Origin of the sequence: Streptomyces sp. NBC_01689 (assembly GCF_036250675.1) — a bacterium.
In the GTDB taxonomy this organism is placed as follows: domain Bacteria; phylum Actinomycetota; class Actinomycetes; order Streptomycetales; family Streptomycetaceae; genus Streptomyces.
Genome location: NZ_CP109592.1, coordinates 9,124,766 through 9,240,108, shown reverse-complemented (window position 1 = coordinate 9,240,108; position 115,343 = coordinate 9,124,766). Strand labels below are relative to the sequence as shown.

Genomic DNA, 115,343 nt, shown 5'->3' with positions numbered 1-115,343 from the left:
GTCGGCGAGACGGTGCACCACGAGGTCCTCCTTCGCCGGGAAGTAGGCGAAGACCGTGCGCTTGGACACCTCGGCCGCTTCCGCCACCTGGGCCACCGAGACCTGCTGGAAGCCGTGCTCCAGGAACAGTGCGATCGCCGCGTCGGAGATCGCCGCGTGCGTCCGTCGCTTCTTCCGCTCCCGCAGTCCTGGCTTCTCGTCCACGGCACCCACCGTAACAGATTGCTACCCCGAGACTATTTCTGCACCTGGTATACATTTACTCCGAGACGAGAAATGGCAGGGAGCGAGTGAGGGTGGTGACGGTGAACGAGACCGAGGTCGTCGTGGTGGGCGCGGGCCCGACCGGACTGACGCTGGCGTACGAACTGGCCCTGGCGGGCGTCGAGACGCTGGTGCTGGAGAAACTTCCCCGGCGTCTGGAGCAGGTGAAGGGCGGCGGGATCCAGCCCCGCACCGCCGAACTGCTGGAGACACGCGGGCTGTTGGAGCCGATGCTGAAGCGGGTCACGCCGCGCGATCCGATCGGCGGGCACTTCGCCGCCCTTCCCGTGGCCCTGGACTGCACCCCCTGGGACACCAGGCACCCCTTCCCGATCGCGATGGCCCAGTGGGAGATCGAGGAGCTGCTCGAGGAGCGGGTGAGCGCGGCCGGCGTGCGGGTGGTCCGCGGCACCGCCGTCTCCGGGGTGGAGTCCGACGACGACGGCGTGACCGTGTCGGCGGACGGTCTGCGGGTGCGGGCCCGCCATCTGGTGGCGTGCGACGGCGGGCACAGCACCGTGCGCAAGGTGCTCGGGCTGCCGTTCCCCGGCAGGCCGGGCACGCACCACGCGGTGCTGGCCGACATCCGGCTCGCCTCCGTCTCGTCCCTCGTGCCACGGCAACTGGGGCACATGAGCACCCTGATGCGCCGAGCGGGCGACCACTGGGCCATGCTGGCGCCCCTCGGCGACGACCGGTACCGGTTCACCTTCGGCCGCGCGGACCGGTCGGACATCGCCCGCGACACCTCCGCCGTCACCGACGACGAGATCCGCGCGGCGCTGCGGATCCTCTACGGGCCCGGGACCACCCTCGGCTCCGTGGACAACGCCTCCCGGTTCAGCGACGCCACACGGCAGTTGGAGCGGTACCGCACCGGCCGCGTACTGTTCGCCGGCGACGCCGCGCACATCCACCCGCCACTGGGGGGCCAGGGCCTCAACCTCGGCATGCAGGACGCGTTCAACCTGGGCTGGAAGCTGGCCGCGGTCGTCCAGGACCGGGCACCGGAGGGTCTTCTGGACAGCTACCACGCCGAACGGCACCCGGTAGGAGCGCAGGTCCTGCACCATACCTCGGCGCAGCGCGTCCTGGCGGACCCGGACCCGAGCGAGGACGTGGCCGCCCTGCGGGACATCTTCGTCGACCTGCTGAGGCTCCCGGACGCCAACCGTCACCTCGCGGGACTCATGTCCGGCCTCTCGCTGGGCTACGACCTCTCCGGCGACCACCCGCTCACCGGGCAGCGCATGCCGGACGCCGACCTGGTCACCGCCGCCGGCCCCACCCGCCTGTCGACGCTCTTCGGCGCGGGGCACGCCGTCCTGCTCGATCTGGCCCGAGCCGTCCCGGCCGGACTCGGCCTCCCGCCGCGCGTCGACCTCGTCCGCGCCACCTGCGCGGCCGGTCCGGGCGCCGCGGCCCTGCTCATCCGCCCCGACGGTTACGTGTGCTGGGCCACGGACGGCCCCGCGGTCCACGGCGAGACCCTGCTCGCCGCGATCGCCGACCATCTCACAACGGCGGAGGCGCACTGAGCCGAGGCCTCCGTACCCGCCCCCACTCGTGCCTCCGCACCTCCGACTCACGGTCGGGGCAGGCCGAGTTCCCCGTCGAGTACGCGCGGCCGGTCACCGCCGGCCAGGCCTGCCGCGACCAGGAGATCGCGCCAGTCCAGCCGCGCGAGGCGCACCGCCGAACGGAACCCGTCGACGTCTCCCGCGGCGATCATCAGAACCGCGGCCAGGAGCCGCTCGACGCTCTGCCGCGACGAATCGAGCTCGGCTCCCAGCACGCGCGGGGCACCCTCGATCCCCCGGGCGACGTCGCCATCCGGGAAGTCGCGCCGGACTCTCGCGTGCAGACGGGCGCTGATCAGGTCCTCCGACATGCGGCCCCCTCGGAAACGATCATGGTCACGGCGCCGACCGAGCTGACGTAGACTCGTCCCGACGACGCGGGGTGGAGCAGCTCGGTAGCTCGCTGGGCTCATAACCCAGAGGTCGCAGGTTCAAATCCTGTCCCCGCTACGAGAAGAGGGGCCGGCACGATGTGCCGGCCCCTCTGGTGCGTCCGCCCTTCTAGACGGAGAGCCGGTCCGCCATCAGCTTGGTGAAGCGGGCCGGGTCCTTCAGCGCTCCGCCTTCGGCGAGGAGCGCCATGCCGTAAAGGAGTTCCGCGATCTCGGCGAGGCCGGGGTCCGCGCCGTCCTCGCGTTCGCCGTGGGCCTTGTTGAGGCCCTCGACCAGGGAGTGGCCGGGATTGAGTTCGAGGATGCGCTTGGTGCGCGGGATGTCCTGTCCCATGGCGCGGTAGATGTTCTCCAGCGCCGGGGGGATGTCGTGGGTGTCCGACACGAGACAGGCCGGCGAGACCGTCAGACGGGTGGACAGCCGGACCTCCTTGACGTCCTCGGCGAGTTGTCCGGTCATCCAGGTCAGGAGTCCCGCGTACTCCTGCCGCCGGCTTTCGCGCTCGTCCTCGGTCTCGTCGCTGTCCGGCTCGCCGCCTCCGAGGTCGACCTCGCCCTGGGTGATGGAGCGGAGCCGCTTCCCCTCGAACTCGGGCACGGCGGTGACCCAGATCTCGTCGATCGGGTCGGTCAGGAGCAGGACCTCGACGCCCTTGGCGCGGAACGCCTCCATGTGAGGGGAGTTCTCGATGGCTTCCCTGGAGTCGCCCGTCAGGTGGAAGATCTCCTCCTGGCCCTCCTTCATGCGTTCCACGTACTGCGCCAGCGTGGTCGGCTCCGCCCCGTGGGTCGAGGAGAACGAGGAGAGGGCGAGGAGGGCGTCGCGGTTCTCGTGGTCGTCGAGCAGGCCCTCCTTCAGGGCCCTGCCGAACTCGCGCCAGACGGTCGCGTAGTTCTCCGGGGCGCTGGTACGCATGTCCTTGATCGTGGACAGGACCTTCTTCGTCAGACGCCGCTGCATCCTCTGGATGTGCCGGTCCTGCTGGAGGATCTCGCGGGAGACGTTGAGGGAGAGGTCCTGGGCGTCGACGATGCCCTTGACGAAGCGCAGGTAGGGCGGCAGGAGTTGCTCGCAGTCGTCCATGATGTGCACGCGCTTGACGAACAGTTGGAGTCCGCGGCTGTGGCCCTGGGTGAACAGATCCTGCGAGGCGCGTGCGGGGATGAACAGCAGGGCCTGGTACTCGAAAGTCCCTTCCGCCTGCAGGCGGATGATCTCCAGCGGGTCGACCCAGTCGTGACTGATGCGCTTGTACAGCTCGTGGTACTCCTCGTCGGACACGTCCTCCCGTGCCCTGGCCCACAGCGCCTTCATCGAGTTCACGGTCTCGACGTCGTCGGCGGCCGGCTCGGCCGGGGTGCTCCCGTCGCCCTGTGCGGCCGCCGCGTCGCGCTGCGCGGGCATGCGGATCGGCCAGGTGATGAAGTCGGAGTACCGCTTGATGATCTCCCGGATCTTCCACGCCCGGGTGTAGTCCTCGGGCTGGTCCTCCTCGTCGACAGGCTTGAGGTGGAGGGTGACCGTGGTTCCCTGCGGCGCCTCGTCGAGATCCTCGACCGTGTACGTGCCTTCCCCCCGCGAGACCCACCGGGTGCCGCGGCTCTCGCCCGCGTGCCGGGTCACCACGGTGACCTCGTCGGCCACCATGAAGGCCGAATAGAAGCCGACGCCGAACTGGCCGATGAGACCGGCCGCCGCGTCCGCGTCGTCCGTCTCCTTCAGCTCACGGAGCAGCCGCGCGGTTCCTGAGCTGGCGATCGTGCCGATGAGCTGGACGACCTCCTCGCGCGACATGCCGATTCCGTTGTCCCGCACCGTCAGTGTCCTCGCCTGCGCGTCGGCGTCGACACCGATGTGCAGATCGGACACGTCCGCCCCGAGCACGTCCTCACGCAGGGCGGCGAGGCGCAGTTTGTCCAGCGCGTCCGAGGCGTTGGAGATCAGCTCCCGCAGAAACACATCCTTGTTCGAGTAGATCGAATGGATCATCAACTGCAGCAGTTGACGGGCTTCCACCTGGAACTCGTGGGTCTCGGCCGACATAGCCTGCGAATCCTCCAACATCATCGACGGCACTACGACTCATGCACTGTAGCCGCGGTGTTTCCGCGCGGGCGACGAGATGGGCCGATCACCGGCCGCGCGGCGCGCGAACCGGGTCCGGCCCCGGTCCGACGCGCCCCGCACGCGTGGGGTGCGGGGCGGTGGGAGTCCGGCCGGGATCAGGGGACCTCGGCCTCGAACACGGCCGTACAGCCGAAGACGGCGATCCGATGGCTGGGGAATCGCGCGGCCAGTTCGGTGCGCAGGTCGGCGAGGCTGTCGTGGGCGTTGTGGAAGACCCCGCGGCGGTTGAGGAGCGCGAGCTGGACGCGCGCGCCGGCCGTCACCCGGACTCCCCGGGCGAGCACGGTCGCCCCGAAGAGCCGCCCTCCGGGACGCACGCAGGCGGCCGCGTGGTCGAGGACCGCGGCCTTGGACCTGATGGTGCCGGGCAGGCAGTGGAGCAGGAAGTTGACCGACGCGGATCCGAAGCAGCCCGGCGGCAGCGGAAGGGCCCGCAGGGCGTCGGCCCGGACCGTCGTGATCTGGTGACGCGCGAGGCGGCGGGCGGCGTGCCGCAGCGAATGTTCGTTGAGGTCGGCGAGGGTGACGGCCTGCCGCGGGGCGTGGGCGCGGCAGCGATCCAGGAGGTAGCCGGTGCCGACTCCGATGTCGAGGTGGACGTCGGCGAGGTTGCGGTCGAACAGCGCGAGGAGTTCGCGGACGGGGACGCGCCAGAAGAACCGGCAGTTGACCTGGAAGATCGCCAGGTCGTAGAAGCGCAGCGTCCAGGGCGTGTACGCCGCCTGTCCCTCGTAGACGTCGACCGGCATCCCGGGGCCGGTCACGCGGCACCGCTCCGGACCGTGGCCGCGGGCCAGCGCAGGAGGACGGCCTCGTAGACGAGACCCGGGCCGACGGCCAGCACGATGCCCCAACTGCCCGGCACCGGCTGGTCGGCCAGCGTGCCGCGCAGGGCGTGGAGCACGGTGACGGAGGCCATGTTCCCGCAGTGGGCCAGGACTTCGTACGCGTGCCGCAGGGCTCGCTCCTCCACCCCCAGCCCCTCGGCCATCGTGTCCAGCATCTTCCGGCTGCCCGCGTGGCAGGTCCAGGTGCCGACGTCCTCCGGTCTGAGGCCGTGGCGGTTCAGCAGGGTCTGCACCGGGGTCCGGACCGACTCCATGACCATGCCGGGCAGGCCGGGGTCGAGCAGCGTCCGCAGGCGGTCGCCGTCGAGATACCAGCCCGCCATCCGCTCCGAGCCGGGCACCAGCACACTGTGCGTGTCCACCACGCGCGGTCCCGGCGGGAGTTCGCGAGTGCGCTCGTCGCCGGCCATCACCACCGCCGCGCTGCCGTCGCCGAACAACGCCCACTCCGCGAGCCGGGTCAGGGTCGGACCGCCCTGCCCGGCCAGCACGAACGCGGGTTCCACGGCCAGGCCGACCGCGATCTGGTCCGGGTTGCCCTTCAGGTACTCGTGCATCCGCGCGATCAGGGCCACCCCGCCCACGCACCCGAGACCGTTCATCGGCACCCGTCGCACATCGGGACGCAGCCCGGCCCGGCGCAGGACCTCCAGATCCCACAGGGGTGTCCCGATCGCCGTGTACGACGTCGACACCAGGGCGTCGACGTCCTCCCGCCGCATCCTGGCCCGCGCCAGTGCCGCGGTCAGGGTCTCCGCTCCCATCCGGGTGGCGGCGCGGCGCTGTGTGCGACTGGCCTCGGCGAAGGGGATGTCCGACAGGCACTGTTCCAGTGGAACGGCGAACGCGCGCTGCCGTACTCCCGCGTTGGCGGACATGCGTCTGGCCACTCCAGGGTTCGTTCCCCGCGTCCCGTCCGAGGGGAAGCGGGAGATGAAGGCGACCACCTTCTCGGTTATCTCGTCCTGCGTGTAGCGATGGGGAGGCTGCAGTCCCTCCACGACGGAGATCTGAGGCATGCCGCCAAGTGTGGTCCGCCGCACGGTCGTTGAGGATCACCTACACGAGTGCCACAGGGGCACGCCCGCGCAGCCTCGCGGTCCCGCCGTCGTCGAACGCGCCGGGTACGGGAACCCATCACCGCCACTCCCCCTCGTCCGCGGGAACAGGCGGCGTACGCGACCCCGGACTCCACGAACCGCCGGCGGCGGCGACACGGACGACAGCGAGGCATCGTGCGCCGCCCGGGGGTCGAGAATATCCGGCGCATCGATACGAACCCGGCACCAGCTGCCAAGAAGCACCGAACCGGGGCGAGTCCGGGCCGGGGAAGGGGACGCACGGACGGCACCGCGCGCCGGCACCACCGGAGGACACCGCCCACGGTCGCCGGACCCACGAGCGTACGGGCCGGTAGCCCTCCTCCCGTCGCCACCCATCGGACCTCCCGCGCGGACCGGCATCGCGGCGTGGCACACGATCGCGACTGCAACTCCCGCCCCGCGCGCAGAGCGCCGTCAAGCACCCGGAGGAGAGCGGACCGGGTCCACGACCGCACCGCCGGAGGGTCCACGCGGGAGGCCGTTCGCGGCGGGACGGCCGGTTCATCGGGCGGCCGCGGCCGAGCACCGTGACGTCACCTCGATCACGCAACGTGAAGGAATTCCTCCCGACACCCGTAGGAAACACGCGATTTCACGGCCGGCACGCTCACGTCCGGTACGGACCGTCACGGAGGCCGGTCGTCGCGCACACGGCTCATACCGGTCGGGCCCGCGTCCGGGCGCCCTGTCGGACACCGGCCCGGGGCGGCCGCGGGCATGCGGAACGGAGTACGGAGGCGGGTGAGTTCGCTTGCGCCATCATCCGCCGGATCCGCCCCACGGACCACATGAGCCGTCACCCGCCGATCCGGAGTTCGGGGGTTGACATGAGGCGCTTCGCGACACAGCCTTTGGCAACGTTGTCATTCCTGCTCGGCACGGGACTCGCGGAGCAGGTTCGGCTCGCGCCGCAATTTGATGGGACGTCACACACATGACAGATCAGTCGGGCTCGTCGCGCCACCCGTCGCGCCGGACCATCGTCACCACGGGTACCACGCTGCTGGCCGGTTTCGGCCTCGGCACCGCGCTCCCCGTGTCGACCGCTGCCGCCGCCCCCACCGGCGCACCAGCCACCTCCTCACCCCATGGCGAGCTGGCTCTCCACCGCCCCGTCGCGGTCTCCTCGACGGCCTACGCCGCGACCCCCGGCTCGTTCGTGGTCGACCGTCTCTCCTCCCCCGGTGTCCGCGGCAGCGGCTGGCGGGCCGAGGACGGCGACCCGCAGTGGATATCCATCGACCTCCAGGCCGCCTGTGACGTCGACCAGGTCATCCTGACCTTCGAGGCGGACGCCTCCGACCCGGTGTACACGCCGCCGACCTCCGGCAACGTCCACAGCGGCACCACCGGCAAGGAGATCCAGTCGAGCTACTCGCTGATCTTCGTCGTCGAGACGTCCCTGGACAACAAGTCGTGGACCACCGTGCACCGCACCACGGCGGGCACCGGCGGTGCGGTGAACATCCAGCTCGCCCGTCCGGTGACGGCGCGCTGGGTCCGGATGACCTCCCAGAAGCGCTCCAGCCCGCTGCCCCTCGGCCTCAACGGCTTCGAGGTGTACGGCCGTTCCAAGGGCCACCGCCCGGACGCCACCGGCTGGACCGACTGGGAGACCCAGCACGGCCCCGCCCCGAAGCTGTCGGTCGCCGAGGACGGGACCGTGCCCGTGGAGTCGGGCTGGCGGCTCACCATGGACGACTGGGCCGGCGCGGACGGCGCGGGCCTGTCGAAGGCGTCCTTCGACACCAGCACGTGGCTGCCCGCGACCGTTCCCGGTACCGTGCTCGGTTCGCTCGTGGAACAGGGCAAGCTCCCCGATCCGGTGGCGGGTCTGAACAACCTGCACGTCCCGGAGGCGCTCTCGCGCCACTCCTGGTGGTACAAGCGGGACTTCGGACTGCCGCGGGGCCTGCGCACCGGTGCCGGGCGCCATGTGTGGCTGGAGTTCGACGGCGTCAACCACAAGGCCGACGTGTGGCTCAACGGGAAGCAGATCGGTGATCTGACCTACCCGTTCGCCCGCGCCGCCTTCGACGTCACCAAGCAGCTCACGACGAGCGGCGACAACGCCCTCGCCGTACGCATCACCCCGATGCCGGTCCCCGGCAGCCCCGGCGACAAGGGTCCGCAGGGCGAGTCCTGGGTGGACGCGGGCGCGCAGCAGATGAACCTCAACTCGCCGACCTACCTCGCGTCCTCGGGCTGGGACTGGATGCCGGCCGTCCGGGACCGCGCGGCGGGCATCTGGAACCACGTCCGGCTGCGATCGACCGGTCATGTGGTCCTCGGTGACCCGCGCGTGGACACCGCGCTGCCCTCGCTGCCGGACCTGTCGGTCGCCGAGCTGACCGTGGTCGTCCCCGTCCGCAACGCCGACTCGGCCGACCGTCAGGTGACGGTCACCGCCGCCTTCGACGGCGTACGGGTGTCGAAGAGCCTCACCGTGAAGGCCGGCGAGAGCGTCGACGTCGTCTTCACCTCCGACGCCTACGCCCAGCTGAAGGTCCGGAACCCGAAGCTGTGGTGGCCCAACGGTCTCGGCGAGGCGCACCTGCACGACCTCACCCTGACCGCGTCCGCCGACGGCCAGGAGAGCGACCGGCGCACCACCCGCTTCGGCATCCGGCAGTTCGGCTACGAGTACGAGATCCCGCTGGTGTTCACCGCGTCCGGCGACGCCTACACGCAGACGGTCACCTTCGACCGGCAGCAGGCGCGCCACGTGCGCATCAGATGTCTGACCCGGGCGACCTCCTGGGGCAGTTCGCTGTGGACCCTGTCCGTGGGTGACAGCACGCGGCCGGGCACCGACCTCGCGCTGCACGCCCCTGCCGAGGCCTCCAGCAGCGACCAGGACGGCAACGGCGCGGGCAACGCCACCGACGGGAACGCGGGCACCCGATGGTCCTCGGCCTACGAGGACGACCAGTGGATCCGGGTGGATCTCGGCTCCGTCCAGTCGTTCGACCGGGTGGACCTCACCTGGGAGCAGGCGTACGCCAAGAGCTTCGTGGTGCAGGTCTCCGCGAACGGCTCGGACTGGACCGACGTGAAGTCGGTGGACAACGGGGCGGTGCCGTTGCCGTTCAACAACGGCAACGCGAGCCTCCAGGTCGAGGACTTCGACCAGCGGACCGCGCGCTATGTGCGTCTGAACTGTGGTCTTCGGAACACCAGTTGGGGCAACTCCCTGTGGTCCTTCGGTGTCGTCGACCGTTCCGACCCCGGCACCGACCTCGCCCTGCACCAGAAGGCCACCGCCTCCACCGAGGAGAGCGACAACCCCGCGTCGAACGCCACCGACGGGAACCCGGGCTCCCGCTGGTCCTCGGCCTACGAGGACAACCAGTGGATCCAGGTGGACCTCGGCTCCTCGCGGGCGTTCGACCGGGTGGCCGTGGTCTGGGAGACCGCGTACCCGAAGACGTACGTGATCCAGGTGTCCGACGACGGTCAGAAGTGGACCGACGTCAAGACGGTCTCGAACACGCCCGACCCGCTGAAGATCAGCGTCAACGGTGTGCGCGTACTGGCCCGCGGAGGCAACTGGGGCTGGGACGAACTGCTGCGGCGGATGCCGTCGGAGCGGATGGACGCGGCGGTCCGCATGCACCGCGACATGAACTTCACCATGATCCGCAACTGGGTCGGCTCCAGTGACCGGGAGGAGTTCTTCGCCGCCTGCGACCGGCACGGCATCCTGGTGTGGAACGACTTCCCCAACGCGTGGGGCATGGACCCGCCGGACCACGAGGCGTTCAACTCGCTGGCCCGCGACACGGTGCTGCGATACCGCATCCACCCGAGTGTGGTCGTGTGGTGCGGTGCCAACGAAGGCAATCCGCCGGCCGCCATCGACCAGGGCATGCGTGAGGCGGTGGAGCGTCAGGTGCCCGGCCTGCTCTACCAGAACAACTCGGCGGGGGGCATCATCACCGGTGGCGGCCCCTACGGCTGGGTGGAGCCGGAGAAGTACTTCGACCCGATGACGTACGGCAGCCGGGATTTCGGCTTCCACACCGAGATCGGGATGCCGGTCGTCTCCACCGCGGCGAGCACCCGCAGCATGACGGGCGACGAGCCGGAGTGGCCGATCCGCGGGGCGTGGTACTACCACGACTGGAGCGAGCGCGGGAACCAGGCTCCGCAGAACTACCGGGCGGCCATCGAGGCGCGCCTCGGCGAGGCGGGAGGTCTGGACGACTTCGCGCGCAAGGCGCAGTTCGTCAACTACGAGAACACCCGCGCCATGTTCGAGGCGTGGAACGCCAACCTCTGGGACAATGCGTCCGGTCTGATGCTGTGGATGTCCCACCCGGCCTGGCACAGCACCGTCTGGCAGACCTACGACTACGACTTCGACGTCAACGGCGTCTACTACGGCGCCCGTTCGGCCTGTGAGCCGCTGCATGTGCAGGCCGATCCGCTGAAGTGGCAGGTGATCGCGGTGAACCACACCTCGGCGGACCTGCGCGGCGCCACGGTCACCGCCCGGACGTTCGACCTGTCGGGTCGGCAGCTGGGCAAGTCCGTGACGGCCAGGGTGGACGTCGGACGGGCGAACACCGCGAAGGCGTTCACCGCCGGGTGGACGGACGGGCTTCCGGACCTGCACCTGCTGCGGCTGACCCTGGAGGACGCCAAGGGCCGGGAGCTGTCGCGGAACACCTACTGGCGCTACCGCGAGGCGGCCGCGCTGCGGGGTCTGAACAAGGCGAAGCAGGTGAGGCTGACGGGCGACGTCACCCGGATCTCGCGGTCCGGTGACCGTCACGAGCTGACGGCTGCCGTCCGCAACCAGGGGTCGTCGGTGGCCGCCATGGTGCGGCTGTCCCTGCTGGAGGACGCGCACGGCCGTCGGGTGCTGCCGACGCTGTACAGCGACAACTACCTGTGGCTGCTGCCCGGCGAGTCCCGGACGGTCACGCTCTCCTGGCCGGCGGAGGCCTGCTCGTCCCGGCACCCGGTGCTGACGGCCGAGGCCTACAACAGCCCGGTCGCCACGCTGCGCGGCTGAGCCGTCACCCGTGCGCCCCGGCCGAGCGGCCGGGGCGCACGGGTGTCGTGGGTCGCGGCCCCCGCGTCGTACCGGGGCCGCGCGTGCCTCCGCCGCGGCTCCCCGGGTTCGGTCCGGCCCGGCGACGATCACCGGGCGACGGACGCCCTCACGTCCTCGGGGAATGACGCACGAAGGGTCACGCGTTCCCGTAGGCAGAACGTTGAGCACGGGAGCACGCTGTGAGCGCTACCAGCATCGGTACCTCGGTGGCCGGGACCTTGCGGACCTGGCGCCGGGCCACGCCGGAACGGGTGTGGCCGGTCGGCGCGCTCCTGCTGATCGTCGCCATTCCGGTGGCCGACTTCTTCCTCCCTCCGAACATCCACCTGGCCCACCTGCTGGTCGTGGCGGTGGCCGTCACGGCCGTCCACACCGGCCCGCGCGTCACGTCGTCGCTCGGGCTGCTGGCGGTCCTGGCGCTGGTCGTGGCGGGAGCCGAGCGCCACACCCTGACCACCGAGAGTGTCGTCATCGAACTCGTCGCCCTGGTCGTGGTGGTCGCCTTCCTCGTCTTCTTCACGCGTCTGCGGGACCGTCGGGAAGGAGAGCTCGCGCGGGTACGCCGGGTGTCCGACGCGGCCCAGCGCGTCGTCCTGCGGCCGCTGCCGGAGCGCGCCGGGCCGGTGTCGCTCGCCTCGGAGTACCGCAGCGCCGACGCGGACACCTGCATCGGCGGTGACCTCTACGCGGTGGCCCGGGTACCCGGCTCCACCCGTCTGCTGATAGGGGACGTCCGGGGCAAGGGGCTCGCCTCCATCAGTGACACGGCGACCGTGCTGGGCGCCTTCCGCGCCGCGGCGCACCGCCGGCTGTCCCTTCCGGAGCTGGTCGCCTACATCGAGGACACCGTCCGCTGGAGTCTCGCGGAGTTCGCCGAACCGGACGACGACGTCGCCGAACGGTTCGTGACGGCCGCGGTGCTCGACATCCCGGACGACGAGCCGGTCGTGCGCATGATCAGCTGCGGGCACCCGCCGCCCCTGCTGCTGCCGGGCGCGGCCGCCGGGGTGACACCGCTCGTGGTGCCCGACCCGTCGCCACCGCTGGGCCTCGGTCCGCTGTCCGCGGACACCACCTACGCCCCGGCCACCTTCCCGTTCGACCGCGGCGACCGGCTCCTGCTGTACACCGACGGGGTCACCGAGGCCCGCGACCGCCAAGGGGCCTTCTACCCCCTCGCCGAGCGCGCCGCCCTCCGCCAGGACCGACCGCCGGAAGCGCTCGTCGCCGCCCTCATCACCGACGTGCGGGAGCACACGGGTGGCCGGCTGGACGACGACATGGCCATGATCGTCGTCCAGCGGGACCGGGATCCTTCCTTCGTCGCCTGAGCGGTCCTTCCGCCGTCGCCCGAGCGCCGGGGCTCCTTCCTCAGAGCCCGAGCGCCGGGGCGCCCGCCCCTCCGTTCACGGGGCGGGTGCCCCGGTCCTCGGTGCCTGTTCGGCGGCGTCCTGAGGCGAGTCGTAGAAGTCGAAGATCTGCTGCAGGCCGCCGATCTCGAAGACCTTGCGCATCCGGGCACTGGGGCAGGCGATGCGCAGAGAGCCCTGGTGGGCCTTGATCTGCTTGCTGATGGCGACCATGGCTCCGAGTGCCGTGGAGTCCAGGAACGGGACGAAGCACAGGTCCAGTACGAAATGCCGGTGTCCATGGTCGAGAAGCCCGATCGCCGCCTCGCGCACCTGCGGCGCGGTGTGGGCGTCGAACTCGCCGTCGACCTCGAAGACGGTCCAGCCGTTCAGGCGGTGATGGCTGATGGACAGCGCTTGATTCCGGATGATGTTGGTTCGCATCGCCGGCTCTCTCTCCGGAGATCGGGACAGCTCACGCGACCCGCGACGCGTGGCACGACCACGACTGTCCCCGGGGCGACGGATGTCGTCCTGCTCTCACCATACGAGCACCTCCGAACCCCTGCCACACCCCGCTCTCCCCTGGTGGGCAGGGAGGAGCGAGACCCCCGCCGGACGGCACTCAGACGGGCCGGCCCGCGCTCCCGGCCGGGCTGTCGTCGAGGAATCCCCCGGACTGGTGCCGCCACAGCTTCGCGTACGGGCCGTCGGTCCCCAGCAGTTCCCGGTGGGTGCCCTGTTCGACGATCCGGCCCCGGTCGATGACGACGAGTCTGTCCATCTTGGCGACCGTACTGAGCCGGTGCGCCACCACGAGCGCCGTCCTGCCGTCCATCAGCCGCCACAGTGCCTCCTGCACGAGGCGTTCGCTCTCCGAGTCCAGGGCGCTGGTCGCCTCGTCGAGCAGCAGGATCGGCGCGTCCCGCAGGATCGCGCGGGCGAGCGCGACCCGCTGGCGCTGTCCGCCGGAGAGTTTGACACCGCGCTCGCCGACGATGGTGTCGAAGCCGTCCGGCAGGGCGTCGGTGAACTCGGTGACGTGTGCCGCCTCGGCGGCGCGCCGGATCTCGGCGTCGGTGGCGCCGGGCCGGGCGAAGGCGATGTTGTCCCGCAGGGTGCGGTGGAACATGGCCGGATCCTGCGGCACGTAGGCGATGGTTCCGCGCAGGTCGGCCTGCCGGAGTCTGCTGATGTCCTGGCCGCCGATGAGGATGCGGCCGGCGTCGACGTCCGTCATCCGCAGCAGCAGACGGGTGAGCGTGGTCTTGCCGCCGCCGGACCGGCCCACGAGCCCGATCTTCGATCCGTGGGCGACCGCCAGGTCCAGTCCCTCGAAGAGGGGGCGCGCGCCCGCGTGGGAGAAACGGACCTGCTCGAAGCGGACGTCGGCGGCACGGGTGCGGAGGGGTTCCGGCACGGGCGGGTCGAGCACGGTCGGGGAGGTGAGCAGCAGCTCGGTGAACTGGGCGGCCTCCGTCATCGAGCTCTCCAGGCGCCGGTAGATCTGGTTGAACTCGAACATGATCCGGGTGGCGTTCGTGTAGTAGGTGAAGGCCACCACGACCGTCTCCACGCCGAGTTTCCCGCCGCCCAGCGCCACGGCCAGCACCAGGCCGAGGACGTTGGTCAGCACGGACATCGGCGCGACGAAGGTGTCGATGCGCAGGTTTCCGTAGTCCCACGACTTGAGGGTGAGGCGCCGTGACTCCGCGACCCGGGACCGGTGCTCGGCGGCCTCCCGCTCCTCGGCCGCGAACGCCCTGACCGTGTCCATGTTCATCAGGCTGTCGGAGACATGTCCGGAGACCCGGGCGATCGCCTCCTCGCGCTGACGGACGAGCGCCTGACGGCGACGGATCAGGGGGACGACGCACACCGCGGTGAGGGCGATCATCGTGAGGAGTCCGACGACGAGCAGGGGTGCGTAGCGCCACAGCACCACCGCGCCGAAGGCGAGCGGGACGAAGCGGCCCACGATCGAGAAGGTCAGTGTGTCGACGAACTCCTCGAAGCGGGAGGCGAAGCTGAGGGCCCGCTTGGTCAGCGATCCGGCGAAGTTGTCGTGGAAGAACGCGGCGTCCTTCGCGAACAGTTCGTCCAGGCCGATCACGTACAGGTGCTCGACACCGCGCGCGGCGAGCCGGTTGAGGCAGTGCAGCCCGAGGCGCCAGAACGCTTCGGAGAGCAGCAGGACACCGGCGAAGGCGAGGACGTACGGCAGCGTGGCGGCGACGGTCGTCGCCGGGTGGTCGGCGATCCGGCCGACGAGTTTGGCGACGACGAGCGGAGCGACGTAGTTGATCCCGATGTTGCCCACCGCGGGGAGCAGCAGCGCGGGCGCCGCCAGCCCGCGCCGCCGGGTCAGTTCCCGGGTGTAGTAGCGCAGGGCGAGGACCACCGGGCCCTTGCCCGGTAAGGAGTTACGTGGTGTGCGCGATCCCATTCCACCCCCGTGGTGTCGTGCGTCGTCCCCTCTCACCGCGGCTGCGGCGGTGAGCCGGGGCTGTCGCGTCGTCGGACGGTCGTGCGGAGCGTCGGCGCGCGGGAGGCCGTCGCCCGAGGGCACTCGGCGCACCCGTGGCGGACGTCGGACCGCGCATGATGACGGTGGGCGATCGCGTTCACACGCTCCGCCACGGACCGCAGTGTCTCCCGCGGACGGCCGCCCGGTCCAAGCATTTCTCGGCCGATTCGACGACCGGTCCCCACCCGGCAGGGGCCCTCGCCCCGCCCGTATCCGGTGCGGCGTCCGGTACGGGCGGCGTTGGCCACCGGGCCGATGAGCCCGGTTCCCCTCGCTCCCCCGGATGCGCCGCGACACGCACGGGACCGCGCCGGCGTCGTCGGCGGACGGGGGTGGTGCGAGGGGCGCGGCCGGTCGGTGTTCAGTGCGCGCCGACGTGGTCCAGGTCGGCCAGCAGCCGTTCCACATCGGTCATGAGGGAGCCGTAGACGTACCAGGCGCCCGGCTTGACGAGCGTGCCGTGCCCGATCAGGTCGGTCATGTCGTCGTGCCAGGCCTGGGCCTCGTCGATCGCGTCGCGGAGCTCGCCGCGGGGAGCGGGGTCCGAAGGGACCGGGACCTTGCGCGGTTCGGCGAATCCCTGGACGGCGTCTCCCGCGAGCCGCAGGGTCTCCGCGTACCGGTCGAGGAACTGCTGCCCGAGATGGTGTTCGGCGTGCTCGTTGTGGGCGTTGTCCGCCAGGGTCCGCGCGATGCCCCGGACCTGGAGCGACACCCCGCGCAGGGCGCCGAACGCCTCGCCGTACGTGAGGTCCTCGCAGCGGGCGTGCGCGGCGCACCGGGTGTTCCAGCGCAGGCTCTCGTCGGCCCGCTGCACCTCCTCCTGCGCGGTGTTGAAGCGCTCTTCCAGGTGGCGTGCCTGGTGCAGCCAGGTGTGGGCCTTGACGGTGAGGTGCCGCTGGGCCAGGCCGGACCCCATGTCGCGCAGCAGGGTTCCCATCTCGTGGGCCAGACCGCGCACGGCGGCGTCCGACTCGTCGAGGTACAGCGGAGGCAGCAGGAAGGCGTTCACGGCCACGCCGACGGCCGCGCCGACCAGGGTCTGGAGGACGGGAAAGACCAGGCTTCCCACCGGGTCGGCCGCGCTCGCGGCCAGCGCGATGAGCGCGGTGGAGGCGATCTGCACCCGGTCGTCCGTGGAACGGCGGGGACCGGCCAGGACCGCGACGACCACGATGGCCACGACGCCGCCCGCGGTGGGTCCCAGCAGCCGGGCCGCCACCAGGGCGAGAACGAGTCCGGCCACCCGGGCGGCCATGTTCTGCGCGGCCTGTGTCACGGACCGGTACACCGTGGAGGCGTTCACCGCGAGCAGCGCGGTCGTGACGGCCAGGTAGGGGTGCCCCCCGGGGGACCACGGGGCTACCGCACCCCAGGTGAGCATGGTCGCGGCCAGGGTCTTGACGCCGTACACCGCCTGACTGCTCCGCTTGCCGCGCAACCGTTCGGTGAGGTGACGTACCGACCCCGCCGCCTTGGCCAGGGAGTACCCCGGCAAGACGATGGAATCTTGCATGGAGTCGAGGGTGACAGCTTTTGTCGTCGTTTACAGCATGATGTCCGCCACGGTGGCCCCGCGGTCACCGGAGCCGGTACGGGTCCCGGGGGCGCCGTCGGTGGGCCGCCCGCGGGTCCGGTCAGGCCGCGGCAGCGGCCCGCACGTCGTCCCGCGCGGCCTCGAGACGGGCGATCGCCTCCTGGCGGGTGCAGCCGGCGAGGAGCATGACGATCGCGGTCTTGGCGTGCCCGTCGGCCTCCTGGAGGGCGGCCGACGCGGCGTCGAGGTCGGATCCGGTGGCCTGCGCGACGATGCGCCGCGCCCGGTCGACGAGCTTCTCGTTCGTGGCGCGCAGGTCGACCATGAGGTTCCCGTACACCTTGCCCAACTGCACCATCGTGGCGGTCGACAGCATGTTGCAGACCAGCTTCTCGGCGGTGCCGCCCTTGAGGCGGGTGGAACCGGTGAGGATCTCGGGGCCCGTGGGGACCTCGATGGCGACGTCCGCGTGACGGCTGATGACCGCGTCGCTGTTGCAGGCGACGGAGACGGTCGACGCGCCGACCGCGCGGGCGTGCTCCAGGCCGCCGACGACGTAGGGGGTGCGGCCGCTCGCGGCGAGCCCGACCACCGTGTCCCTCGCCGTCAGGCCGATGCCTTCGAGGTCGGTGACGGCGAGCTGCGGGCTGTCCTCCGCCCCCTCGACCGCGAGGACGAACGCGCCGGGGCCGCCGGAGAGCAGACCGACGACCCGGTCGGGATCGGTGCCGAAGGTCGGCGGGCACTCGACGGCGTCGAGCAGGCCGATCCGTCCGCTAGTGCCCGCGCCGAGATAGACGAGCCTGCCGCCCGCGCGCAGCGACGCGGTGATCTTCTCCACCGCCTCGGCGATCCGGGGCAGCGCCGTGCGCACCGCCAGGGCGACGGTCTGGTCCTCGTCGTTCATGGTGGCGAGCAGTTCGGTGACCGGCATGCGGTCCAGTTCGGCGGTCCGCGGATTGCGGGATTCGGTGCCGAGGGTGCTGAGGTCCACGTGCGGTCGTTCCTTTCGGGCGGGCGCCGCCGCTCCTTCCGGGGCGGGCGCTGTCGTGCGGTTCGTTCGGTTCATGCGGTTCGTTCGGTTCGTGCTGTGCGTTCGGTGGTGAAGGGGGAGAGGGCGCGGCGCGGGACGGTGCGGGCGCGTCGGCCGGTGGTTCCGACAGCGGTGGCCCCGGCGGCGGTGGGCGGGTCACCCGGTGGCCGGGGAACGCGGGCCGGGGGGGCGGCGGGACGCTCGTCCGCGGGCCGGGGGCCAGGCATGCGGGGAGGGACCGGGCCGGTCCCGCGTCACCCCGGGGGCGCCGCCACGGGTGGCTGCGGGGCCGCGGGCAGAGCCGTCGGTTCCGTCGCGGGGGCGGCGGCCGGTCCCGCGAGGGCTCCGTCGCCGGTGGGGCGGCGGGCCGCGGGGGTGCTCCGGTGGCGCTGCACCGCGCCGTAGGTCCGGTGCAGGGCGGCCGTGGTGGCGTCGTAGGAGCGCTGTGCGACGCCGACGAACAGACAGTCGATGAGCGCGAGTTGGGCGATGCGACTGACGGTCGCGCCGGAGCGGAACGGCATCTCGCGTGCGCAGGTGGTGAGCACGAGATCGGCGCTCTCGGCCAGCGGCGAGCGGGAGAAGTTGGTCAGGGCGATCGTCGTCGCGCCGTTCTCGGCGGCGGCCTGCAGGGGTTCGATCGTGTCCGTCGTCTCGCCGGAGTGGGAGATCGCGATGGCCACGTCGGCGGGGCCGAGCAGGGCCGCGGCGGTCAGCGCGGCGTGCGCGTCGGTCCAGATGAAGGCCATCCGGCCGATGCGGTGCAGCTTCTGGTGCAGGTCCTGGCCGACGAATCCGCTGGCGCCCACACCGAAGATGTCTATCCGGCGGGCGTCGGCGAGGGCGTCGACGGCCTGTCCGAGCTGGACCACGTCGAAGCCGTCGCGGGACTCCTCCAGGGCGCGGACCTCGTTGTAGATGATCTTGCTGATGATCTGTTCCAGCGAGTCGGTGGCGCCGATGTCGGTGCCCAGCACCGGACGTTCGGCACCGAGGGCGTTCTCGTGCGCCGCGGCGGCGGCGAGGCCGACCCGCAGGTGGGGGTAGTTGGTCAGGCCGATCGCGCGGCAGAACCTCATCACGGTGGCCACCGAGGTGCTGGCCCTCGCGGCCAGGGCGCTGATGGACAGTCCGGCCGCCTCGGACGGCGCCGCCAGCACGGTGTCGGCCACACGTCGCTCCGACGGTGCCAGGGACGGCAGCGCGCCCCGGATCCTCGTCAGTACGTCGACCGAGCCGCCGCCTTGCGGCGACTCCGCAGCTTCACGGTGCGCGACCTCGCGAGCCATGGGTCCTCCTGGGTGGTGTGGACGCCAGCGTAGCCACGCCCACCAGGGATGGCAAAAAGTTACGTGACGAATTTTCCTGGCGGTATTTATTGACATGCGGAGGACGGGCTTCCAAACTCGCAGCACCGCGGTCCGATCACCGGACGCTCTCGGCGCGGCCGAGCCGCGGATCGACTCTTTCGACGGAGAAGGCGTTGCACATGACGGCCGTACTGGCGGTGGACCTGGGGAAGACCGGCTGCCGCGCCGTGCTCTGGACCGGCCCGGACAGCCCGGGCCACCCCGTTCGCGAGGTTCCCGGAGCCCCCGGTCTGGCGGAGGCGGACGGCGTGACCGCCGCGGTCGCCGCCGTCACCGCCGCCGCGTCGCTCGGCGACGGACTCGCCTCCGCACTGCCCGCCGGACGGCTCGACACGGTCTGTGTGGGTGCCGCGGGCGCCGCCGCGGACCCGTCCGCGGCCCGCTCCCTGGCCGAACTGCTGCTGGACGCGCTGCCCACCGACGAGGTCGCGGTCACGAGCGACGCGGTCACCGCGCACGCCGGAGCGCTCGGCGGGGGCGCGGGCGTCGTGCTGGCCGCGGGAACCGGCGCCGTCACCGTGGGGATCGGCGAGGACGGCACCTTCGCCCGCGTCGACGGCTGGGGTCCCTGGCTCGGCGACGAGGGCAGCGGTGCCTGGATCGGCCGCGCCGGCCTGCGGGCCGCGCTGCGCTCGCACGACGGCCGTGGTCCCGCGACCTCCCTCACACGGGCCGCGGCCGACCGCTTCGGCGACCTGGACCGGTTGCCCGCGACCGTGGGACATTCCGCCAACCAGGCTCGGCTGACCGCGTCCTTCGCCCCGCTGGTGGCCGGTGCGGCCGCCGACGGCGACGCGGTCGCGACCGGGATCATGCGGGACGCCGCCGCCGCGCTGGCCGAGGCGGTCGTCGCCGCGGCGCGCGGGATCGGCGGCACGGACCCGCTGCCCGTCGCTCTCACCGGCGGTCTGATCGGGATCGGCGCCCCGCTGCTCGACCCGTTCGCCGACCTGCTCCGCTCCTCGGGGCTGCCGCTGCGGGTGACGCCCGCGCTCGGCGATCCCCTGCACGGGGCGCGCCTGCTGGCGCTCGACTCCGCCGGACCGCACGAACCCCTCGTCATCCGCGTCCACCGGACCGCGGTCCCCCCGCCGTGACCAGGTGTCCAGGACCGTCGCGCGCCCACCGCGCCGCCGGGAACCGGCACCGCCCCTCCCCCACCGTCCCCTTTCCCCCGGTGACTTCACCGATCCGTTCTAAGGAGTGCTCGTGCGCCAACTCGACCTGGCGGTGATCGCCGTCTACCTGGTCGCCATCGCCGTGATCGGACTGCGCCTGTCCGGGCGGCAGAAGACGGCGAAGGAGTACTTCGTCGGCGAGAGCCACATGCCCTGGTGGACGGTGTCCTTCTCGATCGTGGCCACCGAGACCAGCGTGCTGACCGTCATCAGCGTGCCCGGCGGGACGTACAGCGGACAGGGCTTCGGCAACGTCGAACTGGCGCTGGGTTACGTGGTCGGACGGGTCGTCGTCGCGACGGTGCTCATCCCGCTGTACAAGCGCGGCGGCTTCGTCAGCGCGTACCAGTACCTCGGGGAACGCTTCGGCCTGAAACTCCAGGGCCTGGCGTCGGTGGCGTTCGTCTTCACCCGGCTGCTCGCCGAGGGCGTCCGGCTGTTCGCGTCGGCCATCCCGATCAAGCTGCTGCTCGACGAACTCGGGGTGCACACCGGATACAAGGCCATCATCATCGTGCTGACCCTGATCACCGTCGTGTACACCTACCTCGGTGGCATCAAGGCGGTCATCTGGACGGACGCCATCCAGATGGGCCTGTACCTCGGCGGCGTGATCCTGGCCATCGCCGTGCTCACCGGGCACGTCGGAGCCACCGGGTTCTCGGATGCCCTGCACGGCGGCGAGTTCCGCCTCTTCGACACCGACTTCGGCCTCGGCCACATCCTCACCAGCTCCTTCGCCCTGCCGACCGCCATCATCGGCGGCGCCATCTTCGCGATGGCCAGCCACGGTTCGGACCAGTTGATCGTCCAGCGCGTCCTGACCACCCGCACCCTGCGCGAGGGCCAGAAGGCGATGATCGCCTCCGGTGTCTTCGTCACCGTGCAGTTCGCCGCGTTCTCCCTGGCCGGGGCGCTGCTCTGGTCGTACAACAAGGGCCGCAGCTTCAAGGAGATGGGGCTGAGCAGCTCCGACAACCTGTACCCGAACTTCATCCTGCACGGTCTGCCGGTGGGCATCTCGGGTCTTCTGGTGGCCGGCATCCTGGGCGCCGCGATGGGCTCGCTGTCCTCCGCGCTGAACTCCATGTCCAACTCCACCGTCTCCGACATCATCCACAGCTTCCGGAAGAAGGCCCCCTCCGAGCAGGCGCTGCTGAAGCTGGCCCGGGTGATGACACTGGTATGGGCGGCGCTGATGGCGGTGTTCGCCTGTGCGTTCAGCACCAGCTCGGGCAACGTCTACCTGACCGGCCTGACCATCGCGGGCTACACCTACGGCGCACTGCTCGGGGCGTTCCTGCTCGGCCGGCTGATCAGGCGGGCCACCGAGGTCGACGCCGTGGTGGCCTTCGTGGTGACGATCGGTGTGATGACCTACATCGTCCGCGGCGTGAAGATCGACGTGACCACCGCGGGGACGACCGTGCCCACGGCGATCGCCGCGCAGTGGCTGGTCCCGATCGGTGTGCTGGTCACGCTGGTCGTGGGTGGCGTGATGAGCCTGTTCCACCAGGGTCCGGCCGCCGCCCCGGCCACCGCCGACGTCACGCCGGTGGAGTCCGACGGACACGGCACGGAGGTCACGGCGACCGCCGGCCAGTCCTGACCGAACCCCGGGCCGGGGGCGCCGCGATCCGGCGGCCCCGGCCCGGCCCCATGCGTACCGGCCGGCCGCCCCGACGCGCCCGGCCGGTCCGACCAGCAGACACGGAGCTTCCCCATGCGTGTGATCGGCCTGATGTCCGGCACCTCGTACGACGCCATCGAAGCCGCCGCGGCCGATCTCACCCTCGACGGCGAGACGTTGCGGATGCGGCCGCTCGGCCGGATCGGCGTCCCCTACCCCGACGACCTGCGTGCCGCGATCGGCGCCGCTCTGCCGCCGGCCGCCACCGGCACCGAGGCCGTCTGCGCCCTGGACACCGGCATCGGCCGGGCCTTCGCCGACGCCGCCGTCCGGGCCCTGGACGAACTGTGCGACGGAGACGCCGCACTCGTCGTCTCGCACGGGCAGACGATGCACCACTGGGTACGGGACGGCGCCGTGCTCGGCACCCTCCAACTCGGCCAGCCCGCCTGGATCGCCGAGGCGACCGGCCTTCCCGTCGTGTCGGACCTGCGAGCCCGCGACATCGCCGCGGGCGGCCAGGGGGCACCCCTCGTCGGCATGACCGACACCCTGCTCCTGCGCGGGCTGCCGGGCATCCCGGCCGCGCTGAACCTGGGCGGCATCGCCAACATCACCGTCGCGGCTCCGGACGCCGATCCGGTCGCCTTCGACACGGGCCCCGCCAACGCCCTCCTGGACGCGGCCGTACGTCACTTCACCGCCGGCGCCCGCGAGTACGACGAGTCGGGGCGGGGCGCCGCCGCGGGCCGGGAGGCGCCGGAGCTGCTGGGACTGCTGCTCGACGAGCCGTACTACCGGCTGCCCGCGCCGAAGAGCACCGGCAAGGAGCTGTTCCATCTGCCCTACCTGCTGCGGGCGTTGGAGGCCGCGCCGGTCACCGAACCGAACGACGTCCTGGCCACCCTCACCCGGCTCACCGCGGTGACCGTGGCGGACGCGGTCCGGGCCCACGGCGTCACGCGGTTGGTGGTCTCCGGCGGCGGGGCTCACAATCCCGTCCTGACCGGCATGATCGCCGAGGAACTGCCCGGCGTGCGGCTGCTGCCCAGCGACGACCTGGGCGTCCCCTCCGACGCGAAGGAGGCGCTGGCCTTCGCCGTCCTGGGCTTCCTGACCGTGCACGGCCTGCCGGGCACCCTGCCGTCCGGCACCGGGGCCCGCCACGCGTCCCTGCTGGGCAGCATCACTCCCGGGCGGCAGCCGCTGCGGCTGCCGGAACCGGCGACGACGGCTCCCCGTCGGCTGCTGGTCGAGCCCCGGCCGTAGCCCCCGACCGTGAGGCCCCCGGTCGCCGACGCTCCCGCGGGCCGGCCCGATCCGCCTCCCGACCCGCCTCCCCGCCCGACTCACCGAGCGACCGACCGACCCGGCTTCCCCCTCCTCCCCCACGGTCCGGTGACCGGCCGGTCCCGGACCCGCACACCCCCGGAGCATCCATGAGCCGCCCCCACTCCGTCCCGACCTCCGTGACCGCCGGTGAACACCCCTCGGACCTGGCGGCGTTGCTGCGGGCCTGCGTCGACGATCCCCGGCGGGTGACGACCGACCTCCCCCGCCGGGTCGCGGCGGCCCACGACGCCTCGCCGTATCTCTTCGCTCCCCGGGCCGTGGTCCGCGCGGCGTCCGCGTCCGAGGTCGGGGCGCTGATGGCGGGTGCCCGGGCGGCCGGTCTGCCGCTGACCCTGCGCTCCGGCGGGACGAGTCTCGCGGGCCAGGCCGGCGGCGACGGCGTCCTGGTGGACGTACGCACCCACTGGCGCGAGGCCGAGGTGCTCGACGACGGCCATCGTGTCCGGCTGCAGCCAGGGTTGACGGTCCGTCAGGCCAACGCGCGGCTGGCCCGGTACGGCAGGCGGCTCGGTCCCGACCCGGCCAGCGAGTCGGCCTGCACGATCGGCGGGCTGGTGGCCAACAACTCCAGCGGCATGAACTGCGGCACTCAGGACAACGCGTACCACACCATGGAGTCCCTCCAGTTCGTGCTTCCCTCGGGCACGGTGATCGACTCCGGGGCGGCGGACGCGGACGAGCGGCTGCGGGCCATGGAGCCCGAACTCCACGCGGGCCTGGTCCGGTTGCGCGACCGGGTACGGTCCTCGGCGCCGGCCCGCGCCGCCGTCGAGCGGCTCTTCGCGATGAAGAACACCATGGGCTACGGTCTCAACTCCTTCCTGGACCACACCACTCCGGCCGATCTGCTGGCCCATCTCATGATCGGCAGCGAGGGCACCCTGGGCTTCGTCGGTGAGGCCGTCTTCCGTACGGTCCCGGTCCTCCCGCACGCCGCCACCGGCCTGCTGATCCTGCCGGGGCTCGCCGAGGCCACCGACGCCCTGCCCGCGCTGCTCGCGGCGGGCGCCCGCACGGCCGAGCTCCTCGACGCCTCCTCGCTGCGGGTGGCCCAGCTCGACCCCGGCTCCGGCACCGCGCTGCGCGGCCTGCGGGTCGAGCACCACGCCGCGCTGCTGGTCGAGTTCGCCGAGGACACCGCGGAGCGGCTGGAGGAGGTGGCCGCCGCGGCCCGGCCGGTGCTGGAACGCCTGCCCGCCGTGACCGGCACCGCGCTGACCCGCGACCCGCGGGAACGGGCCCGGCTGTGGCATCTGCGCAAGGGGCTCTACACGGCGGTCGCCGGCGCCCGCCGGCCCGGAACCACCGCCCTGCTGGAGGACATCGCGGTCCCCATGGACCGGCTCACCCGTACCTGCGAGGGGCTCATCGGCCTGTTCGACCGGCACGGGTACGAGGACGCGGTGATCTTCGGTCACGCCCGGGACGGCAACGTGCACTTCATGCTGACCCAGGACTTCGACTCACCGGCGGAGACCGACCGGTACGCGCGGTTCACCGACGACATGGTCGACCTGGTGCTGGCCGCCGAGGGCACGCTGAAGGCGGAGCACGGCACCGGCCGCGCCATGGCCCCGTTCGTCCGCCGCCAGTACGGCGACGAACTCTACGACGTCATGCGGGAACTGAAGCGGCTGTGCGACCCGGCAGGCGTCCTCAACCCCGGAGTGCTGCTGGACGAGGACCCGTCCGCGCACCTGCGGCACCTCAAGAGCGTGCCCCCGGTCGACCCGGCGGTGGACGCCTGTGTCGAGTGCGGCTACTGCGAACCGGTCTGTCCGACCGCGGACGTGACCACCACACCCCGTCAACGCATCGCCCTCCAGCGGGAGATCGCGCTGGCCGCGGCGGCGGGCGACGACGACCGGCGCCGGGAGCTGGAGGACGACTTCGCCTACGCCGCCGTGGACAGCTGCGCCGCCGACAGCCTCTGCGTGACCGCCTGCCCGGTGACCATCGACACCGGAGCGGTGATGAAGCGGCTGCGCGGCGAACGCCACGGCCCGCTCGCGCAGCACGCCGGACGCGTCACGGCGGAGCACTGGGCGACGGCCGTCAAGGGGGTGCGGATCGGCCTGGGCGCCGCGCACGCGCTGCCCGCACCGCTGACCGGGGCGGCCACCCGCGTGATCCGCCGACTGGGGGCGACCGAGCTCGTACCTGCCTGGAGTCAGGACGTGCCCCGCGGCGGCGGTCCCCGTCCGGCGGCCCGGCAGGTCCAGGCGGCGCAGGCGGTCTTCTTCGCGGCGTGCATCGGCAGCGTCTTCGCCCCCGAGGACACCGGCGGTTCCGGCCGGGGCGGTTCCGGAGAGCGGCCGAGCGGGGCCGCGGGGGCGTTCCTGCGGCTGTGCGACCGCGCGGGCGTGGCCGTCGACGTCCCCGAGCTGGCGGGTCTGTGCTGTGGCACGCCCTGGCAGTCCAAGGGGTACACCGAGGGCCACCGGGCGATGGCCGCCCGGACCCTCGACGTGCTGTGGACGGCCAGTGACCACGGGCGGCTGCCGGTCGTCTGCGACGCCTCCTCCTGCACCCACGGCCTGGACCAGCTCGCCGCGGCGCTCCCCGAGGCCGACCGGGACCGGTACTCCGGGCTGCGCTTCGTGGACAGCGTCACCTTCGCCGCCCGGACCCTGCTGCCGCTGCTGCCCGATGCACCGCGTCTCGACTCCCTCGCGCTGCATCCCACGTGTTCGACCGTGCATCTGGACATCACCGATGACCTGCGCACCGTCGCCGAGGCGGTGGCCGGCGAGGTGACGGTCCCCGACTCCTGGGGCTGTTGCGCCTTCGCCGGTGACCGCGGGCTGCTGCATCCCGAGGTGACCGCCGGCGCGACCGCGGCCCAGGCCGCCGAGGTCAACGCACGCGAGCACGACGCGTACGCCTCGTGCAACCGCACCTGCGAGATGGGCATGACCCGCGCCACCGGCCGCCCGTACCGCCACGTCCTGGAACTCCTGGCCGACGCCCTCGACCGGTCCGGGACGAGCAGCGGCTGAGCTCGCCATGTCGCCCGGCCCGCGGCACCCGTCCCGCCCACGGACTCGTGCGCGGGGCGGGCGTTGCCGGGGCTCGCCCACCCCGCGCGCGAGCCGCGGCCACCGGACCCCACGGCGGACCCCGGCCCGCCGCGTGCGCCGTCACCGGCAGGTGGCCGTCACGCCCCGACTCCGCCGCGCCGCCTTGCGCGTCCGGCCGGGGACGACGGGGCGGGCCCCGCCGACGCGGCGGAGGAGCCCAGGCCACCGCACCCCCGGGGCATCGGCCCCACCGGGCCCCGCACCGGCAGTCCGCCGTCACGCCCCTGCTTCGGCCGCCCGGCCGAGGGCGGTCGCCGCCGTGTGGAAGTCGCGGCGCACGGTCACGATGGCGTCGCCGGTCCTGGACGGGTGCACCCGGTTCGTCAGCAAGACCGCGTAGCGCGCGGTCGCCGGGTCGATCCACAGACTCGTCCCGGTGAAACCGGTGTGGCCGAAGGAGTCGGGGCCGAAGGACGGTCCGACGGGTGATCCCGCCGCGTCCTGCCCCTGCCAGGCCAGCCCGCGTCGCAGCGCGTGGGCGTCCGTGTGGGCGGCCGTCATCAGGGCGAAGGTCTCCGGACGCAGGAGTTCGGGCGCCCCGGCCGCCAGGGAACGGCCGAGCCGTTCCATGTCGGCGAGCGGGGCGAACAGGCCCGCGTGACCGCCGACTCCGCCCAGGACGACCGCGTTCTCGTCGTGGACCTGGCCCACCACCACATGGCCGCGCCACGGGCAGTCCTCGGTGGCCACGGCCCGCGCCCGGAGCGCGGCATCCGGGGTGAATCCGGTCTCCTTCATGCCGAGCGGGGCGCACACCAGCCGGTCCACCAGTTCGTCGAGCGGTGCGCCGGACGCGCTCTCGGCGATCAGCCCGAGCAGGATGAAGCCCTGCGAGGAGTACTCGACCCGGGTACCGGGCGCCGTGCGCGGTGGCAGCAGCCGCAGCGCCTCCAACAGGGCGTCGCGGGTGGGGTGTCGACGGTAGAGCTGTACCTGGCCCGGAAGTCCGGAGGTGTGGGTGAGCAGCCGCGCGACCGTCAACTCCGCTTTGTCGCCGCCCCGGTAGTCGGGCAGATGGGTGCCGACGGTGTCTTCGAGACCCAGCGCGCCGCGCTCCACGAGGGCCATGACCGCGAGCCCGACGATCGGTTTCGTCACCGACGCCAGGTCCCACGTCTCCTCGCCTGTGAGTGCCGCGCCGTCCCAGGCGCGGGTTCCGGTCCAGCCCCGGTCCCGTACTCCCGTGGCGGTCCCCACGGACCAGGCCGCGCCGGAGTAGACCCGCCGGGCCCGCCCGGCCACGAGGACGTCCTCCAGCGCGCTCACGCGGGTTCCCCCTCCCCGGCAGCGGCCTCCTCGGCTTCCTCGGTGTCGCCGTCGACCAGGCGGAACGCGGGCGCGGTGCCGCCCAGGCCCGCCGACACCGTACGGGCGGCGGCGCGCACCATCGGACCGAACAGCCGCACGCTCTGCTCGTCCAGTGTGAAGGTGAGCCCGGAGATGCCGATGGCGCCCACGACCAGCCCCTCGGCGTCGGTCACGGGCGCCGCGACCGACCGTACGTCCAGGTCCTCGTACTCGTCGTCCACGGCGTAGCCGGCCCCGGCCGCCTCCCGCAGGAGGGCGCGGAGCGCCGCCGGGTCGGTGGGGGTGTGCGGTGTGCGCGCGGCGAGGGGGGCCGCTGCCGCCAGCAGGGTGTCCACCTCGTGGGCGGGCATCGCGGCGAGCATCGCGAGGCCCGTGCCGCTGCTGTGGAGCGGCACCCGGCCACCGGGCCGGGCGTACATCCGGTACTCCCTGGCCGGTTCGGAGAGGGCCAGCACGACCGCGTCCTCGGCGTGCCGCACGGCGTACTGCGCGAGCAGACCGGTCCGCCGGCGCAGATCGGCCAGCACGGGACGGGCGAGTGCCAGGTCCCGGCTGTCGTGCAGAGCCGCGGCGGCGAGGCCCAGCAGTCGGGGGCCCGCGCGATAGCTGCCGCCATCGGCGGGCTGCGCGAAGCCGTACTCGGCGAGGGTCCGCAGATGGCGGTGGACCGTCGGTTTGGCGAGTCCCGTGCGCCGCGCGATCTCCCCGAGCCGGTGCGGGCCGCCCGTCTCGACGAGTGCTTCGAGCACCTCCATCGCCTTGTCGACGGGGCCCTTCACGGGCTCTGGCTCGCTGGCACGGGTGTTGACCGCTTTCGACATGTCGCTTAGCTTAACGCAACCGCATTCCATCTGACGGAACGGATGTGTTGCTGAATGGAACGTATACGTCAGGGGCGGGCCCTGGACCGCGACCGGCCGCGCCGCGACGTCCTGCGCCTGGCCGGCCTGGTCCTCCCGGCTCTCGCCGCGCCCCCCTTGCTGGCGGGGTGCGGGGCCGATGCCGCGAGCGGCGCGGGCAACGTCCTGCGGGTGTCGCAGCCCGGGGACCCCGTCACCATGGACCCGCAGAAGCAGGGCGACATGGTGTCGATGAACGCCCTGATCAACATGTTCGACACCCTGACCACGCGCGGCCGCGACAACAAGCTGCACCCGCGGCTCGCGCTGACCTGGACCGCCCGCGACGAGCACACCTGGCGCTTCACCCTGCGCCCCGGCGTGCGGTTCCACAACGGCGAGGTCTGCGACGCCGCCGCCGTGAAGTTCTCCATCGAGCGGCTGCTCGATCCCGCGACCAAGTCACCGATCGTCGAGCTGCGTTACGTGCGGAGCGTCTCCGTCGTCGACCCGCTCACCGTGGACGTGCACACGTCCCTGCACGACCCGATCCTGCCGGACAAACTCTCCCTCTTCGGCGGAGTGGTCGTCCCGCCGCGCTATCTGGCCGACGCCGGGGACCGGGGTTTCGCCTCCCACCCGGTCGGCACCGGGCCGTTCACCTTCGTCAGCTGGCAGCGCGACCACGAACTGCGGATGCGGGCCTTCCCCCGGCACTGGTCCGGCCGCCCCCATGTCGACGAACTGGTCTTCAGCCCGGCGCCCAACGCGTCGTCCTCGCTCGCCGCCCTGCAGAGCGGCGAGGTCGACCTGGTGGCGGGACTCACCCCCGACGCGGCGCAGCAGTTGGAGGGCTACGGCGGCGTCACCCTGGACGGGTTCAGCGGGATCCGCACCTCGTACCTCTCCCTCGACACCCTGGACAAGGGACCGCTCGGTGACCGGCGGGTACGGCAGGCGCTCAACCACGCCGTGGACGTACCGCTGTTGATCAAAGCGGTCCTCGGCGGCAAGGCACGCGAGGTGCCCGCGATGATCCCGCACGGCGCCTTCGGCTTCGACCCGTCCGTCAAGCCGTACACCCGCTCGGTGCGGACGGCACGCGAACTGCTCGCCGAAGCCGGCTATCCCCACGGCTTCAGCACCACGCTCACCGCCTCCAACGTCGACTCCAACGTCGCCGAGGCCCTGTCCGGACTCCTCGCCAAGGCGGGCGTGCGCGCACGCGTCGATCTCCTGGATCCCGGTACGTACTCCAGCCGCCTCACCTCCTCCAACCACGCTGCGCTCGGCCCGATGTACCTCGCCGCGAGCACCATCTGGACGCTGGACGGCGAGAGCATGATCCAGTCGAACGTGCGCAGTGACCGCCGGCAGAGCCGCTGGCACTCGAAGGAGGCGGACCGTCTCGTCGACATCGAGGAACTGTCCGTCGACCCGGCCCAGCGCCGCCAGGCCTTCTCCGACCTGCAGCGCCTGATGCGACGGGAGGCGCCGTTCGTCTTCCTCTACCAACTGGACAACATCTACGCCCGCAACCGGAGCCCGCGCTGGAAACCGGGCCCCGCCGGTGTCCTCGCCATGGCCGACGCGGAGGTCTCCCGATGACCGGACCCACCCTCCAGCAGCACACCACCGACGACGGGCCCCCGGTCGCGACCCGCGGCCGGGACACGAGACGGCTGCTGCGCGGCGTGCTCGTCCGGCTCGGGACCGCCCTGCTCGTCCTGTTCTGCGCGGCGACGGTGTCGTTCTTCCTGGTCCGGCTCTCCGGCGACCCCGTCAAACTGCTGCTCCCGCCGGACGCGACCGCCCAGCAGGAAGCCGTGCTCCGGAGCTCGCTCGGCCTGGACCGGCCGCTGTTCACCCAGTACGCCGACTTCCTCCAGGGGCTGCCCCGCCTCGACTTCGGCAACTCCCTCTTCTACAACGAGCCCGTCCGCACCGTGCTCGCCGACCGGCTTCCGGCGACGCTCCAACTCGCCGCGGCCGCACTGGTGGTGACCCTGATCGTCGCCGTCCCCGCAGGCATCTTCGCCGCGATGCGGCGCGGCCGGGCCTCCGACCGGGGGGTGATGACCATGGTGCTGCTCGGCCAGTCCACACCGCCGTTCTGGGTCGGCATCCTGCTGATCCTGGTCTTCGCCGTCGGACTGCACGCCCTGCCCGCCTCCGGCTACGGCACGTTCGCCCATCTGATCCTGCCGTCGATCACCCTCGCGGTCTACTCGGTCGCCGTCGTCGCACGGCTGTTGCGCTCCTCGCTGATCGACGTCCTGTCCTCCGACCACATCCGTACCGCGCGTGCCAAGGGTTTCGGCCCGCTCAAGGTGGTCCTCACCCACGGCCTGCGCAACGCGTCCCTGCCGGTGGTGACCGTGGTGGGCCTGGAGATCGGCAGCCTGCTGGGCGGCGCGATCCTCACCGAACAGGTCTTCTCCTGGCCCGGTGTCGGACAGCTGACGATCGAGGCCATCTCGCACCGCGACTTCCCGCTCGTCCAGGCCACCGTGCTGCTCTTCGCCGCGACCTTCGTCGTGGTGAACCTGCTCGTCGACCTCTCCTACAGCTTCCTCGACCCGAGGGTGAGGACGTCCCGATGACCGTCACATCACCGCCCGCCGCCGCGCCGGCGGCCGCGGCGGGCCTCAGCCCGCGCGCCGCCGCCCTGCGGACCCTGCTCCGCAACCGGCTCGCCCTGGCCGCGCTCGCCGTCCTCGCGATCATGCTGCTGCTCGCGGTCCTCGCACCGCTGATCGCCCCCTACGACCCCAACTCCCAGGATCTGCTGTTGCGGTTGAGGCCACCTGCCTGGCAGTCCGGCGGCAGCGGCTCCCACCCGCTCGGCACCGACCAGCTCGGCCGCGACATGCTCTCCCGCGTCATCTACGGCACCCGGGTCTCCCTGCTGGTCGGTGCGGGCGCCGCACTGCTCGCCGGGTTCATCGGCACCGCGGTCGGACTCACCTCCGGCTACTTCGGCGGCCTGCCCGACCGGGTCCTCATGCGGCTCGCCGATGTCCAACTGGCCTTCCCCGCCATCCTGCTGGCCCTGGCCATCGTGGGATTCCTCGGCTCCGGGCTCTGGTACGTCATCCTCGTCCTCGGCATCACCGGCTGGGTGTCCTACGCCCGCGTCGTCCGATCCGAGGTGATGTCACTTCGTTCACGTGACTTCATCACCGAGGCCCGCGCCATCGGTGTCACCGACGGCGCCATCATGCGGCGCCACCTCCTGCCCAACGTCATGGCTCCGCTCGCCACCATCGCGACGCTGCACGTCGCCGCCGCGATCGTGGCCGAGGCGTCCCTGAGTTACCTCGGGCTCGGGGTGCCCAGGGAGACCGTCACCTGGGGCTCGATGCTCGCCGACGGCCAGCTCTACCTCGGCACCTCGTGGTGGGTGGCGGTGTTCCCGGGCCTCGCTCTGATGATCACCTCGCTCGCCGTCAACATCACCGGCGACGCCCTGCGCGACGTCGCGGACCCGAAGGCGTACCGCCGATGACCAACGACCGCACCACACCCACCCGTTCGGCTCCCGTTCTCGAGATCGACGACCTGAGCGTCGCCTTCCGGCTCGACGCCTCCACCGTGCACGCCGTCCAGAGCGTCAGCCTGCGGGTCCACGCCGGTGAGACGCTGGCCGTCGTGGGCGAGTCCGGCAGCGGCAAGACCGCGACCGCGCTGTCCGTGCTCCGGCTCAACCCCGCGCCACCGTGCGTCTACACCGGCGGTGAGATCCGCTTCGAGGGCCGCGACCTGCTCGCCCTGAGCGAGCGGGAACTGTGCGCGATCCGCGGCCAGGACATCGCCATGATCTTCCAGGACCCGATGACCAGCCTCGACCCTCTCCAACGGGTGGGCACCCAGGTCGCCGAGGTACTGCGGCACCATCGCGGTCTCTCCCGCGCCGAGGCCGGGGCGGCGGCGCTCGCCGCACTGGACGAGGTCGGCATCCCCGACCCCGGACGCCGCTACCGGCAGTACCCGCACGAACTCTCCGGCGGGCTGCGCCAGCGCGTGATGATCGCGACGGCCCTGGTGGCGCGGCCCCGCGTCCTCATCGCCGACGAACCGACCACCGCGCTCGACGTCACCGTGCAGCGCCAGATCCTGGATCTGCTGGTCGCGCTCCAGGAGCGGCACGGCATGGCCGTCGTACTGATCACCCACGACCTGGGCGTGGTCGCCGAGACGGCCGACCGGGTCGTGGTCATGAACGCGGGCCGGGTCGTGGAGAGCGGCGACGTCATGGACGTCTTCGACCACCCCGCCGAGGACTACACGCGTCGGCTGCTGGACGCGACGCCACGATTGGAGTCGGCATGACCTTGCTCGAACTGGACCACCTGCGCAAGGAGTTCGCCGGCAGGCCGCCCCACGTGGCGGTCGACGACGTGTCACTGACCGTGGCCGAGGGGCAGACCCTGGCGCTGGTCGGCGAATCGGGCTGCGGCAAGACCACGCTGACGCGGCTCCTCCTGAGGCTGCTGGAGCCGACCGCCGGGACCGTCCGGTTCGACGGCCAGGATCTCGGGGCCCTCTCCCCGGCCCGGTTGCGTGCGGTGCGCCGCCAGATGCAGGTCGTGCTGCAGGACCCGTACTCCAGCATGAACCCGCGCATGCGGATCACCGACATCGTCGCCGAGCCGCTGGTCACCCACGACCCCGCGGCACGCGGCCGGCGCGGCAGGACACGCACCCGCGAACGCGTCGGCGAACTGCTGGAGTCGGTGGGACTGCCGGCCGCGATCCAGGACCGCTACCCGCACGAGTTCTCCGGCGGCCAGCGCCAGCGCGTCTCCATCGCCCGCGCCCTCGCTCTGGAACCCCGCCTCGTCGTGCTCGACGAACCCACCAGCGCGCTCGACGTCTCCGTCCAGGCACAGGTGCTCGACCTGCTGGCGGAGCTGCAGCGGCGCCTCGGTCTGACCTATGTCCTCGTCTCGCACAACCTCGCCGTCGTCCGGCAGGTGGCCGACCGGGTCGCCGTGATGCGCCACGGCCGGCTGGTCGAGGTCGGCGACGCGGCCGACGTCTTCGGCCGTCCGCGGCACCCCTACACCCGGCAGTTGCTGGACGCCGTTCCGCTGCCCGACCCGCGCCGCGCCCGTCGCACCCGCGCCGAGGCGGTCTAGAGGTGGGACAGCACCAAACCGGCGCCGCCCAGCAGCGCGACGTCGTCCACGGCCGCCCCGCTCACCCACACCTGCGGCAACTCGGCCCCTGCGTGGGTGACATCGGAGCGCAGCCGCTGCTCGATGAGGGTGCGGAAGAGCTCACCGCCCTCGCGTGCCTCACCGTGCAGGACGAACAGACCTGGTGCGAAGAGCTGTTGCACGTTGACCAGGCCCAGGGCCACGTTCTCCGCGTACTCGGCGACCGTGCGGCGGGCCGCCTCGTCGTCGCGCTCCACCAGGTCGGCGAGCGACACGCCGTCGCCGAGTCCCGCCGTGCGGGCGCGGGCCCGCAGCCAGCGGGTGGTGGCCACCGTCTTCCAGCAGCCACGCCCGCCGCAGGTGCAGGCGTCGCCGCTGGCCGACACCGTCATATGGGCACCGCTGCGTCCGCCGGCCGGGGCGAGCACCTCGCCGTCGTACAGGATGCCGACCCCGAGCACCTCGCCGGTCGACACCGACGCGAACGTCCGGCGGCCGCGCCCGGCTCCGAACCACCGGTCGCCGAGCACCTGCAGCCGGGCCCGGTGTTCGACACGCACCGGCACCCCGGTCAGCGCGCCGAGCCGGGCGGTCACCGGATATCCGTGCAGCGCGGGCACGTCGTTGACCTCGTCGATCAGTCCCGCTCCGGGATCCACCAGACCGGCGGCCGCCACGCCCACCCCGACCAGATCGTGCCCCTCGAAGACCCCCGCGGCCCGTGCGAGTGCCGCGTCGATGTCGGCGGGGCGGGCCGTCGTCGCGTCGTACGACGCCTCGGCCCGTCGCACCACGGTGCCGGACATGCTCAGCACGGCCGCCCGGATCCGTCCGGGCACCAGTTCCACCCCACCGAGCATCCGTCGCGGGCGGGGCGCGACCGGCGCCGGCGACGGGTCGGGTACCAACCGCAACGGAAAACGTTCATGGACCATGCGCCGACTCTGCCACGGCAGGGTTTCAGGGAGATAGCGCTGTGAGAGATCTGACCGAGCTGACCTGGCACGAAGTACGCGAAGGCGGCACACGTGCGATCGCGCTGCTGCCCATCGGTTCACAGGAACAGCACGCCGCCCACCTGCCCATGGGCACCGACACCCTCCTCGCCGAGGCGGTCCTCGACCGCGCGGGAGCGCTGCTCGCCGACGACCCGACCGAGTCCGGACTGGTCCGGCTGCCCGCCCTCCCGTTCGGCCACAGCCCGCACCATCTCTTCGCGGCGGCCGTCTCGCTGTCCGCGGCGACGCTGGGTGCCGTCCTCGACGACGTCCTCGACTCCCTGCTCGCGTGCGGATACCGGCGGATCATGGTCGTCAACGGTCACGGCGGCAACGACGAGATCATGCGGCTCGCCGTGAAGCGGTTCGCGCTGCGCGCGGAGGTCACCGTCGCCGCCTGCTCGTACTGGACGGTCACCACGGGCGAGGACCCGACGGGCGACGACAGGCCCGAGGTCACCCCGGGACACGCCGGGTGGTTCGAGACCTCCCTGATGCTCGCGGCGCACCCCGGTCTCGTCCGCACTCCGGTCGCCCCCCGGCCACCGGTCGAGCCACCGCCCCTGTTCGACAACCCGCCGTATCCCGGCCTGACCGTCGAACGCCACGGCGAGTGGGCGCGGGTCGGCGGATCGACGGACGACGCCTCCGGGGCCGACCCCGCATCGGGACGTCGGCTGCTGGACGACAGAGCCCGCGGACTCGCCCGTGCCATCCGCGCGTTCGACGCGGCCACCATCCGAACCGAGGAGAAGAATGAAGATCACTGACGTGGACGTGTGGGTGGTCAATCTGCCCCTGGTCAATCCGTTCACCAGCTCGTTCGAGACCAAGACCGGGGAGACCCGGACCGTCGTACGGATCCGCACCGACGACGGCGTCGAGGGCTGGGGCGAGACGATGTGGGGCCGTCCGGTCGCGGCGATCGTCCGCGCGCTGGCCGACGACCTGATCGGCACCAGTCCGTTCGCCCTGGAGAGCTTCCACCGCAAACAGCACATGGTGCCCTTCTTCCACGGCTATCTCGGGTACGCGGCCATCGCCGCGCTCGACGTGGCCTGCTGGGACGCCATGGGCAAGGCGACCGGGCAGTCCGTCACCGACCTGCTGGGCGGACCCGTCCGGGACGAGGTCCCCATCACCGCCCTGGTGACCCGCGCCGACGCACCCGGCGCCAACGCCGCCTCGCTTCCCGGCCGACTCGCCGAGCACGCCGCGCGGGTGGTCGCCGAAGGCGGGTTCGGCGCCGTCAAACTCAAGGGCACCAAGGACGTGGCGGGTGACGTCGACGTCATGCGGGCGCTGCGCGCCGCCCTGCCCGGGGTGAACCTGCGGGTGGACCCCAACGCGGCCTGGTCCGTGCCGGATTCGATACGTGCCGGGATCGCCCTCGAAGAGCTGGACCTCGAATATCTGGAGGACCCCTGTGTGGGAATCGACGGCATGAGCCAGGTGAGGGCGAAGGTGCGGATACCGCTGTGCACCAACATGTGCGTCGTGCGGTTCGAGGACTTCGCCCCGGCCATGCGGCTGAACGCGGTGGACGTCATCCACGGCGATGTCTACAAGTGGGGCGGTATCGCCCCGACCAAGGCGCTCGCGGCCCACTGTGAGACGTTCGGGCTTGGCATGAACCTGCACAGCGGTGGGGAGTTGGGCATCGCCACGGCCGCCCATCTCGCGGTCGTCGCCAGCACGCCCGTGCTCTCCCGTGCCATCGACAGCATGTACTACCTGCACGCCGACGACATCATCGAGCCGCTGCACCTGGAGGAGGGCCGGCTGCGGGTGCCGGCGGGGCCCGGTCTCGGGGTGACGGTGGACGAGGAGAAACTGCGTCACTTCGCCGGGGTCAACGAGCGGGAAGGCGACCTGACCGGATGAGCAAGGAAGCGGTTCGTACCGAGGACGCGCCACGGCCTGCCGGAGCGTACAGCCAGGGCGTGGTCGTCGGCGGATTCCTGTACACCGCCGGTTTCGGTCCTCAGGACCCGCGGACCGGGGCGACGCCGCAGGGCGTGGCCGACCAGACCCGGCAGGTCCTCCGGAACATCAGCGCGGTGCTGGCCGAGCGGGGGGCGAGCCTGGACGACGTCGTCAAGGTGACGGTCCATCTGCAGGACCTGCGGGGCGACTTCGCCGCGTTCGACGCCGCCTACCGGCCCTTCTTCGCCGAGCCCTGCCCGGTCCGTACGACGGTGGGCTCCGACCTCATGGACATCCTCGTGGAGATCGACGTGGTCGCCGCCCTCCCCGGCTGAGGGGCCGACCCGAGGGCTGGGGTGCGGGCCAAAGCGGTACGGCCGGGGCGTACGGGGCCGCCATCCTGGCTCGGCCCCGGTCGGCGTCGGTCGCGCGTCGGCCGGGGTCGCGCCGCCGGACGCGGGTGGCTGCGGTACGGGTGGCGGGGGTCGCGCACGGCCTGCACGCCGTGCACGACCCCGGGCCGCCAGGTCGGCGCCGGTCGTCCTGGCCGCGCGCGGCCGGTCCCCTGGTCACGGTCACCGGGTCACCAGGTCACCGGGTCACGTGAGAACGGCGCGGGCCGTCGACGGCGTGCGTTCCCGCGTCCTGGCGTCGCACGAAAGCGGGCTCCCGGTACTGCCGGACGCCGGTGGTCGCCGCGGCCGGTGAGCGTCAGCGGACGCGGGCGACCGCGCTGTAGATCCCGCTGCCCTCGGCGGCGGGTGCCTGGTCCGACCTGAACCACTCGGGCGCGGTGACCAGTCCGGGATCGACCAGGTCGAGGTCGTCGAAGAAGCGGGCGACCTCCGCGCGGGTGCGGAAACCGAGCCGGATGCCGCCCTTGGCGTACTCGGCGGTCACCCTCTCGGCCAGTTCCGGGTACAGGTCGGATGCGGCGTGCGACATCACCAGGTAGCTGCCGGACGGCAGGGTGGCGACCAGGTCGCGGACGATGCCGTGGGCGTCCTGCTCGTCGGGGATGAAGTGCATCAGGGCGATCAGCGACAGCGCGATCGGGCGCTCGAAGTCCAGTACGGTCCGGGCCCGTTCGAGGATCGCCGTCGGCTGCCGGACGTCGGCCTGGATGTAGTCCGTGGCTCCCTCGGGGCCGCTGGTCAGCAGGGCCTGCGCGTGACGGAGCACGATCGGGTCGTTGTCGGTGTAGACGATCTTCGCCGTGGGCGTGATCCGCTGGACTATCTGGTGCAGGTTCGGCTCGGTGGGTATGCCCGTGCCGATGTCGAGGAACTGGTCGACGCCCTGCGAGGAGAGCCACGCGGCGGCGCGCTGCATGAACTGCCGGTTCTGCCGGGCCGCGTCGCGCGCCTCGGGCGGAAGCTTCTCGCCCACCGCCTCGTCGACGGGGTAGTTGTCCTTGCCCCCGAGAAGCCAGTCGTAGACGCGCGCGGGATGCGCGTTGGCGGTGTCGATCTGCGGTGGCTGGGGGGTGTCGGTCGTCATGACGGGCTCCGGCGCACGAAGGGGATCATCGATGTCCGCAGCATCGTACTCGCAGATCACATCACGCCTGCTCCTGACCGGAGTTGACGTGACGCCCGACAGTCGGCGGCCTTGCGGGCACGCGCCCGGCCTGCCGTGCGGCACAGCGCGAGGCGCCGTACTCCGACCGGGTGTCGGAGAACGGCGCCTTGGGGGGAACGGGGGTCGCGGGCGGCATCCGCGGTGGTACGGCGTCTACTTGGGTTCGCGGTTGAACTGGGTGGTGGACCAGTGGTGGCCGAGGAGGGTGAGGGTGAGGGTCCAGGCGAGGGTGATCCAGCCGTTGTTGCCGATGGGGGTGTCCAGGAGGAGTCCGCGGAGGGTTTCGATGGCGGGGGTGAAGGGCTGGTAGTGGGCGATGGGCTGGAACCAGCCGGGCATGGAGTGGAGGGGGACGAAGGCGCTGGAGATGAGGGGCAGGAGGATCAGGGGCATGGCGTTGTTGCTGGCGGCTTCGGCGTGGGGGCTGCTCATGCCCATGCCGACGGCGATCCAGGTGAGGGCGAGGGCGAAGAGGGTCAGGAGTGCGAGTGCGGCGAGCCATTCCAGGGGGGTGGTGTGGGTGGTGCGGAAGCCCATGGCGGTGCCGACGGCGGCGACGAGGAGGGTGCTGGTGAGGGCTTGGAGGACGCTGCCGGCGACGTGGCCGAAGAGGACGGATCCGCGGTGGATGGGCAGGGTGCGGAAGCGGGCGATGATTCCTTCGTTCATGTCGGTGGCGACGGCGACGGCGGTGCCGACGACGGTGGAGCCGATGGTCATGAGGAGGATGCCGGGCAGGAGGTAGTCGATGTAGGCGGTGCGGCCGGCGCCGGCGCTCATGGTGGTGCCGAAGATGTAGACGAACAGGAGCAGGAGCATGACGGGGGTCAGGAGGAGGTTGAGGGTCATGGAGGGGTAGCGGCGGGCGTGGAGGAGGTTGCGGCGCAGCATGGTGGAGGAGTCGCGCAGGGCGAGGGACAGGGAGCTCATCGCACGGTGTCCTTGGTGTGGTGGGTGTGGGTGGTGTGCCGGGCGGTGTCGGTGTGGGTGTGGGTGTGGGGGGTGAGGGCGAAGAAGACGTCGTCGAGGTCGGGGGTGTGGATGGTGAGTTCGTCGGCTTGGATGCCGGCGGTGTCGAGTCGGTCGAGGAGGGTGCGCAGGGTGTGCTGGCTGCCGTCGCCGGGGATCTGGAGGGTGAGGGTGTGGTCGTGGGGGGTGGCGTCGGTGAGGGTGTGGGTGGCGGTGCGGTAGGTGGTGGGGTCGGTGAAGCGCAGGCGGATGTGTCCGCCGGGGACGAGTCGTTTGAGTTCGTCGGGGGTGCCTTCGGCGGCGATCTTTCCGTGGTGCAGGACGGCGATGCGGTCGGCGAGTCGGTCGGCTTCCTCGAGGTATTGGGTGGTGAGGAAGACGGTGGTGCCGGTGGTGAGGAGTTCGCGGATGATCTGCCACATGGTGTGGCGGGAGCGGGGGTCGAGGCCGGTGGTGGGTTCGTCGAGGAAGATGATGCGTGGGTTGCCGACCAGGGTCATGGCGAGGTCGAGTCGGCGTTTCATGCCGCCGGAGTAGGTGGCGGCGGGTTTCCCGGCCGCGTCGAGGAGGTCGAAGCGGGCGAGGAGGTCGGTGGCGGTGCGGTGTCTTTGGGTGCGGGGCAGGTGGTGCAGGTCGGCCATGAGGAGCATGTTCTCCTCGCCGGTGATCAGGCCGTCGACGGCGGAGAACTGGCCGGTCACCCCGATCGTGGCGCGTACGGCCCGGGCGTCGGTGGTCAGGTGGTGGCCCCCGACGTGGGCCACTCCGTCGTCGGCGGGGATCAGCGTGGAGAGGATCTTGACGGCCGTGGTCTTCCCGGCACCGTTCGCACCCAGCAGAGCGAACACCGTACCTTCGGGGACCGTCACGTCGATGCCGTCGAGCACGGTCTTGTCGCCGTAGGACTTGCGCAACCCGTACGCCGCGATGGCCAGGTCGGTCATGAGGGGAACTCCTTCTGAGGCTGCGGGCTCTGGTGGTGTCGCCGTGGGGTCAGATGCTGCGGGCGGTGATGTCGCCCTGGGCGGTCGTCGCCCGGATGGTCAGGCCGGGGGCGCCGTCGGCGTTCCGGAGCGCGTTGTCGATCCGGCCGTGGCCCGTGCCGGCGTCCAGGGACGCCGAGACGCCGCGGGCGGCGCCGACCGTGATGTCGCCGGACTCGGTGCGCAGGGTGACGGTGCCGCCGGTGGCCTCGGCGACGGTCAGGTCGCCCTTCTGAGTGCTGATCTCCGCGGCGCCGCCGAGGCGGCCGACGGTGATGTCCCCGGCCATGAGGGTGAGGCGGGCCTCGGCCGTCTCGTCGAGCTTGACCGTGCCCTGGGCGCCCTCGAACTCGACGTCGCCGAGCCGTCCCACGCCGCGCAACTCGGCCGCCGCGGCCTTGCCTTCGACGCGGGAGCCGGCCGGCAGCTGGACCGTGATCTCGACGGATCCCGAGCCGTTGCCGAGGAGCCGGTTCTTCGCCGGTGCCGCCTCGATGCGCAGGACGCCGTCGCCGAAGGCGACCCGGATGTCGTCCGCCGCCTTCACGTCACGGTTCTTGGAGGCGTTGGCCGGGAGGACCTCGACGGTGGTGTCGGCCCGGTCGGCGGCGATGAACCGGATCCGCCCCGCGGGGATGTCGAGGACGGCCGAGACGGGGGCGGGGGTGTCGAACTTCTGCATCATGCTCTCCTTGACCTGCGTCGCGGGCCCTCGTGGCCCGCCGTTTCCGATGAAGGAAACGCTACGTTGCATTTACAGTTCTCACAACATCCTTGTTGCACGGAATCGCGATAACTGCAGGTAGATGCAGGACTTTTGTTGCAATGATTCTGCAGAGAATGCAACGCAAGCTCGACCAGCTCGTTGCAATGAATGACGGTGAACGCTCCACCGCGAGGCGTGAACGGGCCGGCGCGGGCCAGACCTGTCCCGGCGTTTCCGACCCGGAACGGCCTGTGCCGGTGCGCCCGCTCCTGGCAGCCTCCGGAATGTTCAGCGCTCCCCGCTGTTCTGAGGGGGTGCTTCGCCCTACCTGCTCGCGTTGACGCCCTCGGCTCCGAGCACGTTCAGAAGAGCCAGCGCCTCGGCGTCACCGGATCCGGGCGGTGCGGTGTAGAGCACGAGGTACTGGTCGTGGTCGGTGAGTGTCAGCGAGTCGCAGTCGACGGTGACCTCCCCGACGACCGGATGACGGAACGTCTTCGTGAGCATCGGCGCGGGCTGAACGTCGTGCCGCTCCCACAGCCGGGCGAAGTCGGCGCTGCCGTCCCGGAGTTCGTCGACGAGTCCGGTCACCGCAGGGTCGGCCGGGTACCGGGCGAGGGTGAGGCGGAGCCGCATGACGACGTGGTGCCGGAACTCGGCCGCGTCGGAGACCCCGTACAGCGTGGCACCGGGACGGACCGAACCGAGGAAGGCCCGGCGAGCGAGGTTGCGGTCCGCCGGGGCGAGTTGGGCGAAGTCCTCCATGAGCGCGGCCGCGAGGTCGTTCCACGCGAGCACCTCGAACACGGCGGAGGTCACGAAGGCGGCCGTCTGCGGCAGCCGCTGCAGAAGCGCGAGGATGCTCGGACGCACGTCGCGTCGGTGCAGTCCGCCACGGCTCGGAGCGGTGCCGGCGAGGACGTGAAGGTGATCGGACTCGGTGTCCGTCAGCCGCAGCGCACCCGCGATCCCGGCGAGGACCTCTCCCGAGGGCCGCGGGGCCCTGCCCTGTTCGAGCCGGACGTAGTACTCCGTGGAGATGTGCGCGAGCACCGCGACCTCCTCCCGGCGCAGACCCGGTGTCCGGCGGCGCGGGCCGGAGGGGAGGCCGACGTCGTCCGGCCGGAGCCGTTCTCGACGGCTGCGGAGGAACGCCCCGAGCTCCTGCTTGTCCATACCCCAAGTCTGCACGCCTCCCGGAGCCGGATCCTGGTACAGCCTGTGCCTGCATCCGGTCCGCGGGCCGCTCGACACTGACGTCATGACGAACGACATCGACAACGCACCCATCGGCCTGCTCACCGGAAAGGTCGTGTTCATCACCGGCGCCAGCCGCGGCATCGGGGCGGCCGCGGCCCGGCTCTTCGCACGTGAGGGCGCCGCCGTCGTCCTCGCCGCCCGCGGCACCGGCGCCCTCCGGAAGGTCGTCGACGAGATCCGCGCCGACGGCGGTGTCGCGGATGCCGTGGCCGTCGACCTCGCCGACCGGGCGAGCGTCCGCGCGGCGGTCGACCGCGTCGACGAGTTGCACGGCCGGCTCGACGGCGCCTTCAACAACGGAGCGGCGATCCAGCGGCCCGGCCCGCTGGACACCACGAGCGACGAGGACCTCGACGAGCAGTTCGCGGTGAACTTCCGCGGGCATTGGACCGCGATGACGGTCGAGGCCGCGCTCATGCGCCGGGGCGGCGGCGGGGCGATCGTCAACACCTCGAGCATCGGCAGCCGCCGCGCGAACCCGGAGCTTCCGGCCTACGGCGCGATGAAGCGGGCGCTGAACAGCATCACCGAGTCCGCGGCCGTGACCTGGGGGCGGGAGGGGATCCGGGTGAACGGCATCACTCCCGGCGGCACCGCGACGGAGATGATCGACACGTGGGAGGCCGCGTCCCCCGGCGTCGTCGAGCGCATCAGCGCCAGTATCCCCCTCGGGCGGATGGCCGAGCCGCACGAGGTCGCCGAGGTGGCCGCGTGGCTGCTCAGCGACCGGGCCTCGATGGTGACGGGCGCGATCGTCCCGGTGGACGGCGGCGCGGGAGCCTGAGGGACACCCGCCGCCCCGGAGCGCCCCGCCACCGGGGGTGTGTGTCTGCCGGTGCCGTTTCTCGACCGGGGGTGGGGCCGAGCCGAACGGTCCCGGGCAGGGTGGCGCGGGCGGATGCCGAGGTCACAGGCTCCGGCGCCGCCCGCGCCCCTTCTCCTCGTCCCTCCCCGCGTGGCGCGCCCCGCGCTTCGAGCGTTGAGTGGAGGTGCGCACACGTTCTCCCGGGACGGGGGTCCCAGGGCGACGGGTGCGGCGCGGACCAACAGGAATCCGGTCAAGGGCGGGAGGACGTCGTGCCGACGGGATCGAGCAGCAAGCGCGAGCGGCGGTACGAACAGGGCCTCGGGCGCTGACCACCAGCCGTCCCGCCCGCGGGCGACACCGTTCGCCCGCCGCGTTCGCACGTCCGCCCGGGCACCTGTGCGTGCGCGAGCAAGCGCTCGGTCTCCCACTCCGTTCACGATGCCGCCCCGGCCACCGCGAGCCCGACCGGGCAGGCAGTCGGTCGGCCGGTCCGGTGTCACACCCCGGAACCGTCCGGTACCCCGCCCCGGGACCCACGGGCCTCTCGCCCTCGAAACCGTCCCGTGTCACACCCGGAGCGGTACGTCGGCACGTTCCGAGGCCTCCCTGCGTCACGCTCCGAAGCCGTCCGTGTCACGCCCTGTGGCCCGGGGAGTTCACCGGAACGGGCTGGTGCCGGGGCGGAGCGCCGGACATGGTCGCCGAGCGGGCCCCATCGCGGCGCCTCGCGCGTCCGGGAGGGGTGTCCGGGGCGTTCGAGGGGATCAACCGGCCTCAGCGGAGCGGCCGTTGTCACCCGGCCGAGCCTGCCGCTCGTACGCCGTGCGCGCCGCCTCGAGGAGCCGGCGCCAGGAGGTGACGGTCGGCCGGCGCCGCAGCAACGCGCGCCGTTCACGTTCCGTCATGCCGCCCCACACACCGTGCTCGATACGGCGATCGAGTGCATGGGCGAGGCATTCGGTCCGCACCGGGCAAGCGGTGCAGACGGCCTTCGCGTCGTTCTGCGTCGCGCCCTCGACGAACAGTTCCTCCGGATCCCTCGTGCGACATGCCGCACGCGCGCCCCATGTGTCGTCCGTGTCCACCCCGTTGCCGTCCTCTCCCCGATCCGGCCTGCCCTGCACCACCCTATGCGTGTGGCAGTTCGGAGAACGTACGGCAATCGCACCAGGCGCGGAACGACGTCGCCCGGCAGCAATCCCTTCGAGTGAACGGCCCTTGCCAACAGCCCCCGAAGGGAATCTGACTGACCCTCAGCTCCCGTGTGTCAGGCGGGCCCGTGCTCACGGCCGGGAACTCACGCCGTCCGGCCGGGTGGTACTCGCGCGAACTCGTCGCCTCCACCGCGATCAGGAGGCCGGACGGGACGCCGAGCGGTACCGGCGACCGGTCGCCCGGGACCGGTCCTGGGTCGCGCGGACGGGCGTGGGGAGAGACCCTGGAACACGACTCGTGTGTTCGGGCCACGGGCTGCGGCGGGCCGCCGGTGCCCCGGCGGGAGTGGCCCGGGTACCACGGGTCGCCGGACCGACGTCTTCGACCAGAGTTCTGTGGTGAGGTCACCGATGACAGCCGATCACGAGGTGCGGGTACGGGTGCGCAGGGCCTACGAGGCGCCCGAGCGGGCGGACGGCGCGCGGGTGCTCGTCGACCGCCTGTGGCCACGAGGGCTGGCCAAGGCGAGGGCGCACCTCGACGAGTGGTGCAAGCAGGTCGCGCCTTCCACGGAGTTGCGGCAGTGGTACCACCACGAGCCGGACCGTTTCGAGGAGTTCGGGCGCCGCTACCGCGAGGAGCTGCGGGACCCCGAGCGGGCCGAGGCGTTGGCGCACCTGCGTGACCTGGCCGAGAAGCGGCCCTTGACGCTGATCACCGCGACGAAGCAGCCCGAGATCAGCGAGGCGGAGGTCCTCGCCGAGCTCTTGCGGACCTGACCGCGCCGGTGCCGGACCTCGCACGGGAGCGGGGACGAATCCGCGAGCCGCCCGCCGGCCGAGGAGCGCACGTACGCGCTCCCGGCCGGCGGGACCCGAACCGTCCCCGTCCCCCGTGACCGGTCACGGGGGAACGGTCAGCTGGTACGGCGCCTCGGGAGGACCTGGATCGTGTCACCGACCGCGCGCTCGCCCGTGGCGTCCGAGGTGACGTTCACCAGCTTGCCGTCGACGGCCATCGCCGTGGAGCCACCGCCGTCGAGGTTCAGCGCCCGCACGGCGCCGAGCGACCGCATGAAGCGGGCGGCTTCCGCCAGGGTGAATCCCTCGCTCACGCCGGGCTGCCGCCCGTCCACGGTCACCAGGAGCAGCCGGCCCCGCCCGTCGACGCCGGCCAGCGTCCGCGGCTGGCGGACGTTGGACCAGGCGAACCCGAAGGAGAGGTCGCGCGGGTCGAGCGTCCCCTCGGTTGCGGCGTCGATGTGGACACGGCCGTTCTCGACCAGAGTGGGCGCCGCGCTGACGACGGTGTCGTCGGGCCCGAGCCTGACCTCCCGGTGCGAGGAGTCCCGGATCACCTCGCTGAGCGCCAGGCGCCGGCCGACCCGGGCGTGCCTGGTGAGCCACTCCGCGGCTCCTCCGACGCCCTGGAGCACCGAACCCTGATCGGGCACCGCGCCGCCTCGGTCGCCCACGGAGACCACGACACCGCGCCGGTCCAGGACCACCTGGACACCCGCTCCGACGGGGAGCGCGGCACGGAACTCGGGGGTGAACTCGACGAGGTCGTCCGCGAGGGTGCAGGTGGTGTCGTGACGCGGCTCGACCGTGGGAACGGCCCCGGGCCGACCGCAGTTGCGCACCTTGCCCGGGACGCGGTTGATGCCCTGCACCCCGTACACCGCGGATCCGTCCCGCACCGTGACGGTGGCGGAGAGGTCGGCGATACGCGGTCGCCGGCCGCCGTCGCCCAGGATCAGCGCGGCGCGGGAGCCGACGGCCATCGACTGGAGTCTGCCGTGCTCCGCCGAGAGTCCAGCGGGGGTGCCCTGCACGCCGTCCGCGTCGGAGGTGATGAAGAACCCGCCGTTGACCCCGATCAGCGACCCGAGACGCGCCGCCACCGTGGAGGTGTTCTCCCGGTCGGCCACGTTGCCGTCGTCGGTGGCGCCGACCGTGCCGGTGAAGCGCGCGGGGTCCACGACGGCCACGTGGATGTTCTCCCCGTCGGCGCGCTGCCGGCCGTCGTATCCGGTCCACTCGACCGCGGTACGGAAACCTGCCGCCACGACCGCCGTGTTGGCGGCGCCGGCCTCGGTCTGGGTGGCGTACCGACCGACCCGGACCTGCCAGCCCATCGTGCCGTGGGGGGTGTCGGAGTAGTCGTCCCAGGTCACCCGTTCCAGACGCGGTTCGAGCCCGGCGTCCCGCAGACGGACCGCGGTCGCGTCCGCCCATACGCGGTCGCCGAGCGGTGCCCAAGTGGCGGCGCCGGTCAGGCGGTTGACCGCGGGGGCCTGCACGGTGACCGACCACACCGGGGCGGCGGCGGAGTCCCGCAGCGCGCCGGTGCGGACCTCGACACCCGGGGCCACGCGCTGCGTCGACCACGAGATGCCGCCGAACTCGGGGGATGCGGAGGAGACGGGGGAAGCGGACCGGCCGGAACCGGTGGCCGGCGTGCTCGCGTCAGCGGGCGGGGCGAGGGTGACGAGCGTGAGGGCGGCGGCGCACGCCAGGCCACCCCAGAGCGGACGCTTCATCCGGCCGGATCCGCGGCGCGCTTGCTCGACTGCGTGGGACATACGTCTCCTGACGATCTGACGGTCCTGCGGGCGGAGGTCTTCCGGACGCCGCGTTCCACATCCCAGACCGGCGGCGGTACGGACAGGTCACACGCCAACGGCGCCCGGGGAAAGCCTCGATGACAACGCGTCGTCGACTCCCCGGCACGCCACCCGGCACCTGCCGCCCCCCGCCCGCCGCCAACCAGGTCCGCCCCCCGAGCACGTTCCTGTCCGGGAGGCGCGCCGTCACTCCCCGGTGAAGTAGGTCCAGTGCTCCGCCACGTCGAAGCCCAGCGATAGGTAGAGCGGGAGGCCCATGCCGGACGAGCGCAGATAGGCGGTCCCGGCTCCCGCGGCCCGCCCGTGCGCCACCGCCTCCTCCGTGATCCGCCGTCCGTGGCCGGCCCCCCGGTGGCGGGGAATCGTCGAGATGTTGAAGATCCCGACATGCCCCTCCGTGAGGATGGTCATCGCCGTCGCGACCACCTCGCCGCGCACCTCCCCCACGTACGCCGTGATGGCCGGGCCGGCGTCGAGGACGGCGGGGGTGAAGAGGGGCGCGAAGATCTTCTCGGGGACGCCGAAGCCGTCGGCGAGCGCGCGGACGTACAGATCGCACTCCGCCCCCGCGACGGCCCGTACCCGCATCTCGCCCGCGCCGTCCGGGGCCGGAGGGGCGCCGCGCAGATCCCTGACCATGAAGGGTTCCTCCGCCCGCTTCGTCAGGCCGTGCCTCCGAGCCACCTCACGCACACGGTCGTCCGGGTCCGAACGCACCTGCACGCACCAGGACACGGGCCCGGGGAAGGACTCCGCAGTCCCGGGCGTCCGGGCCGCGAGACGCTCGATGCGTCCGGCGTCCGGTCTGAGGGCGGAGGTGAAGACACCGTTCACGCTGTCGGCCGGGCTCCCGGTGACGACCATGTACGTCCCGTTCCCGGCCGCTTCCTGACGCATGTGCGGATCGGCGGCGGCGATGCGACGCAGAGCGGCTCCCCAGGCCTCGGCGGCGGCGTCGATCCGAGCGCCGGACAGATTCGAACTCATGCGCGGAGTCTAATCTTCGCGGGAGAGAGGCCCCTGGGCGCCCGGCGGAAGCCCGGACACGCACCGGCAAACCCGATGTCCCGAATGGTCGGGCTTCCAGACATATGGGCCACAATGCGTACGGGGTCCCGGCCGGTCCGTCCGCGTACCACCGTCCTGTCGGGCCCCGCTCTCAGCCCGTCCGCGAACGAATGCGCAGGCTCTTCATGAACATGCCGGTGGATGCGGAGACGGAGATGGCGGAGACGGAGGTGGCGGAGACGGAGATGCCGGTGGGCCGGGGCCGTGACGGCCGTCCGGTGTACCTGGACCACAACGCCACCACCCCCGTCGACCCGCGGGTGGTCGGGGCGATGCTGCCGTTCCTCGTCGGCGACTTCGGCAATCCGTCCAGCGGCCATTCCTACGGCGCGGCGCCGCGGGCCGCGCTGGCCGGGGCCCGTCGGCAGGTCGCCGCGCTCGTCGGGGCGTCCCCGGAGGGGATCGTCCTCACGGGCTCCGGCTCCGAGGCGGACAACCTCGCGCTGCGGGGTGCCGTGCTCGCCGCGGGCGTCGGCAGGCGCCGGGTGATCACCCAGGTCACGGAGCACCCCGCGGTGCTGGAGACCTGCCGCGCCCTGCACCGCCTGCACGGGGTGGACGTGACGTACCTGCCGGTCGACCGCGAGGGGCTGGTCGATCCCGCCGATCTGGCCGCGGCACTGGACGAACGAACAGCGGTGGTCTCCGTCATGGCCGCCAACAACGAGACCGGCACGCTGCAACCCGTCACCGAACTGGCCCGGCTCGCCCACGAGCACGGCGCCCTCTTCCACTGCGACGCGGCCCAGGCGGCCGGCAAGGTCCCGGTGGACATGCGCGCGCTCGGCGCGGACCTGCTGACCCTGGCGGGCCACAAGATGTACGCGCCGAAAGGCGTCGGCGCCCTCTGTGTGCGCGTCGGTGTCCGCCTCGAACCCCTGGTGTACGGCGGCGGCCAGGAGGCCGGGCGCCGTGCCGGCACCGAGAGCGTCGTCCTCGCCGTGGCGCTGGGCACCGCCGCCGAACTCGCCGCCGCGGAGCTCGCGGACGGTGCCGCGCGGCGCGTCGGGCTGCTGCGGGACCGCCTCCACCACGGGCTCGCCCGCGCGCTTCCCGGGCGGGTGCACGTGAACGGGTCCGGCCACCGGCTGCCCGGCACCCTGAACGTCAGCATCGACGGCACCACGGGGCACGAACTGCTGGAGGCCGCGCCGCGCCTCGCGGCCTCCACCGGCTCGGCGTGCCACAGCGGGACCGGCACCGCCTCCCCCGTCCTGCGCGCGATGGGCCTCGACGAAGCCCGGGCGCGGGCGGCCGTACGGCTGTCGCTCGGCCGCTGGACGACCCCGCAGGACGTGGACAGGGCCGTCGAGCTGCTGGCTGACGCCGTGCGCGCGCTCGACCCGGCCGGACCCGGCGGGCCCCGGCCCGAGGCGTCCCGGACTTGCGGCCGGCCCCTCGGCCGGTAGCGTCGAACGGAGGCGGGAGCCCTCGCACGAAGGAGCGGGCGGATGGGTCTGAGACGGTGGATGAACGCCTGGCCGGTGTACCGGCAGCTCACCGGCACGGACCCGCTGGGCCGCGGCCGGGCGGCACAGTCGGCCCGCTCCGCCGGTCTGGGCGCCCGCACGGAGAGCGCGGACCGGGTGGTGGACTCGGTCTGCCCGTTCTGCGCGGTGGGCTGCGCCCAGCGCGTCTACGTGAAGGACGAGCGCGTCGTCCAGATCGAGGGGAACCCCGACAGCCCCATCTCCCGCGGCCGGCTGTGCCCCAAGGGCTCCGCCAGCAAGCAGCTCGTCACCGGGCCGCAGCGCGAGCAGCACGTGCTCTACCGGCCGCCGTACGGCACCGAGTGGCAGCGGCTCGACCTCGACACCGCGGTGGACATGGTGGCCGACCGGGTGCTCGACGCCCGCCGCAAGGGCTGGCAGGACACCGACGAGGACGGCAGGACGCTCCGCCGCACCATGGGTCTGGCGAGCCTCGGCGGCGCCGCGCTGGACAACGAGGAGAACTACCTCATCAAGAAGCTGTTCACCGCCCTCGGCGCGCTGCAGATCGAGAACCAGGCCCGTATTTGACACTCCGCCACGGTTCCCGGTCTGGGAGCCTCGCTCGGACGTGGCGGCGCCACGGACTACCTTCAGGACCTCGTCAACACCGACTGCATCATCATCATGGGCTCGAACATGGCCGAGGCCCATCCCGTCGGGTTCCAGTGGGTCATCGAGGCGAAGGCGCGCGGCGCCCGGGTCATCCACATCGATCCGCGCTTCACGCGCACCAGCGCCCACGCCGACCAGCACGTCACCATCAGGGCGGGCACCGACATCGCGTTCCTCGGAGGCGTGATCAACCACATCCTCGCCAACGACCTGGACTTCCGTGAGTACGTGCGGGCCTACACCAACGCCCCCTTCCTCGTGAACGAGCGGTTCCAGGACACCGAGGACCTCGACGGGCTGTTCAGCGGCTACGACCCGCACACCGCCGCGTACGACGCGTCGAGCTGGTCGTACGCGGGCGTCGCGGCGCGGGAGCGGCCCGGCAGCCACGCGAAGGAGACCTGCGAGCCGTACCAGCACGGCGCCAAGGGCCCGTTCGTCGAGGACGCCGAGGGCGGCATCGAGGCCGATCCCACCCTGGAGCATCCGCGCTGCGTGTTCCAGGTCCTCAAGCGGCACTTCGCGCGCTACACACCGGAAATGGTGGAGCGGATCTGCGGCGTCCCGCGGGAGCTGTTCCTCGACGTGTGCCGGGCCTGGACGGAGAACTCCGGCCGGGAGCGGACCACCGCCCTGGTCTACAGCGTCGGCTGGACCCAGCACTCCGTGGGCGCCCAGTACATCCGGGCCGGATCGATCGTCCAGCTCCTGCTGGGCAACATCGGCCGCCCGGGAAGCGGGATCTTCGCGCTGCGCGGTCACGCCAGCATCCAGGGCTCCACCGACATCCCCACCCTGTTCAACCTGCTGCCCGGATACCTGCCGATGCCCGACACCGGCCACGAGGACCTGGCCGGCTACCTGGACGGCGTCCGGGGCCGAGGACGGAAGGGCTTCTGGGGTGACGCCGACGCCTACATGGTGTCGCTGCTCAAGGAGTACTGGGGCGACGCGGCGACGGCGGAGAACGACTACTGCTTCGACTACCTGCCCCGGATCAACGGCGACCACGGCACGTACCGCACCGTGATGGACATGGTCGACGGCAAGGTCTTCGGCTACTTCCTGCTCGGACAGAACCCGGCGGTGGGCTCGGCGCACGGCCGTCTCCAGCGCCTCGGCATGGCGAACCTCGACTGGCTGGTCGTCCGCGACCTGGTCATGATCGAGAGCGCGTCGTTCTGGAAGGACGCGCCGGAGATCGAGACCGGCGAGATCGTCACCGAGCGCTGCCGCACCGAGGTGTTCTTCTTCCCCGCGTCCTCGCACGTCGAGAAGGCCGGCACCTTCACCCAGACCCAGCGCATGCTGCAGTGGCGCGACCAGGCGGTGGAGCCCTCCGGGGACCGGCGCTCCGAACTGTGGTTCTTCCACCAGCTCGCCGTCCGCATCAAGCAGCGGCTGGCCGGCTCGAGCGACGAACGCGACCGTCCCGTCCTCGACCTGGCCTGGGACTACGAGGTCGAGGGCGACGAGCCCTCCCCCTCGGACGTGCTGCGCCACATCAACGGCATCGACCTGCGCACCGGGCGCACCGTCGACGGCTACCCCGACCTCAGGGCGGACGGCAGCACCGCCTGCGGCTGCTGGATCTACAGCGGTGTGTACGCCGGGGAGACCAACCAGTCCCGCCGTCGCACCTCCCGCCTGGAGTCGGGGCCGTACGACGCGGAGTGGGGCTGGACCTGGCCGCTCAACCGCCGTGTGCTCTACAACCGCGCGTCCGCCGACCCGGACGGCCGTCCCTGGAGCGAGCGGAAGAAGCTGATCTGGTGGGACGAGGAGGCCGGCGAGTGGACGGGCAACGACACCCCGGACTTCGAGCGCACCAAACCGCCGCACTACCGGCCTCCGGCGGGGGCCTCGGGCCCCGAAGCGCTCGGCGGCAGCGACGCGTTCATCATGATGCGCGACGGCAAGGCATGGCTGTTCGCGCCGGCCGGGCTCGCCGACGGACCGCTGCCCACCCACTACGAACCGCACGAGTCGCCGATGCGCAACCTGCTCTACGGGCAGCAGGGCAACCCCGTGCGCAAGGTCTACGGGCGCCCGGACAACCCGTCCAACCCCGCGCCCCCGGAGGCGCACACCCAGGTGTTCCCGTACGTGTTCACCGCGGCCCGGCTGACCGAGCACCACACCGCCGGAGCCATGAGCCGTCAACTCCCCTATCTCGCCGAACTCCAGCCCGCGCTGTTCGTCGAGGTGTCGCCGGAGCTCGCCCGGGAGCGCGGTCTGCACCACCTGGACTGGGCGCACGTCATCACCAGCCGGACGGCGGTCGACGCGCGTGTGGTCGTCACGGACCGCATGGCGCCGCTGCGCGTCGACGGCCGTGTCGTGCACCAGGTCTGGATGCCGTACCACTGGGGCACGACGGGTCTGACCAGCGGCGACGTGGTCAACGACCTGATCGGCGTGGTGGCCGACCCGAACGTCTTCATCCAGGAGAGCAAGGTGCTGACCTGCGACGTACGGCCCGGACGGCGTCCGCGCGGGCCCGCCCTGCTCGCGTACGTGCGGGAGTACCGCCACCGGGCCGGGATCACGACGGAGACCGGCACCCGGATCGCGACGGCCGACGGCCGTACCGAGCGTGCCCACATCGAACCGGACGACCGGCCGGAGGAACCGTCATGACGAGCCAGAACAGCTTCCACGGGCCGCTTCCCGATCCGGCCGGGGACGCCGGCCACCGTGACCACCCGCCCCGCGTGGGTTTCTTCACCGACACCTCGGTGTGCATCGGCTGCAAGGCCTGTGAGGTGGCCTGCAAGGAGTGGAACGGCATCCCGGAGGACGGCATCGACCTGCTGGGCATGTCCTTCGACAACACGGGCATGCTGGGCGCGAGTTCGTGGCGGCACGTCGCCTTCATCGAGCAGGAGCGGCCGCTGGGCGGGCAGGACGCGGGCCTGGCCGACCTGCCCGTCGGTCCGTCGAGCGCCGGGGAGACCCCCGAGATCGTGGCGGACGCCCTGGAGTCCGCCCGGCGTGGCGGCGGTGACCTCGGCACCGCGCCCGTGGACCTGGGCTTCCCCTCCTTCGGTCTGCCCGGCGCGGAGACGGGCGCGGAGACCCGTACCCAGTTCCGCTGGCTGATGTCCTCGGACGTGTGCAAGCACTGCACCCATGCCGGCTGCCTCGACGTGTGTCCCACCGGCGCCCTGTTCCGCACCGAGTTCGGCACCGTGGTCGTACAGCCGGACATCTGCAACGGCTGTGGCTACTGCGTGTCCGGCTGTCCCTACGGTGTCATCGACCGACGGCCGGACGACGGGCGGGCCTGGAAGTGCACGATGTGCTACGACCGGCTGCGCGACGGGCTGGAACCGGCCTGCGCCAAGGCCTGCCCGACCGACTCCATCCAGTTCGGCCCCCTGGACGAGCTGCGCGAGCGCGCGGACCGGCGTCTGGCCACGCTGCACGAGGCGGGGGTGCCGGAGGCCCAGCTCTACGGCCGCGACCCCGAGGACGGCGTCGGGGGCGACGGCGCGTTCTTCCTGCTGCTGGACGACCCGGAGGTGTACGGGCTGCCGCCGGACCCGATCGTGCCGACACGCGACCTGGTGTCCATGTGGAAGCACGCGGGCGCGGCGGCTTCGGCCCTGCTGGCCGTCTCCGCGGCGGTCTTCCTGGGCGGGGGCCGGCGATGACCGGGGACGGCACCGCCGGGGGCAACGGTGCAGGCAGCGCCGGGGAGAACACGGCCGGGCACGGCGCGGCTGAGCGCGGCACCGCCGGGCACGGCGGGCGCCGCTCCGGCCGGGGACGGGGCCGCGGCGGGGGCGACGACGGGAGCCGCGAGCAGTCCATGGTGCCGCGGGCGGAGTTCCGCTCCTACTACGGGCGTCCGGTGCTCAAGCCGCCGGTGTGGGAGTGGAAGATCCCCGCGTACCTCTTCACCGGCGGGCTGTCGGCCGGCGCGGCGCTGCTCGCGGCCGGCGCGGACCTGACGAGGCGTCCCCGGCTGCGGCGGGCGGGCCGGGTCGGCGGCTTCGCCGCTCTGCTGGCGAGCATGTACCTGCTCGTGGCGGACCTCGGCCGGCCCGCGCGGTTCCACCACATGCTGAGGGTCGCCAAGCCGAGTTCACCTATGTCCGTCGGCACCTGGATCCTCGTCGCCTACGGACCGGGCAGCGCGCTGGCGGCCGCGGCCGAACTGGTGCCCGCCGCCTGGCGCGCCACACCGGCGGGGCGGCTGCTGCGCCTGGCGGCCCGTCCGGCGGGCCTGTCCGCCGCCCTGTTCGCCCCGGGCGTCGCCTCGTACACCGCGGTCCTGCTCTCCCAGACCGCGGTCCCCGCCTGGCACGACGCCCGCCGTGAGCTGCCCTTCGTGTTCACCGGGTCCGCGGCGGCCGGCGCCGGTGGTCTGGGCATGCTGCTGACGCCGGTCACGGAGGCGGGCCCGGCACGGCGGTTCGCCGTGGCCGGTTCGGCGGCCGAGGTCGTCGCGTCGCGTCTCATCGACCGGCGCCCCGGTTTCGTGACCCGGGCGTACACCACCGGCCGCCCGCACCGCCTGCGCAAGGCGTCGGAGTACCTCACCCTGGCCGGGGCGGTCACCGCACTGACCCTGGCCCGGCGCAGCCGTACGGCCGCCGCCGTGGGCGGGCTGGCCCTCATGGCCGGCAGCGCCCTGCAGCGCTTCGGCACCTTCGAGGCGGGTGTGACGTCCACCGAGGACCCGGCCTACGTGGTCGGGCCGCACCGCGAGCGCCTCGACGCCCGCCGCACACAGCGGGACGGGGAGTGATCTGGTCGCACGTCGTCGGGGACGCGCCCCGCCGGTCCCGCGGCCGGTTCCGGCCGTCGCGTACCGCTGCGGTGTGGCGCGGACGCGGGGACCGCCGGGCGCCCTAGCCTGACGGGGTTTCCTCCGGTACGTCCCCAGTGAGAGTGCACGAGATGGACCGCGACCAGGTCTCCGCCACGGGCTCCGCCCCGCCCGTCGACGAGCTGCGGCGGCTGCCCCGCACCGATGTGCTGCTGGCCGATCCGCGGCTCGTGGCGGCGGTACGACGGCTGGGCCGGGAGCTGGTCAAGGACGTCGTCGTCGGTGTGCAGGCACGGGCCAGGGCGGGTGAGGTACCCCTCGGTGAGATCGCCGAGCGGGCCGTGGCCGCCCTGCCCGCCACCGCCGCCGCGCTGCGCCCGGTCATCAACGCCACCGGAGTGCTGCTCCACACCAACCTCGGCCGGGCCGCGCTCTCGGCGGCGGCCCGTGACGCCGTACTGGCCGCCTCGGGGACGACGGACGTGGAGCTGGACCTCACCACCGGAGCCCGTTCCCGCCGGGGCTCCTCCGCGCTCGACGCCCTGTTGCGGTCGGTACCGGCCGCCGGGGCCGCCCACGTGGTCAACAACGGCGCGGCGGCACTGGCGCTGGCCGCCACCGCGCTCGCCCGGGGCCGGGAGATCGTCGTCAGCCGCGGCGAGATGGTGGAGATCGGGGACGGTTTCCGGCTGCCCGACCTGCTGGAGTCCACCGGCGCCCGGCTGCGCGAGGTCGGCACGACCAACCGCACCACGCCCGCCGACTACGCCGGGGCACTGGGGGCGGACACCGGCTTCATCCTGAAGGTCCACCCCTCCAACTTCCGTGTCACCGGCTTCACCCGGGAGGCGACCGTCGCCGAACTGGCCGCGCTCGGCGTGCCGGTGGTGGCGGACATCGGCTCGGGCCTGCTCGCTCCGGAACCGGTGCTGCCCGAGGAACCCGACGCGACGAGCCATCTGCGCGCCGGGGCGTCCCTCGTCACCGCCAGCGGCGACAAGCTGCTGGGCGGTCCCCAGTGCGGGCTGCTGCTGGGCGACGCCGGGCTGGTACGACGGCTGGCCCGTCACCCCCTGGCCCGCGCCCTGCGGGTGGACAAGCTGACCTTGGCGGCCCTGGAGGCGACGTTGCGCGGCCCCGAGCCCCCGGCCCTGACCGCGCTGCGCGCCGACCACGGGGAGCTGCGGCGACGCGCCGAACGGCTCGCGGAGGAGCTGCGGGCGGACGGGGTAGACGGCCGTGCCGTCGACACCGAGGCCGTGGTCGGCGGGGGCGGCGCGCCCGGCGTGACCCTGCCGAGCGCCGCAGTTTCCCTGCCGAGCGACTACGCGGCCCTGCTGCGCGGCACCGACCCCGCCGTGCTGGCCCGCGTGGAGGACGGCCGCTGCCTCCTCGACCTGCGGGCGGTCCCGGTCGACGCCGACGCACGGCTCGCGGAGGCGGTACGCCGGGCCGGCAGCCCACGGGGGACGGCCGGACCGGCAGCGGGGACCTGACCATGCACGTCATCGCCACCGCCGGCCACGTCGACCACGGCAAGTCCGCGCTGCTGCGCGCCCTGACCGGGATGGAGCCCGATCGCTGGGCGGAGGAACGGCGCCGGGGCATGACGCTGGACCTGGGCTTCGTGTGGACACGACTGCCGGGAGCGGGGGACATCGCGTTCGTGGACGTGCCGGGACACGAACGGCTCGTGGGCTCCATGCTGGCCGGGGTCGGCCCGGCCCCCGCCGTCCTCTTCGTCGTGGCGGCCGACCAGGGCTGGCAGCCGCAGTCGGAGGAGCATCTGTCCGTCCTCGACGCACTCGGGGTGCGGCACGGTGTCCTCGCTGTCTCCCGGTGCGACCTCGCCGAGCCGGACGCGGCCCGGGCCCAGGCGCTCGCCCGGATCGCCGAGTCCTCTCTCGGAACGCTGCCGAGCGTGGCCGTCAGCGCGGTGAGCGGCGCCGGCCTCGACGCGCTGCGTACGAGTCTGGTCCGGCTGGCCGGTGAACTGCCCGCCCCGGACCGCGCGGCGGACGTACGGCTGTGGGTGGACCGGGCGTTCACGGTGCATGGGCACGGCACCGTCGTCACGGGGACCCTCGGCGCGGGCACGGTGCGCGTCGGCGATCGGCTCCAACTCGCCCGGGACGGACAGGTGTTGCGGGTGCGCGGGCTGGAATGCCTGAAGGAGCCGCGACAGGTGGCCGACGCGGTGGCCCGGGTGGCGGTCAACGTGACCGGGCCGGGCGCGGGCGCCCTGCGCCGCGGCGACGCGTTGCTCACCCCCGGCCGGTGGCTGACCACCGACACCATGGACGTACGGCTGCGGGGCGATCCGGCCCGGGAGCTGCCCCGCGAACTCACCCTGCACGCGGGCTCCGCGGCGGTGCCGGTGACGGTCCGTCCGCTCGGCGAGGGCTCGGCCCGCCTACGGCTCGCCGTCCCTCTGCCGCTGCGCGTCGGCGACACCGCACTGCTTCGCGACCCCGGCAGACACCGTGTCGCGGCGGGCCTCACCGTGCTCGACATTCGCCCGCCGCGGCTGACCCGGCGCGGCGCGGCGGCCGCACGCGACCGCGAACTGCGGGCCGCCCCGGCGGGCGCCGACGGGACCGGGGAAGTACGCCGTCGGGGTCTGATCCGCCGCTCGGAGCTGTGCGCCATGGGCCTGCGGCCGCCGGCCGAACCGGTCGCCGGGGACTGGCTGGCGGACCCGGCCCACTGGTCGGCTCTGCGTGACCGCCTCCGGGACGTGGTCGAGGAGCACGCCGCTCGCAACCCGCTGGACCCCGGTCTGCCGCTGGAGTCGGCACGCCGGGCCCTCGATCTGCCCGAACGCGCCCTGATCGGCGCGCTGTTGGCGCGGTCGCCTGGGTTGCGGCACGTCGACGGACGTGTCTACGGCGATCACACACGCCCCGTTCTGCCCGCCGACGCCGAGGCCGCGGTCGACACCGTGCGCGCGGACCTCGCCCGCGAGCCGTTCCGCGCACCGGAGGCCGACAGGCTGCGGGAACTCGGGCTCACTCCCCGGCTGTTGGCGGCCGCGGAGGCCGCGGGAGCACTGCTGCGGATCAGCGACGGCATCGTGCTGCTGCCGGGGGCGGACGCGCGGGCCGCGGACGTCCTCGCGCGCCTGGCACAGCCGTTCTCCGTCAGCCAGGCGCGCCAGGCACTGGACACCACACGCCGGGTCGCCGTCCCGCTGCTCGAATACCTGGACGAGTGCGGCCGGACCGTTCGGGTGGACGGTGCGCTGCGCCGCTGTCGCGGCCCGGGCCCGGCCCCCGGACGAGACGGACGGGGGACTCCGGCCGGCGGAGACGGACGGGAATCGAACCCGCCTGCCCGAGTTGCTCGGACACCTCGGTTTTGAAGACCGGGAGGGCCACCAGGCACCTTGACGTCTCCCCGCGGGCCGTCACCGGGGCGAGGCCCCCGGCCGTCCGGCCATCGAACCCCCGCACCGCCCCGCAAGTCAACGCGCCACACGGCGCTCCCCCGCACAGGCAAGGAACGATGCGATGACCAGCCCACGGACCGACGTACGGCGGACTCCGCGTCCGGGCGTGCGGCTCACGCAGTACGCGCACGGTGGCGGCTGCGCCTGCAAGATCCCGCCGGGGGAACTCGAGGAGATCGTGGCCGGACTGACCTCACCGGAGGCGTGCGGTGGCGCGGAGGTGCTGGTCGGCCTGGATCACGGTGACGACGCCGCGGTCGTCCGGCTGCCGGGCGGCCCCGGCACGCTCGCGGCCGTCGCCACCGCCGACTTCTTCACGCCGGTGGTCGACGACCCCTACGACTGGGGCCGCATCGCCGCCGCGAACGCGCTCTCCGACGTCTACGCCATGGGGGGCACCCCCCTGGTGGCGGTCAATCTGCTGTGCTGGCCGCGCGACGTGCTGCCCTTCGATCTGGCGCAGGAGGTGCTGCGGGGCGGAACGGACGTGGCGGCGTCGGCGGGCTGTGTGGTGGCGGGCGGCCACAGCGTCGACGACCCGGAACCCAAGTACGGCATGGCGGTGACCGGCACCGTCGATCCGGAGCGCCTGCTGCGCAACGACGCGGGCCGGCCGGGGATGCCGCTGTCGCTGACCAAGCCGCTGGGCCTGGGAGTGCTCAACAACCGGCACAAGGCGACGGGCGAGATCTTCCCGCAGGCGGTGGAGACGATGACCGCGCTCAACGGCGAGGCGGCACGTGCCGCGCTGGCCGCGGGAGCGGTGTGCGCCACCGACGTCACCGGTTTCGGTCTGCTCGGCCACCTGTTCAAGCTGGCACGCGCGTCAGGGGTGACCGCGGTCGTCGACTCCGCCGCGGTCCCCTTCCTTGACGGCGCCCGGGACGCCGCCCGCGCCGGGCACATCAGCGGCGGAACCCGCCGCAACCTCGCCTGGGTCACCCCGTACACGGACTTCGGCCGTACCGACGAGCCGACCCGGCTCCTTCTCGCCGACGCCCAGACCTCCGGCGGACTGCTCGTCGCGGGCGAGGTGCCGGGCGCCCCGGTGATCGGCGAACTGGTACCTGCGGGCCCGTACCGGCTGGTCGTGCGCTGACCGGGATCACTGTTCGGACAGATACTTCTCCGGGCGACCGCGACCGGTCGGCCGCCGACGACGGGACCGGGCGATGTGGGCACGGGTCGAGGGCATGCGGTCCTACGAGCTCGGTACGGCCGACGAGATGCGGACCCGGCTCAACCGGCTGGTCCTGGCGGGCCGGAAGACCGCGTCCACCGGGCTGCTGACGGTCTACGCGGAGGAGGCCGAGGGCGTCGAGTATCCGGGTGAGACGCTCGCCCTGCTCGACAGGGACGGCGCCCGCGCGGCCCTGATCGAGGTGACCGGCGTGACCTTGACGCCCTTCGCCGAGGTGACGTGGGAACACGTGGAGGCCGAAGGGGAGGGTCACGCCTCGGTGGAGGAATGGCGGGCGGGGCATCGCCGGTACTGGGACCGCCTGGGCACCCCGGTCGACGACGACACCATGGTCGTGTGCGTGGCGTTCCGGCTGATCGAGGGCTCCGACTCCTACGGACCCGACGCTACGGACCCGGACCCCACGGACCCGCCCGCCTGAGGCCCATTTCCCCACGCCCGCACGGACCGCACGTCCGAGGCGCGCGCCCTCTGGGCGGCCCTGCGGCCGCAGGGCCGCAGGGCCGCACCATCCTGCCGGGGCCCGGGCCCCGGGCCTTGGTGGCGCAGGCGCCGTGGAGCGGATGCGCATGAGCAATTAAATTGTGCGCAACTAACTTGTCCGCAAGCACATTGCCCGCTATCTTTTGCTTGTCGCCCCGGGCCGAAACGCCCGGTACGGCCCACCGATGTCAGCTGCCACGCCCTGAAGGGGAAGTCACCATGAACGTCAAGACCGCGATCCGTCCCACCCGCAGGCGTGTCGCCGTGCTGGGAGCCGTCGCCGGTGTGGCGGCGCTCACCCTGACCGCCGCCACGGGCTCGGCGAGCGCGGCCAAGGCCGAGCACGGCCCGTCCCATCCGAAGCCCACGGTCGTACTGGTGCACGGCGCCTTCGCCGACTCCTCCAGCTGGAACGGTGTGATCGAGCGGCTGCGACACGAGGGATATCCGGTGATCGCCCCCGCCAACCCGTTGCGCGGGCTGGCCGGCGACGCCGCGTACATCCACAGCGTCCTCAAGAGCGTGAGCGGGCCGGTCGTCCTCGTCGGCCACTCCTACGGAGGCGCCGTGATCAGCGAGGCCGCCGTGGACTCCCCCCAGGTCAAGGCCCTGGTCTACATCGCCGCCTTCGCCCCCGAGAAGGGCGAGAGCGCGCTGGAGCTGTCCAACAAGTTCCCCGGCAGCACCCTCGGCACCGCCCTCAACCCCGTGTCCTTCCCGCTCCCCGGCGGCGGCACCGGCACCGACCTCTACATCAAGACCGACATGTTCCACCACCAGTTCGCCGCCGACGTACCGAAGCGGGTCACCGACCTGATGGCCGCCACCCAGCGCCCGGTCGCCGCCTCCGCCCTGGACGAGAAGGCGACGACGCCCGCCTGGAAGACCATCCCCTCCTGGGACCTCGTCACCACCCAGGACCTCAACATCCCTCCGGCCGCGCAGCGCTTCATGGCCGAGCGCGCCCACGCGCACACCATCGAGATCAAGGCGTCGCACGCCGTCTCGGTGTCGCACCCCGGCGCGGTCACCCGCCTGATAGAGCAGGCCGCCCGGACCACCGGCAACTGAGCCGGACCGGTCACCGCGGGCGGTGCGGCCCTCCGGGAGGCCGCACCGCCCGCGGCCACGTCACGGGCGGACGGAACGCCACGGTCCATGGTGTCGCCGCCGCCGGTCCGGAACCGGCAGCGCCCGTGGGTGACCCGGCCGGACCGGGTCACCCACGGGCGACAGGGGCGGGACCCCGCTCAGCAGTAGAGGTTGTTGCCCGGGGCGACCCCGAGGATCGCGGTGAACTGCTGGTAAGCGCTCACCCGGCTCTGCACCTGGGCGGGGTTGCGGCCGTCGCACTCCAGCGAGCCGTTGATGGACCGGATCGTCTGACCGAAGCCGGCTTGGTTCACCATGGCGTTGTGCGGGGTCATCGAGCCGGGTCCCGACTGCGTGTTCCAGTACCAAAGGCCCGTCTTCCAGGCGACGGCCGAGTCCTGTTCGACCCGCCACGGGTTGCCCAGCAGGTCGATGCCGAGCGCGTCACCCGCCGCCTTGTAGTTGAAGTTCCAGCTGAGCTGGATCGGGCCCCGCCCGTAGTACGCGGCCTGGCCGGCCGGGCAGCCGTAGGGCTGACCCGCGTCGCAGTAGTGCGGATAGTTGGCCGTGTTCTGCTCCACCACGTAGACCAGCCCGCCGGTCTCGTGGTTCACGTTGGCGAGGAAGGCCGCGGCCTCCTGCTTCTTGACCGTGTCGCTCCCGCTGTTCGCGAACCCCGGGTAGGCGCTCAGCGCCTGGACGAGCCCGCTGTAGGTGTAGAAGCCGTTCCGGCCCGGGAACATTTGATTGAACTGCCCCTCGCTGACGACGAATCCGGAGGGATTGGTGCCGCCACCGCCGCTCGCGGGGGCGTTCCACTTCTGATTGGCCGCGCCCGTGCAGGTCCATATCTGCAGCCGGCCGCCGTTGGCCGAGCTGTTGCCGCGGACGTCCAGACACTTGTTGGCCGCGGGATTGACGATGTCGTGGGCGGCGGTGACCACCCACTGCTGATTGGCACTGCCCGCGCAGTCCCACAGCTGGACCGCCGCGCCGTCGGCGGTGCCGCGGTCCACGATGTCGAGGCACTTCCCGAGCGCCCGCAGGGTGCCGTCGCCCGGGTTCGACCAGCTCTGCGCGGCGGTCCCGTTGCAGTCGTAGAGCTGTACCGCGGTGCCGTTGGCGCTGTTCGCGCCGGCCACGTCGGCGCACTTTCCGGCCAGTCCGGAGATCTGACCGCTGGCCGCGTGCGCGGGCGGCGCGGAGAGGAACAGCGCGGAGAGGACCACGGTGAGCACGGCTGTCACCAGGGAACGTCCGACCGTGACCCGTCCGAGGGAGAAGAAGTGAGCGGCAGGGCTGAAGAGCATCGGGGCATCGCTCCTAACGCGGTCGGAGGCCGCGGCGGTGGGGGAGGGAGCTGTGCGGGAAGGCGCCGCGCCCGGAGCGGACTCCGGACGCGGCACCTCATCAGGTCTAGACCATGACAGGCTGACGGAGCCACGTCAACCAATCGCGCACGGCCCACCGCCGCGCGTCTTCGTCAACGCCGCCCCGGAGCACGCCGGGTGACGGCCCGTCGGATGATCACGGTCGAGCCGGACCGCCTTCCTCGCCACCTACTGCGGTGGAGAGCCACACACAGGCGTCCGCCGGCAGCTCACCGCCGTCCAGCAGCGCGGCGCTCGCCAGCACCGGCCGGCCCGCCGACCCCGTCCGCGCCAGATCCAGCGCCTCCGGGCCGAGATTCACCACACAGGTCAACTCCCCTCGGGAGAAGGCCAGATAGGACGCGTCGGCCGGTGAGTGCCAGCGCAGGCCGCCGTGCGCGGCGACCGGGTGTTCCCGTCGCAGCCGCAGTGCTCGCCGGTAGAGGGACAGGACGGAGTCCGGGTCCTCGCGCTGGGCGGCGACGGAGTACCGGCCCCAGCCCTCGGGCTGGGGAAGCCAGCAGGCCTCGGGCGCGGCCGTGGTGAACCCGTACGGCGGCCGGTCCCCGCGCCAGGGGATCGGCACGCGGGCGCCGTCGCGTCCGCGGTCCGTACCGCCCGAGCGATGCCACAGCGGGTCCCGGATACGGTCGTCGGGCAGGTCGGCCTGCGGCAGACCCAGTTCCTCCCCCTGGTAGAGATAGACGGCGCCGGGGAGGGCGAGCATCAGCAGAGCGGCCGACCGGGCGCGCAGTTCGCCGCCCAGGCGGGTCGCGGGGCGGGGAGCGTCGTGACTGGACATCACCCAGGTCACGGGGGCGTCGACGGCCGCGGTGGCGGCCAGCGACTCGTCGATCACGCGGCGCAGTGTCGTGGCCTGCCAAGGGGCTTCGAGAAAGGCGAAGTTGAAGGCCTGTTGCATCTCGTCCGCACGAACGTACCGGGCCAGCCGGGTGGGTTCGAAGACCGCGGACTCGGCGACGAGGACACGCTCGCCGGGGGCCACCGCGCCGGGCGGGGCCGGATGGGTGTCCAGCAGCGTACGCCACTCCCGGTAGAGGGGATGCAGCTCCTCCTGGTCGTAGTACGGCATCAGGTGGTTGCGCGCGGGATCCCGGTGCTGTCCGGGCCCGGCGTCGGGCAGGCCGTCCGCCTTGAACAGGGCGTGGGCCACGTCGATCCGGAAGCCGTCCACGCCCTGGTCGAGCCAGAAGCGCAGCACCCTGGCGAACTCGGCTCGCACGTCGGGGTCGCGCCAGTCGAAGTCGGGCTGCTCCGGGGCGTGGAGGTGGAGGTACCACTCCCCGTCGGGCACCCGGGTCCAGGCCGGTCCGCCGAAGGCCGACTCCCAGTCGTTGGGCGGCAGGGCGCCGTCCGGGCCCTGCCCGGTTCGGAAGAGGTACCGGGCGCGCGCCGCCGAGCCCGGACCGGCCGCCAGGGCCTCACGGAACCAGGGGTGGGTGTCCGAACTGTGGTTGGGCACCACGTCGACGATGACCTTGAGGCCCATGGCGTGGGCGCGGACGGTGAGCGCCCCGAAGTCGGCGAGCGTGCCCAGGTCGTCGGCGACGGCGGTGTGGTCGGCGATGTCGTAGCCGCCGTCGGCCAGCGGAGACGGATAGAACGGCGTGATCCAGATCGCGTCCGCACCGAGGTCCCTGACGTGGTCGAGATGCCGGGTGATGCCCGGCAGGTCCCCGGTCCCGTCGCCGTCGCTGTCGGCGAACGACCGGGGGTACATCTCGTAGCAGACGGCGTCGCGCCACCAGATCATGCCGTTCGACTCCCTTCTCCCACCGTGACGACCTGCTGTACGTGTCCGCTCGCCGCCGCTCTCGTGGCGGCCTCGGCGACCGCCACGGCGCTCACTCCCGCCCGCACGTCGGCGACCGGGGTACCGCCGGTCGCGGCACACCGCACCAGGTCCGCCATGGCCGCGCGCACGCTTTCGGTGTAGACGTACGGCTTGCGTTCCTCGCCGCCGAGGTCGACGACCGCGTCCACGCGGTGCGGCACGCTGCGGGTGACTCCCCTGCCCCGGGCGGGCGCCGCTCCCCCGGCGTCCCGGTGGACCGAGACGGACACCCGGTCGTCCGGGTGCGGCCGGAAGCCCGGAACGTGCAGCAGCTCGGATGTTCTGAGGGGAAGCCGCTCCCAGGCGCGGGCACCGGCTTCGTCCGTCCAGGCCGTGATGACGCCGTGGGTCGGAATCCAGCCGGTGATGCGGGACTCGGCGAAGCCGTGGTCCAGACGCATCAGTTGGCGCTCGCAGCGATGGGCGTGGGTGAAGGAGTGCAGATGGCTGGCCAGGGCGCCGCCCGGGTGCACGACGTCCGCGACGACCATGTCGACCGGGCCGCCGGGCCGTCCCACGGCGCTCGCCCGCACCTCCTGCGGCTCGCTCCCGAGCAGGGCGCGGGCCGCGTCGAAGAAGTGGACGCCGTGCTCGACGAAGATGCCGCCGCTGTGGTCCGGGTCCCAGAACCAGTGGTCGGCGTCGAGGTCCTCGTCGGCCGCGTCGTTCTCGAACAGGAAGCGTCGTGGACCGTCCAGCAAGCCTTCGGAGACGAGCCGTCGGACGGCGCGCAGCAGCGGGTTGTAGCGCAGGACGTGGTCCACCACGAGTGTGCCGGGCGCGCGCGACGCCTCCTCCCCCACCCGTTCGGCGTCCCGCGCGGTGGTCGCCAGGGGCTTCTCGCAGAAGACGTGCCGGCCCGCGCGCAGGGCGGCGATCGACAACGCGGCGTGGGTGGCGGGCGGGGTCGCGACCGCCACGATGTCGACGCCCGGGTGGCGCAGCAGGGTGTCCGGGTCCGGGCAGGCCGTGACCTGGTGCCTGCCGGCGAGGGCGGCCGCGCGTGCCGGGTCGGCGTCGGCCACGGCCGTGACTCGCAGCCCCGGCAGGCCGGCCACGGCGTCCAGGACGTACGCCCCGAACGCGCCGCAGCCGACCAGCCCGAGCCCCAGTTCCGTGGTCACGCCGTACGTTCCAGCAGGGCCACACCGATGTGCGCGTCGGCCATGCCGTAGAAGACGAACAGCTTGCCGTCGACCTCTTCGATGGCGGTGGGGAAGACGACGTTCGGCACCGTGCCCGAGCGCTCCTCCTCGGTCTCGGGGGCCATCAGGGGCACGGTCGAACGGGTCAGCACCCGCGAGGGGTCGGCCGGGTCGAGGATCATGGCGCCGGCCGCGTAGGAGACGTTCTGGTTCTGCACCCAGGGGTCGTCGATGGTGCCGGAGACGCCGTGGTGGATGAGGAGCCAGCCCTCGTCGACGCGGATCGGGGCGGGGCCGCCGCCGATCTTCAGGTCCTCCCACGGGTGGGCGGAGAGCGCGACGAGCCGGTGGTGGCGCGGACGGGTCAGCGCGCTGATGTCCCGCTCCACCTCGGCCACGGGTACGTAGGAGATCCAGATGCCGGGCCGTTCGTCCGTGAGACCGGCCGGCAGGTGGACGCCCTCGCCGGGACGGAACCAGCCCAGGTCCCACATGGGCCGGTGCAGCATGGCGTACGACGGTTCGCCGTCGGGACCGGGGACCGGCTCGGGGAAGTGGACGACGTCCTTGTTGGGGAAGAGGTTGAGGTCCGTGTCCAGGTCGGGCTGGTAGGCGAACTGGACGGGGCCCAGGCGGGTCCACTCGGTGAGGTCGGTGGAGACGGCGAGGGCCGGCTTCGGACCGAGCGGTCCGTAGGCGACGTACGACATCACATGGCGGCCGAGGCTCGGGATCCAGGTGACGCGCGGGTCCTCGACACCGGCGTTGTTCTTGCCGCGCTCCCAGCCCTCGTCGGGGGCGAGGACGACGCCGCGGCGCTCGACGCCGCAGGGGACGCCCTCGTCGTCGAAGAGGACCTTCGCCAGGCCGACGCGGGAGACGTTGCCCTCGGCGACCAGTCGGGGCAGCAGGTGCAGGGTGCCGTCGGGGGTACGGCCGGAGGCGGGGTTGAGAACGCCTTCCGTCTCGTACGGCTGACCGGCCAGGGGGGACATCACCATGCCCTTGCGGACGAGGCGGTACGGGATGGGGTTCTGCGGCGCGGGGTGGTTCATGGGGGGTTCAGCCCTTTACTCCGGAGTCGATGTTGGTGTGGGTGAAGTGACGCTGGAACACGAGGAACAGCGCCACGGCGGGAAGAGCCAGGACGCACGCGCCCGCCAGCAGGGCGCCGGTCGGATTGGCGACGGTGCCCTGCAGGTTGGACAGGAATCCGGCGAGGGAGACGGCCAGCGGCTGCATGTCGGTGTTCTTGGTGACGAGGAAGGGCCAGAGGAACTCGTTCCAGGGGCCGATGAACGTGAGCAGGACACCGGTGAGCAGCGCGGGGCGGGCCATGGGCAGGGCGATCGTCCACAGGATGCGCAGTTCGCTCGCGCCGTCGATGCGGGCCGCCTCGAAGAGCGAGGCCGGCAGCTGCAGGAAGAACTGCCGGAAGAGGAAGACCGCCGTCGAGTTGATCGCGAAGGGCAGCATCATGCCCAGGTAGCTGTCGCCCAGGCCGTAGTTGCGCACGACCAGCGCGTACAGCGGCAGCATGAGCAGCTGGAACGGGATGGTCTGGACGAGCAGCAGGGTGGCGAACACGGTTCCGCGGCCGCGGAAGGACAGCCGGGCGAGGGCGTATCCGGCGAGGACGCCGAAGACCAGCGTGCACAGCAGGACCCCGCCGGTGACGATGCCGGAGTTCAGCAGTGAACGGCCCAGGGAGATGGCGCTGTTGATGGCCCGGTAGTTGGCGGTGGTGAAGCCGCCGGGCAGGGCGCCCGAGACGTCGCCGGTGGTCGTCTTCTTCAACGAGCCGACGACCATGTAGTAGAAGGGGAAGAGGAAGGCGACCGCTCCGAGCGACAGCGCGGTCAGCTGCAGTATCCGGCCGGTGCGGGCTCCACGGGTCGCGGGGCTCCGTGACTCCCGGGCGGCCGCTGACGGGGCGGGCGTGGTCCGGGTGTGGTCGGTGGGGGTGCTCATGGTGTCACTCGCCCCTCTCGGAGATCTTTCGGGCCAACAGGGAGATGGCGAGCACGAACACCATGAGGACGATGCCGAGGGCGGCCGCGAAGTCGGGGTGTCCCTGCTCGATGCCCTTCTGGTACATGACGAGTACGGGCGAGACCGAGGCGTGGTCGGGGCCGCCGCCTCCGGTGAGCAGATAGGGCTCGCTGAACAGGTTGGCGCCCGTGATGATCGCGTAGATCAGGACCAGCGTGGTGGCGGGGCGCACCCCCGGAACGGTGATCGAGAAGAACCGGCGCACGCTTCCCGCGCCGTCCACGGCGGCCGCCTCGTACAGTTCCCCGCTGACGTTCTGGAGCGCGGCCAGGTAGAGCATCACGAAGAAGCCGAGCTGTTTCCAGGTGACGAAGAAGGCGATCATCGGCATCGCCAGGTGCGTGTTGACGAGCCAAGAGGGATCGGGGGCCAGTCCGCCGAGTGCGTGGTTGACCAGTCCGTCGGAACCGAAGAGGAACGCCCACACGGCGACGAGCGCGACGCTGGCGGTGACGTAGGGCACGTAGTAGGCGGCCCGGAAGAAGGAACGGAAGGGCAGCTTGGCGTTGAGCGCGGCGGCCAGCACCAGCGAAAGGCCCACGGTCAGCGGGACGTTGATGACGAGGAAGATCAGGATGTTGAGGAAGGCGCGGCCCACGACGGGATCGGTGAACACGTCCCGGTAGTTGCTCAGGCCGACCCAGGGCGAGTCCACCCCCGCGCCCGGCGCGGTGAAGTAGAAGCGGTGGAAGGAGATCCACACCGTGTAGCCCAGCGGTACGGCGAACACGGCCAGGACGAACAGGACGTACGGTGCGGCGAACAGGGCGCCGATCCGCGAAGTGCCGCGCCGGCCGGGCCCGTTGGTCTGCGAGATTGTCATGACGGGACCTCAGTACTCGGCGAGGATGTCGGAGATCTTCCCCGCGGCGTCCCGCAGGGCGGAGTCGACCGGCTGGCGGCCGAAGACGACGGACTTCGTCCACGCGTCGCGGAACGCCTGCCACATGTCGATGGAACCGGCGACGTTGGGCACGTCCACGACGCGACGCGTCTGGTCGGCGAACATCTTGTAGCCGGGGTTCTTCGCGAACCAGTCCGGGTACGTGCCGGTCAGGTCGGGGCGCAGCGGCATCTGCCCGGTCGCGGCGAGGAACTTGCCGTCCTGGGACCGCGAGGTGGCGAACTTCATCACGTCCCAGGCGGTCGCGCGGTTCTTGCAGGCGCTGAACATCGCGACGGACTTCAGGTCGCTGAAGGTGTGCACCGCGGAGGCGGGTCGGCCGTCGGAGGTGGGTACGGGGACGACGCCCCAGTCGACGCTGTCCTTGTACGCGGCGATCGCCCACGGTCCGACGGTGGCCATCGCCGCCTTCCCGTCGCCGAACGCGTCACCCGGGTAGGCCTCCTGCGGCGCAAGTTTCTGCGCGTACAGGCTGCGCCAGAAGTCGGCGGCCTTGCGGCCCGCCGGCGAGTCGAACTGCGGTGTGCCCTTCTCGACGAGCGCCTTGCCGCCGCTCTCGGCGATGAAGGCGGGGTAGAAGTCGAACCACGACTGGAAGAACTCGCTGCTCGGCGCGGGCCAGATGGCCGCCTTGGCCGCGCCGCTGTGCACCAGGGTGCGGGAGGTGTCCAGGAACTGGTCGTAGGTCGCCAGCTTCGGGTGGTCCGGGTCAAGCCCGGCCTTTTTGAAGAGCTTCTTGTTGTAGAGGATCATCACCGGGTTGCTCTTCCACGGCAGTTGCCGGAACGAGCCGTCCTCGGAGCGGTACTGGTCGGCCAGTGAGCCGCTGCGGTCCTCGATGTAGCGCTCGGCGCCGGGGAAGTCGTCCAGATTCACCAGCCCCGCCTGCTTCTGGAACTGCGGGACGGACGCGGGCGAGGTGTTGAACACCAGACAGGCCGTGTTGCCCGCGATCACCGAGGCGCTGATGGCCTCCTCGGAGGTCTTGCCCGCGGGAATGTTCTGCGCGGTGACGCGCTGGCCCGGGTGCAGCTTGTTCCAGTCCGCGACCATCTGTTCGCCCCACGCCGCTTCCTGGGCGTTGTTGGACAGCCAGACCCTGATCGGTCCGTGGGCCTTGGCCGCGACCGCGGCGTCGGGACCGGACCGGGCGCAGGCCGCGAGTGCCCCCGCCATCGCCAGCGCGAGCAGCGCCGACGCCGTTCTCCTGAACATGATCTCTCCGTACTCTTCACGTCCGGCCCCGTTGCCGGACGCGCTCCCGAGGGGTGCCCCGCTCCTCCGCTACGCGGTCGGGACCGGGCCCACAGATCCCCGGGGCAGGAACTCGGCGGGCGGCAGCGCCACATCGGGCGCGCTGCCGTCCCTGACGACCTGATCGAGTGCCCTGGCCGCCGCGATGCCCCAGCCCTCGGCGTTCGCGCGGGCGGACGACAGCGGCGGGTGCGTGAACCGGGCCAGAGGTGTGTCGTCGTAGCCGATCACCGACAGGTCACCGGGCACGGACACCCCCAACTCCTGGGCGACGGCGAGTCCGGCGGTGGCCGCCAGGTCGTTGGCGAAGACGATCGCCGTCGGAGGCTCGGGCAGGGCGAGCAGTTCACGCGTGGCCGCGGCCCCGCCCTGCGCCGTGAAGCCGCCGGGGCGGACCAGGTCGGTGGCGAACCCGTGCGCCGCCATCGCGTCCTGCCACGCGCGGCGGCGCCGCTGGGCGTGGCGGAACTCCGCCGGTCCCTCCACGTGGGCGATCCGGCTGTGTCCCAGCTCGGCGAGGTGCCCGACGGCCGACTCGAACGCCGGAAGGTCGTCCAGTTCGACCGCGCACAGCCCCTCGGCCCATTCCGGCCGTCCGAGCACCACGGCGGGGAGTCCGACGGCCCGCACCAGGGCGGGGCGGGGGTCGTCCACCCGCAGGTCGGTGACGAAGACGCCGTCGACCCGGCGGTCGGCGGCGAGCCGCTCGTACACGGCCCGCTCCCGGCCCACATCGGTGACGTGCAGGACGAGCCCGTCGCCCCGCTCGGACAGCACGGACTCGATCCCGGCGATGAAGGCAGGGAAGAAGGGGTCGGCTCCGAGCAGGCCCGGTTCCCGGGTCACGACCAGGCCCAGCGCACCCGCCTTGCCGCGGGAGAGCGCCTGGGCCGGGCGGCTGGGCCGCCAGCCGAGCTCGTCGATGGCGGCGCGGATCCTGGCGGTGGTCTCCGCCGAGAGTCCGGGCCGGCCGTTGAGGACGAACGACACAGAGCTGCGGGAGACACCGGCCCGCCGAGCGACGTCGGCGATGGTGGGGCGGTTCGCCATGAGCTCCTCCAGTGTCTAAACCGATTTAATAAGCTGTGCGGCGAAACTAAACCGGTTTAGGGGCGAGGTCAAGAGATCTGTGCCGCAGGTCTCAGAGGGGGCCGGCGGGCAGCCACGGGAGGGCTCGCGGAGCGGGGGGCACGCGGCGGACGGCCAGGCGGGCGGGGTGCGGGGTGGCGGGTGAGGTGCGAGGTGGCGGGCGTGAACATCGGGACGCCGCGTTCGACGCGGCGGTCGTGCCCACCGGACCACCACCCATCGCTCATCGGCCACCGCCCACCACCCACCGCCCACCGGATCCGGCACCCGACGGACCCGGCCCAGAAACCGCATGAGGACGCACACGCAGAGGGTCGGGGCGCGCCAGGTATCACCCGGGTGCCACCGCACACAGCGGGTCGGCACGCTCCCCTGCGACACGTCAAGTGGTGTAGAGACGAGACGGCTTGAGATCGTCCGAGCGGTCAGAGCCCGAACGGTCCCGGCCCTCCGGACATGCCCCCGCCGTCACTGCCGCCGCCGCTCGGCCCGCGAACCATGAACTCCGTTGATTTCGGCTTCAGTTGTTGACGCCGGGCAGAGGCGGGGATACAACCCGAGAGAGCGCTCTCACGTCTGCGGTTGCTCCAACCCCCACGCACGCCGGCTCGGCCTGAGGAGATTCCATGCAGCCTTCCGCCAGCGCACTCACCGTCAGATCTCCGAGCACCGTCTTACGTTCCCGCACGGCTCTCGGCCTGGTCGTGGCGCTGCTCGTCGCCTGTGTCGCCGCCCTGACACCGACGTCCGCGCACGCCGCCGACCAACTCCTGTCCCAGGGACGCCCCGCCACGGCCTCGTCGACGGAGAACGCCTCCTTCCCGGCGTCGGCCGCGGTCGACGGCGACCCCGGTACACGCTGGTCCTCGGCCTTCGCGGACCCGCAGTGGGTCCAGGTGGACCTCGGCTCCGTGCAGCAGATCACCCGCGTCACCCTGAACTGGGAGGCCGCCTACGCCAAGGCCTTCCAGATCCAGACCTCCACGGACGCGAACAACTGGACCAGCGTCTACTCCACCACCACGGCCACCGGCGGCACCCAGAATCTCGCCGTCACGGGAAGCGGCCGTTACGTGCGCGTCTCCGGGACCACGCGAGCCACCCCGTACGGCTATTCGCTGTGGGAGTTCCAGGTCTACGGGCCCGGCAGCACGACTCCTCCGGACAGTTTCTGGGGCAGCACGAGCGACATACCGCAGGCGAACAACGCCGTCGAGGTGAAGATCCTCAACCGCACCAACGGAAAGTACCCGGACAGCCAGGTGTACTGGAGCTTCAACGGCCAGGTCCACTCCATCGCCGAACAGCCCCACCTCGACATGCCGGCGAACTCGGCGGGCCGCATGTACTTCTACCTCGGATCGCCGAACGGCCCCTACTTCGACTTCATCGAGTTCACGGTCGGCAACAACGTCTTCAACGGCAACACCACCCGGGTCGACGCCTTCGGCCTGAAGCTGGCGATGCGGCTGCACGCCAAGGACGGCTACGACGTCGAGGTCGGCGAGAACCGGCAGACCTTCGCCGAGGACCGGGCCACGACCATCCAGCGCTTCACCGACGCGGTGCCCGACCAGTTCAAGGTGCTGGCGCGGACCCAGGCCCCGTACCGGATCATCGCGCCGGGCAGCGACCCGAGCTTCCGCGCCGGCGGGGCGAACGCCAACTACTTCACCTCGTACGCGCAGTCGGTCGGCGTCAACGCGGCCACCTCCGACATCTTCGGCTGCGCCGCCTCCCTCGCCGCCGATCCCGACATGTGCGCCGCCCTCAACCGGCATGTGGCCACGCTGCCGGCCTCCCAGCAGTCCGATCCCGCTCAGTACTACAAGGCGGCGCCCGCGAACTACTACGCCAAGTTCTGGCACGACAACGCCATCAACCACCTCGCCTACGGCTTCCCCTACGACGACGTGGCGGGCCAGTCCTCCTTCGTCTCCCACGGCAACCCGCAGTGGCTCCTGGTCGCCGTGGGCTGGTAGCCACCCCGGGGGTACGCCGGACGTCCGCATCCGTCCGACGGCACTGTGTCCTGCCCCCGGCGGTTCGCTCCGCACCGAGCGAGCCGCCGGGGCCGCGGCGCGACGCGTCGGGTCCGGCGCCCCTCGGTGCGTCGGGCGCTTCAACCGGCTGGGGCCGACCCCAGTTCCTTGCTCAGCAAGGTCCCGCGCGGCCTGAAACCGGCCGAGGAGTAGAAGCGCACGGCTTCCTCGTTCCGCGTGAAGATGCCGGCATGGATGATCGAGATGCCGCGTTCCGCGGCGGTCCGCTCCGCCGCCGTCAGCAAGGCGGACCCGACGCCCTCCCCGCGATGCCCCTCCAGGACGACGGTGTGAACGTCGGCGGCGCGGCGCGGAACCAGGATCTGATGGTCCGGGGGATCGGGCAGCGGGACCAGCTCCACCATGCCCACCACCTCACCCGCCACCTCGGCGACCAGGATCACCACCGTGGACCCGGCCGACAGCGCCTCCTGGAAGTGCCCGCGCACGGCCTCGCTCTCGGGCACGCGGTAAACGACCGGATCGAGTCGGACATGCCTTTCGGCATTCGCCACACGCAGGCGGACCAGCGCGGACAGGTCGTCCCGCTCGGCGGCCCTGACCACGATCGGCACCGGTCGAGAGCCCTCCGTGCTGGACCGCGCCACCGTCTCCTCGCCCGCGGAGGAGCGACGGGTGTGCCGCGCGGGCCCGATGAGCGCCTCGATCGCGTCCTCCAGGGCCGAGCGCAGGTCGTCGGCCTCGACGGACGCCAACGGCTCCACGGGGGCCATCGACCGCAGGGCGACCACCCCGCTGAACAGGGCCAGCAGCAACTGGGCGCGCAACCGGGTCTCGGGGCCCGGTGCCGCGGCCGCGCCCCCTGAGTCGCCCCGTCCCGAAGCGACGATCCGGTCGACCGCCTTGTCCATGGCGAGGGTGCGGAGGTCCTGGATCTCCTCGTCGACGCTGCTGTCACGGAGCAGCAGCAGCATGGGGTGACTGCCGAACTCCGGCCACGCGTCGGGGCGGAGGCCGTCGAGGAAGTCGTCGACGATGTCCCCCCGCGAGGACTCGTCCTCGGCCAGCGGGTCGGGCGACGCGGCCACGACCGCCTGGAACAGGCCCGGCTTGCCGCCGAAGTACCGGTTGATCAGCATGAGGTTGACCCCGGCGTCGTGGGCGACGTCGCGTGTCGTCGTGCGGTCGTAGCCGAGGACGGTGAAGCGTCCGCGCGCCGCTCGCAGCAGCGCACGGCGGGTGGCTTCGGCGTCCCTGGGGCGCGGCTCCCCGGCGGGGGCGGGCGGAGTGGTGTCCATGGCTCCATCCTCCCTCATGCAATCAACCGATTGACTGACCGCCCGGCCACCCCTAGGGTCGCCGATGTAATCACCCGATTACATTACTCAGGACGGGCAGGCCGCAGGGATGACCGGGACGAGCCTCGACCCCCTTTCGCCACATGACCAGGACAGCCCGGCACGGCCGGGACCGGGGACGAACCTCAAGATCATCGCGGTCGGGCTCGGCGCACTCGCCGCCGCGCTGGCACAGACGCTGATCATCCCGGTCCTGCCCACCCTCACCACCGATCTGCACACCACCACGGGCAACGCCCAGTGGCTGCTGACGTCGACCCTGCTCGTCGCCGCGGTCTCCGTGCCCGTGCTGGGCCGGCTGGCCGACATGTTCGGGCGGCGTCTCGTCCTGCTGATCAGCCTAGGTGGCCTCGCCGTGGGCTCGGCGATCGACGCCCTGACCTCGGACTTCGGCGTCATGCTGATCGGCCGGGCGGTGGCGGGGCTGTCGGCCGCGGCCATCCCCCTCGGCATCAGCCTGCTCGCCATCGTCCTGCCGGAGCAGCGCCGGGGTTCGGCGACCGCGCTGGTGAGCGCCATGCTCGGGATCGGCAGCGCCCTCGGGCTCCCGCTGGCCGGCCTGATCGGTGACAACGCCGACTACCACATCCTCTACTGGATCGGCGCGGGCGGAGCGGTGATCAGCGGCGTCCTCATCTTCGCCCTCGTCTCCGAACCGCCCGCCTCGCACGAGCGCCGGATCGACTGGGCGGGCATCGTCCTGCTGACCACGGGGCTGGCCTGCCTGGTGCCGGCCATCTCGCAGGGCAGCACCTGGGGTTGGAGTTCGGCGCGTGTCATCTCCCTTTTCGCCGTGGCCGTCGTGGCGCTGGCGGCCCTCACGGCGGCCGAGTCCCGGGTGTCCAATCCCCTGATCGACATGTCGGCGCTCCGTCGCCCGGCCATCGCGCTGACGAACATCGCCGCGATGTTCGTGGGCTTCGCGCTGTTCGCCGGTTTCACGGGGACCTCCTCGTACGTGCAGGCGCCGGCGGCCACCGGCTACGGCTTCGGGTCCTCGGTCCTCACCGCCGGTCTGTGCCTGCTGCCGAGCGGTGTCCTGATGCTCCTGCTGGCGCCCGTCGCCGCCAGGATCATCAACAACTGGGGGGCCGCGCGCGTCCTGACCGTCGGCGCGCTGGTGATCGCCGCCGGGCTGGTGTTCCGCATCGTCGCGGTCGACGCGCTCTGGGAGGTCGTCCTCGGCAGTTCGATCGTCGGAGCGGGCACCGGCGTCGCGTACGCGGCCCTGCCCTCGCTCATCAACGCCCACACCCCCCTGCCCCAACTCGCCGCGGCCAACGGCATCAACGCCCTTGCCCGCAGCCTCGGCAGCTCCCTGGCCAGCGCCGTCGGCGGTGCCCTGCTGTCGGCCATCACCCTGCGGATCGGCGGCTTCGAACTCCCCTCGCTCACCGCCTACCGCGTCCTTTTCGCCGTCTGCGCGGGGGCGGCCGTCGCCGCCGCCGTCATCGGACTCGTCGTCTCGTCCGGAACTCCGGCACGCGTCACCCGGAAGCCCGCGCCGGACGCCGCGTCGCACCCCTGACGATGCCCTCCCCCGCCGCGGGAGACGGCCCTGCCCCGGACCGCGTGGTCCGGGGCAGGGCCGGATGCGTCCCCCGGTCCCGTCCGGTCAGTGGACCGCGGCCGCGAACATGCCGGGTTCGTAGGAGCCTCCCCGCTGGTGCACGATCACGGCGAGCCGGTTGGCCGCGTTGATCAGGGCCACCAAGGAGACCAGCGCGGCGAGTTGGTCGTCGTCGTAGTGCGCGCGCGCCCGGTCCCAGGTCTCGTCGGACACCCCGTGGTGGGCGTCACCGAGCCGGGTGCCCTCCTCCGCGAGAGCCAACGCGGCCTGCTCGGCCTCGGTGAACACGGTGGACTCCCGCCAGGTGGCGACCAGATGGAGCCGGACCGCGCTCTCACCGGCGGCCGTCGCCTCCTTGGTGTGCATGTCGACGCACCAGCCGCAGCCGTTGATCTGGCTGGCCCGCAACGAGACCAGTTCCTGGGTGGACTTCGGCAGCGGCGACTGGTGGATGACCAGGGCGGCGTTGGCGAACCGCTTGCCGAACTTGGCGGCGATCGCGTTCTCGAACATGTTGAACCGTGCGTCCATGATGTCGTCCTCACTCGTGGCGATGCGCTGGATGCACACAAGATGCCGCCGCCTCGCACCCTGTGACCGGGTCACGGTGTGACCTGCGCCACCCTTCGTGGATGTCACAAAGCCGTGGGGAACGGTGTCTTGTGCGGACGGCACAGGGCCGACGGACGGGAGCAGCCGGTGCGGAGCGAGCACAGTGAGCCCAAGGAAGAGACGATCGAAGGGACCTCAGGCGGGGGACGGGCGGACCTCGCCACCGCGGCCTTCGTGACCCATCGGAATCTGTTGTTCACCGTCGCGTACGAGATGCTCGGCTCGGCCGCCGAGGCGGAGGACGTCCTGCAGGAGACCTGGCTGCGCTGGGCGGGCGTCGATCTCACCGCGGTGCGGGATCAGCGTGCGTACCTGGTCCGGATCACCACGCGGCAGGCGCTCGGCCGGCTGCGTACGCTGGGCCGCCGCAAGGAGTCCTATGTCGGCTCATGGCTGCCCGAGCCCCTGCTGACCGCGCCCGACGTGGCCGAGGACGTCGAGCTGGCCGACAGCGTCTCGATGGCCATGCTGCTGGTGATGGAGACCCTGTCCCCGACCGAGCGGGCGGTGTTCGTCCTGCGCGAGGTCTTCGACCTCGCGTACGACGAGATCGCCGAGGCCGTCGACAAGAGTCCGGCGGCGGTGCGTCAGGTCGCTCACCGGGCGCGGGCGCACGTCGCGGCACGCAGGCCGCGGGAGATCGTCTCCCCCGCCGAGACCCAGGTCGCGCTCGACGCCTTCCGCCGGGCCACGGAGACGGGCGACCTGCAGCGGCTGCTCGACATCCTCTCGCCGGACGTGGTCTTCATCGGGGACGGCGGCGGGATCAAGCAGGCCGTGCTGCGTCCCGTCGTGGGGGCCGACAAGGTGGCCCGCCTGCTGACCGCCGGAGCGGCCAGGGCCGTCGTGGCATCGCTGCGACCGGTGCAGGTCAACGCCTACCCGGCGCTGTTGCTGCGGCTCGACGGCGCGGTCGACACGGTTCTGGCCGTGCGCATCGACGATGGCCTGATCACCGGGCTCTACGCCGTGCGCAACCCCGAGAAGCTGTCGCACATGGGGCAGGAGACGCAGCTGCGCCGCTGAGCGTCGGTGTGCCCCGCGGTTCGTTTCCCCGGTGAACTCGCCCTGGACGTCCAGTCGTTCGGCTGAACGGGGAGCGACGGCGCCCTGCGCTCCGACGCGTTGACCGGTCATTCCTCCGGCGCGGGGGCGTGACGGACGGTGGCCGGATGCCGGCGCGCTCGTCCACGGGCGGGCCGACCGGAACCACCTGGGCCACGGCGGCGATGGCGGACGGTTCGTACTCCCGGGCGGTGCGGGCGGCCGGTCCCTGCTCCCGGGCGGTCCGGGAGGCCGTGCGGATTCCGGACCTCAGCGGTGTCCGTGAGGCAGGACGGCGGTCGCGGGCGCGTCGGCCGTCCAGTCCAGGAGCAGCCGCAGGGCGTCCGACGAGGCGCTGTCGGCGGGCGTGTGGACCAGCAGGGCCTGGCGGGGGTCGTCGGCCGCCCGCAACGTCTCGTAGGTCACCCGGAGTTCACCGACGACCGGGTGGTGGAAGGCCTTGGTGCCCGAGGTCTTGTCCTGGACCGGGTGCTCCGCCCACAGGGTGCGGAACTCCGCGCTCCTGAGGGCCAGTTCACTCACCACCGAGGTGAGCACCGGGTCGTCCGGGTACCGGCCCGCCTCCAGCCGCAGGTACGCCACGGCCTCTCGCGCGCAGACGTCCCGATGCGCGTACAGGGAACGGGATCCGGGGTGGAGGAGGATGAGCTTCGCGAGATTGCGGTCCGCCGGGTCCATGCCCGCGAAGTCGCCCAGCAACGCCGCCGCGGCACGGTTCCACGCGAGCACCGTCATGCCGCGCCCCATGACGAGGGCGGGCATGCCGTGCAGGGATTCCAGCATCGTCCTCAGGATCGGCCGCGCCGTCTGCGGTCGCTCCTCCACGGGCGCGGCCCGACGGCGCCGGGGACGGGAGCCCGCGCCGGCCAGGCGGTGCAGGTGCCGGGCCTCCACGTCGTCCAGGCGCAGAGCGGTCGCGAGCGCGTCCAGGATGCCGGGCGAGGCGCCGGTGACCCGGCCCTGTTCCATGCGCGTGTAGTAGTCGACGCTGATGCCCGCGGTCCGCGCGACCTCCTCGCGGCGCAGACCCGCGACACGCCGTCGGCCGGCTGCCGGGGCGAGGCCCACGTCCTCGGGGGTGAGCCGCGACCGCCGCACTCTGAGGAAATCGCTCAGGTCCGTCGGGGTACTCGTGTTTCCCATGGCGCCACCCACCTGTCGTCCTCTCACTGTCTGATTCCGGTGTGTCCGAGCCGGGCCGGCGTCGACCCGGGCCCCGCCCACGGTGTTCGGCCCGGTGGCGGGGGGGGCGGCTGCGGCTTCAGCGCTCCTCGGGGAAGGTGTCCCCGTACATCGGCAGGCCGCTGACGGAGGTGGCCCGGGACGCCTCGTCCTCGATGATGTCCCAGTGCTCGGCGAGGACGCCGTCCTTCATGCGGACGAAGTCCGCCGCGATCCAGGGAGCGGGCAGCCCGTGGCCGGAGAACCGCCCCCGCACCATCACCATGTCGCCGTCGGCCATGATGAGGTCGAGTTCGTGGGTCAGTTCGGCGGGCAGGCTCCTGATCAGTTCGAAGAGCCCCTCGCGGCCGGGCGCGATGTGGGCGCTGTGCTGAAGGTAGTCGGGTGACCAGAACTTCTCGGCGGCGGTGTAGTCCCGCTGGTTGAAAAGGGTGTCGAAGGCCTCGCGGACGATCGCCTTGTTCTTCTCCTCGACGGTGCTCATCGGGGATCACTCGCTTTCGTGTCGGATTTTCCCGGGGCCCCTGCCCGCGCGTCCGGCGGGGTTCGTACCGTCCAGGACCGGGGATCGGCATGTACACATGGGGCGGTCCGCGGAGCGGCGGGGGGCCGGGCGGTCCGCCGCCCGCCCGGAGAAGCCGGGCGCCGGACGGAACATTTTTTGTTGACCGCATGGACCACAATATGAGTAGTGGTCCATGCGGTCAACAAACATGTGAGGCGGACCACAGGCCCCGGTCGTGGGCGGTGACGCTCCCGCGACGGGGCGCTAGTCCCCGGAGGGAGGAGGAATCAGGGCCATGGCGCAGCGCACCGTCCGCTCCAGCGTGGACCCGTCGACATCGGCCTTGGCCAGGGAGTCGACACCCCTGATGACGCTCAGCAGCAGATACCCCAGGGCCGTCGAGTCGACCTGGTCGGCCACCTCTCCGGCGTCCTGCGCCTCACGGATCACCGCCGCGAACGCGGCGGCGAGGTCGTCGAAGGCGCGGCGGGCGATCCGGGCCACCTCCGCATCCTCGCCCGCGAGGTCCGAGGTTCCCTTGGTGAGGAAGCAGCCGCGGTGGGGCGACTCCGCGGCGAAGGCGGCGGCAATGGAGAGCAGGTAGCGCTCCAGGCGCGCCAGCGGCGCGGCCGGCACCGCGTCGGAACCGCTCCGCAACTGCTCGCGGGCCTGCGCGACGAGATCCCGGCAGTAGTCGGCGAACACCCGCACGTACAGCTCGCGCTTGTTGCCGAACGCCTTGTAGATGCTGCCCTTGCCGAGTCCGGTCGCGTCCATCAGGTCATAGGTGGAGGTCCCCTCGTACCCGGTGCCCCAGAACCGGTCACGCACGACGTCCAGCACTTCGATCTCGTCGAAGCCTCGCTTCCTGCCCATGACGCCACGGTACGCGGTTGTGGTCCACGCGGACCACAACCGTCCGCCGAGCGGCTGCGCACGGCCGGGACCGACCCACCACCGAACCGCGGATCCCCCCACGGCCCGGCGTCGCACCCCAATGAGAACTTGACCTCTTTTCCGCATATGGACACTCAAAAAGATGTGGTCTACTTTAGTAACCAAACCTACCAAGGAGTCTTGATGTCTCAGGTCGTATCCCCGGAAGTTCGCGTCGTCGTCGCCTACCACTCCGGTTACGGGCACACCGCGGTGCTCGCCGAAGCCGTGGGCCGTGGAGCCGCGAAGGGCGCCGCGCAGGTGGACCTCGTCGCGGTGGACACCATCACCGACGCGCAGTGGAGCCTGCTCGACGCCGCGGACGCCGTGATCTTCGGGACGCCCACCTACATGGGTGGCGCGTCCGCGGGCTTCCACGCCTTCGCGGAGGCCAGCAGCGGCCGGTACCTCCGCGGAACGTGGGCGGACAAGATCGCGGCCGGCTTCACCAACTCCGCCTCCAAGAGCGGGGACAAGCTCAACACACTGAACTTCCTCGCCGCGTTCGCCGCACAGCACCACATGATCTGGGTGGGACTCGGACTGGCCCCCGGCTGGAACGCCCTCCAGGCCAGTGAGCGCGATCTCAACCGCCTCGGATTCTGGGTCGGCGCGGGGGCTCAGACCCCTCAGGACGGCGGCGTGGAGACGGTGCACGAAGCCGACATCGCCACCGCCGAGCACCTCGGATCACGTGTCGCCGCCCAGGCCGCGGCCCTGGTGGCGGGCCGCGCCGCACTGGCCGCCGCCTGACCCGTACCGGAATTCCCCCGTCCCGGGCCGCGAGGATCCCCACGGCCCGTGCAGTGAAGAGTGAAGAACGACTAGGAGCACGAACCATGCCTCTGAACGGTGAGTACGAGCCGAGTGCCACTGAGTGGGTGCGCGAACAGGTCGCGCAGTACGAAGCGACCGACGGCGCGGAGGGCGGGACCTTCCTGGACCTGCCGGTCATCATCCTGACCACCAAGGGCGCGAAGTCCGGCAAGATCCGCAAGATGCCCCTCATGCGCGTGGAGCACGACGGTTCCTACGCGGTGGCCGCCTCCAACGGAGGCGCCGACACCCATCCGTCCTGGTACCGCAACGTCGTCTCGCACCCTCTCGTGGAGGTGCAGGACCACGCGGTCAAGCGCGACATGATCGCCCGGGAGCTCCAGGGCGAGGAGAAGGCGGCGTGGTGGAAGCGCGCGGACGCCGCGTACCCGCCGTTCGTCGAGTACCGGGCCGGGACCGAGCGTGACATCCCGCTCTTCGTCCTGGAGCCCGTGGCGGACGAGGGCTGACCTCCGCCCCGTCTCCCGGGTGGGGTGCGGCACCCGACGCCGTCCCACCCGGGCCCCGCGGCGAACCGGACCCGCGACACGGCCGGTTCCACGGCCCCGGGACGACATCGACCGACGGTGCGTCAACCCCTCACCGCCAGTGCCTCGGTCGAGGGCGTCTCCGCCATCACGCCCATCCGACCGGCCTGTCCGGGCCGGCCGTGTGCCCTCCCCCTCCGGCGAGTCCGCTCGCAGGTGACATCTGACCCCACAGGAAGTCCCTGAGCACCATGACGAGTTCCCCCGAAACAGCCGCATCCGACCGGCCGACCGCGAACAGCATGCGGCGCGCCCTGAAGCGGGCCGCGAGCGGTGTGTCCCTCGATGTCGGCGAAGCCGCGGTCCTGCTGCGGGCCCGCGGCGACGACCTCGCCGGCCTGGTCTCCACCGCGGGACGGATCCGGGACGCCGGCCTGGAGGCCGCCGGCCGTCCGGGCGTGATCACTTACTCCCGCAAGGTCTTCATCCCTCTCACCCGCCTGTGCCGGGACAGGTGCCACTACTGCACGTTCGCCACGGTTCCCGGCAGACTGCGGCGGGCCGGCCACGGAATGTTCCTGTCCCCCGACGAGGTTCTGGAGATCGCCCGGCGGGGCGCCGAACTGGGCTGCAAGGAAGCCCTGTTCACGCTCGGGGACCGGCCCGAGGACCGTTGGCCGGAGGCCCGGGAGTGGCTGGACGCGCACGGCTACGACGACACGCTCGCGTACGTGCGCGCCATGTCCGTCCGTGTGCTGGAGGAGACCGGGCTGCTGCCGCACCTGAACCCGGGGGTCATGTCGTGGACCGACCTTCAGCGGCTCAAGCCGGTCGCGCCCTCGATGGGCATGATGCTGGAGACCACGGCGGCCCGGCTGTGGAGCGAGCCCGGCGGCCCGCACCACGGTTCTCCCGACAAGGATCCGGCCGTACGGCTGCGGGTGCTGGAGGACGCCGGCCGGTCCGCCGTCCCCTTCACGACCGGGATCCTGATCGGCATCGGCGAGACGTACGAGGAGCGCGCGGAGTCACTGTTCGCGATCCGGCGGGTCGCCCGGGAGTACCACGGGGTCCAGGAAGTGATCGTGCAGAACTTCCGCGCCAAACCGGACACCGCGATGCGCGGCATTCCGGACGCGGAACTGGACGAACTCGCCGCCGCCATCGCGGTCGCCCGGGTGGTGCTGGGACCCACCGCGCGCATCCAGGCGCCGCCGAACCTGGTGGACGCCGAGTACGCGCTGATGCTGGAGGCGGGCATCGACGACTGGGGCGGCGTCTCCCCGCTCACCCCGGACCACGTCAATCCCGAGCGCCCGTGGCCGCAGATCGACGAACTGGCCCGGCGCACCGCCGAGTCGGGGTTCGCACTGCGGGAACGGCTGACCATCTACCCCGAATACGTCCGCAGGGGCGAACCGTGGCTGGACCCGCGGCTGCTGCCGCACGTCACCGCGCTCGCCGATCCCGAGACCGGACTGGCCCGTGCGGACGCCGTGGTGGAGGGCCGCCCGTGGCAGGAACCGGACGAGGTGTTCGTCGCGAGAGGCCGCACCGACCTGCACCGGACCGTCGACACCACGGGCCGTACCGGCGACCGCCGCGGCGACTTCGACGACGCCTACGGCGACTGGGACGCCGTCCGCGAGAAGTCCGCCGCCGTCGGTGTCCCCGAACGACTCGACGGCGACGTGCGTACGGCTCTGGCGCGGGCCTCCGACGATCCCACGAAGCTCACCGACGATCAGGCGCTGACCCTGTTCCACGCCGACGGGGCGGCACTCGACGCGCTCACCGGGATCGCCGACGACGTGCGCCGCGACACCGTCGGCGACGAGATCACCTACGTCGTCACCAGGAACATCAACTTCACCAACGTCTGCTACACCGGCTGCCGTTTCTGCGCCTTCGCCCAGCGCCGTACGGACGCCGACGCCTACACCCTCTCCCTGTCCCAGGTCGCCGACCGGGCCGAGCAGGCCTGGCAGGTCGGCGCCACCGAGGTGTGCATGCAGGGCGGGATCCACCCCGACCTGCCGGGCACCGCCTACTTCGACATCGCGCGGGCCGTCAAGGAGCGCGTACCGGGCATGCACGTGCACGCCTTCTCGCCGATGGAGGTCGTCAACGGCGCCACCCGTACGGGGATGTCGGTCCGCGCATGGCTGACCGCCGCCAAGGAAGCGGGCCTCGACACCGTCCCCGGCACCGCGGCGGAGATCCTCGACGACGAGATCCGCTGGATCCTCATCAAGGGCAAACTCCCCGCCGCCACCTGGGTCGAGGTCATCAGGACCGCGCACGAGCTGGGCCTGCGGTCCTCCTCCACCATGATGTACGGCCACGTGGACCAGCCCCACCACTGGCTGGCCCACCTGCGGCTGCTCGCCGGGATCCAGCAGGAGACCGGCGGCTTCACCGAGTTCGTCACCCTGCCCTTCATCCACACCAACGCGCCCGTCTATCTGGCCGGGGTGGCCCGGCCGGGCCCGACCATGCGGGACAACCGGGCGGTCACCGCGATGGCGCGGCTGCTGCTGCACGGTTACATCCCCAACATCCAGACCAGTTGGGTCAAGCTCGGGGCCGAGGGAGCCGCCGAGATGCTCCGCTCGGGTGCCAACGACCTCGGCGGCACACTCATGGAGGAGACCATCTCCCGTATGGCCGGATCGAGTTACGGCTCCCACCGGTCCATCCGCGAACTCGAGGCCGTCGCGGAGGCGGCCGGCCGGCCGGCCCGTCAGCGCACCACCACCTACGGCGAGGTGCCCGACGAGCGCGTCGCCGCCGGACGTGCCGCGGACGGCCGCCTGCCCGAACTGCTCCCCCTGGCCCCGACCACCCCGCGCGCCCTTCCCACGGGCGCCGCGGCGACGGAGTGACCACCGTGCCGACGACCTGGACCGTCGTGCTCCCGGTGAAACCGTTCGCGCGGGCCAAGAGCAGGCTGACCTCGGGTCCCGCGGTCCCGCGCGAGGCCCTGGCACACGCCTTCTTCCGGGACACCCTGGAAGCCGCGCTCAGGACCACCGGGGTGGCCCGCGTCCTGGTGGTGACGGACGACGAGCGGGCAGCGTCCGACGCCCGGTCCGCCGGCGCCCTGGCCGTGCCCGACCAGTCCGCGGCCGGACTCAACGCGGCCATCCGTACGGCGGTCCGGCACGCGCGGCCGATCACCGGGAACGGTCCGATGGCGGTGCTGACCACCGATCTGCCCGCGCTGCGCCCGCGCGAACTGGCCACGGTGCTGGACTCCGCGGCGGAGCACCCGCGAGCGTTCCTCGCCGATCACACCGGCCGTGGCACCACGTTCCTCGCCGCCGCCCGCCCGAGGTGGCTGGCACCGGCCTTCGAGGGAGACTCCCGCGAACGCCACCTGCTGGGCGGCGCGCACGAGATCACCGGTCCGGACGTGCCCGGCGCCCGGCTCGACGTCGACACCGTGGACGACCTGCGGATCGCCCGACGCCTCGGCGTGGGCCGGCACACCCGCGCCGCCCTCGATCCCGCACCTCCGACCACCGACCACCCACTCCCCCACCGGCCACCCCTCGTCCTCGTTCCCGAAGGAATCACTCCTCATGACCTCCACTGACATCTCGCCCACCACGGCGCCGTCCGGGCGGCGGCTCCCCGAGACGACCTCCGACGTGTCCGGGCTGGTGGTCGCCGTCCTCGGCGGCACCGGACCGCAGGGCCGCGGACTCGCCTACCGGCTCGCTCTCGCCGGCCAGCAGGTGATCATCGGCTCGCGCACCACGGAACGCGCCGAGGCCGCCGCCGCCGAACTCGGTCTCGGGATCACCGGCTCCGACAACGCCCGGGCGGCCCGGCTCGCCGACATCGCGATCGTCACGGTGCCCTGGGAGGGGCATGCGGCGACCCTGGAGGCACTGCGTGGGGAGCTGGCGGGCAAGCTCGTCATCGACTCGGTCAACCCGCTCGGCTTCGACGCCGGGGGCGCCTACGGCATCCGTCCGGAGGAGGGCAGCGCGGCCGAACAGGCCGCCGCGCTCCTGCCGGACTCACGGGTGACGGCCGCGTTCCACCACCTGTCGGCGGTGCTGCTCACCGATCCGGCCGTCGGGTCCCTCGACACCGATGTCCTCGTCCTCGGGGACACCCGTTCCGACACCGACCTCGTACAGGCCCTGACCGCCCGCATCCCGGGACTGCGCGGCGTGTACGCGGGCCGGCTGCGCAACGCCCACCAGGTCGAGGCCCTGGTCGCCAACCTCATCTCGGTGAACCGCCGTTACAAGGCCCACGCGGGCCTGCGCGTCACCGACGTGTGAGGAGGCGGCGTTCGCATCGGCGGCGAACCACCGTTCGTTCCTCGCCCCACCGCGCCCCGCACCACCACCGCCCCTCCGCCCGGCCCCGCACCGCCCCGGCCGGCCCACCGGCAACCACCGGCAACCGAACCACTGAACCACCGACCTGAGAACGAGCTCATGACGACCTTCAGCAAGAAGCAGCAGTACCCGGCCTCCGCGTCCACGGTGTGGGGTCTCATCGGGGACTTCTACTCCGTGGAGTCCTGGATGCCCGGCATCGCCGGGACCGTCGCGGACACCGGCCTCCGCACGCGCACCCTGACCCTGCACGACGGCGGACGGCTCGTCGAGCGGCTGCTCGACGAGGGGAAGCGGTTCCACCACTATCGCTTCGACGACCCCGGCCCCCTCCCGGTCCGCGACTTCACCGCCCGGATCACGGTCGTCGAGGAGGGCCCGGACCGCTCGGCGATCGAGTGGACGGCATCCTTCGAACCCGTCCCCGGCGTCCCCGGGGACGAGGCCGCGGCCGGGGTGGGCGCCTTCTACCAGGCATGCCTGGACCGTGTCACCGGCCTGCTCGGCACCTGACCGCGCGAAGGAGCACCCGACGGAACGGAAGCGCGCCGGAAGCGGTCCCGGTCACGGACCTCACGCGTCGGCCCGGACCGCCTGGTCGGTGCTGTGGCGCTCGTCGTAGGTGACCCGCGCGGCGTGGACCTGGGCCGCGCGCTTCTCGGTCCAGGCACACAGCGCCTTGGTCTCCTCGGCGATCTCGCTGCCGAGGTCGGTCAGTCCGTACATCACCAGGGGCGGGCTCGCCTGGGGGTCCACGCTGCGCAGCACCAGTCCGTCGCGTTCGAGCGTGCGCAGGGTCTGGGAGAGCATCTTGCGGCTGATCCCACCGAGGGAGCGCTGCAGTCCGGAGTACCGCTGGGCACCGAGCTCCCGCAGGCTCGCCAGCATCAGCAGCGCCCACTTGTCAGCCAGGTTCACGAACACGTCACGACTGGGGCACGCCGCGTCGAGGATGTCCATCGGCCGATTCGGGTCGATGGTCACCGGCTGATCCTGTTCCGTCATGACCTCATTCTATACCAGGAAACCAAAGACCACCTTAAACTCTTTTGGAGTCCGGGTTTACGTGAGAGACTCCCTCGCCCACACCGGGCGCTCTCCGGAGCCGCGCCGTGCGGGAGATGTTCGTGGTCGCCATGGGTGCGGCGGTGCGGAACCTCCTCGTCGCCCCCGCCGGGAAGCGGGAAGGGCGTGGGCTCCGCCCGGGTCTCCTCCACGAGGTTCTGCCGCGACACCGAGCGCGTGGTGTTGGATCTGCCCTCCGGATGGGATCCGATGGGGACCGTGGCGGTCGTCTGCCCGGATCGGCACACCCGACCCGTCGGCCCCCGACCCCGCACCGTCGCCCGCGAGGCGGCGCACCAGCACCCCGTTCCCGACGCCCCCAGGCCCCCACGCCCACCGAGAGACCTACCTGCGTGTCGCACCCCTGCGGACAGGAGCACGGCACGCACGGGCCGGTCCGCCCAGCAAGGAGCAGACGTTGAACACCCCACACCTCACGGCACCGCGGCTCGCCACGGGTCCGTACGGCATCTTCAGCCACGAGCTGCGGTCGGAGGACCCCGCGCGGGAGAGCGAACTGCTCGACGCCGCGGCCGAGCTGGAGGAACTCGGCTTCGGCACGATCTGGCTCGGCGGCAGCAGCAGCGTGCGGCACGCGGCCCGGCTGGCCGGGGCGACCGGGCGGGTCGTGCTGGCCACCGGAATCCTCAACATCTGGTACGAGGACGCCGACACGGTGGCTCGGCAGCGGGCCGAGCTGGAGCGGGCCCACCCCGACCGGTTCCTCCTGGGTCTGGGAGCGAGCCACGCGCAGCTGGCGCAGAACTACCGGCGGCCCTACTCCACGATGGTGGAGTACCTCGATGCCCTCGACGCCGCCGGCACACCCGTCCCCACGGAGCGCCGGGTCCTGGCCGCCCTCGGGCCGAAGATGCTGCGGCTCGCCCGGGACAGGTCGGCGGGCGCCCACCCGTACCTGGTCACCCCTGAGTACGTCGCGCAGGCCCGCGGAGTCCTGGGCGAGGGGCCGCTGCTGGCTCCCGAGGTCACCGTGGTCCTGGAGAGCGAGCCTGCCAAGGCGCGTGAGATCGCCCGCGGATTCCTCGACTACTACCTTCAGCTGCCCAACTACGCGGCCAATCTGGAACGTCTGGGCTTCTCGGACGACGATCTCACCGGGGGCGGCAGCGATCGTCTGGTCGACGCGCTCGCCGTCTGGGGCACGGACGAGGCGATCCGCGCCCGTCTGGCCGAGTTCCGGACGGCGGGCGCCGATCACCTGGCCCTGCAGATCATCACCGGAGACGGCGGAGAGGCCCCGCCGCGCGCGCGGTGGCGCCACCTCGCCGACCTCGTCGGTCTCGGCGCGAAGAGCGCGTAGCCGCCCGCCCGGCACCACCCACGGAACGTTCCCCGCGGGGCCAGGGCGGTCGAGGGCGTCGGTCATTCCTGGCTAGGGCCGATCGGCTGAGCCCGGTGCTGCCCGCGTCAGCGCTTCCTCGGCCCGGGCCGCCAGGGTCCGCACGAGGTCCGCCGCGGAGGGCCGGTCGTCGATCAGGTCGACGCCTTCCCCGGCCCAGACGGGCAGCGGCGGGACGACGCCGCGCGCCACGTCGTCCCGGTACTCCTCGGCGGCCCGGGGATCGGCGGCGAGCTCGGCCTCACGTCCCCGCCACCGGTCGAGGTAGGGATGGGCCAGCGTGCGGGCGGTGTACGCGGCGGGCCAGCGGGAGCCACGGACGATGTCGAGGACGCCGCTGCGCTCCGTGGCCTGCCCGCGTCCTTCGACGATCGCCCGGGTGACCGAGGGATCGGCCAGCGATTCAGCGGCGACGTGGAACCGGGTTCCGATGAGCGCCCCGGCCGCCCCCAGCGCCAGCGCCGCGGCGACTCCCCTGCCGTCGGCGATACCGCCGGCCGCCAACACCGGTACCGGTCCCGCGAGATCGGCCACCACCGGGACGAACGCCATCGTGGAGCGACCCCGGCGGGCGCCGTGCCCCCCGCTCTCGGTGCCCTGTGCCACGACGATGTCGGCGCCCAGATCCAGGGCACGGCGCGCCTCCTCCAGATCGGTGACCTGGACGATCAGCAGCGCCCCGGCCCGGCGGATCCGTTCCGCGAACGGGCCCGGGTCGCCGAAGGACAGCATCACGGCCGTGGGCCCGTACTCCAGCGCTCGCTCGACTGCCTCCACCTCTGCGGCCCAGGCCAGGAATCCGACGCCCCAGGGCGCGTGACCGCCCTCCGCGACGAGCGGCAACTCCCGCTCCAGCCACGGGAGGTCGCCGCCACCCGCGCCCAGCAGCCCGAGACCGCCGCCTCGGGAGACGGCCGAGGCGAGGGCGCCACCGGCCGTCCCGCCCATCGGGGCCAGCGCGATCGGGTGCCGCACTCCGCACAACCGTGTGAACTCCGTCGCCAACGTCATGCCCGCATCATCGCCCGGCGGGCCGCCGGTGGACACGGGTGCAGCGTCATTCCCCCGCTTCCTCTTCGGGCTCCAGGCTCTGTTCCGTCCAGATCACCTTGCCGCGCGGGGTGTAGCGGGTGCCCCACCGCTGGGTGAGCTGCGAGATGAGGAAGAGGCCACGGCCCCCCTCGTCCGTGGTCGCCGCGCGCCGCACGTGGGGTGATGTGCTGCTGGCGTCCGAGACCTCGCAGATGAGGGTGCGGTCGCGCAGCAGGCGCAGTTCGATGGGCGGCGAGGCGTACCGGATGGCGTTGGTGATCAGTTCGCTGAGGATCAGTTCCGTGGTGAACACGGCGTCGTCCAGTCCCCATTCGGTGAGCCGGCGTTCGACCGCGGCACGGGTCTCGGCGACCATCGCGGGGTCCGCGGGGACGTCCCAGCAGGCGAGGTGATCGTCGTCCAGGGCGCGCGTGCGGGCCACCAGGAGGGCGATGTCGTCCCCGGGGTGGCCGAGCCGGTCGGGTACCAGGGCGTCGAGCACGGCGTCGCAGGTCTCCCGGGGGGACCGCCCCGGGCGGGCGAGCACCTGTCGCAGCCAGTCCTGTCCGGTGGCCGGCTCCGGGTTGTGGTGCTTGAGCAGGCCGTCCGTGTAGAGGACGAGCCTGCTGTTCTCGGGGATGTCTACGGTGAGGCTCTCGAACGGCTGGCCCCCCATGCCCAGCGGGGGGCAGTCGCGGATGCGGGGGAAGTCCGCGGTGCCGTCCGGGAGGATCAGGACCGGCAGTGGATGACCGGCCCGGGCCATGACGCACTGCCGGCGGACCGGGTCGTAGACCACGTACAGGCAGGTGGCCCCAGTGAGTACGGAACCGTCCGCCGCCCGGGCGGTGCCGGACCGGGGCTTCCCGTCGGCCGGGCGTCCCTCGTCACGGTCGAGGCGGATGACGAGATCGTCGAGCCGGGCCAGAAGTTCGTCGGGGACCAGATCCAGGTCCGAGAAGTTGTGGACGGCGGTCCGCAGGCGGCCCATGGCGACGGCGGCGTGCAGCCCGTGTCCGGTCACGTCACCGGCGACGAGGGCGACCCGGGCACTGGAGAGCGGGATGACGTCGAACCAGCCGCCGGCCGTCGTCGCCTCTCCGGGCAGATAGCGGTGCGCCGCGTCCACGGCGTTCTGCTCGGGCAGGTCGTGCGGCAGCAGACTGCGCTGGAGGGAGACGGCGGTGGCGTGCTCGCGGGCGTAGCGCCGGGAGTTGTCGATGCAGACGGCCGCGTGGTGGACCAGTTCCTCGGCGAGTGACAGGTCCTCGGTGTCGAAGGGGCCGCCGCCGTCGGGGCGCGCGGCCTTGGCGCGGAAGAGCCCGACCACTCCCAGCACCGCGCCCCTCGCGCGCAGCGGTACGGCGATCATCACGTGGTCGGGGAGGTCCGGGGACCTCAGGGGGCCCGGGACGCAGTGCGGGCCCGCGGCGGACTCCGCGGCCGGCTCCGGTTCGGCGACGGGCTTGCCGGTCTTGAGGCTTCGGGCCTGTGGCGAGGAGGGCGGATAGTGGACGAGTTCCCCCACGGCGCGCGACGACGGAGCGCCGGGGAGGGGGAGCCGGGCCGCACGACGCAGGGGTCCGGTGTCGTCGCCGTGCGGTTCCTCCCCGTGCAGGACGGAGTCCGAGAGGTCCACGATCGCGTGGTCGGCGAAGCGCGGGACGAAGGCGGCGACCAGTTCCTCCGCGGTACGGCTCACGTCGAGGGTCGTGCCGATGGTCATGCCGGCGTCGTAGAGGAGCCGCAGACGTTCGCGGGCGACGTCCGCCTGGCCCGCGAGGGAGCGCAGTTCGGTGGTGTCGCGCAGGGTGGTGACGGTGCCCAGCACGCGGCCGTTCCAGAGGGTGGGCTGCTGGTTCACCGCCAGGAGGCGGTCGCCGGCGGGGTGCACCTCGTCGGTGGCGACCCGGCCGGAGGCGAGCAGCCGGGTGAGCGCGGGGCCGAGCGCGAGGTCGTCGGCGTGCCGCCCCTGGACGTCGGGCGGCAGGCCGAGCAGGCGGTGCGCCTCGTCGTTGGCCAGCAGCAGTCGGCGGTCGCGGTCGGCGATGAGGACGCCCTCGCGGACCGCGTGCAGCACCGCGTCGTGGTGCTCGTACATCCGGGTGATCTCGGCCGGTCCGAGGCCGTGGGTCTGCCGGCGCAGCCGCCTGCTCAGCCAGGCGATCCCTCCCATGGACAGGGCGAGGGCGACGCCGGCGGAGCCGAGCAGGGGTGGCAGCTGTCCGTCGACCTGGTGGATCACGCTGGCGACGGGCACGCCGGTCATCACGGTGCCGACCACGGTGTGGCGGGCGTCGAAGACGGGGACCACCGCGCGGATCGACGGGGAGTGCAGGCTCCTGCCGACGACCTCGTCGGTGAAGGTGCGGCCGACCGTGGCGGGCCACACGGTGGCGTTGGAGGGCAGGCCGATCGCGTGGGGGTCCGGGTGGCTGTAGCGGATGCCCTTGGGGTCGGTGACCACGATGTAGGCGACCTGGGCGTCGCGGCGGGTGGCCTCGGCCAGTGGCTGCAGGGTCGTGCTCGGACTGGCGGACTTCAGCGCGTCCAGTACGGCCGGGGAGTGCGCGAAGGTCTCGGCGACCGCGAGGGCGCGCGTGCGAGCCTCCTGCGTGGCCTCCTTCCTGTCCTGCACCACCAGGACGGCGGTCGCCGCGGCGATCAGCAGCACCGCGATGGTCACCGCCAGCGCGAGCATCTGGCCCGCGATGCTGTGCGGGATCAGCGGGAAGCGGCCGCGCCGGGGGGCGGTCGGTTCCGGATCGGGACCGGCGCCCTGGTCCAGAGGTTCGCGCCGCCCGGGGAAGAACCTGCGTCTGATCAGGCTGAGCGGCGTCCGGAACCTGTTGACTGCCCGAGGCATACAGCCATGGTCGTACGTTTCATGGTCAAAGGTCCACTAAATATCTATTTGGATGCTTTCCAGGCGCGGACCGCCCCGGACGGCGAGCGCCGTTCGTCGACACCTCGGCCGGCCGGCGGACGTCGTTCACCCGCACCGATGGCGATCGACGAACACGAATCGCCGGCCACCGGTACCGACGCCGGCACCGGGCGGGGACGCGGGGGAAGCCCACGCCGGACCCGTCCCGGCAGGGGGTGACACCCCGGAGAGAGCCCGTGCCTCGCCGCCGACAAACCGCACCGTCACGCAATTCCGGCATATTCTGCTCATATGGGTGATGTTCGGTGCGGCTGGTGCGACGAGCCGCTGCCGCGGGAGGCCGGACCGAACCGGCGGTACTGCGGTCCGGCCCACCGGCAGGCCGCCTGGCGGGCGCGACGCCGGTGGGAGGCCGCGGCCCACGCGCGTCACGCGCTCGTCCTGGCCGACGCGGAGCTGCTGTCCCGGGCCCGGACGATGTCCCAGGAGACGGAGGCCGACGACCCGGTGAGGAGGGCCGCGACGGCGGGCCACGGTGCCGCGTCCGGCGTGCACAGTGCCGCCGCCGCGGAGATCCTCGGGCTGGCCGAACAGCTGGTGCGGTCCGCGGTACGCGCCGACCGGCAGGCCGGAGCCGACTGGACGCGCGTCGGCGCGGGCCTCGGCATGAGCGGCGCCGCGGCCCGGCGCCGGTTCGGACGGGCGTGCTCCCTCGAACAGGACGGGCAGGGGCCGCACGGCCCGGCGCCGCCCGTCGGGCCCACCGGCTCCACCGGCCCGGAACCCCTCGGCCCCCTGCTGCTCTCGGCGGTACGGGACACCGGTGCCTCCGTGTGCGGGATCTACCTGCACCCGCCCGGCAGGCCGGTGCTCCATCTCGCGGTGACGACCGGAGGCAGCTCGGTCGCCCTGTGGGAGAAGGTGGAGCCCGCGGCCGAGGGGCCCGTCTCCGACGCCGTACGGGAGCAGCGTCTGGTCTGGGTCGCCGGCCACGCGGAGCTGGCGCGCCGCTACCCGCGGACCGCACTCACCCTGCCCTATCCCGTGGCCGTGGCGGCCGCGCCGGTGACCACCGGTGGCACCGCCTGGGGCGCGCTCGCTTTCCTGTGGCCCGGAACGCATCCCCGCCTGCTGAGTACCCGTGAACGCGACGCGGTCACCACCGCCTGCCACCGCGCCGGGGCGTTCCTGCGGCAGGCCGCGGAGGACGGGCGCCCGGTCCTGCCCGGCGCACGTCCGCATGTGCCGGACCCGCCCCGGGTCCGCACCCCCGGGGCCACCGAGGCGCTGGCCGCCGTGGATCTCGTCGACCGTCTCCCGGAGGGCTGTCTCGCCCTCGATCTGGACAACCGGATCACCTTCATCGACGCCACCGCCCGCGAACTGGTCGAGGGGAGCGCGCCCGATCTGCTCGGGGCCCCGCTCTGCGAGGCCCTGCCCTGGCTGGACGAGCCGGTCCTCCAGGACCACCAGCGCGCCGCGACGATCAGCCGCCGGCCCGCCGTCTTCACGGCCCTGTGTCCGCCGGGCCGGTGGCTGAACTTCGAGCTGCACCCCGACGTCTCCGGCACCACCGTCCGTGTCACCCTCGCCGAGGACGGCGGTCCGGCGGACTCCGCGCGGCGGGGCGAACGGGACGGCGCCCTCGTCCCGACGCGGGCGCGCGTGCTGTACGAGCTGATGCAACTGGCCGCGTCCCTCACCCAGGCCGTCAGCGTGCAGGACGTGGTGGAGCTGGCGGCCGACCAGATCATGGCCACCTTCGACGCGCAGGGTTTCGTGCTGTCCGTGGCCGAGGACGGCCGCCTGCAGATCGTCGGCTCACGCGGGTACCGCGAGGAGGTCCTCCGGCCCTTCGACGGACCGCCTCTCACCGACCGGTCGGCCCCCACCGTGCACGCGCTCGTGACCGGAGACCCTCTCTTCTTCGGCTCTCCGCAGGAGATGGAACGCTTCCACCCCGACGTGCCGCGGCTGACCGGAAGAGCGGCATGGGCCTTCCTGCCGCTGGTGGTCTCCCGCCGCCCGGTCGGCTGCTGGGTGCTGTCCTTCGACCGCCCGCGCCCCTTCGGCCCCGACGAGCGCGCCGTGCTGACCTCGCTGGCCGGGCTGATCGCCCAGGCGCTCGACCGCGCCCGCCTCTACGACACCAAGCACCAGCTCGCCCACGACCTGCAGCGCGGCCTGCTGCCCAACACCCTGCCCACGGTGCCCGGCCTGGAGGCGGCCGCCCGGTACCTGCCCGCGGCCCGCGGCATGGACGTCGGTGGCGACTTCTACGACCTCATCCGGCTGGACGCCACCACCGTCGCCGCCGCCATCGGTGACGTCCAGGGACACAACGTGCACGCCGCCGCGCTCATGGGGCAGATCCGCACGGCCGTCCATGTCACCGCGGGGGCCGCACCCGACGAGGTACTCGCCCGCGCGAACCGTCTGCTCACCGACTTCGACCCGGGGCTCTTCGCCAGTTGCCTGTACGTCCACATCGATCTGGCGCACCGCCGCGCCCGGCTCGCCGGCGCGGGGCATCCGCCCCCGCTCCTGCGCCATCCCCACGGACGCGCCCAGGTCCTCGACCTGCCCCCCGGGCTCCTGCTCGGCATCGACTCCGCCGCCGACTACCGGACCACCGAGATCGACCTGCCGCCCGGCGCGCTGCTGGCCCTGTACACCGACGGTCTCATCGAGACTCCCGGCGGCGACATCGGCGAGGCCGCCGCCGATCTCGCGGACCACCTCGACCGTGCCGCGCACCAGCCGGTCGGCGCCCTCGCCGACACCCTTGTCCGGCACACCCGTCACACCGACCCGCGCAGCGACGACGTGGCGCTGCTTCTGCTCCGCGCGACGGACAGGAGCTGAGAGCCCCGGCACGTGGAGAGGCCCGGACCGCCGCCTCGGGGAGCGACGGACCGGGCCTGCGTCCACGGTGCCACAGCCTCCCCCGCCGCGCTCGCCCGCCGGGCGCCGGAGGAGCGGGAGAGCGCGTGCCCGACCTGACAGGACGCCCCGGCGGAGCCGTCTCGAGGGCTCTCCGGGGCCGCCGCCGACAGGGCGAACCGCGCCCGGGGACCGGTGCTCGGCGCGTCGGCACCGGCCGGCGTGCGCACCGCACCGGTGCCCGCCCTCTCGCCCGTACGAGCGAGAGGGCGGGTACGGGGGCCAACCGGGCCCGCGGCGCTCACCACGGGATCGGGCGCTTCGCGGGCGTCAGTTCGGCCAGCAGGAGCGTCCGGTCGTCCGCGCCCGCACCGGTCGGCGACGTCTTGTGCAACAGCTGCCGGCAGAGTGATTCCAGGCCGTCGGGGCCGTCGGTGCTCCCCGGTTCCGCGCCGTCCGGGTCGAGGAGACCGGCGAGGCGGGCGATGCCCTGCTCTATGTCGCTGTCGCGGGACTCGACCAGACCGTCGCTGTAGAGCACCAGCAGGACCGGTTCGGACACCCTGACGACGGTGGGTTCATAGCTGCCCATGCCGAGTCCGAGGGGCAGCCCCGCGCTGGCGAGCGCGAGCGGTCTGGCCCGTCCGTCCGCGGCACGGATCAGTGGAGGAGGATGTCCGGCTCCGACGAACGTGCAGAGCTGGTTCTGCGCGTCCCACTCGGCGTACATGCAGGTGGCGAAGGAGGCGCCCGGTGTGTCGCAGGCCAGCGCGTCCAGTCGCCGCATCAGCTCGGCCGGGGTGATGTCCAGGCCCGCGAGGGTGCGGACGGCGGTACGCAGCTGGATCATGGCGACCGCCGATTCCGGTCCGTGCCCCATCGCGTCCCCGACGATCAGACTGACCCGGCCCTCGGAGCGCGGCAGCACGTCGAACCAGTCACCGCCGATGATGTTGTCCTGTCCGGCCGGGAGATAGCCGTGGGCGATACGGCAGCCCTCGAACGTCTGCGAGGTCGCGGGCAGCAGGCTCTGCCGGATGGCCAGCGCCGTGCGCCGTTCGCGTTCGTAGCGCCGCGCGTTGTCGAGGGCGACGCAGGCGCGGGCGGCCAGTGACTCGACGGCCGCCGCGTCCCCGGTCAGGAACGGCGCCCGGTCCGGGCCGCGCGTGCACGCGATGAACCCGACCGCGACACCCCGCAGATGCAGGGGCACGACGAGGAAGGACGCCGTGCGCAGCAGGGCGTCCATGCGGACGTCGTCGCCCCCGGCGGTGCTGAGCCGTTCGGACGTGTGGGCGTCGACCGAGTCGAGCAGCTGTGTCGTCCGGGTCACGACGGAGCGGGTGTACGGGGTCTCCCGGGGGAACACGATCACCTCGCCCACCGGCAGCGCCCCCTCCCAGTCCTCGGGCGCGTCCTTCCCGATGCGCAGGGCCAGTCGCCGGGCCTCGATCTGGGCCGGGTCGGCGGAGGGGTACGCGTTCTCCTCCAGCAGCCAGCGCTCCAGCAGGTAGACCGAGGCCGCGTCGCAGAACCCGGGCGCCAGCGCCTGGACGACGTGGCTGCCGGTCAGGTCCAGGCTGAGTTCCGAGCCGATGGCGTCGGCCGCGCCCGAGAACACCGGCCGAAGGCGCGCGAACGCGGCTGCCGCGTCGTCCGCGTGGCTGTGTGCTTCGTTCCGCAGGGCGGTGCCTTCCACTGGAGGGGGTCGTCATCGCGTGGCATGGACGCACCTCGCCGCGCCTGGTCGGCAACTATATGATGGAGCGTCAAGATCACCTGCAGGACGGGGAGTTGTGGTGTCAGGTAGCGAAGGTCTGCCTCAGGGTGTGGACCCGGACAAGGCGAGCGTTGCCCGGATGTACGACGCGATGCTGGGCGGCCAGCACAATTTCGCCATAGACCGGGAGGCGTTGGCGGCGTTCACCGCCATCGACCCGCAGGTGCGCACCCTGGCGCGGGCCAATCGCGCCTTCCTCGGACGGGCCGTGCGCTTCCTGATCGACGCGGGGGTACGGCAGTTCATCGACCTCGGATCGGGCATCCCGACCCAGGGCAACGTCCACGAGGTGGCGCAGGCGGCCTGTCCGGGCGCCCGGGTGGTGTACGTGGACAGTGATCCGGTCGCGGTGGCGCACAGTGCCGCGCTGCTCGCCGACAATCCGGACGCGGACATCGTGGACGCCGACATCCGCCGGCCGGCCGAGGTGCTGTCCTCGCCGCAGGTGCACAAGCTGATCGACTTCGATCAGCCCGTGGCCGTACTGATGATCACGATCCTGCACTTCATCGCGCCCGAGGAGAACCCCGCCGGCATCGTCGCCGCGTTCCGGGACGCCCTGCCCGACGACAGCTGGCTCGCGCTGACGCACGCGACGAACGAGGATCGCCCCGACACCGCGGCCGCGGTCGGCAAGCTGTACCGCTCCCGGGCCACCTCACCGGTCACCGCCCGGTCGTACGGCGAGATCCACGGGCTCTTCGACGGCTTCGACCTCGTGGAGCCCGGTCTGGTCTACGTACCCCTGTGGCGACCGGACCCGGACGACCTCGTCCCCGACCACCCGTCGGAGTACTGGGTGTACTCGGGCGTCGGCCGCAAGCGTCCGGCGGACGGCTGAGCCGACCGGCCGGAGCGCACCCGGAAACCGCTCCCTGACGGTGGCGGACGGGCCCGAGGCTCCACCCGCGCGCGGGTGGAGCCTCGGGCCCGTCCGGGGCGCGGCGGTCAGGGGATGACTGAGTCGACGCAGCCCCCGTCCACGCGCAGCGCGCCGCCCGTGGTGGCGGAGGCCTGGTCCGAACTCAGGTACACGACCATGTTGGCGATCTCCTCGGGCAGGATCAGGCGCCTCAGCAGCGACTGGGGGCGGTGCTCACGCATGAAGACCCGCTCCGCCTCCTCCCAGGGCAGGTCACGGCCGACCAGTCCGTACACGAACTCCTCGACGCCCGCGGTCCGGGTCGGTCCGACGAGCACCGAGTTGACGGTGACACCCGTTCCCGCGGCCTTCTTCGCGAAGCCGCGGCCGACAGCGAGCAGGGCGGTCTTCGTCATCCCGTAATGGATCATCTCCTCCGGGATGGTCACCGCCGATTCGCTGGAGATGTACTGGACGCGGCCCCAGTCGTTCTCCAGCATCCGCGGCATGTACGCCCGGGTGAGGCGGACCGCGGCGAGCACGTTCACGTCGAAGTAGCGGCGCCACTCCTCGTCGGAGATGGCCAGCGGGTCCTGGGAGCCGAAGACGCCCAGGTTGTTGATGAGGACGTCGACCTCGGGCAGCGTGTCGAGGGCGATTGCGGCCCCCTCCTCGGAGGACACGTCCGCGCCGACGGCGACGAAGTCGCCGTGCGGCACCTCTTCCCGCATCTGCCGGATCGCGGCGTCCACCCGCTCCTTGTCGCGGCCGTTGACGCCCACCCGCGCCCCCGCCTCCGCGAGGCCACCCGCGATGGCCGCTCCGATGCCCTGTGTGGACCCGGTCACCAGGGCGGTCCGCCCCGTGAGATCGATACGCATGTACGACTCCCTCGCTGTGCCGGGCCACCGTCCGCGGGCGTTCGGTCCGCCGGTGCGGTGTGCACAGGCCGGGACCGTCGGCATGGATGGGCCCCGCACCCGGGAGGCGCCGGGACGACCCCGGCGACCGAGGCCGATGCCTTCGCCTCCGCACCGGGAACCGTCGGTCCACGGTGCGGAAGTGGGCGCGACAGCCGCGCCGGTCGGCTTCACATCCGCCACGGATCATCATAAAAGGCATGGACCGGGCAGGGCACGCGGAGACGCTCGGGCGACGGGGTAGCCACCCGGGCGGCCGGTACCCTCGCGCGCCGGTCGCCCGGTCCCCGCCCCCGAGCACGTACGGCGAAGCCCGGGGTCTCCGAAGGGAGTACGGTGACACCACCGAGCGCACCTCGTATGCCGTCATCCGTTTCGGCGTCGCCCTCGGGGAACGGCAGTCGCCTGAGCACCAGCGCTCCGGCCGGAAATGAACCGCCCCATGCCCATCGGTCCCCTCCCGCGCCGTGTTCCGTGTCCCGTTCCGCGCCCGCGGTGGCGGTCCGCCCGGTCCCCGAGGTGCTCCGGCACCGACACACCGCAGCCCTTGGGCCGATGACCGACGAAGAGGATGCGGCACCCATGTATTCACAGGACGCGATCTCCGGCCACCGCCGAGGACGGCCCGAGCCGACCTCCGAGATGCTCGCCGGACTGGCCTGCCTCATCTGCGGCACGGACTACCGCGACGCACCCGACAGGGAAGCGGTGGTGGTCTCGCACCGCGACGACAGGCAACAGCTGGCCTGCCGCGGGACCTGCGCGCGGCTGGCGAGCGGCTCGGCCACCGGCCTGGAGGAGACACCTCTCCCGATGACCGAACGCCTCCGGGGACACCGGCCCGACCGGCCCTGATCCGGCACCCCCGGGCACACCGTCGTCGGCGGAAACCACCCTCGCGCACCCGTTCCACCGACCGGTCGTGGCCGGCCCGCGCCCGCACTCTCGGGCGCCGGGCGTCCGGGCCACGGCCGACACAACTGAATGACAACTACATGACAAGGAAGCGCATGACCCTGTTGAGTCTCGGAGTCCTGGCCTCGTCCCGCAAGGAGAACGAGTTCCGGCTGCCGTTGCACCCCGCCCACTTCGACCGGGTCGCTCCCGAGGTACGCGCGAGAATCTTCCTCGAACACGGCTACGGACGGCGCTTCGGTATCGAGGACGCCGCGCTGCTGCCGCTCGTGGCGGGCCTGCGCTCGCGCGAACGCATCCTCGCCGAGTGCGATGTGCTCCTGCTGCCCAAACCTACGCACGACGACATCGCCGAGCTGCGTGAGGGCCAGGTCCTGTGGGGATGGCCGCACTGCGTGCAGGACGAGAAGATGACGCAGACCGCCATCGACCGGCGACTGACCCTCGTCGCCTGGGAAGCGATGAACCACTGGACCGCCACGGGCGCCTTCAGCGTCCACGTGTTCCACAAGAACAACGAGATGGCGGGCTACTGCTCGGTACTGCACGCGCTTCAGCTCGGCGGCGTGACCGGGAGCTACGGACGCCGGCTGCGCGCGGTGGTCATCAGCTTCGGCGCCACGGCACGCGGCGCCGTCACGGGTCTCGGCGCCATGGGGGTGTCCGACGTCACGGTCCTCACCCAGCGCGCCGCGGCGGCGGTGGCCTCACCGATGCCGTCGGTCGTGATGGGCCACTTCGAGGAACAGTCGGACGATCCCTCGCGGCTGCGGGCCCTCACCCCGGCGGGCCCGGTACCGCTCGCGGAGTACCTGGCAGGGTTCGACATCATCGTCAACTGCGTCCGGCAGGACACCGACGCGCCACTGATGTTCGTCACGGACGAGGAACTCGCCCTGTTCCGGCCGGGCACCTTCTTCGTGGACGTCTCCTGCGACGAGGGCATGGGCTTCACATGGGCCCGTCCCACGACCTTCGGCGACCCCATGCCCACGGTGGGCACCGACTGCCACTACTACGCGGTGGACCACAGTCCGTCCCACCTGTGGGACTCGGCGACCTGGGAGATCAGTGAGGCACTCCTCCCCTACCTGCGCGAGGTCATGAGCGGCCCCGCCGCCTGGGACGCGGACGCGACGATCCGCAACGCCATCGAGATCCGTGACGGCGTCGTGCGGAACCCGAAGATCCTCTCGTTCCAGCACCGTGCGGCCGCCTATCCCCATGCCACCGAGGTGCCGGCGCCGCGTACCGCCGCCCAGCCGGCCTGACCACGCCCCAGGTGTCCGTCACCGCCCACACGGCCGGTGACGGACTTCGCCGTCACCGGCCGGGGCCCCCGGGTCCGGCCTCCGGGGTCAGGCCTCCGCGCGCTTCGGCAGCCGCCAGTTCGGCCGCGGGAAGTGGCAGGTGTAGCCCTCGGGGAACTTCTCCAGGTAGTCCTGGTGCTCCGGCTCGGCCTCCCAGAAGTCACCGGCGGGCACGACCTCGGTCACGACGTCGCCCGGCCACAGCCCCGAGGCCTCGACATCGGCGATGGTGTCCTCGGCGACCCGCCGCTGCTCGTCGTCGGCGTAGAAGATCGCGGAGCGGTAGCTGAGGCCGATGTCGTTGCCCTGGCGGTTCTTCGTGGTCGGGTCGTGGATCTGGAAGAAGTACTCCAGGATCGCGCGGTAGTCGGTCACGGTGGGATCGAAGGTGATCTCGATCGACTCGGCGTGCGTCCCGTGGTGGCGGTAGGTCGCGTTGGGGACGTCACCGCCGCTGTACCCGACCCGCGTGGCCAGGACACCCGGGAGCTTGCGGATGAGGTCCTGCATCCCCCAGAAGCAGCCGCCCGCCAGCAACGCCTTTTCCTCAGTGGCGCTCATAGCCCTTCACATCCCTCTTCGTCTCTGCGCACGACGCGCGTGCGGACCGTGCGGACTCAACGGCGCGGCCACCGGCCGCTCCCCCACGGACAGACGCCCGGGACGGGCCCGAAAATTCCCGTCGGCCCACGCTCCGGGGCGGCACCGCCGCCCGGCACTCCTCCTCGTAGTGAATCATGAAGTCCACGTGCCCCCGGCGCCGGATCACGCCGTCCGGCGCAGCCCCGCCACGAGGAACTCGACCAGTCGCCGGGCGTCATAGCGGGGATCGGTGTCCGCGCCGATGCAGAGGTTCCCGACGCCTCGCATGAGCCCGAGCGGGTCGATGTCCGCGCGGATCTCGCCGGCGGCCGCCGAGGCGTCGAGCAGCCGGCCGCACACGGGCACCAGGCGGTCGAGGAAATACGTGTGCAGCGCGTCGAAGCCGGCGGCGTCGGACTGCAGCACGGCGGCGAGGCCGTGCTTGGTGACCAGGAAGTCGACGAAGAGGTCGATCCACCGGCCCAGTGCGGCGTGCGGGGTGGGGCTGCTCGCCAGCAGGGCCGGACCGGCCTCGGCGCAGGCTTCGACCTGGTGCCGGTAGACGGCGATGATGAGATCCGCCCGCGTCGGGAAGTGGCGGTAGATCGTGCCCGTCCCGACCCCGGCCCTGGCGGCGATGTCCCGCACCGGCGCCTCCACTCCCGAGGTCACGAAGATCGCGGCGGCCGCGTCGAGCAGGGTCTCCTCGTTGCGCCGGGCGTCCGCCCGCTTGGGCCGGGCCGCCCGCCCCGCCTCCCCGCCGCCGTCACTCATCGCGCCGTCCTCTCCATGACCGGGCTTGCTATCCGGAACAACGTTCCGTATCTTCAAACGGGACAAGGTTCCGTTTGCTCATCATCGCAGAGCCGGGGTCGGCGGCCAAACCGTGCGGGGCGGCGCCGACCCATCGCCTCGGCCCCACGACGAGTGGCCCGGAGCCCTTGTCGCGAGACGCACGCGAACCCGGGGGGCCCCGACGCGAGCGACGCGACCGCGGCGGTGAGACGCATCGGAACGTCACGGACCGGCCACCGGCGCGCCCCGGCCCGGCCGCCCGCCACACCCCCGGTCCGCCTCACCCCCCCACACCCGCTACCCACTGCCACTGCCACACCCACGCCCACACCCACACCCACACCCACCACGATCGACGATCCACCGCGCACGGAACGCGCGGAGGACGTGAACGGAAGGCACTTCCATGTCCGAATCGAACGTGGCGACCGCCCCGGTCCCCACCTCCACACCCAGCCCGGTCGTCTCCGTGCGGCCGGTCGTGCTGCCCGCCCCCGGTCGCGGCGAGGATCTCCAGGTCCGGGTCTCGGCGCCCACGACCGGGCAGGACCTGCCCGTCGTCGTCTTCTCGCACGGGTACGGCTGGTCGATGGACGGCTACGCCCCGCTGGCGGACTTCTGGGCCGCGCGCGGCTTCGTGGTCGTCCAGCCCACCCACCTCGACTCCCGGACGCTCGGCCTGCCCGAGGAAGACCCCCGCACGCCACTGATCTGGCGGTTCCGGGTCGAGGACATGAGGCGTGTCATCGACCGGCTCGATCTGCTGGAAGCGTCCGTACCGGGCCTCGAAGGGCGCCTGGACCGCGGTCGCGTCGCCGTGGCCGGGCACTCCTGGGGTGCCCAGACGGCGAGCATGCTGCTGGGGGCACGGATACTCGGCTCCGACGGTGTCCCCGGCGAGGACCTGTCCGACCCGCGGGTCTCGGCGGGTGTCCTGCTCGCCGTACCCGGCCGGGGCGGGGACGATCTGACTCCGTTCGCGGCCGAGCACTTCCCCTTCATGAACCCGTCGTTCGACACGATGACCACACCGGCGCTCGTGGTCGCCGGGGACCAGGACCAGTCGGCGCTGTCGGTCCGGGGACCGGACTGGTTCACCGACCCGTACTTCCTGAGCCCGGGCGACAAAAGTCTGCTGACCCTGTTCGGCGCCGAGCACTCGCTCGGAGGGATCTCCGGACACGGCGTCGCGGAGACGACCGACGAGAGTCCCGAACGGGTCTCCCTGGTACAGCGGTTCACCTCGGCGTTCCTCCGTGGCGCTCTCCACCCCGGGGACACCGGCTGGGCCGCGGCGTGCTCGGCGCTGGAGAAGGACCCCGAGCCGCTGGGTCTGGTGCGGAACAAGTAGGCGCGTCCGCCCCGGGACGACTGCGGCTCGCTCCCGCCGGCCCCGGCCGCTCTCAGGAGACGCGACCGGTGGCCGGTGACCGCCACCCCACTCCACCGAAAGGAACTCCGGCCCCATGTCCCCAGCGAACAAGGTCAGTTACGGGATCATGACCGCGCCCTCGCAGGTCGCCCATCAGGACATCCTGCGGGTCTGGCGGGAGGCCGACACGATCCCCGCGATCGAGCACGCGTGGCTCTTCGACCACCTCATGCCGATCGGCGGCGACCCGAACGGTCCGACCTACGAGGGGTGGACCCTGCTCTCGGCGCTGGCCGCGCACACCCGGCGGCTGCGTCTCGGTGTGCTCGTGACCAGCAACCGCTTCCGTCCGCCCGCGATGCTGGCCAAGATCGCCACGACCGTCGACGCGGTCTCCGGCGGCCGTCTCGACTTCGGCATCGGTGCCGGTTCGCGGCCGGGCCACCCGGTGGCCCGGCGCGAGTACGCGGCCCACGGTCTGCCCTTCCACGACGCGGCCCACGCCGTCAGTGCCCTCGCCGAGGCCTGCACGGTGATCCGGCGGCTGTGGACCGAGTCCGAGCCGTTCGACTTCGACGGCACCCACACCAGGCTCACCGGCGCGCTCGGCAGTCCCAAGCCCGTCCAACGCCCGCACCCGCCCGTGCTGATCGGCGGACGCGCACCGTCGACCCTGCGCGTGGTCGCCGAGCACGCCGATCTGTGGAACTACCCCGGCACCGACCTCGACGACGCCCGCGCCCGCGGCGCCCTGCTCGACCGGTACTGCGCCGAGATCGGGCGCGACCCGGCCACGATCACCCGGTCGACCGTACTGCCGGTCTCCTACGACGATCCGGGGAGCACCCGGAACGCGATCGAAGCGGCGACCGACGCCGGGTTCCGGCACCTCGTGCTCGCGCTGTCGCCGCCCTACCCCGCCGGCGTGGCACGGTGGGTCGCCGACGAACTGGTCCCGGCCCCGGCCTAGGCCATGTCCGGGACGGGACCCGGGGCCCGTACGTCCGCCACTCCGGTCCAGGTCGCCGGTGCCGCCCGCCGGTCACGCCGGTCCGCCGACGCCCTCCGGGGCGCGGTGCGCCGGCGGCGTCGCGGACGCCGTCACGAGCGGCGGCCGCGACCGCCTCGGCCGTGATGCCGAACTCCGCGCGGGGGCATCGGTGACCGGCCGAGGCACCGTGGTACTCCAGGGCGACCAGGCGTCCGGCGTCCGGTGTCCGCGACGACCTCGCGCCGACCCTGGCCCACCGCGGCCTCGGCACCGACCCGCGCCCGCGCCTCGGGCGGCAGCACCTCGTCCTGGTGCTCCGGTCCGGGGACCGGGCGGCGAACCACTCCGGGCTGGGCGGGGACACCACCCGAGCCCTCAGCCCTCCACGCGCCAAGGGGACACGGACGTCGAGGGCGAACCGCACCGCGGAGTCGCGGCACGCTCACCCGGACCGGGTCGCCGCACGCGCGCTCGCTCGGGCCGCGTTCCGCCCTGCACTCCGTACGGAGGGGCGGCGGCTCTACCGCACGTCGCCCGCGGAGCCGTCGAGGCCGAGTTCGCGCTCCAACTGGCTGCGGATCTCGCCGGGCAGTCGACCGGTGCGCGCCCAGTCGACGATCAGTTCGGCCACCTGCCGCAGTTTGACGTTGGTGTTCTGGGAGATGTTCCGCAGCATGTGCCAGCCCTCGTCCGGGGTCAGCCGCCCGACCGCCAGGATGACGCCGATGGCCTGATCGACGACGGCGTGCGACCGCACCGCCTGCTTGAGCTGGAGATTCTCGTCCTCCAGGCGCAGCACCTCGTCCGCCGAGGCCCCGAGGGGCGAGGGCACCTGCCGCGTCATGTCCGCTTCGGACGTCAACGTCGCCTCCGTGGTCCGGGGAGTCCGGCGCTCTTCCGTCTCATCTGATGCCCTCGAATCCGGCGTCGTCACACGGCCGTCGGGATCAGGTCCGTGCCACCGCCCTTCGGTCACCCGGGGAGCGCGGCCCGGCGTCACCGGTCGTCTTCGCGCGCCGGTGTCCGCGGGGACACGGTCACGCCCGCTGGTTGCCCGTGCCGTGTTCGGCGTCGTGCCGGGCCAGGAGGGCCAGCAGGTCGGCCACCGTCGGTCCGGCGTCCGCGGGGTGCCGCAGCCGGGTTCCCTCCTCGATCTGGTACTCGTTCGAACGGCCCTGCCGGGTGTGGGTGAGGTACCCGCCCTCCTCCAGGTCGGAAATGATCTTCTGGACGGCCCGCTCGGTGAGTTGGCAGCGCGCGGCGATGTCGCGGATGCGCGTGGTGCGGTCCTCGGCGATGGCGGCCAGCACGCGCGCATGGTTGGTCAGGAACGTCCAGCCGGTATGGGACTCGGGTACTCCATGCATGGTCCCAGGGTAGACGCACGATTCAGGTATAAGAAAGGGTGAAAAAGTTTTCCTGTATCTCTTGACGGGTGACGCGCGGGGCACGGACCCTTGAGGGGTTCCCGTCCACGGCGCTCCACCGACGCCGTGGGCTTCCGTCCCCGCACACCCGCCGAGCCCTGTCACACGGAAGGGATGACCGTGATGGAGTCCTCACGGCTGTCGGTAACCCGCTCCACCACCGCCGAGGGCATCACCGTGCTGGCCCTGTGCGGCGAGATCGACTTCACGACCGGTACCGAGGTCCAGCGCGCGCTTCTCGGGAGCGACGGCGCGGCGACCGCCCGCACCGTGGTGGAGCTGAGCCAGGTGACCTTCATGGACTCCAGCGGCATCAACGCGCTCATCGGGGCCCACCACGCCGCCACCGCCCGGCGCGGCTGGGTACGGGTGGCGGCCCCCTCCCCCTCGATCCTGCGCGTCCTGCGGATCGTCGGCCTCGACACCGTGATCACCTGCTACCCCACACTCCAGCAGGCGTTGAGCGTCGACACGCGGGACAACCGGACCGCCGCCGGACAGGACCGGACGGAGGACCCTGGCGGCCACCCTGCGGCGGACCCGGGCCGTGACCGGCCGGAGCACTCGGACCATGACCGGCCGCGGGACACTGCCGGTGACGGGCCGGCGGCAGGCCCGGCAGGTGGCTGACAGGCGGCCGTACGGCGCCGTCGCGGGTGAGGTGTGACCGCGCCCCGGCCGGCCCCTCTGCCCAGCCCCTCCCGGGGTGGAACCGGGGCGGGCCGGGGCCGGGAACGCGCCGCGGGACCTGTCCGCGCGGGCCGCGGGCCAGAGGCGCGGGGGCTCGCGGCAGGTGACGAGCGCTGTGCGCCCGGCCGAGTCCGGACCGGCGTCGGCCCCGTGCCCGTGCCGCCCGGAGCAACTCGGGCCCCCGTCAGCCCCCCGTCAGCCTTCGTGGCTCGGGAGGATCTCCTTGACCTTGGCGATGGCGAATCCCCATCCCTGCGACACGGTCGGCTTGCCGGGCACGGCCACCTCCTGCGGGTTGGTGAGGACGTCCAGCAGGACCGGCCCCGGGGTGTCGAAGGCCCGGCGCACGCTCGCGTCGAGATCGGCGGGGTCGGTGACGCGGATGCCGGTGAGCCCGAGCGCGGTGGCCACCGCGGCGAAGTCGGGGTTGTCCAGCTCCGTGCCGAACTCGGGCAGGCCGGCCTGCTCCTGTTCGAGTTTGACCATCCCCAGACGGCGGTTGTCGAAGACGACGAGCTTCACCGGCAGCCGGTAGGTCTTGATGGTCATGAGGTCGCCGAGCAGCATGCTCAGCCCGCCGTCGCCGCAGAAGGCGACGATCTGACGGTCGGGCGCCCAGAGTTGGGCCCCGAGGGCCTGGGGCATGGCGTTGGCCATCGAACCCAGGTTGTACGAGCCGATCAGCCGCCTGCTCCCGCGCATACCGACGAAGCGGGAGAGCCAGACCGTCGCCATTCCGGTGTCGGAGGTGAAGACGGCGTCCTCGGCCGCGTGGGTGTCGACCGCGGCGGCCAGTGCCTCGGGGCGGATCTCGTGGTCGCGGTTGTCCAGGACGGCCCTCAGCCTTCCGGTCCAGCGGTGCTCGTGCCCCGGGTCGGCCAGCCGCCGCTGGCCCTCCTGCCAATGGGCGAACCGCTCCCGCGCGTCGTCCAGGTGACTCCGGTCCGAGACCGTATCCAGCAGCGGGAGCAGGGCTCGCAGCGTCGCGCCCACATCGCCCGTCAGACCGACGTCCACGGGGATCCGACGGCCCAGGTGCTCCTCCCGGGTGTCGATCTGGACGACCTTGCAGCCTTTCGGATACCAGTCCCGGTACGGGAAGTCGGTGCCGAGCATGAGGAGCGCGTCGCCGCTGTCGAGTGCGTGGGCGGCGGCGGGGTTGCCTATCAGGCCGGTCTGGCCCACCTGGAACTCGTTGTCCCCCTCGAATCCCTCCTTCGCCTTGAGCGTGAGGACCATCGGCGCCGCGAGTGTTCCGGCGGTCCGCAGGACCTCGTCCCGGGCGTCGCGGGCTCCGCGGCCCACGAGCAGGGTCACCCGGTCGGCGGCATCGAGGAGTTCGGCGGCCCGTGCGAGGGCGGGGTCGTCGGGCCGGGTGACGGGCCGGTCGAGGGCGAAGCGGGCGGCCCGGTCCTCGCTCGGTTCCTGGTCGCCCAGGTCGCCGGGCACGGTGAGGACGGCCACTCCCCCTTGGCTCACGGCCGCGCGTACGGCCGACTCCAGCATCCGCGGCATCTGGTCCGGGGAGGTGAGGGTGGCCCGGTAGACCGCCACGTCGCGGAAGAGCAGGTCGTTGTCGACCTCCTGGAAGTAGTCGCTGCCGACCTCGGCGAGGGGCACCTGACCGCAGATCGCGAGGACGGGGGTGCGGCTCTTCGCCGCGTCGTAGAGCCCGTTGAGCAGGTGTACGGAGCCGGGCCCCACCGTCCCCATGCAGACCCCGAGGGTCCCGGAGAGCTGGGACTGCGCCCCGGCGGCGAAGGCCGCGGCCTCCTCGTGCCGGCAGCCGATCCAGTCGACGCCGTCGGTGGTGCGGATCGCGTCGGTCAGGGGGTTCAAGGCGTCTCCGACCACGCCGAAGACGTGCTGGACTCCCAGCTCCTGGAGTGCGTCGACGATCACACGGGCGACGGTTCGTGCCACGGGAATACCCTTCGGTTCGGTGCGGCCCCTCGGAACGGGTGCCGGATGGCGGGTGAGGCGGCGAATGCCGGATTCGGCGTTCAGCGGGCGAAGCGGTCCGGATCGGCCGCTTTCCAGTCGGACGCCCAGCCGGAGGGGGCCGACGCGATCAACTCTCCGGGCGTGAGCCAGTCGTGGAGTTCCGCGTAGGAGCGGACGGTGTAGGGGTTCACCCGCTGCAGCAGCATGTGGGGGTGCAGGTCACGGGGTTCGTCGACGCCCATCGAGGCCATGATCTGGAGCGCGCTCCGCACCGTCGCCTCCTGGTAACGCCGTACCCGCTGGGACTTGTCGGGAACGTCGATCGCACGGGCGCGCCGTTCGTCCTGGGTCGCGACTCCGACCGGGCAGGTGTTGGTGTGGCAGCGCTGGGCCTGGATGCATCCGATCGCGAACATCATGGCGCGGGCGGCGTTGGTGTAGTCGGCTCCCTGGAGAAGGCGTTTGACGAGGTCGCTGCCGGTGGCGACCTTGCCGCCGGCGCCGATCCGGATCCGGTCGCGCAGGCCCACGCCCACAAGGGCGTTGTGCACCGTCATCAGCCCCTCGCCCAGCGGCAGGCCCACGTTGTCCGCGAACTCGAGGGGTGCCGCGCCCGTTCCGCCCTCGGCGCCGTCGACGACGATGAAGTCCGGTGTGCTGTCCTCCTCCAGCATCGCCTTGCACACGGCGAGGAACTCCCGGCGCGAGCCGACGCACAGTTTGAACCCGACGGGCTTGCCGCCGGCCAGTTCACGCATCCGGGCCAGGAAGCGGACCAGTTCGCGCGGGGTGGAGTAGACACGGTGGAACGGTGGCGAGATGACGGTCCGTCCCTCCGGGACGCCCCGCACCCGGGCGATCTCGGCGTTCACCTTGGAGCCCGGCAGTACACCGCCGATGCCGGGCTTCGCACCCTGACTGATCTTCAACGACACGCACTTGACATGCTCGTGGGCCGCCTTCTCGGCGAACTGCCGTGCGTCGAAGTCCCCTTCGTCCGTGCGGCAGCCGAAGTAGCCGGTGCCGATCTCCCAGACGAGATCTCCGCCGGACCCGAGGTGGTACTCGGAGAGGCCGCCCTCGCCGGTGTCATGGGCGAACCCGCCAAGTCGCGCACCGGTGTTGAGGGCGCGTACGGCCGGGGCGGAGAGCGAACCGAAGCTCATCGCCGAGACGTTGAGCAGTGCCATGTCGTAGGGCCGGGTGCACTCGGGCCCGCCGATACGGACGCGCGGCACGTCGGTGGGCACCGGCCGGGGAGCCATCGACGGGGTGAGGTATTCACCGCCCGTCCGGTACAGGTCGAGTTCGGTACCGAAGGGCTCCTCGGCGTCGGTGCCCTTGGCGCGCTGGTAGACGATGCTGCGGGTGTCGCGGTCGAAGGGACGGCCGTCGAAGTTGCGCTCGACGAAGTACTGCTGGAGTTCCGGGCGCAGCGCCTCCAGCATGAAGCGGAGATGCCCGAGCAGGGGGTAGTTCCGCAGGACGGAGTGCCGGCGCTGCACCAGGTCGTGGACGGCCACCAGGGTGAACAGGAGCAGGGGGACGGCCGCGGCCCACCACCAGGGCGAGACCAGGGCGGCGACGGCCGTGGCGAGCGTCGCGAGCGAGCCGAGCAGGACGACCAGAAGTATCTTCAGCACCTGATGCGTGTGTCCCGAAGCCGGCACTCCAATCCGGTCGTCCCGCACCACACGTACGTCCCGGCGCACGGCCCCGCGCACACGAGTGGGCCCGAACTCGTCGAGTTCGGGCCCACTCCCGGAACGGGTCGGACGCGGCTACCAGCGATACCAGCGGCCGCTGCCGCCTTTGGGACGGGCGACGAAGCCGACCAGCCACAGGACCAGTACGACGATCGCGACCCACCAGAGAATCTTCAACGCGAATCCCGCGCCGAAGAGAAGCAGGACCAGCAGAAGGACGAGGAGCAGGGGAACCATGTGATCAACCTCCGAAGAACCCTCTGCCCCGACCCCACCCACCGATACATACTATTTTCAGATCTCACCCGTTCGCCGTGGCGGCCTGCCCCGTCCGGCCCATCAACCCCGCACGGTTCTCACCCCCAGGACGCGGCCGGGTGACACACCGACGGGTGACTCAGCCGCGCGCGAACTCCAACAGGTCGGCGTTGAAACGGTCGGCGAAGACGGGGACCATCGCCAGGCCGTGCGGGGCGCCCGGGTACACCTTGAACGTGGCGTCCTTGACGAGCTTCGAGGACTTCTCGCCCGCGGCCACGATGGGCACGATCTGGTCGTCGTCACCGTGCACGATCAGGGTCGGGACGTCGAACCGCTTGAGGTCCTCGGTCAGGTCGGTCTCCGAGAACGCCTTGACGCAGTCGTACGCGCTCTTGATGCCCACCTGCATCGACCACAGCCAGAACGCGTCACGCGTGCCCTGGGAGACCGTCGAGCCCTCCCGGTTGGCGCCGTAGAAGGTCTCACTGAGGTCCCGGTAGAACTGGGAGCGGTCCGTCGCGACACCGGCCCGGATCTCGTCGAACACCTCGATGGGCAGTCCCTCGGGGTTCGCCTCCGTCTTGAGCATCAGCGGCGGGATCGCGCTGAGCAGAACGGCCTTCGCGACCCGTCCGGTCCCATGGCGGCCGATGTACCGTGCCACCTCGCCACCGCCGGTGGAGTGCCCGACGAGGATGACGTCGCGCAGGTCCAGCGCCTCGATCAGCGAGGCCAGGTCGTCGGCGTAGGTGTCGAGGTCGTTGCCCGCCCAGGGCTGCCCCGAACGTCCGCCGCCGCGCCGGTCGTGGGCGATGGCACGGAATCCGTTGTCCGCCACGAAGTTCAGCTGGGGGTCCCACGCGTCGGCGGTCAGCGGCCAGCCGTGGCTGAACACGATCGGCTGACCGGACCCCCAGTCCTTGTAGAAGATCTCGGTTCCGTCTGCGGTCGTGATGAAGGGCACGGCGCGAATCCTTCCCTCGGTCACCGGGAAATCCGTCGTTCGTCACCGGGAATTCCGGTCGGACCCGCGGAGAAAGGCCTCACTCGGGCGGCTGGTTCCGCGACGGAACACGACCGGACGGTGCACGTCGATTCACCCAAGCTACCCGAGAAGCACTCCGTCGGCGCGCCGCGGACACCTCGGTGCCGACCTCGCACACGAGGCGTTTCCCGCGTCCTGCCGAGACGGCCTGCCGCACCTTCTTCGTCGCGCAGGAAAGCCCCCGGCTTCCTGCCGCCCACGCGGCCCGGCTTCCTTCCGCGCGGGAGGCCCGGCTTCGTTCGGCGCGAGGCGGAATCCGCGCGGGGAGGACGCCTCGCACGGCGGGGGTCATTCCCGCGGGGAGAGACCGTCGTCGACGGACACGTCCTCGGCTTCGAGCGTGAGGCCGGAGTTCCTGGCCTGCTCGAGGATCAGGGCGGCGAAGTCCTCGTCGGCATGGCCCGCGCCGACGGCACCCGCGACGAGCTGGGCGGTGGCGGCGGCCAGCGGCATCGGGACCCCCAGCTCACGGCCCGCGGACAGTCCCAGTTCCATGTCCTTGCGCAGCAGCGGCATGGTGAACGTCGGTGTGAAGTCCAGTTTGACCAGCGCGGGCGACTTGTACCGGGTGTACGCCGAGCCCATCACGGAGTCGTTGAGGAATTCCAGGAAGGCGGCACGGCCGACTCCTCCCTTCTCCGCGAGGACGAGGATCTCGGCGAGCGACTGGGTGACGACACCGAGGAAGACGTTGTGCGCGATCTTGACCAGCCTGGCGGCCTCGCCCTCGCCCACGTAGGTCACACCGCGCCCCAGCGGCGCGAGCAACCGCTCGACCCGGCCGAACACTTCGCGCGCACCGGAGACCGCGATCGTCAGGCCCCCCGAGGCGATCACCTTCGGGTTCCCGCTGACCGGGGCGGCCAGGAAGTCCGTTCCGCGCCGGGCCGCCGCCTCCCTGATCCGCGCGGACGTCCCGGTGGACACCGTGGAGCTGTCGATCAGGATCCCCGGTGCGGCGTCCGGCGAGGTCAGCACCCCGCCGGGACCCGTGGCGACCGCCTCCAGATCGGGTGAGGCGGAGACCATGGTGAAGACGACGTCCCGGTCGGCCAGGTCGACCGGCCGGTCCACGACCGTCGCGCCTCGCTCCGTGAGCGGCTCCGCCTTGGCGCGCGTCCGGTTGTGGACGGCCACGTCGTATCCCGCGTCCAGCAGCCGGGCCGCAAGGGGGAAGCCCATCCGGCCGGTACCGATCCAGCCGATACGCGGTGAGTCGCCGATCCGCGATGAGTCCTGGGTGTCGTCCGCCATTGCCCTACCTCGCTCCCGGAAGACTGCTCGGCCGATGAGGTCCTGCCCGGCGGCGCGTCCGGCTCCACGGCACCGTCACGGCATCGGGCGACCGGTCACCCACCGCACCGCCCGGCCGCCACCGAAGGACCGCCGCTCGGCACGGTCCGCAGAGGCGACGGTCCGGAGGGACGACGCTCCGCAGAGGCGACGGTCCGGAGGGACGACGGTCCGGAGAGACGCGGTGGGCGCCTGGGCGCCGCACTCCTCCGGGACCCGGCCCGCGACGGACACGGCTTCCGCCGCCGTGCGGGCCCGTGCGGCGGGTGGGACCGCGCGGCCACTGACGCTCCGCCCGCCGGATCCGAACATTGTGTCCGCGTCCCGTGCCGGACGCATCCCGGCCATCGCCGCCGCCCGGCCCGTGTCGCGGCCTCCCCCGCCGTCCGGGCCGGACGTGCGGGCGCACCGGCCATGTGCCTAAATTTATTGAGCGGACGTACTCGTGCCGCCGCGTCGCGGCACGCCCCGGGACCGCCGCGACGCACGTCTCGCGCACGTCACCACGGAGGCGCGCGTCGCCGGCGAAGGGACTCCCCGGCGGTCCCGTTCCCACTCGACCCGGTGCCCGGGCCGTCGTCCCCGGGGATCCGCCCCTGTCACGCCGGAGCAGCCGCGCGGCCGGGCGTCCCGCGCCGCCCGGCCGCCGGACCAGACATCCGACATCCGCCGCGGCAGAGCAACAGAGGGGTGCCATGTCCGAGCCGCACGACTTCACAGCGCTGGTCATCGGTGGATCGGTGGGCGGTCTGGCGGCCGCGCACGAACTGCGGGCCGTGGGCGCCGAGGTCGCCGTCTACGAACGTTCCGCGGGTGAGACATCGGCACGCGGTGCCGGCATCGTCATGCAGCCGGAGGTCGACGCGCTGCTGAGCCGCCTCGGCAGCGACGCGGCCTCGGTCAGTGTCGAACTGCGTGAGCGCCAGCAACTGGACGCCCAGGGCAAGGCCTCGCGGCACGGGGCGCCGCAGCTCATGACCGCGTGGGACACCCTCTACCGCGCGCTGCGCGAGCCTCTTTCCGGGGTCTGCCACCGCCAGGACAGCACTCTCAGAAGTGTGCGGGTGAGCGGCCACGAGGTCACCGCCGAGTTCGCGGACGGGCACAGCGCGTGCGGCAACTTCCTGGTGGGCGCCGACGGCATCGGATCGGCCACCCGCATGCTGCTCGACTCCGTCACCCGCCCCGAGTACGCCGGTTACGTGGCCTGGCGCGGCCTGGAACCCGAGTCCGCGCTCCCGGACGACCTGCGGGACCTTCTCGACGACCGCTTCACGTTCTTCACGTCGAGCGGGATGCAGATGCTGTGCTACCTGGTGCCGGGAGCCGACGGCGAGCGGGAGAAGGGCGCACGGCGCGTCAACTGGGTCTGGTACGTGAACGTGGCCGAGCCCGATCTCCCGAGGCTGCTCACCGGCCGTCTCGGAACGCACTTCGCGCACTTCGTGCCGCCGGGCGAGCTGCGGTCCGAGACCGTCGAAGAGGTCCGCCACCTGGCCGACGTGTCGCTGCCGCGGCCCCTGGCCGAGCTGGTGCGTCTGTCCGATGTCTTCATGCAGCCCGTGTTCGACCTCGCGCCGGGGCGCATGGTGGCCGACCACGCGGCGCTGATCGGCGACGCGGCGGGTACGGTCAGGCCCCACACCGCGTCGGGTACGTCCAAGGCGTTCGGTGACGCCGCCGGTCTCGCGGCCGCCCTGCGCGGGTGGACTCCGGCCAGGCCGCTGCCTTTCTACGAGCTCGAACACTGGGAGATACGCCGCCTCGACCGCTTCCTCACCCTCTCCGAGGCCGGATTCGATCTGGCGGTCCGGTCGACCCTGGGCGCCGGCCGCGGGACCCGGTTCTTCGCCTCCGACCGACCGTGACCGGCCTCCCGCCGTACATGCCCGCACGGTGCCACACGTGCGGGCATGTACAGACACGTGTGACACCTGTCCGCGCCGCCGGTCGCGCCACACCCCGGCATCCGGTGTGACCGGCATCACGTGACGGGAGTGCATAGCGGGGCGGCCGCCGACGTCTTTCACCAGGTGTACGTAGCTGGCAAGGGCGGGGACGGTGCGGATGCAACAGGCTGGAGCCGAGGGTTTCGACGATTTCGTCGCGGCCCGCTGGTCGGCGTTGATCCACCTCGCACGCCTGCTCAGCGGGGGTGACCGGCACCGAGCCGAGGACCTGCTCCAGGAGTCCCTGGTCAAACTCTGGTTCGTCTGGCCGCGGATCGCCGACGAGGCGCCCGAGGCGTACGTACGCAAGGTCCTCGCCCGGGCCGCCGCCCGCTCCGCCCGCAGACGGTGGTGGGGCGAGCGGCCCGTGGAGCGACTGCCCGACCTGCCGCAGGCGGGGGACGAGTCCGCCACCGTGGTGGAACGGTCGCGCCTGGAGACGGCCCTCGCCCAACTGCCGCCCCGCCAGCGGGCCGCCGTCGTGCTGCGCTACTACCAGGACCTGCCCGAGAAACAGGTCGCGGAGGCCCTCGGATGCCCCCTGGGCACCGCCCGGTCCCACGCCTCACGTGGTGTGGCGCGCCTGCGTCAGATCCTGGCCGTCGTCGTCGAACCGGTGGAGTGAAGGAATCATGGATCACTTCGAGCGGGAGTTGGCGCGGATGATGCGCGACGCCGAGGAGCACACCCCCTTCGACCCGGCACAGCGGAACCGTCTCAGGACCGGGATCCGCGACCGCCGCCGGGTCCGCTCCGCGCAGAAGGCCGTGGGCTCCGTGCTCG

The 115,343-nt window shown here is 72.3% G+C and carries 93 protein-coding genes, 2 tRNA genes and 2 pseudogenes (2 of these 97 running past the window's edge); 48 read left to right on the top strand and 49 right to left on the bottom strand.

The genetic code is table 11. The annotated features are described in order from the left end of the window. Window positions 1-213 carry the 5' portion of a TetR/AcrR family transcriptional regulator gene (locus OG776_RS39520; RefSeq protein WP_148011191.1) on the bottom strand. 438 nt of this gene lie to the left of the window's left edge, so the window shows 213 of its 651 coding nt (coding positions 1-213); it begins with the start codon at window positions 211-213; the stop codon falls past the left edge of the window. A gap of 83 nt (window positions 214-296) precedes the next feature. On the opposite strand from OG776_RS39520, the gene OG776_RS39515 reads away from it, so the two are divergent. After that, entirely contained in the window at window positions 297-1,802 is a 1,506-nt protein-coding gene (locus tag OG776_RS39515; protein WP_329323479.1) for an FAD-dependent monooxygenase, read from the top strand. A gap of 47 nt (window positions 1,803-1,849) precedes the next feature. On the opposite strand, the gene OG776_RS39510 is transcribed toward OG776_RS39515, so the two are convergent. Next, complete coding sequence (locus OG776_RS39510) at window positions 1,850-2,155, bottom strand: hypothetical protein (protein ID WP_329323478.1); 306 nt, start codon at window positions 2,153-2,155, stop codon at window positions 1,850-1,852. Window positions 2,156-2,220: 65 nt separating this feature from the next. Between OG776_RS39510 and OG776_RS39505 the strand changes: the two genes are divergently transcribed. Further along, window positions 2,221-2,294, top strand: a tRNA-Met gene (locus OG776_RS39505). A gap of 51 nt (window positions 2,295-2,345) precedes the next feature. Here the strand turns inward: OG776_RS39505 and htpG are convergent. From htpG to OG776_RS39490, 3 genes are all read right to left on the bottom strand, one after another. Then, on the bottom strand, window positions 2,346-4,280 hold the full coding sequence (gene htpG, locus OG776_RS39500; protein ID WP_329323477.1) for a molecular chaperone HtpG: 1,935 nt from the start codon (window positions 4,278-4,280) through the stop codon (window positions 2,346-2,348). Between the two features lie 179 nt (window positions 4,281-4,459). Further along, window positions 4,460-5,128: a class I SAM-dependent methyltransferase gene (locus OG776_RS39495; RefSeq protein ID WP_148011187.1), complete on the bottom strand. Its 669-nt coding sequence runs from the start codon at window positions 5,126-5,128 to the stop codon at window positions 4,460-4,462. Further along, the gene (locus OG776_RS39490) at window positions 5,125-6,231 is read right to left on the bottom strand and encodes a type III polyketide synthase (protein WP_329323476.1); all 1,107 of its coding nucleotides are present in this window, start codon (window positions 6,229-6,231) and stop codon (window positions 5,125-5,127) included. Before OG776_RS39490 ends, OG776_RS39495 begins: the two co-directional genes overlap by 4 nt. A gap of 1,018 nt (window positions 6,232-7,249) precedes the next feature. Here OG776_RS39490 and OG776_RS39485 point away from each other — a divergent pair. Continuing rightward, complete coding sequence (locus OG776_RS39485; protein WP_329323475.1) at window positions 7,250-11,335, top strand: discoidin domain-containing protein; 4,086 nt, start codon at window positions 7,250-7,252, stop codon at window positions 11,333-11,335. Between the two features lie 221 nt (window positions 11,336-11,556). Continuing rightward, a complete protein-coding gene (locus tag OG776_RS39480) occupies window positions 11,557-12,708 on the top strand; it encodes a PP2C family protein-serine/threonine phosphatase (protein WP_148011184.1) in 1,152 nt (383 codons plus the stop codon). Between the two features lie 75 nt (window positions 12,709-12,783). Here OG776_RS39480 and OG776_RS39475 read toward each other — a convergent pair whose 3' ends face one another. The 5 genes from OG776_RS39475 to OG776_RS39455 form a co-directional block, all read right to left on the bottom strand. After that, the gene (locus OG776_RS39475; protein ID WP_148011183.1) at window positions 12,784-13,170 is read right to left on the bottom strand and encodes an STAS domain-containing protein; all 387 of its coding nucleotides are present in this window, start codon (window positions 13,168-13,170) and stop codon (window positions 12,784-12,786) included. A 181-nt stretch (window positions 13,171-13,351) separates the two neighbouring features. Then, window positions 13,352-15,172 carry an ABC transporter ATP-binding protein gene (locus tag OG776_RS39470; RefSeq protein ID WP_329323474.1) on the bottom strand — a complete coding sequence of 607 codons (1,821 nt, stop codon included), beginning with the start codon at window positions 15,170-15,172 and terminating at the stop codon, window positions 13,352-13,354. 442 nt (window positions 15,173-15,614) lie between these two features. After that, a complete protein-coding gene (locus OG776_RS39465) occupies window positions 15,615-16,769 on the bottom strand; it encodes an FUSC family protein (protein WP_148011181.1) in 1,155 nt (384 codons plus the stop codon). A 121-nt stretch (window positions 16,770-16,890) separates the two neighbouring features. Next, the gene (gene murQ / locus OG776_RS39460; protein ID WP_148011180.1) at window positions 16,891-17,784 is read right to left on the bottom strand and encodes an N-acetylmuramic acid 6-phosphate etherase; all 894 of its coding nucleotides are present in this window, start codon (window positions 17,782-17,784) and stop codon (window positions 16,891-16,893) included. Between the two features lie 293 nt (window positions 17,785-18,077). Next, complete coding sequence (locus OG776_RS39455) at window positions 18,078-19,112, bottom strand: MurR/RpiR family transcriptional regulator (RefSeq protein WP_329323473.1); 1,035 nt, start codon at window positions 19,110-19,112, stop codon at window positions 18,078-18,080. A gap of 200 nt (window positions 19,113-19,312) precedes the next feature. Between OG776_RS39455 and OG776_RS39450 the strand changes: the two genes are divergently transcribed. The 4 genes from OG776_RS39450 to OG776_RS39435 all read left to right on the top strand — a co-directional run bounded on the left by OG776_RS39450 (window position 19,313) and on the right by OG776_RS39435 (window position 26,353). Continuing rightward, the gene (locus tag OG776_RS39450) at window positions 19,313-20,290 is read left to right on the top strand and encodes an N-acetylglucosamine kinase (protein WP_329323471.1); all 978 of its coding nucleotides are present in this window, start codon (window positions 19,313-19,315) and stop codon (window positions 20,288-20,290) included. A 112-nt stretch (window positions 20,291-20,402) separates the two neighbouring features. After that, entirely contained in the window at window positions 20,403-21,980 is a 1,578-nt protein-coding gene (locus OG776_RS39445; RefSeq protein ID WP_329323470.1) for a sodium:solute symporter, read from the top strand. Window positions 21,981-22,094: 114 nt separating this feature from the next. Then, a complete protein-coding gene (locus tag OG776_RS39440; protein WP_329323469.1) occupies window positions 22,095-23,270 on the top strand; it encodes an anhydro-N-acetylmuramic acid kinase in 1,176 nt (391 codons plus the stop codon). Between the two features lie 170 nt (window positions 23,271-23,440). Next, window positions 23,441-26,353 (top strand): FAD-binding and (Fe-S)-binding domain-containing protein, encoded by a 2,913-nt coding sequence (locus tag OG776_RS39435; protein WP_329323468.1) that lies wholly within the window; start codon window positions 23,441-23,443, stop codon window positions 26,351-26,353. Window positions 26,354-26,650: 297 nt separating this feature from the next. Here OG776_RS39435 and OG776_RS39430 read toward each other — a convergent pair whose 3' ends face one another. Both OG776_RS39430 and OG776_RS39425 read right to left on the bottom strand, forming a co-directional pair. Next, window positions 26,651-27,700, bottom strand: coding sequence for a serine hydrolase domain-containing protein (locus tag OG776_RS39430; protein ID WP_148012926.1), 1,050 nt, complete (start codon window positions 27,698-27,700; stop codon window positions 26,651-26,653). Continuing rightward, window positions 27,697-28,563, bottom strand: coding sequence for an IclR family transcriptional regulator (locus OG776_RS39425; RefSeq protein ID WP_329323467.1), 867 nt, complete (start codon window positions 28,561-28,563; stop codon window positions 27,697-27,699). The genes OG776_RS39430 and OG776_RS39425 overlap by 4 nt, the downstream gene beginning before the upstream one ends. Before the next feature lie 54 nt (window positions 28,564-28,617). Between OG776_RS39425 and OG776_RS39420 the strand changes: the two genes are divergently transcribed. From OG776_RS39420 to OG776_RS39400, 5 genes are read left to right on the top strand one after another with little or no spacing between them, the layout of a single operon-like run. Beyond that, window positions 28,618-30,189, top strand: a complete 1,572-nt coding sequence (locus OG776_RS39420) for an ABC transporter substrate-binding protein (RefSeq protein WP_187285942.1) — start codon at window positions 28,618-28,620, stop codon at window positions 30,187-30,189. Continuing rightward, complete coding sequence (locus OG776_RS39415; protein WP_329323466.1) at window positions 30,186-31,184, top strand: ABC transporter permease; 999 nt, start codon at window positions 30,186-30,188, stop codon at window positions 31,182-31,184. Before OG776_RS39420 ends, OG776_RS39415 begins: the two co-directional genes overlap by 4 nt. Next, the gene (locus OG776_RS39410; RefSeq protein ID WP_329323465.1) at window positions 31,181-32,089 is read left to right on the top strand and encodes an ABC transporter permease; all 909 of its coding nucleotides are present in this window, start codon (window positions 31,181-31,183) and stop codon (window positions 32,087-32,089) included. Before OG776_RS39415 ends, OG776_RS39410 begins: the two co-directional genes overlap by 4 nt. Next, the gene (locus tag OG776_RS39405; protein WP_329323464.1) at window positions 32,086-32,913 is read left to right on the top strand and encodes an ABC transporter ATP-binding protein; all 828 of its coding nucleotides are present in this window, start codon (window positions 32,086-32,088) and stop codon (window positions 32,911-32,913) included. The genes OG776_RS39410 and OG776_RS39405 overlap by 4 nt, the downstream gene beginning before the upstream one ends. Next, window positions 32,910-33,722 carry an ATP-binding cassette domain-containing protein gene (locus OG776_RS39400; RefSeq protein ID WP_148012922.1) on the top strand — a complete coding sequence of 271 codons (813 nt, stop codon included), beginning with the start codon at window positions 32,910-32,912 and terminating at the stop codon, window positions 33,720-33,722. The genes OG776_RS39405 and OG776_RS39400 overlap by 4 nt, the downstream gene beginning before the upstream one ends. On the opposite strand, the gene OG776_RS39395 is transcribed toward OG776_RS39400, so the two are convergent. Continuing rightward, window positions 33,719-34,603, bottom strand: coding sequence for an ROK family protein (locus tag OG776_RS39395; protein ID WP_187285943.1), 885 nt, complete (start codon window positions 34,601-34,603; stop codon window positions 33,719-33,721). The genes OG776_RS39400 and OG776_RS39395 overlap by 4 nt on opposite strands. Before the next feature lie 116 nt (window positions 34,604-34,719). On the opposite strand from OG776_RS39395, the gene OG776_RS39390 reads away from it, so the two are divergent. Genes OG776_RS39390 through OG776_RS39380 form a run of 3 tightly spaced genes read left to right on the top strand, consistent with a single transcriptional unit; the run spans window position 34,720 to window position 37,002 of the window. Beyond that, window positions 34,720-35,511, top strand: coding sequence for a creatininase family protein (locus OG776_RS39390; RefSeq protein WP_148012920.1), 792 nt, complete (start codon window positions 34,720-34,722; stop codon window positions 35,509-35,511). Next, window positions 35,498-36,625, top strand: coding sequence for a mandelate racemase/muconate lactonizing enzyme family protein (locus tag OG776_RS39385; protein ID WP_148012919.1), 1,128 nt, complete (start codon window positions 35,498-35,500; stop codon window positions 36,623-36,625). The genes OG776_RS39390 and OG776_RS39385 overlap by 14 nt, the downstream gene beginning before the upstream one ends. Continuing rightward, window positions 36,622-37,002, top strand: coding sequence for a RidA family protein (locus OG776_RS39380; RefSeq protein WP_148012918.1), 381 nt, complete (start codon window positions 36,622-36,624; stop codon window positions 37,000-37,002). The genes OG776_RS39385 and OG776_RS39380 overlap by 4 nt, the downstream gene beginning before the upstream one ends. Window positions 37,003-37,378: 376 nt before the next feature. Here the strand turns inward: OG776_RS39380 and OG776_RS39375 are convergent, their stop codons facing one another. The 5 genes from OG776_RS39375 to OG776_RS39355 all read right to left on the bottom strand — a co-directional run bounded on the left by OG776_RS39375 (window position 37,379) and on the right by OG776_RS39355 (window position 42,082). Continuing rightward, window positions 37,379-38,167, bottom strand: a complete 789-nt coding sequence (locus OG776_RS39375) for an SAM-dependent methyltransferase (RefSeq protein WP_329323463.1) — start codon at window positions 38,165-38,167, stop codon at window positions 37,379-37,381. Between the two features lie 234 nt (window positions 38,168-38,401). Beyond that, window positions 38,402-39,178, bottom strand: coding sequence for an ABC transporter permease (locus OG776_RS39370; protein WP_148012668.1), 777 nt, complete (start codon window positions 39,176-39,178; stop codon window positions 38,402-38,404). Continuing rightward, on the bottom strand, window positions 39,175-40,161 hold the full coding sequence (locus OG776_RS39365) for an ATP-binding cassette domain-containing protein (RefSeq protein ID WP_329323462.1): 987 nt from the start codon (window positions 40,159-40,161) through the stop codon (window positions 39,175-39,177). The genes OG776_RS39370 and OG776_RS39365 overlap by 4 nt, the downstream gene beginning before the upstream one ends. Window positions 40,162-40,210: 49 nt before the next feature. Beyond that, complete coding sequence (locus tag OG776_RS39360) at window positions 40,211-40,882, bottom strand: DUF4097 family beta strand repeat-containing protein (RefSeq protein ID WP_148014242.1); 672 nt, start codon at window positions 40,880-40,882, stop codon at window positions 40,211-40,213. Window positions 40,883-41,230: 348 nt separating this feature from the next. Continuing rightward, the gene (locus OG776_RS39355) at window positions 41,231-42,082 is read right to left on the bottom strand and encodes a helix-turn-helix transcriptional regulator (protein WP_148014233.1); all 852 of its coding nucleotides are present in this window, start codon (window positions 42,080-42,082) and stop codon (window positions 41,231-41,233) included. Between the two features lie 85 nt (window positions 42,083-42,167). Between OG776_RS39355 and OG776_RS39350 the strand changes: the two genes are divergently transcribed. Continuing rightward, window positions 42,168-42,950, top strand: coding sequence for an SDR family NAD(P)-dependent oxidoreductase (locus tag OG776_RS39350; RefSeq protein WP_329323460.1), 783 nt, complete (start codon window positions 42,168-42,170; stop codon window positions 42,948-42,950). A 788-nt stretch (window positions 42,951-43,738) separates the two neighbouring features. On the opposite strand, the gene OG776_RS39345 is transcribed toward OG776_RS39350, so the two are convergent. Further along, window positions 43,739-44,059 (bottom strand): WhiB family transcriptional regulator, encoded by a 321-nt coding sequence (locus OG776_RS39345; protein WP_187286086.1) that lies wholly within the window; start codon window positions 44,057-44,059, stop codon window positions 43,739-43,741. A gap of 480 nt (window positions 44,060-44,539) precedes the next feature. Here OG776_RS39345 and OG776_RS39340 point away from each other — a divergent pair, with 480 nt between their 5' ends. Next, window positions 44,540-44,908: a DUF488 domain-containing protein gene (locus OG776_RS39340; protein WP_148014571.1), complete on the top strand. Its 369-nt coding sequence runs from the start codon at window positions 44,540-44,542 to the stop codon at window positions 44,906-44,908. Window positions 44,909-45,045: 137 nt separating this feature from the next. Here the strand turns inward: OG776_RS39340 and OG776_RS39335 are convergent, their stop codons facing one another. After that, window positions 45,046-46,713, bottom strand: a complete 1,668-nt coding sequence (locus OG776_RS39335; protein ID WP_329323459.1) for a phosphodiester glycosidase family protein — start codon at window positions 46,711-46,713, stop codon at window positions 45,046-45,048. A gap of 228 nt (window positions 46,714-46,941) precedes the next feature. Continuing rightward, window positions 46,942-47,742 (bottom strand): GNAT family N-acetyltransferase, encoded by an 801-nt coding sequence (locus OG776_RS39330; RefSeq protein ID WP_329323458.1) that lies wholly within the window; start codon window positions 47,740-47,742, stop codon window positions 46,942-46,944. 236 nt (window positions 47,743-47,978) lie between these two features. On the opposite strand from OG776_RS39330, the gene OG776_RS39325 reads away from it, so the two are divergent. The 6 genes and pseudogenes from OG776_RS39325 to OG776_RS39300 all read left to right on the top strand — a co-directional run. After that, window positions 47,979-49,232 (top strand): cysteine desulfurase family protein, encoded by a 1,254-nt coding sequence (locus OG776_RS39325; protein ID WP_261994582.1) that lies wholly within the window; start codon window positions 47,979-47,981, stop codon window positions 49,230-49,232. A 42-nt stretch (window positions 49,233-49,274) separates the two neighbouring features. Beyond that, the gene (gene fdh / locus OG776_RS39320) at window positions 49,275-52,568 is read left to right on the top strand and encodes a formate dehydrogenase (RefSeq protein ID WP_261994583.1); all 3,294 of its coding nucleotides are present in this window, start codon (window positions 49,275-49,277) and stop codon (window positions 52,566-52,568) included. After that, window positions 52,565-53,584 carry a 4Fe-4S dicluster domain-containing protein gene (locus OG776_RS39315; protein WP_148009714.1) on the top strand — a complete coding sequence of 340 codons (1,020 nt, stop codon included), beginning with the start codon at window positions 52,565-52,567 and terminating at the stop codon, window positions 53,582-53,584. Before fdh ends, OG776_RS39315 begins: the two co-directional genes overlap by 4 nt. Then, a complete protein-coding gene (gene nrfD / locus OG776_RS39310; RefSeq protein ID WP_148009715.1) occupies window positions 53,581-54,684 on the top strand; it encodes an NrfD/PsrC family molybdoenzyme membrane anchor subunit in 1,104 nt (367 codons plus the stop codon). Before OG776_RS39315 ends, nrfD begins: the two co-directional genes overlap by 4 nt. A gap of 152 nt (window positions 54,685-54,836) precedes the next feature. Then, a complete protein-coding gene (gene selA, locus OG776_RS39305; protein ID WP_148009716.1) occupies window positions 54,837-56,201 on the top strand; it encodes an L-seryl-tRNA(Sec) selenium transferase in 1,365 nt (454 codons plus the stop codon). 2 nt (window positions 56,202-56,203) lie between these two features. After that, a pseudogene (locus tag OG776_RS39300) lies at window positions 56,204-57,928 on the top strand (SelB domain-containing protein); the annotation flags it as partial. 80 nt (window positions 57,929-58,008) lie between these two features. Here the strand turns inward: OG776_RS39300 and OG776_RS39295 are convergent. Further along, window positions 58,009-58,101 (bottom strand) — tRNA-Sec (locus OG776_RS39295). 113 nt (window positions 58,102-58,214) lie between these two features. On the opposite strand from OG776_RS39295, the gene selD reads away from it, so the two are divergent. From selD to OG776_RS39280, 3 genes are all read left to right on the top strand, one after another. Beyond that, on the top strand, window positions 58,215-59,252 hold the full coding sequence (gene selD / locus OG776_RS39290; RefSeq protein WP_148009717.1) for a selenide, water dikinase SelD: 1,038 nt from the start codon (window positions 58,215-58,217) through the stop codon (window positions 59,250-59,252). A gap of 94 nt (window positions 59,253-59,346) precedes the next feature. Continuing rightward, window positions 59,347-59,775, top strand: coding sequence for an ASCH domain-containing protein (locus OG776_RS39285; protein ID WP_329323455.1), 429 nt, complete (start codon window positions 59,347-59,349; stop codon window positions 59,773-59,775). A 281-nt stretch (window positions 59,776-60,056) separates the two neighbouring features. Further along, window positions 60,057-60,908 carry an alpha/beta fold hydrolase gene (locus tag OG776_RS39280; protein ID WP_329323454.1) on the top strand — a complete coding sequence of 284 codons (852 nt, stop codon included), beginning with the start codon at window positions 60,057-60,059 and terminating at the stop codon, window positions 60,906-60,908. A gap of 179 nt (window positions 60,909-61,087) precedes the next feature. On the opposite strand, the gene OG776_RS39275 is transcribed toward OG776_RS39280, so the two are convergent. The 8 genes from OG776_RS39275 to OG776_RS39240 all read right to left on the bottom strand — a co-directional run bounded on the left by OG776_RS39275 (window position 61,088) and on the right by OG776_RS39240 (window position 70,559). Beyond that, on the bottom strand, window positions 61,088-62,239 hold the full coding sequence (locus OG776_RS39275; protein WP_148009720.1) for a chitinase: 1,152 nt from the start codon (window positions 62,237-62,239) through the stop codon (window positions 61,088-61,090). A gap of 217 nt (window positions 62,240-62,456) precedes the next feature. Beyond that, complete coding sequence (locus OG776_RS39270) at window positions 62,457-64,073, bottom strand: glycoside hydrolase family 13 protein (RefSeq protein WP_329323453.1); 1,617 nt, start codon at window positions 64,071-64,073, stop codon at window positions 62,457-62,459. Beyond that, entirely contained in the window at window positions 64,070-65,278 is a 1,209-nt protein-coding gene (locus OG776_RS39265) for a Gfo/Idh/MocA family protein (protein ID WP_329323452.1), read from the bottom strand. Before OG776_RS39265 ends, OG776_RS39270 begins: the two co-directional genes overlap by 4 nt. Further along, window positions 65,275-66,354, bottom strand: coding sequence for a glycoside hydrolase family 130 protein (locus tag OG776_RS39260; protein WP_148009723.1), 1,080 nt, complete (start codon window positions 66,352-66,354; stop codon window positions 65,275-65,277). Before OG776_RS39260 ends, OG776_RS39265 begins: the two co-directional genes overlap by 4 nt. 7 nt (window positions 66,355-66,361) lie before the next feature. Next, on the bottom strand, window positions 66,362-67,270 hold the full coding sequence (locus tag OG776_RS39255) for a carbohydrate ABC transporter permease (RefSeq protein ID WP_329323450.1): 909 nt from the start codon (window positions 67,268-67,270) through the stop codon (window positions 66,362-66,364). Between the two features lie 4 nt (window positions 67,271-67,274). After that, complete coding sequence (locus OG776_RS39250; protein WP_148009725.1) at window positions 67,275-68,174, bottom strand: carbohydrate ABC transporter permease; 900 nt, start codon at window positions 68,172-68,174, stop codon at window positions 67,275-67,277. A gap of 9 nt (window positions 68,175-68,183) precedes the next feature. Beyond that, window positions 68,184-69,470 (bottom strand): extracellular solute-binding protein, encoded by a 1,287-nt coding sequence (locus tag OG776_RS39245; protein ID WP_148009726.1) that lies wholly within the window; start codon window positions 69,468-69,470, stop codon window positions 68,184-68,186. Window positions 69,471-69,539: 69 nt separating this feature from the next. After that, window positions 69,540-70,559: a LacI family DNA-binding transcriptional regulator gene (locus tag OG776_RS39240; protein WP_148009727.1), complete on the bottom strand. Its 1,020-nt coding sequence runs from the start codon at window positions 70,557-70,559 to the stop codon at window positions 69,540-69,542. 665 nt (window positions 70,560-71,224) lie between these two features. Here OG776_RS39240 and OG776_RS39235 point away from each other — a divergent pair. After that, window positions 71,225-72,580, top strand: coding sequence for a beta-1,3-glucanase family protein (locus OG776_RS39235; protein ID WP_329323449.1), 1,356 nt, complete (start codon window positions 71,225-71,227; stop codon window positions 72,578-72,580). A 140-nt stretch (window positions 72,581-72,720) separates the two neighbouring features. On the opposite strand, the gene OG776_RS39230 is transcribed toward OG776_RS39235, so the two are convergent. Beyond that, on the bottom strand, window positions 72,721-73,899 hold the full coding sequence (locus tag OG776_RS39230) for a GNAT family N-acetyltransferase (RefSeq protein ID WP_329323448.1): 1,179 nt from the start codon (window positions 73,897-73,899) through the stop codon (window positions 72,721-72,723). Between the two features lie 109 nt (window positions 73,900-74,008). Between OG776_RS39230 and OG776_RS39225 the strand changes: the two genes are divergently transcribed. Then, window positions 74,009-75,487 carry an MFS transporter gene (locus tag OG776_RS39225; protein WP_329323447.1) on the top strand — a complete coding sequence of 493 codons (1,479 nt, stop codon included), beginning with the start codon at window positions 74,009-74,011 and terminating at the stop codon, window positions 75,485-75,487. Window positions 75,488-75,574: 87 nt separating this feature from the next. On the opposite strand, the gene OG776_RS39220 is transcribed toward OG776_RS39225, so the two are convergent. After that, window positions 75,575-76,060, bottom strand: a complete 486-nt coding sequence (locus tag OG776_RS39220) for a carboxymuconolactone decarboxylase family protein (protein WP_148008901.1) — start codon at window positions 76,058-76,060, stop codon at window positions 75,575-75,577. A 168-nt stretch (window positions 76,061-76,228) separates the two neighbouring features. Between OG776_RS39220 and OG776_RS39215 the strand changes: the two genes are divergently transcribed. Next, entirely contained in the window at window positions 76,229-77,167 is a 939-nt protein-coding gene (locus OG776_RS39215) for an RNA polymerase sigma-70 factor (protein ID WP_187285587.1), read from the top strand. Window positions 77,168-77,455: 288 nt separating this feature from the next. Here OG776_RS39215 and OG776_RS39210 read toward each other — a convergent pair whose 3' ends face one another. The 3 genes from OG776_RS39210 to OG776_RS39200 form a co-directional block, all read right to left on the bottom strand. Next, window positions 77,456-78,349: a helix-turn-helix transcriptional regulator gene (locus OG776_RS39210; RefSeq protein ID WP_148008900.1), complete on the bottom strand. Its 894-nt coding sequence runs from the start codon at window positions 78,347-78,349 to the stop codon at window positions 77,456-77,458. Window positions 78,350-78,467: 118 nt separating this feature from the next. Beyond that, window positions 78,468-78,872: a nuclear transport factor 2 family protein gene (locus OG776_RS39205; protein ID WP_148008899.1), complete on the bottom strand. Its 405-nt coding sequence runs from the start codon at window positions 78,870-78,872 to the stop codon at window positions 78,468-78,470. A gap of 285 nt (window positions 78,873-79,157) precedes the next feature. After that, the gene (locus OG776_RS39200) at window positions 79,158-79,769 is read right to left on the bottom strand and encodes a TetR/AcrR family transcriptional regulator (RefSeq protein WP_187285586.1); all 612 of its coding nucleotides are present in this window, start codon (window positions 79,767-79,769) and stop codon (window positions 79,158-79,160) included. Between the two features lie 204 nt (window positions 79,770-79,973). Between OG776_RS39200 and OG776_RS39195 the strand changes: the two genes are divergently transcribed. The 6 genes from OG776_RS39195 (at window position 79,974) to OG776_RS39170 (ending at window position 86,004) form a co-directional block, all read left to right on the top strand. Continuing rightward, entirely contained in the window at window positions 79,974-80,582 is a 609-nt protein-coding gene (locus tag OG776_RS39195) for a flavodoxin family protein (protein ID WP_148008897.1), read from the top strand. Window positions 80,583-80,668: 86 nt separating this feature from the next. Beyond that, window positions 80,669-81,115: a nitroreductase family deazaflavin-dependent oxidoreductase gene (locus tag OG776_RS39190; protein WP_148008896.1), complete on the top strand. Its 447-nt coding sequence runs from the start codon at window positions 80,669-80,671 to the stop codon at window positions 81,113-81,115. 269 nt (window positions 81,116-81,384) lie between these two features. Further along, window positions 81,385-84,018, top strand: a complete 2,634-nt coding sequence (locus OG776_RS39185) for a bifunctional FO biosynthesis protein CofGH (RefSeq protein ID WP_329323446.1) — start codon at window positions 81,385-81,387, stop codon at window positions 84,016-84,018. A 5-nt stretch (window positions 84,019-84,023) separates the two neighbouring features. Next, window positions 84,024-84,731 carry a 2-phospho-L-lactate guanylyltransferase gene (gene cofC / locus OG776_RS39180; protein ID WP_329323445.1) on the top strand — a complete coding sequence of 236 codons (708 nt, stop codon included), beginning with the start codon at window positions 84,024-84,026 and terminating at the stop codon, window positions 84,729-84,731. Next, window positions 84,718-85,431, top strand: a complete 714-nt coding sequence (npdG, locus tag OG776_RS39175; protein ID WP_148008893.1) for an NADPH-dependent F420 reductase — start codon at window positions 84,718-84,720, stop codon at window positions 85,429-85,431. Before cofC ends, npdG begins: the two co-directional genes overlap by 14 nt. A gap of 159 nt (window positions 85,432-85,590) precedes the next feature. After that, a complete protein-coding gene (locus OG776_RS39170; protein WP_148009750.1) occupies window positions 85,591-86,004 on the top strand; it encodes an SRPBCC family protein in 414 nt (137 codons plus the stop codon). A gap of 60 nt (window positions 86,005-86,064) precedes the next feature. On the opposite strand, the gene OG776_RS39165 is transcribed toward OG776_RS39170, so the two are convergent. Continuing rightward, window positions 86,065-86,496, bottom strand: coding sequence for a winged helix-turn-helix transcriptional regulator (locus tag OG776_RS39165; protein ID WP_261994587.1), 432 nt, complete (start codon window positions 86,494-86,496; stop codon window positions 86,065-86,067). Between the two features lie 83 nt (window positions 86,497-86,579). Here OG776_RS39165 and OG776_RS39160 point away from each other — a divergent pair. Both OG776_RS39160 and OG776_RS39155 read left to right on the top strand, forming a co-directional pair. Then, a pseudogene (locus OG776_RS39160) lies at window positions 86,580-86,826 on the top strand (coenzyme F420-0:L-glutamate ligase); the annotation flags it as partial. A gap of 148 nt (window positions 86,827-86,974) precedes the next feature. Next, window positions 86,975-87,877, top strand: a complete 903-nt coding sequence (locus OG776_RS39155; protein ID WP_329326604.1) for an LLM class F420-dependent oxidoreductase — start codon at window positions 86,975-86,977, stop codon at window positions 87,875-87,877. Between the two features lie 72 nt (window positions 87,878-87,949). Here the strand turns inward: OG776_RS39155 and OG776_RS39150 are convergent, their stop codons facing one another. Continuing rightward, window positions 87,950-88,927 (bottom strand): NAD(P)H-dependent flavin oxidoreductase, encoded by a 978-nt coding sequence (locus OG776_RS39150; RefSeq protein WP_329323443.1) that lies wholly within the window; start codon window positions 88,925-88,927, stop codon window positions 87,950-87,952. Window positions 88,928-88,973: 46 nt separating this feature from the next. Next, window positions 88,974-91,814, bottom strand: coding sequence for a SpoIIE family protein phosphatase (locus OG776_RS39145; RefSeq protein WP_329323442.1), 2,841 nt, complete (start codon window positions 91,812-91,814; stop codon window positions 88,974-88,976). Window positions 91,815-92,126: 312 nt separating this feature from the next. Between OG776_RS39145 and OG776_RS39140 the strand changes: the two genes are divergently transcribed. Continuing rightward, on the top strand, window positions 92,127-94,700 hold the full coding sequence (locus tag OG776_RS39140; protein WP_329323441.1) for a SpoIIE family protein phosphatase: 2,574 nt from the start codon (window positions 92,127-92,129) through the stop codon (window positions 94,698-94,700). A gap of 319 nt (window positions 94,701-95,019) precedes the next feature. On the opposite strand, the gene OG776_RS39135 is transcribed toward OG776_RS39140, so the two are convergent. Continuing rightward, window positions 95,020-96,417 (bottom strand): PP2C family protein-serine/threonine phosphatase, encoded by a 1,398-nt coding sequence (locus tag OG776_RS39135; RefSeq protein WP_148009747.1) that lies wholly within the window; start codon window positions 96,415-96,417, stop codon window positions 95,020-95,022. A gap of 97 nt (window positions 96,418-96,514) precedes the next feature. Here OG776_RS39135 and OG776_RS39130 point away from each other — a divergent pair, with 97 nt between their 5' ends. Continuing rightward, complete coding sequence (locus tag OG776_RS39130; protein WP_410093191.1) at window positions 96,515-97,339, top strand: SAM-dependent methyltransferase; 825 nt, start codon at window positions 96,515-96,517, stop codon at window positions 97,337-97,339. Window positions 97,340-97,446: 107 nt separating this feature from the next. Here the strand turns inward: OG776_RS39130 and OG776_RS39125 are convergent, their stop codons facing one another. Continuing rightward, window positions 97,447-98,241: an SDR family NAD(P)-dependent oxidoreductase gene (locus OG776_RS39125; RefSeq protein ID WP_148009745.1), complete on the bottom strand. Its 795-nt coding sequence runs from the start codon at window positions 98,239-98,241 to the stop codon at window positions 97,447-97,449. Window positions 98,242-98,862: 621 nt separating this feature from the next. On the opposite strand from OG776_RS39125, the gene OG776_RS39120 reads away from it, so the two are divergent. Together OG776_RS39120 and OG776_RS39115 are read left to right on the top strand one after the other, a co-directional pair. Then, a complete protein-coding gene (locus OG776_RS39120) occupies window positions 98,863-99,135 on the top strand; it encodes a hypothetical protein (protein ID WP_148009744.1) in 273 nt (90 codons plus the stop codon). Window positions 99,136-99,290: 155 nt separating this feature from the next. Beyond that, a complete protein-coding gene (locus tag OG776_RS39115) occupies window positions 99,291-100,466 on the top strand; it encodes a N(5)-(carboxyethyl)ornithine synthase (RefSeq protein ID WP_329323440.1) in 1,176 nt (391 codons plus the stop codon). An 87-nt stretch (window positions 100,467-100,553) separates the two neighbouring features. Here OG776_RS39115 and msrA read toward each other — a convergent pair whose 3' ends face one another. Both msrA and OG776_RS39105 read right to left on the bottom strand, forming a co-directional pair. Beyond that, on the bottom strand, window positions 100,554-101,066 hold the full coding sequence (gene msrA, locus OG776_RS39110; RefSeq protein WP_148009742.1) for a peptide-methionine (S)-S-oxide reductase MsrA: 513 nt from the start codon (window positions 101,064-101,066) through the stop codon (window positions 100,554-100,556). A 204-nt stretch (window positions 101,067-101,270) separates the two neighbouring features. Next, window positions 101,271-101,861: a TetR/AcrR family transcriptional regulator gene (locus OG776_RS39105; protein ID WP_148009741.1), complete on the bottom strand. Its 591-nt coding sequence runs from the start codon at window positions 101,859-101,861 to the stop codon at window positions 101,271-101,273. A gap of 427 nt (window positions 101,862-102,288) precedes the next feature. Between OG776_RS39105 and OG776_RS39100 the strand changes: the two genes are divergently transcribed. Together OG776_RS39100 and OG776_RS39095 are read left to right on the top strand one after the other, a co-directional pair. Continuing rightward, the gene (locus OG776_RS39100) at window positions 102,289-103,233 is read left to right on the top strand and encodes an alpha/beta hydrolase family protein (protein WP_148009739.1); all 945 of its coding nucleotides are present in this window, start codon (window positions 102,289-102,291) and stop codon (window positions 103,231-103,233) included. Between the two features lie 115 nt (window positions 103,234-103,348). Then, a complete protein-coding gene (locus OG776_RS39095) occupies window positions 103,349-104,224 on the top strand; it encodes an LLM class flavin-dependent oxidoreductase (protein WP_329323439.1) in 876 nt (291 codons plus the stop codon). A 541-nt stretch (window positions 104,225-104,765) separates the two neighbouring features. On the opposite strand, the gene OG776_RS39090 is transcribed toward OG776_RS39095, so the two are convergent. Both OG776_RS39090 and OG776_RS39085 read right to left on the bottom strand, forming a co-directional pair. Continuing rightward, on the bottom strand, window positions 104,766-105,089 hold the full coding sequence (locus OG776_RS39090) for an ANTAR domain-containing protein (RefSeq protein ID WP_148009763.1): 324 nt from the start codon (window positions 105,087-105,089) through the stop codon (window positions 104,766-104,768). 193 nt (window positions 105,090-105,282) lie between these two features. Beyond that, window positions 105,283-105,612, bottom strand: a complete 330-nt coding sequence (locus OG776_RS39085; protein WP_148009737.1) for a helix-turn-helix transcriptional regulator — start codon at window positions 105,610-105,612, stop codon at window positions 105,283-105,285. Between the two features lie 174 nt (window positions 105,613-105,786). Between OG776_RS39085 and OG776_RS39080 the strand changes: the two genes are divergently transcribed. Next, window positions 105,787-106,302 (top strand): STAS domain-containing protein, encoded by a 516-nt coding sequence (locus OG776_RS39080; protein WP_261994584.1) that lies wholly within the window; start codon window positions 105,787-105,789, stop codon window positions 106,300-106,302. 255 nt (window positions 106,303-106,557) lie between these two features. Here OG776_RS39080 and OG776_RS39075 read toward each other — a convergent pair whose 3' ends face one another. The 5 genes from OG776_RS39075 to OG776_RS39055 form a co-directional block, all read right to left on the bottom strand. Further along, window positions 106,558-108,285 (bottom strand): thiamine pyrophosphate-dependent enzyme, encoded by a 1,728-nt coding sequence (locus tag OG776_RS39075; protein WP_148009736.1) that lies wholly within the window; start codon window positions 108,283-108,285, stop codon window positions 106,558-106,560. 80 nt (window positions 108,286-108,365) lie between these two features. Beyond that, entirely contained in the window at window positions 108,366-109,949 is a 1,584-nt protein-coding gene (locus OG776_RS39070) for an FMN-binding glutamate synthase family protein (protein WP_148009735.1), read from the bottom strand. A gap of 138 nt (window positions 109,950-110,087) precedes the next feature. Beyond that, window positions 110,088-110,249, bottom strand: a complete 162-nt coding sequence (locus tag OG776_RS39065; protein WP_148009734.1) for a hydrophobic protein — start codon at window positions 110,247-110,249, stop codon at window positions 110,088-110,090. Between the two features lie 160 nt (window positions 110,250-110,409). After that, on the bottom strand, window positions 110,410-111,237 hold the full coding sequence (locus OG776_RS39060; RefSeq protein ID WP_148009733.1) for an alpha/beta fold hydrolase: 828 nt from the start codon (window positions 111,235-111,237) through the stop codon (window positions 110,410-110,412). A gap of 369 nt (window positions 111,238-111,606) precedes the next feature. Further along, entirely contained in the window at window positions 111,607-112,572 is a 966-nt protein-coding gene (locus tag OG776_RS39055; RefSeq protein ID WP_148009732.1) for an NAD(P)-dependent oxidoreductase, read from the bottom strand. 734 nt (window positions 112,573-113,306) lie between these two features. On the opposite strand from OG776_RS39055, the gene OG776_RS39050 reads away from it, so the two are divergent. The 3 genes from OG776_RS39050 to OG776_RS39040 form a co-directional block, all read left to right on the top strand. Then, complete coding sequence (locus OG776_RS39050; protein ID WP_148009731.1) at window positions 113,307-114,479, top strand: FAD binding domain-containing protein; 1,173 nt, start codon at window positions 113,307-113,309, stop codon at window positions 114,477-114,479. A gap of 199 nt (window positions 114,480-114,678) precedes the next feature. Beyond that, the gene (locus OG776_RS39045) at window positions 114,679-115,185 is read left to right on the top strand and encodes a SigE family RNA polymerase sigma factor (protein WP_148009730.1); all 507 of its coding nucleotides are present in this window, start codon (window positions 114,679-114,681) and stop codon (window positions 115,183-115,185) included. Window positions 115,186-115,192: 7 nt separating this feature from the next. Further along, window positions 115,193-115,343, top strand: partial view of a hypothetical protein gene (locus tag OG776_RS39040; protein WP_329323437.1) — the start only. 398 nt of this gene lie beyond the right edge of the window; the window shows 151 of its 549 coding nt (coding positions 1-151); its start codon is at window positions 115,193-115,195; its stop codon lies beyond the right edge, outside the window.

Bases quoted from the DNA above. Each gene is read 5' to 3' on its own strand.
- OG776_RS39510 (WP_329323478.1), bottom strand. From the start codon at position 2,155: ATGTCGGAGGACCTGATCAGCGCCCGTCTGCACGCGAGAGTCCGGCGC.
- htpG (WP_329323477.1), bottom strand. From the start codon at position 4,280: ATGTCGGCCGAGACCCACGAGTTCCAGGTGGAAGCCCGTCAACTGCTG.
- OG776_RS39490 (WP_329323476.1), bottom strand. From the start codon at position 6,231: ATGCCTCAGATCTCCGTCGTGGAGGGACTGCAGCCTCCCCATCGCTAC.
- OG776_RS39485 (WP_329323475.1), top strand. From the start codon at position 7,250: ATGACAGATCAGTCGGGCTCGTCGCGCCACCCGTCGCGCCGGACCATC.
- OG776_RS39475 (WP_148011183.1), bottom strand. From the start codon at position 13,170: ATGCGAACCAACATCATCCGGAATCAAGCGCTGTCCATCAGCCATCAC.
- OG776_RS39470 (WP_329323474.1), bottom strand. From the start codon at position 15,172: ATGGGATCGCGCACACCACGTAACTCCTTACCGGGCAAGGGCCCGGTG.
- OG776_RS39465 (WP_148011181.1), bottom strand. From the start codon at position 16,769: ATGCAAGATTCCATCGTCTTGCCGGGGTACTCCCTGGCCAAGGCGGCG.
- OG776_RS39455 (WP_329323473.1), bottom strand. From the start codon at position 19,112: ATGGCTCGCGAGGTCGCGCACCGTGAAGCTGCGGAGTCGCCGCAAGGC.
- OG776_RS39450 (WP_329323471.1), top strand. From the start codon at position 19,313: ATGACGGCCGTACTGGCGGTGGACCTGGGGAAGACCGGCTGCCGCGCC.
- OG776_RS39440 (WP_329323469.1), top strand. From the start codon at position 22,095: ATGCGTGTGATCGGCCTGATGTCCGGCACCTCGTACGACGCCATCGAA.
- OG776_RS39435 (WP_329323468.1), top strand. From the start codon at position 23,441: ATGAGCCGCCCCCACTCCGTCCCGACCTCCGTGACCGCCGGTGAACAC.
- OG776_RS39425 (WP_329323467.1), bottom strand. From the start codon at position 28,563: ATGTCGAAAGCGGTCAACACCCGTGCCAGCGAGCCAGAGCCCGTGAAG.
- OG776_RS39420 (WP_187285942.1), top strand. From the start codon at position 28,618: ATGGAACGTATACGTCAGGGGCGGGCCCTGGACCGCGACCGGCCGCGC.
- OG776_RS39415 (WP_329323466.1), top strand. From the start codon at position 30,186: ATGACCGGACCCACCCTCCAGCAGCACACCACCGACGACGGGCCCCCG.
- OG776_RS39410 (WP_329323465.1), top strand. From the start codon at position 31,181: ATGACCGTCACATCACCGCCCGCCGCCGCGCCGGCGGCCGCGGCGGGC.
- OG776_RS39405 (WP_329323464.1), top strand. From the start codon at position 32,086: ATGACCAACGACCGCACCACACCCACCCGTTCGGCTCCCGTTCTCGAG.
- OG776_RS39400 (WP_148012922.1), top strand. From the start codon at position 32,910: ATGACCTTGCTCGAACTGGACCACCTGCGCAAGGAGTTCGCCGGCAGG.
- OG776_RS39395 (WP_187285943.1), bottom strand. From the start codon at position 34,603: ATGCTCGGTGGGGTGGAACTGGTGCCCGGACGGATCCGGGCGGCCGTG.
- OG776_RS39385 (WP_148012919.1), top strand. From the start codon at position 35,498: ATGAAGATCACTGACGTGGACGTGTGGGTGGTCAATCTGCCCCTGGTC.
- OG776_RS39380 (WP_148012918.1), top strand. From the start codon at position 36,622: ATGAGCAAGGAAGCGGTTCGTACCGAGGACGCGCCACGGCCTGCCGGA.
- OG776_RS39375 (WP_329323463.1), bottom strand. From the start codon at position 38,167: ATGACGACCGACACCCCCCAGCCACCGCAGATCGACACCGCCAACGCG.
- OG776_RS39370 (WP_148012668.1), bottom strand. From the start codon at position 39,178: ATGAGCTCCCTGTCCCTCGCCCTGCGCGACTCCTCCACCATGCTGCGC.
- OG776_RS39365 (WP_329323462.1), bottom strand. From the start codon at position 40,161: ATGACCGACCTGGCCATCGCGGCGTACGGGTTGCGCAAGTCCTACGGC.
- OG776_RS39360 (WP_148014242.1), bottom strand. From the start codon at position 40,882: ATGCAGAAGTTCGACACCCCCGCCCCCGTCTCGGCCGTCCTCGACATC.
- OG776_RS39355 (WP_148014233.1), bottom strand. From the start codon at position 42,082: ATGGACAAGCAGGAGCTCGGGGCGTTCCTCCGCAGCCGTCGAGAACGG.
- OG776_RS39350 (WP_329323460.1), top strand. From the start codon at position 42,168: ATGACGAACGACATCGACAACGCACCCATCGGCCTGCTCACCGGAAAG.
- OG776_RS39340 (WP_148014571.1), top strand. From the start codon at position 44,540: ATGACAGCCGATCACGAGGTGCGGGTACGGGTGCGCAGGGCCTACGAG.
- OG776_RS39335 (WP_329323459.1), bottom strand. From the start codon at position 46,713: ATGTCCCACGCAGTCGAGCAAGCGCGCCGCGGATCCGGCCGGATGAAG.
- OG776_RS39330 (WP_329323458.1), bottom strand. From the start codon at position 47,742: ATGAGTTCGAATCTGTCCGGCGCTCGGATCGACGCCGCCGCCGAGGCC.
- OG776_RS39325 (WP_261994582.1), top strand. From the start codon at position 47,979: ATGGCGGAGACGGAGGTGGCGGAGACGGAGATGCCGGTGGGCCGGGGC.
- OG776_RS39315 (WP_148009714.1), top strand. From the start codon at position 52,565: ATGACGAGCCAGAACAGCTTCCACGGGCCGCTTCCCGATCCGGCCGGG.
- nrfD (WP_148009715.1), top strand. From the start codon at position 53,581: ATGACCGGGGACGGCACCGCCGGGGGCAACGGTGCAGGCAGCGCCGGG.
- selA (WP_148009716.1), top strand. From the start codon at position 54,837: ATGGACCGCGACCAGGTCTCCGCCACGGGCTCCGCCCCGCCCGTCGAC.
- selD (WP_148009717.1), top strand. From the start codon at position 58,215: ATGACCAGCCCACGGACCGACGTACGGCGGACTCCGCGTCCGGGCGTG.
- OG776_RS39285 (WP_329323455.1), top strand. From the start codon at position 59,347: ATGCGGTCCTACGAGCTCGGTACGGCCGACGAGATGCGGACCCGGCTC.
- OG776_RS39280 (WP_329323454.1), top strand. From the start codon at position 60,057: ATGAACGTCAAGACCGCGATCCGTCCCACCCGCAGGCGTGTCGCCGTG.
- OG776_RS39275 (WP_148009720.1), bottom strand. From the start codon at position 62,239: ATGCTCTTCAGCCCTGCCGCTCACTTCTTCTCCCTCGGACGGGTCACG.
- OG776_RS39270 (WP_329323453.1), bottom strand. From the start codon at position 64,073: ATGATCTGGTGGCGCGACGCCGTCTGCTACGAGATGTACCCCCGGTCG.
- OG776_RS39260 (WP_148009723.1), bottom strand. From the start codon at position 66,354: ATGAACCACCCCGCGCCGCAGAACCCCATCCCGTACCGCCTCGTCCGC.
- OG776_RS39255 (WP_329323450.1), bottom strand. From the start codon at position 67,270: ATGAGCACCCCCACCGACCACACCCGGACCACGCCCGCCCCGTCAGCG.
- OG776_RS39250 (WP_148009725.1), bottom strand. From the start codon at position 68,174: ATGACAATCTCGCAGACCAACGGGCCCGGCCGGCGCGGCACTTCGCGG.
- OG776_RS39245 (WP_148009726.1), bottom strand. From the start codon at position 69,470: ATGTTCAGGAGAACGGCGTCGGCGCTGCTCGCGCTGGCGATGGCGGGG.
- OG776_RS39240 (WP_148009727.1), bottom strand. From the start codon at position 70,559: ATGGCGAACCGCCCCACCATCGCCGACGTCGCTCGGCGGGCCGGTGTC.
- OG776_RS39235 (WP_329323449.1), top strand. From the start codon at position 71,225: ATGCAGCCTTCCGCCAGCGCACTCACCGTCAGATCTCCGAGCACCGTC.
- OG776_RS39230 (WP_329323448.1), bottom strand. From the start codon at position 73,899: ATGGACACCACTCCGCCCGCCCCCGCCGGGGAGCCGCGCCCCAGGGAC.
- OG776_RS39225 (WP_329323447.1), top strand. From the start codon at position 74,009: ATGACCGGGACGAGCCTCGACCCCCTTTCGCCACATGACCAGGACAGC.
- OG776_RS39220 (WP_148008901.1), bottom strand. From the start codon at position 76,060: ATGGACGCACGGTTCAACATGTTCGAGAACGCGATCGCCGCCAAGTTC.
- OG776_RS39210 (WP_148008900.1), bottom strand. From the start codon at position 78,349: ATGGGAAACACGAGTACCCCGACGGACCTGAGCGATTTCCTCAGAGTG.
- OG776_RS39205 (WP_148008899.1), bottom strand. From the start codon at position 78,872: ATGAGCACCGTCGAGGAGAAGAACAAGGCGATCGTCCGCGAGGCCTTC.
- OG776_RS39200 (WP_187285586.1), bottom strand. From the start codon at position 79,769: ATGGGCAGGAAGCGAGGCTTCGACGAGATCGAAGTGCTGGACGTCGTG.
- OG776_RS39195 (WP_148008897.1), top strand. From the start codon at position 79,974: ATGTCTCAGGTCGTATCCCCGGAAGTTCGCGTCGTCGTCGCCTACCAC.
- OG776_RS39190 (WP_148008896.1), top strand. From the start codon at position 80,669: ATGCCTCTGAACGGTGAGTACGAGCCGAGTGCCACTGAGTGGGTGCGC.
- OG776_RS39185 (WP_329323446.1), top strand. From the start codon at position 81,385: ATGACGAGTTCCCCCGAAACAGCCGCATCCGACCGGCCGACCGCGAAC.
- npdG (WP_148008893.1), top strand. From the start codon at position 84,718: ATGACCTCCACTGACATCTCGCCCACCACGGCGCCGTCCGGGCGGCGG.
- OG776_RS39170 (WP_148009750.1), top strand. From the start codon at position 85,591: ATGACGACCTTCAGCAAGAAGCAGCAGTACCCGGCCTCCGCGTCCACG.
- OG776_RS39165 (WP_261994587.1), bottom strand. From the start codon at position 86,496: ATGACGGAACAGGATCAGCCGGTGACCATCGACCCGAATCGGCCGATG.
- OG776_RS39150 (WP_329323443.1), bottom strand. From the start codon at position 88,927: ATGACGTTGGCGACGGAGTTCACACGGTTGTGCGGAGTGCGGCACCCG.
- OG776_RS39145 (WP_329323442.1), bottom strand. From the start codon at position 91,814: ATGCCTCGGGCAGTCAACAGGTTCCGGACGCCGCTCAGCCTGATCAGA.
- OG776_RS39140 (WP_329323441.1), top strand. From the start codon at position 92,127: ATGGGTGATGTTCGGTGCGGCTGGTGCGACGAGCCGCTGCCGCGGGAG.
- OG776_RS39125 (WP_148009745.1), bottom strand. From the start codon at position 98,241: ATGCGTATCGATCTCACGGGGCGGACCGCCCTGGTGACCGGGTCCACA.
- OG776_RS39120 (WP_148009744.1), top strand. From the start codon at position 98,863: ATGTATTCACAGGACGCGATCTCCGGCCACCGCCGAGGACGGCCCGAG.
- OG776_RS39115 (WP_329323440.1), top strand. From the start codon at position 99,291: ATGACCCTGTTGAGTCTCGGAGTCCTGGCCTCGTCCCGCAAGGAGAAC.
- msrA (WP_148009742.1), bottom strand. From the start codon at position 101,066: ATGAGCGCCACTGAGGAAAAGGCGTTGCTGGCGGGCGGCTGCTTCTGG.
- OG776_RS39105 (WP_148009741.1), bottom strand. From the start codon at position 101,861: ATGAGTGACGGCGGCGGGGAGGCGGGGCGGGCGGCCCGGCCCAAGCGG.
- OG776_RS39100 (WP_148009739.1), top strand. From the start codon at position 102,289: ATGTCCGAATCGAACGTGGCGACCGCCCCGGTCCCCACCTCCACACCC.
- OG776_RS39095 (WP_329323439.1), top strand. From the start codon at position 103,349: ATGTCCCCAGCGAACAAGGTCAGTTACGGGATCATGACCGCGCCCTCG.
- OG776_RS39090 (WP_148009763.1), bottom strand. From the start codon at position 105,089: ATGACGCGGCAGGTGCCCTCGCCCCTCGGGGCCTCGGCGGACGAGGTG.
- OG776_RS39085 (WP_148009737.1), bottom strand. From the start codon at position 105,612: ATGCATGGAGTACCCGAGTCCCATACCGGCTGGACGTTCCTGACCAAC.
- OG776_RS39080 (WP_261994584.1), top strand. From the start codon at position 105,787: ATGACCGTGATGGAGTCCTCACGGCTGTCGGTAACCCGCTCCACCACC.
- OG776_RS39065 (WP_148009734.1), bottom strand. From the start codon at position 110,249: ATGGTTCCCCTGCTCCTCGTCCTTCTGCTGGTCCTGCTTCTCTTCGGC.
- OG776_RS39055 (WP_148009732.1), bottom strand. From the start codon at position 112,572: ATGGCGGACGACACCCAGGACTCATCGCGGATCGGCGACTCACCGCGT.
- OG776_RS39050 (WP_148009731.1), top strand. From the start codon at position 113,307: ATGTCCGAGCCGCACGACTTCACAGCGCTGGTCATCGGTGGATCGGTG.
- OG776_RS39045 (WP_148009730.1), top strand. From the start codon at position 114,679: ATGCAACAGGCTGGAGCCGAGGGTTTCGACGATTTCGTCGCGGCCCGC.